Raw genomic sequence first — 115,343 nt, 5'->3', positions numbered from 1 at the left:
GAAGAAACCTGGCAATACAGATCAGCTTTTAATTCCAGTATCGAGATCGTTAAAAAGCCGGTGGGGGAAGATTATGAAATTGTTTCACGCAAAGAGGATATAAATCTGTGCTGGCGAACTTTGAAATCTTCGAATATATTGCTTGGTTCAACTGTCAAGCTTTCCCAGGATGTCATCAAGGATTTACCTCTGACTGCAGTTCCGATTCCTTCAAACAAGTTATATATCAAGTACAGTATTCTGGTCAAACAATATGGGCTGACACAGGATGCTTTTGAATATTGGACCAGTCTGGCTAAAACAACCGAAGGGACCGGCAGCTTATTTGATCCCTTGCCCTCTCAGATTACCGGAAATATTAAAAATACGGCTGACGCTCAGGATTTGGTTTTTGGGTATTTCAGTGCATCTGTAGAACAAAAAAAGAGAATTTTCCTTACACCAAATCTCGGTACTTTTCCGAGATGCGATGCACCCGATACGCTTTTAATTATTGATGCGCTGAAAGTTCCCAGCTCCATACTCACCAACTATTTCGGGCCGAGATCTGAATACGTGCTTACAACCAGCCCGTTTTGTGCAGACTGCAGAGTGCAGGGTGGTACTATTATAAAACCTTCTTTTTGGGAATAATGAAAAATATGAACCCATACTATCAAATCGCAAGATTTAGCCGCAGGATACTATCCCTGGTGATATTTATTTTTGCGGCAATAACAGGACAGGCGCAAAATAATTTTGCTGATGAACTTTCTCGAAAATTCCAGCAGTATAGCCAACGGGCTGTGCAGGAAAAATTATATCTGCATGTAGATCGCAGTTTTTACCTGGTTGGTGAAACGATGTGGTTTAAAGCTTATTCTGTGAATGCAGGCACAAATAAGTATATGGATCTGAGCAAAATTGCCTATCTCGAAGTGATGGATAAGGAGCAAAATGCGCTGGTTCAAACTAAATTTTCGTTGCTGGATGGGAAAGGTAACGGGTCGCTCGTGTTACCGTCGGCATTGATAAGCGGAAACTATAAAGTTCGGTGTTATACCAACTGGATGAAAAATTTCAGCTCAGATTTTTTCTTTGAAACAGAGATTTCTGTGGTTAATCCATTTGTGAAATTTGATCCAAATCCTGACGAAAAAGCTGAATTGACTTACGATGTCCAATTTTTTCCGGAAGGGGGTCATCTGGTTAAAAATATAGAAAGTAAAGTTGGATTCCGTGCCGTTGCCAGTGATGGCAAGGGGGTTAATTTCAAGGGTGCGCTGGTTAATCAGAATAATGATACTTTGGTAAGATTTGAGCCGCGAAAATTTGGCATAGGAAATTTTACTTTTAAACCGCAAACAGGAAATACTTATAAGGCGGTTATCACGGATTTGAAAGGAAAACAAAGCACGCACCAGCTTCCGGAAATAAAGGAAAACGGTTATGTGATGCAGGTAAAAGATCTTTCTCCGAGTGAAATTGAAGTTTCGGTAGCAGGTGCGGGAAATGAAAATGTCAGTATCTTCTCACACACAGGTCAGGAAAACAGATATACCGAAACAAAAACTTTGGTTGACGGAAAAGCTACTTTCAAGATTGATAAAAATAAGTTGGGAGATGGGATCAGCCATATTACCGTTTTCAGTGCTTCCGGAAATCCTGTTTGTGAGCGTTTATATTTCAAACGGCCATTGCAAGATTTGAAGATTGATGGAAAAGTTAGTAAGGACAATTATGCCACGCGCGACCGTGTTTTGATGGATTTAAGCACAAGTTCTGATGCTGGTATTGAAGCACTTTCCGACTTGTCGGTGTCTGTTTTCCTTGCCGATTCTATACAGACGAAGGATCATGAAAGTATCAGCAGTTACTTGTTTTTAAGTTCGGATTTAAAAGGAAATGTTGAGTCGCCGGAATATTATGCGCAGAGAAATAACAAGCAGGTTGATATTGATTTGGACAACCTTATGTTAACCCATGGCTGGCGGAGATTTCAGTGGGACAATGTTTTCAAAGGAAACACTACGTTTCCAAATTTACCAGAATTTGACGGTCATTTTATTTTCGGAAAAATGACCAATACCGTCACCGGAGAACCGGCGAAAAATATCGGTGCCTATCTGGCAGCTCCGGATTCTCCCGCCAGGTTGTATTTTGCAAGAAGTGATGATAAAGGGGAAGTGCGTTTTGAGGTAAAAGAAATTTTCGGCCCGAAAGAGGTGACTGTCCAAACTAACCTTCGCCAGGATAGTACATATCGGTTCGAAATGGCGAATCCATTCTCCAAATCACCTTTAACTTCGGGATTGTCCTCTTTTAAATTTGATAAAAACCTTGAAAATACGCTTTTAACCCGCTCTGTAAACATGCAGACGATCAATGCATTTTTGCCGAAATGGTATAAAGAAACAAAATATGTATTTCCCGACTCTCTGGCTTTTTTCGGAAAGCCAGATGAAAAATATTTTCTGGACGATTTCACCCGTTTCCCAACCATGGAAGAAGTCATGCGGGAATATGTCCGTGGCGTTATGGTAAGGCGTCGCCAAAAGGAATTTCACTTTTTCATGATGGATAAGTTATTTCCGCAAACATTTTTTAACGACGATCCATTGATTTTACTCGACGGTATTCCTATTTTTAATACCGATAAGATTATGGCCTTCGATCCTTTGAAAGTCAAAAAAATCGAATTAATGAGCGCCCGCTATTTCCTCGGATTTGGAGTATTTACGGGAATTGTAAGTTTGTCAACTTATCGGGGCGATCTTGCTGGTTTTGAGCTGGATCCTCGTATCTTAGTGATGCCATATGAAGGACCGCAGATCAAGCGGGAGTTCTATGCACCCAAGTATGATACGCCGGTTAATATGCAAAGCAGGATACCTGATTTCAGGAATCTGTTGCACTGGGCTCCGGACGTAAAAACAGACGCACAGGGTAAGGCACAAATTAGTTTTTATACATCCGATCAGGTAGGACATTACAGGGTTATAGTGCAGGGAATGACTAAAAATGGTTTGGTTGGCAGTAAAACTTTCAGTTTTGAGGTAACACGCAGAAATTTATAAGTATAGATCTTACAGTGTCGTCCACCCAAACATAGTGCAGTGCTATGTCCCAATTTGAAAACCTGGAGATTCTTCTTCGGGTTTTTCTTTTTTTACCTCAAATATAAAACTCAGACGTATGTTTAATTTCTTTCAAAACGAAAGTGCTGTTCAAAACGCCGATGTTATCTATTTTGGATAATTTATATTTTACAAAATCATGATATTCGTCAAGGCTTCTTACGTTGATTTTCAGTAAAAAATCTACCTGTCCGGCCATGTGATAACATTCCTGTACCTCATCCAGGTTCTGGATTTCCTGCTCAAATTTTTCGATGAAAGCTTCGTTGTGATAACGCATGGATACCTGGCATATCGTCGTAATGGGTCTGTTGATCAGTTTTTTATCCAGGATTGCTACATATTGTTTTATAAAACCCAGATTTTCCAGGCGACGGATCCGCTCGTAAATGGGAGAAATGGTCAGATTTAATAATGTGGCAATTTCTTTGGTTGTTTTCTTCGCGTCTTTTTGCAGAATACGCAGAATTTTGGTATCAATTTTATCTATTTCTTCCATGTCAGCATAATATTTCCTGCTATTGTAAAACAGAATGTTGTTGAAAAGTAAATTTTACTTATAATATTGTTTATGGCAATAATATTTATTGATTTTGTCTGTAAATATTTAAATAATTGTCTTAAAATGCAAAATTGCAAGTGATTTATACTTTCTAAATGCCTTGTAAAATGAAAACTGAAAGCATATTGGTTATCGGAGCAAATGGTCAGATCGGGTCTGTTCTTGTAGAATATTTGCGTGGTATTTATGGCGATAACAAAGTGATTGCGTCGGATCTGAGGTTTAATCCGGATTGTCCCGATTATTTTGAACTGCTTGATGCAACAGATGGAAAAGCTTTACAGCAGATTGTGAAGCGTCATAAAATAACTCAGATTTATCATCTGGCTGCAATATTGTCCGCAAAAGGAGAGCAGGATCCTCTGAACACATGGCAGATCAATATGCAGACTTATTTCAACGTACTGGAAACAGCCCGTGAAAATGGAGTGAAAAAAATATTCTATCCGAGTTCTATCGCCGTTTTTGGGGCGCACGTACATGGAGCAGCAGGCCAGTTTTCATATCTGGATCCTTCCACAGTATACGGAATCAGTAAGGCTGCCGGGGAAAACTGGTCCAATTACTATTTTATCAGATATGGAATGGATATCCGCTCTTTGCGATATCCGGGAATCATCAGTTACCAATCATTGCCCGGTGGCGGAACAACGGATTATGCTGTCGACATTTATCACAAAGCCGTTAAAGGAGAACATTTTGATTGCTTTTTGAAAGAAGATGCAACGCTTCCGATGATTTACATGAGTGATGCGCTGGATGCGACGGTTCGTTTGATGGAGGCTCCTTCGGAAAAGATCAGCGTACGAACAGGATACAATCTGGCTGGTATGAGCTTCTCTCCGAAGGAAATTTATGACAGCATCTGCAAAATTATTCCAGCGTTTGAGATCAGTTATAACCCTGATTATCGTCAGGCAATAGCAGATTCCTGGCCGTCAGAAATTGATGACTCCGAAGCCAGAAAAGACTGGGGATGGCGGCCGGCATATTCTCTGGATAAAATGACGGAGGAAATGATTCAGGAATTGAGAAAAAAATATGAAATAGTTAGAAGCTAATCTTCTTCATTAATTCATCCAAATTAAAACGAGATGTACGGAAATATTAAAGAACAACTTCAAGGCGAACTTGACGGAATAAAAGAGGCCGGACTTTACAAGACGGAACGTATCATTGTAACGCCTCAGGCAGCACAGATTGCCACAGCGAATGGTATTGAAGTATTAAATTTTTGCGCGAACAATTATCTTGGTTTATCATCCCATCCGGATGTAATCGAAGCAGGTATTGAAACGATTCGTACGCATGGTTTTGGTATGTCGTCGGTACGCTTTATTTGTGGAACACAGGATATTCATAAAGAACTTGAGCGCAAAACCGCTGAGTTTCTGGGTACCGAAGATTGTATTTTGTACGCGGCAGCCTTTGATGCAAACGGAGGCGTTTTCGAACCGTTACTTGGTGAACAGGACGCTATTATTTCCGATGAATTAAATCATGCTTCATTGATTGATGGTATTCGTTTGTGTAAAGCAAAACGTTTCCGTTATAAGCACAATAACCTGGAAGACCTTGAACAACAATTGAAGGATGCCCAGGGAAGTCGTCGTATTCTGATTGTCACGGACGGAGTTTTTTCAATGGATGGAACGATTGCACAACTGGATAAGATCTGTGATCTGGCGGAACAATACGGTGCAATGGTTATGATCGATGAATGTCATGCTTCCGGATTTATTGGCAAAACAGGCCGCGGAACGCATGAATTCCGAAATGTCATGGGAAGAATTGACATTATTACCGGGACATACGGAAAAGCTTTGGGTGGTGCTTCGGGTGGTTTTACTGCTGCAAAAAAAGAAATTGTTGAAATTCTTCGCCAGCGTTCACGTCCTTATTTATTCTCCAATACGCTTGCGCCATCTATCGTCGGTGCGTCCATAAAAGTGCTTGACTTGCTTACGAGTTCCACAGCGCTTCGTGACAAACTTGAATATAGTACAAAATATTTCCGCGAAGAAATGACCAGAGCCGGGTTTGATATTCTTCCTGGCGAACATCCGATTGTGCCCATCATGCTGTATGATGCAAAATTGGCTCAGGAATTTGCAGCTAAACTTTTGGATGAGGGAATTTATGTGATCGGATTTTTCTATCCGGTTGTCCCGCAAGGAAAAGCGCGTATCCGTGTTCAGATTTCCGCAGGACATGAGCAGCAGCACCTGGAAAAAGCAGTTGCCGCTTTCACAAAAGTGGGTAAGGAATTAGGTGTGATCAAGTAATTTATACAAACAAAAATGAACGAGCCGGATACTTGTTGTGTCCGGCTTGTTCTATGTATAAAGAATTTTCTACTACTGAATATTTTCCTGCGTAGGTTCTGGTTCTAAAAGCTGAACTTCTACGTGAAGAGACTGCAAAGTTGCATTACCGTACTGTGTGATCATAGCAACGTCGGCAGCGTCACGGCCATGCGCGATTTCTATACGATAACCTTCCGTTTTTTCCTGAACTGCATCGAATGTATACCAGTCGCCGCCAATATAAACTTCAAACCAGGCGTGCAGATCCATTTCTTTTAATTTATCCAAATACCCGACGGTCATTCTCGTTGGGATACAAAGATTACGGCAAAGCGCGATCGCTAAATGTGTAAAGTCACGACAAACGCCAATTCTGTTTCTTGCAACATCCAAGGCCGTCGTGCTGGCATCGGTAACGCCATATTGATACTTTATATTTTTGTGAATCCAGCTTCGTATTGCTTCAACCTGCTCGTAACCTGGAACCAGACTTCCCGCAATCTCCATTGCCAGCATATTAATTTCATGCAGATCTGATTCGCAGTAACGACTTGGCAGAATGTAGTGCATGATATCATCAGGCAGATCGCCGACAAGCATAAATTTCGGAGCCGGATTTGGAATTACTTTGGTTGGATTAACCTGAGCTTCTACCTCTGTCGTGATCGTGACCTGGCCTACGGGCAAAATGGTACGTTGGCAAGGATTGCCGTAAATATCTGTGTATTCTGAAAATGACACAGGAGGATTAATATCAAAACCTTCCCTGATAATCGATTGTCCTTCCTGACGCCGCGGACGTAGCATTGTGGTCACAGTTGTGGGCGCATATACGTCATACGTAAATATGCTGCGTCCCTTCATTTTCATGTAATAATCGTTTAAGTAAAGTTTAGTAAATATAGAAAGCTTTCCTGTCGGAAGTCAGCACCAAAAATGATTTTTAAAATTTTCTTAACATGACAACCTAAACAACTGTGCCAGATTATTATACAGTATGAACCATATCGAAGGACCTGTGAAATTCATTTATTAATTTTTATAAGTCATAAATAAATTCATATTCTTCCACCCATTAGTATGACCAACTGGGGCATATTAGATTAATATTAAATTCTTTGAGACGTGATCTAATTTTGCTAGATTTCCGTTTAACAATACAAAATGGCAAGATTTTAGTGCTTTTGTTTAGGGATTAAAATTTAAAGATTATTATTATGGCAGTTACAAAGTGGATAGTAGACCCGGTACATTCTGAGGTACAATTCAAAATCAAGCATTTGGTGATTTCGACGATCACGGGTTCTTTCAACAACTTCGAAGGAGGTGCAACGTCTGATCTGAATAACTTTGAAAATGCTGAAATTCATTTTTCTCTGGATGTGAATAGTATTGATACCAACCAGGATATGCGTGATGCACACCTTAAATCGGCTGATTTCTTCGATGCTGAGCAATTTCCTCATATTACTTTTCAGTCAAATTACTTTCATAAAGTTAAGGGCGACAACTATAAACTTTCAGGCTTATTGACTTTAAAAGGTGTTACAAAACCGATTGAGCTTGATGCGGAATATGGAGGATCTGAACGGGATTCGGATGGAAATATAAGAATCGGGTTTGAAGTAGAAGGAAGAATAAGCCGCCAGGAATTTGGCTTGAATTACATGCAATTGACTGAAACCGGTGGTTTGCTTATCGGAGAGGATGTTAAGCTGTTAGCCAATATCCAACTGGTGAAACAGAGCTGACCCGTAATTTGATATCAAGAAATGCCTGTTCTGCTTTTGCATTGCAGGCATTTTTGTTTATAAATCGCGTATGAAGCGGTATAATGATGTATTTACTAACTTACCATTAATAACATACAACCTTAATCATATGAAATCAAACCTTTACTTTTTTAGTATTTTACTGTTTTCTTTTTACCAGGCAGAAAATGCTTTTTCACAGGAAAAGTCGGCTTCAACCTGGGTTTCGATATTCAATGGGAAAGATTTGAAAGGCTGGGATACTTATATGCGCCAGCCTGAGGGAAGTAATGCAAAACCTTTTGGTTTAAATAATGATCCATTAAAAGTTTTCACAGTTTCCGATAATGCTATCCACGTGTCTGGGCAGGTTTGGGGAGGAGTCAGTACGACGGAAGAATACGAAAATTATCATTTACGATTTAGAGTGAAGTGGGGAAATAGAAAATGGTATCCAGCGCCAAATGAACGTACAAAGCGGGACGCCGGCTTGCTATATCACGCAACGGAGCCTTACAGTTTTGCTTATAACAATTGGCTGCGCAGTAATGAAATGCAAATTCAGGAAGGAGAAATAGGAGATTTTTTTGGCGTTGGTGCGGGTTCAGCAGAGTTTCCTATGAGCAAAATTGAGGTTGAGGGAAAGTTGCTGGATCACTATAATCCGGAGGCGCCGCTGAAAAGAAATGCTGATGCGGTAGGCGGTGGTCGCGTCTATAGATCTGGTAACTTCGAACTTCCGCATGGAGAATGGAATAACTGTGAATTGATTACCCGAGGTGCAGATGCAGTATATATTGTAAACGGTTATGTTGTAAACAGGCTTTTTAATACATACCGCGATTCTATACATCTTCAGACCACCCGTGGGAAAATCCAGTTTCAGTCGGAAGGAGCAGAAGTTTTTTATAAAGATATAGCATTGCGTCAAGTAAATTTCTTGCGTAAAAATGCTCCCAAATTAACTGCTGATCAAAAGATTATAAAAAATATAAATAGTGAAAAGCCGCAGGTTTTGAAAATTACGAACTCTGGTGATGCGGTCGAGCTTATAGCAGTAGAAATAATTGGTAGTTCAAATGATAGATTTAATATAACCTTACCAGCCTTCCCATTGCAACTGGAAAAGGGAAAATCGTTGTCGTTACCAATTTATGTGAAGCCGGGAATATCCTCACAAGTGACAGCTAAATTACACCTGGAAACTGTTTTTGGACCCATTTCAGGCTTTGAGGTTATGTTGGAAAGTAAGTGACCCCTGTTGGTATTTGGTCAATTTCACAAAAGCTTCCATATCTTTACCGCTCAAAATTATCTATTCGGTCTTCATGAAAATCCTGAAATTTTTTCTTTATATCATCGGTTCGATATTTTTTATTTTACTAATAATGGTCGCCACGATGGTTACCACAGTTGACCGTACGCCTTATAAGGAAATGGCTTATTATAAACAATGGAAAGAAAATATTGCTCAGATCAAGAACAAAACTACTGCCGACAGGACTTCAAAAACATTAAGTGCGGGATGGGCAAAAGTAAATATTACCCCTGAAACGCCTGGGCCGATGGCAGGTTACGGAAAAAGGCGCGGAGCTCACTACGAAGCAGTTCATGATTCGATTTATGTCCGGACTGTTGTGGTTGACAATGGGATTTCAAAAGCAGCGATAGTCACAGCGGACATGCTTATCGTACCGCCAAATATTACCGAGCGTGTAAAAGCATTACTTCCAAAAGTAGGTTTCACTTTTGATCAGGTGTATTTTGGAGCCATTCACAGTCATAATAGTTTGGGCGGGTGGTATAACACCATCACCGGAAAGCTTTTTGCCGGACCCTACGACGTAGAAACGGTTGAGAGGATTTCGCAGGCTATTATTAAATCAATAGGAGAGGCTCAGAAAAATATTCAACCTGCCACAATTGGATTTGGAGAAGTAAAAGACACGCTGGATATCAGGAACCGCCTGGTTGGCGCGGAGGGAATTCTTGATCCATGGGTCAGAAATATTGAATTTGTAAAAACAGACGGAAAGAAAGCCTTAATTACTTCTTATGCAGCACATTCAACGGTCCTGAATGCAAAAACCATGGAGTTGTCGCGGGATTATGCCGGTGCATTGGTAGATGATCTGGAAAATGGAGAAGCAAATTTTGCTGTTTATATGGCTGGCGCAGTAGGAAGTATGGGACCGATTGAAAAGGGCCAGGATGATTTTGATGAAGTTAAAAATCAGGCTGGAGGTATCGAAAAAGCGATTCAATCGATCCTTGGATCATTTGAGAAACAGCCTGATATCATTCGTTCCATTACTGTTCCATTACCGCTCAGGGACCCAACGCCGAAACTGACCCCTAAGTTTGCATTAAGAAGCTGGGTATTTCGCTGGGCATTTGGCGATGTTCCTTCTTACGTAAAAGCACTGCGCATCGGCAATGTATTAATGGTTGGCGTTCCCTGCGATTTCTCGGGCGAATTGATGCCTGAGCTGACGGCTTATGCCGCAAAAAAAGGGTTACACTTAATGGTTACGAGTTTCAATGGCGGTTATATTGGGTATATTACCAATGATAAGTTCTTTGATAGAGACCTGTATGAGACAACAACCATGAGCTGGTTCGGGCCTTATAACGGAGCATATTTCCAGGAGGTTATTAAAGATTTGATCGATAAGTTTTAGTGTGAAGTATTGTTTCAGGGAATTACCCAAATCAATTCTTGATATTATAAAGGTTTGTAAAGATAATTTTGATAACCGCTGTTAACTAAAACCTTAACAAAACCGCTAACAAATGAAGTATCTGTTAACCTTATTGTTGTGTGCTTTTTTTGTCAACTCAGCAAGTTCACAAACGCCATTGAAACTGGCCATTGCCGGACTTAGCCATGGACATGTTGGCTGGGCTTTCAGTCGTCAGGATAAAAAGGACACAGAAATTGTCGGTATTTACGAGCCTAATCAGGAACTCGCCGATCGTATTGCGACGCGATACAAATTAGACAAAAAACTGTTTTTTACTGATTTGAATAAAATGCTGGATCAGACCAAACCGGATGCTGTGTCCGCTTTTGGAGCGATAAGTGAGCATATAGCAATTGTCAGAGCATGTGCACCAAGGAAAATTCATGTGATGGTTGAAAAGCCGTTGGCCACCACTTTTGCAGATGCAAAGGAAATTCAAACGCTTGCGACAAAAAACAATATCAAGGTTTTGACCAATTTTGAAACTTCATGGTATGCAAGTAACCAATATGTGAATGATCTGGTGCTGGAAGGAAAGCTTGGTGAAATCAGAAAAGTAATGGTGAATGACGGACATCAGGGGCCGAAAGAAATTGGAGTAGGAAAGGAGTTTTTCGACATTCTTACGGATCCTGTAAAAAACGGAGCGGGTGCTTTGGTTGATTTTGGCTGTTACGGGGCAAACCTGATGACCTGGTTAATGAAAGGAGAAAGACCTGTATCTGTAACTGCTGTAACACACCAGAACAAACCGGACATTTACCAAAAAGTAGATGATGAAGCGTCTATAATTTTGCAATACCCGAAAGCGCAATGTATCATCCAGGGCTCGTGGAACTGGTCTTTTGCGCGGAAGGACATGGAGGTATATGGAACAAAAGGATATGCTATAGCAGTTGATCCAACGACAATACGAGAGCGTCTTCAGGAAAAGACGCCCGAAGAAAGAAAAAAGATAGATCCAAGGCCTGCACCTTTTACAGATCCTTTTTCAGTTTTGTCAGATGTAGTACAGGGTAGGTTGAAATTGGATAAAAATGATTTATATGAATTGCCGGTCAATGTGACGGTGGTGGAAATTCTGGAAGCAGCAAAAGCATCAGCCAAATCCGGAAAGACAGTTATGTTAAAATAATTTTTTAAATATAAATAAGTGCAAAAATATCCCTCTTCGCCCGCGCCAAAACCCGTCAGCTTTTCCCAGACAACGCTCACGGAGCTAATGATTCCATCTTATGCCAATTTTGGCGGTAAAATTCATGGAGGAATTTTACTTTCCCTGATCGACAAGGTCGCATACGCGTGTGCTTCAAGGCATGCAGCCACCTATTGCGTGACAGTTTCAGTAGACGGAGTGGATTTTTTACAGCCCGTGGAAGTGGGAGATCTCGTTTCACTGATGGCCTCGGTCAATTATGTCGGACGCACCTCTCTTGTCATCGGAATAAAAGTGATTGCTGAAAATGTCAGAAACGGCATCCAGCGGCATACCAACACCTCTTATGTTACGATGGTGGCCAAGGGAGATGACGATAAGCCGGCCGTAGTTCCGCCTTTGCTGTTAGAAAGCGAGGCTGACGCCAGACGGTTTTTGGAAGCAATGAAACGCAGAGAACTGAGAGAACAATACAAATACGCGTTCGACAACGAAAAAAATCGTATCGCCCTGGACGAAAATCTGGATAAACTTGCTACCCAAAGATGCGTCATTGGCTGGTAACCAGATTATCATTTACCACCTAAGACATATAAGAAAAGCTAAGTTTTAGTTCATCAAATTTTTAGCCTTTAGATTTAAAAAAAGACAATAATGTCATCGTCTGCATTAAATTCCAAAACTATTCTAATAAAAACTTAGCTGTCCTAATATGTCTTAGATGGTAGAAAACTATATGTTTAAAAACCGAAGAGGCCTCCTTTTTTTGATCTTGAAGTTGATTTACCGAAGAGCATACCGAATACTCCTCGCACTACCTCACGGCCGATCTGTTTTGCCAAGGGAGACGCTAGAGCTTCTTCAAACATCCCTTTTTCCTGCTTTCCACCCGTTTTAGCGACCGTTGTTTGTTCTTTTAGTTCAGCCTCCTGTCTTGTTTGTTCTTCCAGGCGTTTGGTTAAAATTTCGTAGGCACTTTCAGGGTCGATCGGATCTTTATATTTCTGATATAAATCCGACTGGCGCACATGATTTTCATAATCCGACTGCGTCATAGGCCCCATTACCGAAGTTGGAGGAAGTAAGTGCGTTGCGGCCACTTCCGTTGGAATACCCTTTTCATTCAGCACTGTAATCAGAGCCTGACCGATCCCCAACGTTGTCAAAATCTGATCAATTGAATAAAAGTCCGATCTCGGATAAGTCTTCACGGTCTGTTTCAACGCATCAGCATCTTGAGGGGTAAAGGCACGAAGAACGTGCTGAACACGATTTCCTAATTGAGATAGAACAGAAACTGGTATATCCTGGGCCATCTGCGTGCAAAAGAAAATCCCGACACCTTTTGACCTGATCAGACGTACAACCTGTTCAATTTGATCCAAAAATGCCTTCGGCGCATCCTTAAATAATAAATGTGCTTCATCAAGGAAAAATACCAGTTTTGGCTTGTCAAGATCGCCGGCTTCCGGCAAAGTTTGGTATAATTCAGCCAGAAGACTCAGCATGAATGTTGAGAAGAGCGCCGGCTTATCCTGAACATCCGAAATATTCAAAAGACTTATTACACCCTGTCCGTCAACTTTACTGATCAGATCAGAGATATCGAAAGATTTTTCTCCGAAGATAGTTCCAACACCTTGCTGTTCCAAGGCAACGATTTTACGGAGAATTGTCCCGGCAGTTGACGAAGAAATTGAGCCGTAATCAGATTTGATTTCAGCAGCACCAGGCCCTTCTGAAAGATAACTTAGAACTTTCTTCAAGTCATTAAGATCGACCATCGGGAGCTTTTTATCATCGGCATATTTAAAAAGAATTGCCAGGACTCCCGATTGGGTATCGTTCAATTCAAATATTTTTGATAACAAAATAGGGCCAAATTCCAGGATTGTAGCACGCATCTGAGCACCTTTTTCTCCACTCAATGAATAGAGCTCAACCGGAAATCCTTTTGCCTCAAATGGCGTTCCCAAAATTGCTGAGCGCTCTTCAATCGCCGCGTTTGGATTACCTGCTTTCGCAATTCCTGATAAATCTCCTTTAATGTCCGACATGAAAACCGGTACGCCCGCGGCTGAAAGCTGTTCCGCCAAAACCTGGAGTGTGCGTGTTTTTCCAGAGCCCGTTGCACCTGCGACCAATCCATGGCGGTTCATCATGCGTAGCGGCAAATTAACTTTTGCCTCTGTAATTATTTCTCCGTCGAGAATCGCCGAACCCAGATGTATTGCCGGTTTATCCGTTTTATACGATTTCTGGATTGCCGCTATAAATTGTTCTCTTTTTGACACAGGTGTATGTAGTTATTGTTAATTAATGGTCTAATTTACTAAAATTAAATATTTTGCTGTGACAATAAGCCCGGTTGGCAATTTTTATAATAAAATATTACTCTGTCAAGGAATTCTATTATTTTTCGTAGTAGTTTGTTTTTGCGAAATATTATTAGGTATTTTGACTTTAACACTATGCTAATATTCTGAAATAACTAAATTTAAATACAATTATTTGCCGCCTATGCTTAGTCGAGTTGCTAATTCAATCTATTGGATGAATCGTTATATTGAGCGGGTTGAAAATTATGCCCGTTTTGTCGGAGTGAATTTTAACCTGGCACTTGACCTTCCTCCTGACGTGGATGAGCAATGGGAGCCGCTTCTTATTGCCACTGCCGACCACTTTCTTTTTTACAAGCATTACGATAAGCCAACGAAAGAGGATGTGATCCATTTCATGACTTTTGATAAACGTAATCCGAATTCTATTGTAAGTTGTCTTTACGAAGCAAGGGAAAATGCCCGGACGATTCGTGAAACAATTTCAAAAGAAATGTGGGAAAGTATCAATACATTTTATCTGACTATCCGCGGCACTTCTCCTGATGATTTCAGGAATATGGATCACATGCAGTCTTTCTTTACGGATATTCGTAAAAATTGCCAGCTGTTTCACGGTGTCGTGGATTCATCTATCACGCGTAACGAAGCATGGCATTTTGGGCGCTTAGGCCGCCATATTGAACGCGCAGATAAATGCTCGAGATTTCTTGATGTAAAATATTTTACACTTTTACAGGATACCGGTACCAACGGTTCAACATTGGACCTGATGATGTGGACGGCAGTTTTGAAGTCTGTTAGTGCATACAACATGTATCGCCAGACACACCGCGCTTTGACGCCGATGAACATTGTTGCATTTTTAATTCTTGACAAATTATTTCCTCGTTCCATAGCATATTCAGTTCGTCAAGCCGAACTTTCCCTGTATGCAATTGCAGGTTCTATTCCTGAACGAGGACATACAAATGCTGCCGAGCGGGCGTTGAGCAAGATGCGCAGCGAATTGGAATTTACCGAGGTAGAAGATGTATTTAAAATGAGCCTTCATAAATATCTGGATCGTTTTCAGACGAATAATAATGAAGTAGACAAAGCTATTTTTGACATGTATTTTGGCCTGGAAACAGAAAAGTCGCAAAGCCAGTCGATGAGTCAGACTTCCGGGCATTTAAAAAGCCAATGGATGAATTGAACCAATCGCAGTTGGTCAGGGGTTTTATAATTACTTCATAGCACTGTCTTTTTTGCTATAATCCGGAAAACTCCATGAATCTTAAAGTTCGTCATTCGCTTGATTATAGTTACGATTTCCCAGTTGAACTGGATTCTCATACACTTTATCTATATCCCAAGGCATATCCTCACCAGCGCGTATTGAATTACTCGCTGGTGATAAATCCCATTCCGTCCAACGTTATAAAAAATGTTGACGCGGAAGGAAACGTTGAGCAGGTAGTTCACTTCTTCAAAGGTTCGGTCAACAAGTTGACTGTACAGGCTGAAATGACGGTTTGTTCTGATTTCGTTAATGTATTCGACTTTGTACTTTTCCCATTTATCACAAAAAACATTCCGTTTTTATACGATAACCGAATTTACAAATATCTGATTCCTTACTTGAATCGTGACGACGTCACTACTTATGTTGAACAGTTTGCCCGAAAAATCGCAGCCGAGGTGAATTGGGAAACAGTTCCTTTTCTTGTGGAACTCAGTAAATTCATAGCAGAAACTTTTACCTATCAGAATAGAGAATTTGGAGTTGCATATCCGCCTGATGCTACTTTAAAAGATAAAATTGGCTCCTGCCGGGATTATTCCAGGTTGTTTATTGCAGCATGCAGAAGTTTAGGAATCGCAGCGCGTTTTGTGAGCGGTTATCTGTATGGAAATCCAATGCAGGCGCATGAACTGCACGCCTGGGTTGAAGTGTATCTGCCTGGTGCCGGGTGGCGCGGTTTTGACCCGACCGAGGGAAAAGTAATTGCCAATAACCATATCAGTCTGGGTGCTTCGGCAGATTTTAATCAGCTTGCACCGGTTATGGGATTTTTTAGAGGTTCAGCTCAGTCGACGCTTGTAACCCATGTGGACATTGAGTTGGTATAATTTAAATAAACCCGTCGGTCAAATCTTCGATTGTTTTGTCAAATAATCCGCTAGACCGCCGGAAATTTGTTATTTTTGTATCGTAACAAACAGAGGAAAACCAGATCGTGACGTTAATCAAATCTATATCAGGAATCAGAGGGATAATAGGAGGGAAATCCGGAGATGCACTGACTCCAATTGATGTTGTTAAGTTTGCTGCTGCATATGGCACTTGGTTGAGGAGGACAAATCCACAAAATTTAAAAGTAGTTATCGGACGTGATGCCAGGCTTTCGGGCGAAATGGTAAGCCGTTTGGTGGCGGGTACCCTACAAGGTGTAGGTCTTAACGTTATCGATTTAGGGCTTTCCACGACGCCTACAGTCGAAATTGCGGTTACGGCCGAGGAAGCAGCGGGAGGAATTATTCTTACAGCAAGCCATAATCCGATTCAGTGGAATGCTTTAAAGTTGCTTAATCACGACGGAGAATTTATTTCAGAAGAGGAAGGAACTGAGATTCTGAGAATTGCTGATGAAGAAGATTTTCTTTTTCCTGACGTAAAAAAACTCGGAAGTTATCGTGCCGACGACACTTATCTTCAAAAACACATTGATCATATTCTTTCATTATCCCTGGTGGATGTTGAAGCGATCAAAGCTGCCAATTTTAAAATTGTCGTTGACGCTGTGAATTCAACAGGTGGAATTGTGGTTCCGATGTTGCTTGAAGCACTAGGTGTTGAAACGAAAAATATTAAGAAATTACACTGTGAGCCGACAGGTAATTTTGCACACAACCCGGAACCACTCCCTGAACATTTGCGGGATATCAGCAAAGAATTAAAGGATGGTTCGTTTAATCTGGGTATCGTCGTTGATCCTGATGTTGACCGTCTTGCTTTGATTTGTGAGGATGGATCGCCATTTGGTGAAGAATATACCCTGGTTGCAGTTGCTGATTATGTTCTTAAAAATACACCTGGAAATACTGTTTCAAACTTATCTTCTACGGCGGCTTTAAAAGATGTAACCTTAAAAGCGGGCGGCGAATATTTTGCTTCTGCTGTGGGTGAGGTGAATGTAGTAACAACAATGAAGGCAAATAATGCAATCATTGGCGGTGAGGGAAATGGCGGAGTTATATATCCTGAAAGTCACTATGGCCGTGATGCGTTGGTAGGAATTGGTTTATTTTTGACTCATTTGGCTAAATTTGGAAAGACGGCTTCCGTGCTTCGCAAGTCTTATCCAAGTTATTACATTTCAAAAAATAAAATTGAATTAACGCCGGATATTAATGTGGATAATATTCTGAGCCGTATTCAAACAAAATATTCAAAACAGCCATTGAGTACCATTGACGGAGTAAGAATTGAATTTAACCGGGAATGGGTTCATTTGCGTAAATCAAATACGGAACCGATTATTCGTATTTATTCAGAATCTGAAACGTTAACAACGGCTGTAAATCTGGCAAATAAAATCATTTCCGATATCAAGGAAATAATTTCAGAACCGAAAAATAAATAATGAAAGTCTATTTTGATAATGCTGCCACGACCCGTCTGGATCAGGAAGTTTTGGAAACCATGTTACCTCTGATGACAGAGACTTATGGTAATCCTTCTTCAATCCATTCTTACGGACGTGCAGTTCGTTCTGCCGTGGAAAGAGCGCGGAAAAGTGTAGCAGGTATATTAAATGCTGCACCTGCCGAGATCTTTTTTACATCCGGCGGAACGGAAGCAGACAATACAGCCATTCGTTCAAGCATCGAAACTTTTGGCCTGAAACATGCCATTACTTCGAAAATTGAACATCATGCCGTGCTCCACACCTTGGAGCATTTGGCAAAATCCGGCCATATCCAACTAAGTTTTGTCAATCTGAATGAACAAGGCGAAGTGGATCTGGCACATCTGGAAACACTTTTACAAACAAATTCCCGCTCACTTGTTTCCTTGATGCATGGAAATAATGAAATCGGAAATCTATTGGATCTTGATGCCGTTGGTGATTTGTGTAAACATTATGATGCCATTTTTCATAGTGATACGGTTCAGACTATGGGTCATTACAAACATGATTTGCAGCAGTTGAAGACCAATTTCATTGTTGGTTCGGCTCATAAATTTCATGGTCCAAAAGGTATCGGATTTTTATATGTGAAACCGGGAACGAAGATTTTTCCATTCGTACACGGCGGTGCACAAGAGCGTAACATGCGTGGCGGAACTGAAAATGTATACGGAATTGTAGGTTTGGCGAAAGCACTTGAAATAGCATACCGCGATATGGATCAGCATCGTGCGCATATTGAAAACCTTAAAACGAGAATGATTCATAAGCTTCAGGAGAATATCGAAGGCGTTTCATTCAACGGAAAATCGGATTTGCTGAGTGAAAGTTTATATACAGTTTTAAGTGTCAGTTTGCCTCCTTCGGGATTAAGCGATATGCTGCTTTTCAACATGGACATTGCGGGTATAGCAGTTTCGGGAGGAAGTGCCTGTGCAAGCGGAACAGATGTTGGATCCCACGTTTTAACAGAGATTCAAATCAATCCGAACCGGGCAAATGTTCGTTTTTCCTTCGGGAAATATAATACATCGGAGGAAGTTGATTATGCAGTGGAAACACTGGCAGAACTTTATCGGAAAGAATCAGTAATGTTATAAAAAGCTGATAAAATAATTAAGTCTATAAACAAAAAGAAGTCAACCGTAAAGTTGGCTTCTTTTTGTTTATAGAATCTTATTCTTAGTTAATTCACTCAATCCTTGACAACCCCTGACAAAAAATGACAATCTCTTGACTACTAATATCCATTCCCTGACAAGACCTGACCTGAAAAATTACGCCTTCCGAACCATATCCTCCAACGCCTCAATCCAGATATCACTGTCATTCAGACTTTCCACCAATTGCCAGTGTTCACCTCCTTCTTTTTCAAAAATCTCCTTATATTCTTCACCTACTTCAATGGTCGTTTCCAAACAATCGGCAACGAAGGCTGGAGAAAATGCCAGCACACTTTTAACTCCTTTTTTTGCCAGTTCCGGGATGAGCTCATCCGTGTAAGGTTTAATCCACGGCGTTTTTCCAAGTCTTGACTGGAAAGCTACGGTATATTTTCCTTCCGGAATTCCCATTCCTTTTACGAAAAGTCTGGTTGTTTCGTAACATTGAGCACGATAACAATGCTGGTTTTTCTCGTTTAATGTATCACAGCAAGTACCGAACTGGCAATAATTTGCAACATCGCCTTTTGTAATTTGTCTTTCCGGGATTCCGTGATAGCTAAAAACAAAATGGTCATATTCACGTTGAGCCATGTATTTTTTGCCAAGATTTACAAAACCTTCAACAAATTTTGGATGGTCCAGGAAGCGGTTGATAAATTTAATTTCAGGTAAAACTTCCCAGTCTTTCACCACTTCCATTACTTTTTTGTAAACAGAACCCGTGGAGGCCGAAGCATACTGAGGGAAAAAAGGAATAACGATAATTTCAGAAAGACAGAGTTTTCTGAGCTCATTCAGTCCGTTCTCAATACTTGGACTTTGATAACGCATGGCCAGTTTCACCACGAAATCATCACCCAAAACCTTCTGTAATTTTTTTTCAACAGACTCTCCATAAATCTTCAACGGCGATCCTTCCGGTGTCCAAAGTTCCTGGTAAATTTTTGCCGATTTCGGTGCGCGAAAAGGGGCGATGATTAAATTGATCAGCAGCCAGCGATTCAGGTACGGTATGTCTATAACGCGTTCATCCATTAAAAATTCACGCAGATATTTTCTAACGTCAGGAACGGAAGGACTATCCGGAGTGCCCAGGTTTACGATCAAAACGCCTGTTTTTCCCACAGGTTTTTCTTTTGGTAAAGATGGATTTGTCAGCGTTTCGGTATTCATTTTTAGATATTTTACAGCGGGATTTGTTATTAAATAATATAACTATACCGGGCGTCTACAAAGTTCAGGAAATGAAAAGTTTTATGCGTTCAGACCTAACAAAATTTCTTTCAAAACAGCCTGCGCCGACCATTCTCTGTTTGCCGCCTGCTCAATCACCAGTGAACGAGGGCCGTCCAATACTTCATCAGCCACTTTCATGTTCCGTCTGAGTGGAAGGCAATGCATGAATTTCCCATTGTCTGTCAAAGCCATTTTGGCCTCTGTGATCATCCAGGAAGGATCTTGTGTTAATACCTGACCATAATGCTCGTATGACGACCAGTTTTTTCCGTAAACAAAATCGGCTCCTTCCAACGCTTTGTCCTGGTCGTAGATAACCTGTCCTTTACCAACAAATTTTGGATCAAGATCATATCCTTCGGGATGTGTGATCACCAATTCCACATTCATTGGATTCATCCATTCGCAGAAGGAATTGGCAACGGCCTGGGGTAGTGCCTTAAAATGAGGTAGCCAGGTTAAAACTACTTTCGGACGTTCCTTGATTTTAAATTCTTCAATGGTGATGCAGTCTGCCAGTGATTGTAGCGGATGGCGCGTGGCCGATTCCAGATTTACGATCGGAACCTCAGCATATTTTTTGAATTGTTGAAAAACAGTTTCAGCGTAGTCCTTGTCACGATCTTCAAGTTCTGCAAAAGAACGGATTGCGATGATATTGCAGTAACGTCCCATAATTGCCGCTGCTTCTTTTACATGCTCAGCCTTGGTACCATTCATGATGACACCTTCTTCCATTTCGAGTCCCCAGCTGTCCTGCCCAACATTCATCACGATCACATTCAAACCCAAATTAGCAGCTGCCTTTTGAGTACTGATACGGGTGCGTAAGCTTGAATTGAAAAACATCAAACCAATGGTTTTGTGTTTGCCAAGTGTTTCGTCAGCAAAAGGATTACGTTTCGCTTCAATCCCGCTGTTGATAAGGCGATTAAGATCTGATACGTCTGCAAGTGAAAGAAAATGTTTCATTAATATTGTTTTTAACCGCAATGGACGCAATGGTTTTCGCAATGGACGCAATAAAATTATAAGCCGTTTGCCAATCTTTTGACACCGTTTTTTATTAACGCGACATTGAAATTAATCAATAGTCCAAGTTTGCAATTCGTTAGTTTTAGATAAGTTAATAACTGGGCAGTATGCACATCGTTAAGAGCCTCAACAGCTTTAATTTCTACGATAACGCAATTCTCCACCAATAAATCTATTCTATATCCGACTTCAAGCCTGATATCTTTATATTAGGGGGAAGTGCTTTTTGCTTTTCAACCAAAAGACCCTCCTTTTTAATTTCATAGTATAGACATTCCTCATAAGCAGATTCCAGTAAGCCTGGCCCCAACGTCTTATGTACTTTCAAAGCACAAAAATAGATTTGTTTTGCAATTCTATTCTCAAAAATTTCCATTGCATCCATTGCGGTTAGGAAAATGATTATAGAGCGCAAAAAATAGATTTATTTCGTAATTCTATTTTCAAAATATCCATTGCGTCCATTGCGAAAACCTATTGCGCCTATTGCGGTTAAGAAAGGCTAGTTACCTCGGTTCTTAACGCTTCCAAAAACAAATCAGCCTCGACCTTACCAAGCGCAAGCGAAGGCAACAACCGAATCGTATTAGCTCCCGCAACGCCCGTGAACATCTTATGCTCAAATAATAATTGATTCCGAAGATCTTTAACCGGGAAATCGTATTCAATTCCGATCATTAATCCACGGCCCCGGAGCTCCTTGTATCCGCCGATTTCTTTAATGCCTGTCATCAGGTAATCACCGATCTCCGTTGCATTATCCAAAAGATGTTCATTTTTCATGATGTCAAGCACAGCAATACCAGCTGCACACGCCATGTGATTTCCACCAAAAGTGGTACCTAGCAAACCATAACTAGCCTTAAATTTCGGAGAAATCAAAACACCGCCAATTGGAAACCCGTTACCCATGCCTTTCGCCATCGTCATCAGATCAGGATGAATTCCACTAAACTGGTGCGAGAAGAATTTCCCGGTACGGCCATAACCACATTGCACGCTATCCAGAATTAAAACAGCTCCGGTTTCATCACAACGCTTACGTAAAGCTTGAAGAAACGCATCACTGCTCACCTGAATTCCGCCAACACCCTGAATTCCTTCAACGATTACGGCACAGACTTCATCTGTAATACCTTCCTGAAGTGCATCAACGTCATTGAAAGGCAGGAATGTAACGTGTTTATTGTAGTTGACAGGTGCTACAATAGACGGATTATCCGTTGCCGCAACCGCTCCTGCTGTACGTCCGTGAAACGCTTTTGTAAAGGCTACTACCTTTGAACGACCTGTATGAAATGAAGCCAGTTTCAAAGCATTTTCATTTGCCTCAGCACCTGAGTTTACAAGGAAAAGTTTATAATCAGGATAACCTGAAAGATCTCCAAGCTTCTCAGCCAATTCTTCCTGCAAAGATATTTTTACAGAGTTGGAGTAAAAGTTAATCGCATGAAGCTGCTTGCTTAACGTATCGACATAATACGGATGGCAATGTCCAACGGAGATCACAGCGTGACCGCCGTAAAGATCCAGGTATTTTGTACCATTCGTATCCCATAAATAGCTGCCCTCAGCCTTTACAGGTTCTATATCGTAAAGTGGATAAACATCAAATAAATGTGACATAGTAATATTTTTTAAACGCAGAGGAAATGAGTTTTTACGCGGAGTGCCGCAGAGAATAAGTTTCAGCGTCCTCTGCGCTTAACTCCTTAACTCTGCGTTTAAACAAAAATCAGAATGACGGTGCTTTTAATCTTAATCCCGCATCTTCCGGTAATCCAAAAATCAAGTTCAAGTTTTGAACGGCTTGCCCCGAAGCACCTTTTGTTAAATTATCAATGACGCTGCTTATCAACAATTGACCGTCGTGTACTTCCAAATGAATGAAACATTTGTTTGTATTAACCACTTGTTTCACATCAATCGGCGAATCGCTTACATGCGTGAATGGATGTTCAGCGTAATAATTTTTATAAAGCGTCTTCGCTTCTTCAATTGTTCCTGAAAACGGCGTGTAAACATTGGCCATAATACCACGGGTAAAATCACCGCGATAGGGAACAAAATTTACTGCCTTGTCAAAACCAGCCTGCAATTTCTTCAGGCTGGTTTTTATTTCTGTCAAATGTTGGTGACTGAAAGCCTTGTAGATCGACAGGTTATTATTTCTCCAGGAAAAATGTGTTGTCGCACTAAGCGATTGTCCAGCACCAGTACTTCCTGTCACGGCGCTTACATGAATATCGTCTTTCAATAAACCAGCATTCGCCAACGGTAAAATCGCCAGCTCAATACTCGTCGCAAAACAACCTGGATTAGCTATTTTGGTAGAAGTTTTTATTTTTTCCTTTTGAAGCTCAGGTAAACCGTACGTGAAACCATTGGATTCATCACGGAAATCAGTACTCAAATCAATGATTTTTACAGTTTCAGGAACGTTATATTCATCCAGAAACTTCTTCGATTCTCCGTGACCGGAGCACAGGAAAATCGCGTTCAAACTTTCCTGATTTAACAAAGTTTGAATATCCTCTCCTGAAAAAGCCAGTTCTGTATCACCCAGCAAATCTGTATGCGTAGCATTAACCGGTTTTCCGATCTGGCTTTTACTATGTGCAAAGGCAATATTTACGTTCGGATGGTTAATGACAATTCTTAGTAGTTCTCCACCTGTATATCCTGCAGCACCGATGATGCCTATGTTTATTTTATTGTCCATAATTTGTTCATTTCCAGATTGTTTTTACAAATGACGATTTTTCAATTTTAGGATCATTTGTTAACACCAGGCAATTAAATGTATATGCCGTTCCCGCAATCAGCCGATCGTGCAGTTCCGGAATATCTTTTATTTCAAAAGATTTGAGAATAATTTCATTTGTTAGATCAGCTATTTTAAATCTCTTATTAAATGCTATTAGCGCCTGGACATCTGTAAGCGAAGTTTCAATTCTTCCCTTTTCAAACAAATATCCAATTTCTGCCAAGACAATAGCAGGAATCCAAATTGATATTTTACTATCAATATGATTTGACATTTCAAATATTTCGGTAACTGTAAGCGGTAATTTTCTTTGCTCTAACCAAATTACTACCGCCATAGTATCGGCAACATATTCCCGAGGAATGTCAGTCATTTATTTTGGGATAAGCTAATTTATATCCGGTGAATTCTTCTTCTAAGTGAGAGATTTCAGATTGAGACAAGCTGTCTAGTTCCAATCTTATTTGTTCATTAGACAATTTTGCTTGCTTGTTTATCAAGAATTCTGCAAAATCAAGAATTTCCTTTACCAGCGATTCCGGTAATTCTTCAGTTGCTTTTACAATCTCATTTTGAAGTTCGCTCTTGCTCATCTTAAAAGTATTTAGAAAATATTGCTGAAATACGCTTTAATCCATTATGGAAATTACTTTCTAGCAATACTTGATTTTTTCACTTTCCAATCATTGCCACTAACCTCTAACCCTTAATCATTACTCTCGCTTACCTTCTGATAGATCATCACCTGGTTCGAAGCAACTTTTGAGAATCCTCTTACGTCGTCTCCTGTCCAGGCGTTGTTCATTTCACCATAACTCCCAAATTTCGAAGACATCAAATCAAATGGAGATTCAATTCCTTCTACGTAGAAGCGGTATGGAGCAAGATGAACATGTACTTTTCCGGTTACATGAGACTGTGTATCAGATAAGAACGCTTCAATATTACGCATAACCGGCTCAACGAACTGGCCTTTGTGGAGAAGAGTCCCATAGGTATTAGAAAGTTGTTCTTTCCAGTAAAGCTGTTGCTCGCTCAAAACGTGCTTTTCAAGTGTATGATGCGCTTTGATGATGATCAAAGGAGCCGCAGCTTCGAAACCGACGCGACCTTTGATACCAATGATCGTATCACCTACGTGGATATCACGGCCAATTCCGAATGGCTGCGCAATCGCTGCTAGTTTCTGGATTGCCTGAACCGGGTTTTCAAAAGTTTCACCGGCAACACCTTTCAATTCACCTTCAACAAATTCCAGCGTAATAGTTTCAGGTTCAGTTTTAGAAACCTGCGTTGGCCATGCTTCTTCGGGAAGGTATTTTTCAGATGTCAAAGTTTCTTTTCCGCCAACCGAAGTTCCCCAAAGTCCTTTATTGATACTATATGCTGCCTTTGCCCATTCGCGACCAACACCTTTTTTAGTCAGATACTCGATTTCAGCCTCACGTGAAAGTTTCAGATCACGGATCGGTGTAATAATTTCAGCTTCCGGAATGATAATGCGGAACGCCATATCAAAACGAACCTGGTCATTTCCTGCACCTGTACTGCCATGTGCAATGGCAGTCGCACCAATTTCTTTTGCATATTCAGCAACAGCAACGGCCTGAAAAACGCGTTCTGCACTTACGGAAAGTGGGTACGTGTTGTTTTTCAAAACATTACCAAAAATCAGATATTTAATACAATCGTTATAATAATCTGCTGTTTTTGAAATCGTTGCGTGATGTTTCACACCTAATGAATAGGCATTTGCTTCAATTGTTTTAAGCTCTTCTTCTGAAAAACCACCTGTATCTACCAACACAGAATGAACTTCGTAGCCGTTATCTTCGGCTAAATATTTTACACAAAAAGAGGTATCCAATCCTCCACTAAACGCTAATACTACTTTGGGCTGTGACATTCTATTTATTAATATGATTCTTGTTCTATTTAAACTTTCCGAAAAAATTGTTCAGTATTTAGCTGACTGTTAGTAACGTATCGACTGGAATTCCTAAATTTTTATTTAATTCCCTAATCATTTTTATTGTAAGATTCCTTTTTTTGTTCAACACCTCCGATACTCTGTTTTCTCCTCCAAAATAAGGAGCAACATCTTTCCGAGTCAAATGCAGTTGAATCATTCGTTCCTTAATTGCTTCTATTGGATCTGGTTTTGGGATTGGAAAATGTCTCTTTTCATAATCAATAGCCAAAACGGTAACTGCTTCTAAAATATCCAATGCTCTTTTACGAAGCTTTTGATCTTCCAATAAATCAGCATCTACCAAAGCATCAATTATTTGAGATGCTTCTTCAAAATCCACAGAATTTGTAATCGGTTTGATAACGATGTCATCCAAATTAATTGCAAGTGTTTTCATATTGCTTTTGAATGATTATATGTTCTTAATATCTTCAATTTTATCGTATTCATTATGAGTTCCTAAAAACCTGACGAATACAAACTGCTTTTCGTACTCAAATTTTGCGATCAGTCTGTATTTATTATGGGTTATATTAAAGACAACCCTTCCATTTCTTACTATGTCTGCATTTTTAAAGAACTTGATTACTTCATTAGGACTTTTGAAATTTGTTTTTTCGATCGTGTCATACCAAAATTCCAAAGCGGGCCTTGCATCTGGCGATCTATCCCAAAAATCTCTAAGTGTGCTTCTGGTAAAAATTCTCATTTTGTGTGTGTAAAAGTACTTAAGTATTCCCGAATTGGGAAAAGCTTGTTCCCTTATCTCTATTTAATTTAGTATATAACGAAAAATACCTCGCATCGGAGTTTAAAAGCTGCCGGGCGAGGTATTTAGAATGATATAATAATCAATAATATGAGTACCGTACCTAGTGTACGAGCATCGCCTCGGCATTTTTCTTTTTAGCACGTTCTTCCCTTCGCAACAAGATACGTTGTTTAATACGCATCCATCGCTCGTAAAGACTCGATTCTTTCAAGAAATCCCATGAATCTTTTTCATGTTTCGCCTCAACTTCCTTGTGATCTTCAGGATTGTACATCATGCCGGTACACAAGCAGTGTTTTCTGCCCGTACGGCTTAATACATCATAATTCACACAGCTTGCACAGCCTTTCCAGAAAGCGTCATCCGCAGGAAGTTCGCTGAATGTAACAGGCTCATAACCAAGATCAGAGTTGATCTTCATTACAGGCAAGCTGGTTGTGATACCAATAATTTTGGCATCAGGGTATTTTTTACGTGAAAGTTCAAATGCTTTTTGCTTGATTGCTTTTGCCATCCCGCTCTGACGGAAATTCGGATGAACGATCAAACCGGAATTGGCAACAAATTTGCCGTGTTCCCAGGTTTCGATATAACAAAAACCTACCCATTCTCCCGTGTCAGTAGTGGCAATAATCGCTTTTCCTTCTACCATTTTTTCCATGATATAAACAGGAGAGCGTTTTGCTATACCAGTACCACGTTTTTTGGCACTCTCTTCCATTTCTGCACAAATTGTTTCGGCAAAATGGAGATGATTTTCATTGGCAGCTTGTACAATAAACTTACTGCCTACTACTTCGGTATTTTTCATTTATGAATGTACTGACGAAAAATTGTTCGAAACAAAAATTAAATTCCCAGAAAACTACGATGGGACGTTTCAAAAATTTAAAAAAGACGGGGATAGAAGTTTTACCACATAGGTAAACAAGAGTTAGACGGTCCTGGGGGACCTAAACCTGAAAGGTGTAGTATGAAGAACAGTATGTATGCCGTTGCTATTCATTTGACTTGGTTGGTCCGTCTAAGAGGATGCAAATTTTGTAAAAAAAAATGTTACTTGAAAGAAACATGGATTATATTTTTATAGTTCGTCCCATGGAAAAAATATTCGGGCGTAACAACAAATTTTTTAGCTTGCATCGGTCTTATGATTTTGAATGAATTTTTGAAATGACAACCCTGACAGCTGACGATCTTCTTTACGGATACATCAATGGAATTTTCCCAATGGCAGAGCCGGATGGAACAATCTATTGGTATTCCCCCGATCCCAGAGCTGTTATTCCTATAGACTCATACAAACCGCACAAGTCACTCCGCCCGGTCATTAATAAAAGAACTTTTGAAATTCGGGTAGATTTTGACTTTGAAGGTGTTATGCGTGGTTGTGCTGCGCCTCGTTCGCAGGAAGATGGAACCTGGATCTCTGACGATATTATTTTTGCCTATACCAATTTACATAAACTCGGTTATGCGCATAGTGTTGAGGCTTATCGTGAAAATAAACTGGTTGGAGGATTATATGGCGTTTCAATCGGGGGCGTATTTTTTGGAGAATCTATGTTTTATAAAGAGGCAAATTCTTCCAAAGTTGCCTTCCATTATTTAATAGAAATTCTTCGTGTAAATGGATATCAGTTACTGGATACACAGTTTATCAACGATAACGTTTTGCGATACGGAGCGATCGAAATTCCTCGTACTGATTACATGGAAAAGTTGAAAAAAGCGCTTCAATTGAATCGGAAATTCCTTCTAAATCCCACGCAAACTTCTTCTCCCAAACATTCCGCTTTTTAATAACCAGGTAACTAAGTAATTTTAGCCTGAAAAAGTTAGTCTTAGCGTAAGAAGTATTTTAAGTATTTACAAAGTGTCAAAACCAATTCTTGTTATCAAGTTCGGGACGGCGTCCATCACGCTTCCTTCCGGTGAGCCCGATGTTAAGATTATTTCAGAAGTTGCCCGTCAGGTTTCGTTGCTTCATCCCAGCTATCGCATCATCATCGTTTCATCAGGAGCGGTGGGTGCCGGAAAAGGTTATATCAATGATTACAAAGGAACAATGACGCAGCGGAAAGCGGCGGCATCTGTCGGAAATCCTTTATTGGTTGGACTGTATGCCAGTTATTTTGCCCCGAATGGAATTTATATCGCGCAAAGTCTTTGTGAACGTCAGCATTTTGCCAACCGTAACAAGTTTTTGCAGCTGAAAAATACGTTTGAAGAATTGTGGCAAAACAATATTATTCCCATTGTTAATGAGAATGACGTTGTCAGTGATCGTGAGTTGAAATTTTCGGATAATGATGAACTGGCGACTTTACTTGCCGTCGGATTCGGAGCAGAGACATTGATGTTTTGTACTTCTGTGGGCGGATTGCTGGATGAAGACGGCAATATTATCGGGAACGTATCCAATGTTAATGAGGTTTTTAAATTTGTAAGGACAGATAAATCTTTCCTCGGATTAGGCGGAATGGCTTCCAAATTAACATTCGCCAAACTTGCTACCCGTATGGGCATCAAGGTTTTTATTTTTGGAATGAAACAGGAGGACGAATTGCTGAAAGCGTTGGAAGGAAAAGCCGGTACAGAAATGAGTCCGGAGAAAAGTACATTATCCGCAAGAAACCGCTGGTTGGGAAGTGGAGGATTGGTTTCAGGTAGATTGCAGGTAGATGAAGGCGCGACTAAGGCATTATTGAAAAGAAAAAGTTTATTGGCTGTTGGTGTTACAGAAGTAAGCGGAGACTTTGAAGCGGGGGAAATTATCGAAATATATTCTCCCGAGCAGGAAATGATCGCCGTAGCCCGCGCCAGAGAAACTTCGGGTGCTATAAAAGTGAATTTGAAAACATTGAATTTTGAAGTGGCGCATGCCAACGATATCGTTTTATTATAATGGAATTGGAATCTATATTACCTCTTTTAAAAGCAACGAAAGATGCCTCGGTGGCAGTTCGGAAATTATCTGACAAACAGAGAGCAGACTTGCTGAATGCTTTGGCAGAAAAAGTTTTGGCAAATAAGGCCTATATCATTACAGAAAACCAAAAAGATCTGGTGCTGATGGATGATGCCGACCCCAAAAAAGACCGTCTGCTTTTGAATGAAAAAAGGATTATAGATTTAGCACAAAGTCTGCGTGATGTGGCTGCTTTGCCGGATCCAACGGGAGAGGTTTTGTTGGAAAAAACAATAGAGCAGGGGATGTCATTGCAAAAACTGACCGTCCCGCTTGGCGTAGTTGGTGTTATTTATGAATCCAGACCGAATGTTACGCTTGATGTGGCATCACTTTGTCTGCGTTCAGGAAATGCCTGCGTTTTGAAAGGTGGAAAAGAAGCGCATTTTTCAAATACTTATCTGGTTAGACTGATACATGAAAGTCTGGCTGAAATGGGAATTGATGAAGCTGCGGTAATGCTTTTGCCGACTGACAGGAAATTTGTCAACGAACTTTTAACTGCAACGAAATACGTGGATATTATCATTCCACGTGGCTCAGAAGGACTTATTCAATTTGTAAGGAAAAACTCGCTGGTACCAACTATCGAAACCGGAGCAGGTGTTTGTCATACGTATGTGGAGAAAACAGCTGATCTTGAAAAGGCGAAGAATATTGTGGTAAATGCAAAAGTCTCCCGCCCATCGGCTTGTAACGCGCTGGATACAGTTTTAGTAGACAGAGAAGTTGCAGCGGCGTTTTTACCAACGCTAAGAGAGGATTTTATAAATTGGAACATTGAAATTTTTGCGGACGAAACTTCGTTTGAAATTCTCCAAAAAGCAGAATATCCATTTTTGCAAAAAGCGGAACCGGAAGATTTTGGAAGAGAATTTCTTGATTATAAATGCTCTATCAAGATTGTCGACGGATTAGATGCGGCAATTGATCATATCTATAATTTCTCTTCAAGTCATTCGGAGGCGATTATTTCTAAAGATGCTGTCGCGATTGAAAAATTCCTGAATGAAGTTGATGCAGCAGCGGTTTATGCCAATGCCTCAACGCGTTTTACAGATGGTGGTGTATTTGCTTTGGGTGCTGAAATTGGAATTTCTACGCAGAAATTGCACGCCCGCGGACCATTTGCTTTGGAAAAACTGGTTACTGAGAAGTGGGTTGTGAGAGGTGACGGGCAGATTAGGGCATAATAAACTAATATTTGAAATGAGTATGGTGTAAGCCATTTCATTTTTTGCCACGAATGCACGAATTTTCACTAATATTAATCTAATGTATAAGTGAAAATTTGTGCATTCGTGGCATTTTTTCTTTTTATACCTTTGCCCAAAATATTGTTGTACCAGAAAGCCCAACTATGTCCTCCAGAACTGATTCTGAAAATATCCAAAAACTTACGCAGGAAGTAATTGTTTTATTAAAAAAACTGATTGAAACACCATCATTCAGTAGAGAGGAAGAACATACAGCTGCCTTGATCCAGGATTTTTTCAGACAAAAAGAGATTCCTTTCCAGACTAAAAAGAACAATATCTGGGCTTACAATAAATATTATAATGCGACAAAACCAACCGTCCTGTTAAATTCTCACCACGATACAGTTAAACCCAATAAATCCTGGACACTTGATCCGTTTCTGGCTCTGGTAGAGGATGATCAGCTTTTTGGTTTGGGAAGTAATGATGCCGGGGGGTGTCTGGTTTCGCTGATTGCTACTTTTTGTCATTTTTATGATCGCGAAGATTTAACCTATAATATTGTTATTGCTGCCACAGCCGAGGAAGAAATTTCAGGAAAGGAAGGTTTGGAAATTGTTGTTCCCGAGCTTCCTGAAATAGCTTTTGCGATTGTTGGCGAACCAACGGAAATGCATTTGGCAGTAGCGGAAAAAGGTCTGCTGGTACTAGATTGTACTGCCAAAGGAAAGTCAGGGCATGCGGCGAGAGAGGAAGGGGATAATGCGATTTATAAAGCCATTCAGGATATTGAGTGGATACGTAACTACGAATTCCCAAAAGTTTCCCCGACTTTGGGGCCAATCAAAATGTCGGTAACGATCATAAATGCCGGAACACAGCATAACGTAGTTCCGGATACTTGTGTTTTTACGATCGATGTAAGAGCCACGGATCAATATAGCCTGGAAGAAATCATTGAAGTGATTCAGGAAAATATTCAGTCCGAGGTAAGTGCACGTTCTATTCGCTTACGTCCTTCGAGTATACCAATGGAACATCCGATTGTTCAGGCAGGTTTAAAAAGAGGCAGAGATGCTTATGGTTCGCCAACCACTTCAGATCAGGCATTGCTGGATTGTCCGTCATTGAAAATGGGACCGGGACATTCGGAACGTTCGCATACAGCCAATGAATTTATTTATTTGCATGAAATCGAAGCAGGTATTTTGCAATATATTAGTATGCTGGAAGAAGTTGTGACTAAGTAATTTCACATTAATACTTGCCAATTATGCTTTTTTTCAAAGAAGGAGACGTCGCGAAATTTGATGCAGTCCAGTTTCTGTATATCAAAACTTCTTTGAAAGGAAATGTATTTGAGATAATCCTAAGCCGGCCGGAAAAGCGAAATGCTTTCACGCCAACAATGGCCAGTGAAATTGCATTTGCGTTGGCTTATGCAAAAAGTCAGATTGAAATTTGGTGTGTTATCCTAAAAGCAGAAGGCCCGGTCTTTTGTGCCGGGGCTGATTTAAACGCTCTTCACGATTCAACTGCAGATCAAAAAAATCAAACACTTCCTGAACCACTTGGAGAAGTCAGACTTGGCGATGCTTTTGCGAATTTACACAAGCCGAGTATTGCACAAGTAGAAGGATCTGTTTTTGCCGGAGGGTTTTTGGTAATCTGCGGATGCACTTTTGTTGTAAGTATACCAGAAGCAAATTTCAGTTTACCCGAAGTAAAAAGAGGGATTTGGCCGATGCAGGTCATGGCTTCATTATTGGACCTTATCCCAAAAAGAAAAATACTTGAAATGTCGATAACCGGTAAAAGTTATTTGGCAGAAGAAGCGCTTCATTTAGGTTTGGTCACCCAAATTGCAGAAAAGGAAGTTATTGAAAACGAAGTCAATAATCTCGCTGATCTGATTTGCTCAAATGCACCTTATGCCATCAAATCAGGAATGCAAGCACTTCAAAATATATCGGATATAGCGGAAAATGATCGTCACAATTATCTTAAATCCCAATTAGATTTACTCCTAAAATCAGAAGACGCAAAAGAAGGCACAGCCGCTTTCAAAGAAAAACGAACTCCAACCTGGAAAGGAAAGTAACAGAATTACCAAAAACTTATACCGAGCCAACGCCGAAAGCTGATAGCCGACCGCCGAAAGCCAATAAATTAGCTTCCCGGAACAATCTCAATTTCCTCTCCATATTTGTTATGGAATTTGAAATCAATAACCCCTAGAGAGGTATCCTTAATTAGTTTAACCCAGGTTTTGTATTGGAAAAGCCATTTCACCTGTTCAGAAATAATTCCTTTCGTGAAATAGGCATGGATAAACGGGTGAAGCGCGATGGTGATACCGCGTTCATTTTGTTTTGAAAGAATATAATCCAGATTCGACAAGATAATATCCGTTACCAGAATACTTGCCTGAATCGTTCCCGTACCGCCGCAAGTAGGACAGGTTTCGCGGGTAACAATATTCATTTCGGGTCTTACACGCTGACGTGTGATTTGCAGTAACCCGAATTTCGAAAGCGGTAGAACCGTATATTTTGAACGGTCTCCTTTCATTTCGTCGCGCATCATGTCAAAAAGAACGCGTTTGTTTTCCGCTTTCTTCATGTCAATGAAATCGACAACGATAATTCCACCCATATCACGCAAGCGCAACTGGCGGGCAATTTCTTTTGCTGCTTCAATGTTTACACTGAGCGCAGTAGCTTCCTGATCTTCTTCCGAATTTGACTTATTTCCACTGTTCACGTCGATAACGTGTAGCGCTTCCGTATGTTCAATGATCAGATAACCACCGTTTGGCAAACTTACCGAACGGCCAAAAAGTGATTTAATTTGTTTCTCTAAGCCGAATTGTTCAAATATCTTGTTCTTGCCATTATGCAATTTCAGTATACTTTCTTTATCCGGCGCGATGTTGTGGATATAGGCTTTAATGTCCTCATAAACGTCTTTTGAATCCACGGTAATACTGTCAAACGATTCGTTCAACATGTCACGGATAATAGAAGATGCACGGTTCATTTCACCGATCACACGGTCACGGGGCTTGGCATCACGAAGCGTTTTGATGCCATTTTCCCATTTATCCAGACAGTCCTGAAGATCTTTATTCAGTTCGTCAACATCTTTTCCAGTCGCAACAGTACGGATAATTACACCGAAGTTGGCTGGTTTAATGGAAGACATAAGTCGTTGCAGACGCGTTCTTTCCTGCTTGTCAGTAATCTTTTTGGAAAGGTTTACCGAATTTGAGAAAGGAACCAAGACGATGTAACGACCTGCAATGGAAATATCACAAGACAGGCGGGGGCCTTTTGTTGATATAGGTTCTTTAACAATCTGAACCAGAATAGCCTGATTCTTAGAAAGTACTTTATCAATCTTACCAAGTTTTTCAATTTCGGGTTCCATTTTGAAGTTATTCAACTTCCCGGAATTGACGCGCTTGGAGATTACATCTTTGGTTAGTTTATTAAGAGAGTTGATGTTCGGTCCTAAATCCAGATAATGCAAAAAAGCATCCTTCTCAAATCCTACGTCAACGAACGCGGCATTAAGCCCAGGCACAAGTTTCCTTACTGTACCAAGATAAATATCCCCAACAGTAAAGCTCTGATCCGGTGTTTCGACGTGGTATTCTAACAGACGTTTATCCTGCAAAAGGGCTATACGCTCTCCCTTTTGAGTAGAATTTATTAGTAATTCGTTACTCAATGTTCAACCAACCAAATGGCTATATAAAGTTAATACTCAACCTCCTGCTTTACATTTAAAGACAGGCAACATATATCTCGTAAGTGATAATATGACCGGATCCATTTGATTGAGATCCGGTCATATATCAATTATTTCTTCTTATGTCTATTTTTTCTAAGACGTTTCTTTCTCTTGTGAGTGGAAATCTTATGTCTCTTTCTTTTCTTTCCGCAAGGCATAAATTTATGTCGTTTATATAATAAAAAATAATTGTTTTACTTATTTAATTGTCAAGACGCTCCTGAAGTTCCACAATGGCTTGTTGGATCACCGGGTCATTTTCTTCTTTCTTCACTTCCGCCAGTACTTTACGAGCCTCTTCTTTTTTCCCAAGCTCGACGAGCGTAAGTCCTAAATAGAACTTAGCTTTTGTATTTGCCGGGTTATTTGTCAGAATTTGTTTAAACCGATCTGATGCTTTCGAGTACTGATTCGAACGCATTGACAGAATACCCAGATTAAACAAAGCTAACTCATTTGTAGGATCCGTATCCAACACTTCACGTAACATCAAAATTCCCTGCATCGGGTTTTCTGTATTCACATAGGTCATGGCCATATTGGCTTTCGCTGCCAGCAATCCTGGGTTTTTTTCAATTGCTTTTCCGTAGAACTCCCGTGTTTTGTTACCAAGGCTTTTCGCTTTGGCATCATCAACGGCAAATCCGTATGCTTCATAATAACGATCACCTGCTCTTGTGATATTCTCAATAGAAGGCGATAGCTGAGCTACCAGTTCTGCATAATGTGCAGCGCTGTCGAATTTTTGAAGTTTGGAAAACGTGTCGGACAATTTTAATCCGGCAGCTATTTTTTCTTTTCCACTTGCCTGATTGAAGCCACTTCTCTGCTGATCAACATTTTTTTGTTGTTCTGGGGATAAAGTGGCTCCATCATGCATGTTCGAGGGAGTTTGGGAAGCCGGAGTCGTTGGGGCCGAAGCACCAGGTGCCGCCGCTACTTCACTCTTCTCGGTGTCCATTTCTTTTGCTTTTGTATTAACCACCACTTTCGGAAGACTGTAAAGAGTTCCAACCAAGGCTAATGCCAACACACAAGAAAGAATTATAGACTTTTTCATACTGTTTTAATCAAACCTAATTAAGGCAAATTATTTTTCAGCCAGATCTTTCAATTTGTCACTCACTTTAACTTGCTCAACAAAAACTTTTGCCGGCTTGAAGCTTGGTACAAAATGTTCGTCAATGATCATTGAAGTACCTTGTGAGATATTACGAGCTACTTTACGGGCACGCTTTTTATTGATAAAGCTACCGAAACCTCTAACATATAGATTTTCACCCTCTGCAAGCGAGTCTTTTACCACGGTGAAAAACGATTCTAGCGTTTGTTGAACATCGCCCTTGTCTACACCTGTTTTCTCGGAAATTTGTGCGATTACGTCTGCCTTAGTCACTTTGATTATTTACTTTAAGTGGATATTATTTCTTTTCTTTATTTCCTCCTCCAAATTTTGGGAACACAAAGGTAGGGTAATTTTACCATAATTTAAAAGGTTAGCATTTTCATTTTTTTTCTAATTGGTTAAAAAACAGTGTATATAAGTCAAAACGTTATGCTACCCGATCATTTACAACTACTTGAATTTAACGCAAAACTAAAATCCTGGTATCTCGAAAACCATCGTCCGCTATTGTGGCGGCAAACGACCGACCCATATAAAATTTGGCTTTCAGAGATTATTTTACAACAAACCCGTGTCGCACAGGGAACTCCGTATTATGAAAAATTCCTTATTAACTATCCGACAGTATTTGATCTGGCTGCTGCGGATGAGCGGGATGTGTTAAGGCTTTGGCAGGGTTTGGGTTATTATTCGAGAGCCAGAAACATGCATCATACGGCCAGGTACATTGTGGAAGAATGGGAAGGGAAGTTTCCTGAAAGTGCTGTGAAACTTGCTAAACTCAAAGGTTTGGGTGCTTACACCGCCGCAGCCATTGCCTCCTTTGCTTTTAATGAGGCCGTGCCCGCGATTGACGGAAACGTGTATCGCGTAATGTCCCGTCTGTTTGGAATTTTTACGGATATTTTGAGTTCAGGAGCGAAAAATAAATTCACAAATCTTGCAAAACAGATTATTCCTCAGGACGATCCTGCAACCTATAATCAGGCGATGATCGAATTTGGCGCATTGCAGTGTGTGCCCGTTTCTCCAAATTGTTCTGTTTGCCCTTTCACTTATATGTGTTATGCATACGAATTCAATATGCAGAACAAGTTGCCGGTCAAGATGAAAAAGAATGCGGTGAAAAACCGTTATTTTAACTATTTCATTTTACAAAAAGGCGACAGTCTTGCCATGCATGAACGGCTCAAAAAGGATATCTGGAAAGGACTGTATGATTTTTATTTAATTGAATCGTCTTCTGATATCAACACGCCAGATGATTTGCCAAAAGACAATTTTCTTGAAGACTGGAAAAATAAGGGGCAAATTCGCCAGGTTCTGAAAGAGTATACGCATTTATTGACGCATCAAAGATTAACGGTAAGATTCTGGTGGATTATCGTTCAGGAAGATGAAGTTTTAAATCTACCGGAGGATATGGCATTTTATTCAAAAAGTGAAGTGGAAGAATTGCCGAAACCAATTTTAATGGATACAGTTTTAAAAGAAGAGTTATTTTTATAAACTTTCTTTTTTGCCACGAATACAGGAATTTTTCACGAATTTCCAGTTGAACATTCGTCGGGAATTCGTGCATTCGTGGCTAATTTATTTTCAAGACGACATCGTTCCAAGTCATCCGGTTTCTGAAAGGAATATAATAGCTTTTTAAAACGAAGAATAGGAACAAGAACCAACAAGGAATTGAGAAAATAAATAGGTTATTCCGGTGCTCTGCACCTTTGACCCGTAGATATCATTGGTTGCTACAAATATTTAGGTGCTCTGCACCTTCTCCAGATACAGAGTGCTGCAATAATTGTAGTTTTAGAAATTATTGATTGTTGCAGATATTTGGGTGCTCTGCACCCTCACCAGTCACAGATAAGGAGAGCTGCAATAATTGTAGTGGTTTAAATTATTGGATGTTACAAATATTTGGGTACTCTGCACTTAACTTATATCAGGTACAGAGTACTGCAATATTTGTAGGAATAAGCGAAAAGAGAAGGTTTCCCAAGGTGCAGAGCACCGAAATATTATTTAGTTTCGAAGGTTTGATTACCAGATATCAATTCACCTAACCTTGTTGATCTTTATGCAAAAAATTGCCATGCTCGGGTCCGGATTTATCGGACGTTTTTATGCGGAATCTATTCATGGCCAGCGTGGCCGTGACCGGGTTGTTTCGATTTATGCGCGTCGGGAAGAAAGTGCTAAAAAATTCGCGGATGATTATGGTTGTGATTTCTGGTCCACCAATATGGAAGAGATTATTTCCAGCCCGAGTGTTACTATGGTATGTATTGCGCTGCCAAATAATCTTCATGAAGAGGCCGTGATACTATGTGCAAAACATAAAAAGGCCGTAGTTTCCACAAAACCTTTGGGACGAAATGCCGACGAGGCGCTTCGTATGATGCAGGCTGTGGAAGATGCAGGGATTTTTGCCGGTTATCTGGAAGATCTATGTTACAGTCCAAAATTTTTGAAGGCGCTGGAAAGTGTGAAAACCGGAGCACTGGGCAGAATTATCTGGGCAAAATCCAGAGAAGCACATCCTGGTCCGCACAGCGAATGGTTTTGGGATATCGAGCAGGCTGGCGGCGGATGTATTCTGGATCTGGGTTGCCATTGCATCGAAATTTCAAGGAATTTTATTGGTAAAGATATTCGTCCGGTCGAAGTGATGTGCTGGGCAGACACGCAGGTAAAACCGATTGACGCCGAAGATCACGCAATCGCTTTGGTGAAATATGAGAACGGCGCGATCGGACAATTTGAAGTAAGCTGGACTTTTCGCGGAGGTATGGATCTGCGCGATGAGGTGATGGGAACGGAAGGGACGATCTGGATCAACAACTTCCTGCGCACAGGATTTGAAATGTATACTTCTGGGAGTGGCGGTGATTATGTTGCTGAAAAAGCAGAAAGTAAAAGCGGCTGGCTTTTTCCTGTTGGCGATGAAGTAAATGATCTTGGTTATAACCACATGTTCACGGATATGTTTAATGCGGCTGAGGAAGGGCGTGATGCGGCCGAAACTTTTTATGACGGTTATGTTGTGAATGCGGTTATTGACGCAGCCTATCGTTCTTCAAAAACCAAGTTGTGGGAGAAAGTGGAACTTCCGGTTTGGCGTGGAAAGGAAGGGGTGACGAAACCTTCAAATTATGTTGACTATGACGATGAACATTATTTGATCAAACAGGAAGTGACCCACGACGGACGGAACAAATTGATCCTGAAAAATAAAATTACAGGAAAAATCAGTGAGCAGGATGTATGAAAAATGATTCAGAATACTGGAAATGGTCATCAAAATATTTATGCGAAATTTGAATTTGCATATTTGAACTAATATCCGGTATATTGAATTTAATTATCCACAATCATCACAAACGCACAAAATCATGGCAGGAGTTAACAAAGTAATCCTTATTGGAAATTTAGGAAGCGACCCGGAAGTCAGATATCTGGAGAGCGGTTCGGCAGTTGCAAAATTCAGTATTGCTACAACCGATTCTTACACTAATAAGAACGGCGAAAAAGTAGAAAATACCGAATGGCACCGTATTGAATTATGGGAAGGACTTGCAAAAGTTGCAGAGAAATATCTTAAAAAAGGCAATTCTGTATATATAGAAGGAAGAATCCGTACCGACAACTGGACGGACAAAGAAGGTGTTCAGAAATCCGGCGTAACGATCCGCGCAAATAGCATGACTTTATTGGGTGGGCCAAACTCGGGCGGCGGTGAAAATAATCAGGGAAATCAGGGTTACGCCCAGTCTTCTGCTCCCAAACAAAACCAGGCTCCAAGGTCCGCTGATCCGATCCCGCCTTCGATGGCAGCAGGAAATGATGATGACGATCTGCCATTCTGATTTCTGAGAATTCTACCCAAATTTTATGTTTTTTTAGGCGTAATGTCATTTGACGACAGGATTTTTGGGTAGAATTCTTAACTTGGGTTTATTATGAACTTTTCAAAATTTTTGTGAAAGAAACTGCCGATAGTGACGATCCTTTGTCTCGAAAGCGTACGGGGATAATTTATCCCGCTAAAAGTGCGCTTCCATTGATGGCCGGTATGGTCATACCCATTGACAGCTCTGCTTTTTACGAATTAATTCTTGTCTTCATTCTTTTGGCTGTTTCTCTTTTTCTGTCAGGAATCAGAGCTTCTTATGCAACAGCCGGCGCGATGGAAAATCCCTGGGAACGAAAAACTATTCCGGAAAACCAGCTTCCTACGCGGATTCAGCAATTGGCACTCTCAATTATTCAGCGCGGGGTTACATTACTTGGATTATTATTAGCTGCAAGGTTTACCTGGCTCCAGGTTCAAAACAACGACGAAACTATATTTCACTGGATTTCACTGGCAACACTGGCTTTCTGGATATGGCTTGATGTTATGGTCAGGTTTTTTTCTGCACGAAATGCAGCTGAATTAATCCCGAAAATTGCTGGTACAACCCATTTTATTATAAAACTATGTGAGCCACTGACAAAACCAGTTACTCGCCTGGGCTACTTTTTTGGAATTTTAACACCGGAAGGTTCTGAAATTTCTACTGAAAGATTAGAAGCAAAAGCAGAAAGCGAAGAAGAAACAGATCTGCTCCGGGGATTAGCAAACTTTAGGCAGACCAATGCCCGGAAGGCGATGCAGCCGCGTGTTAATATCACGGCTTTTGATATTGAGCTTAATTTCCATGAGCTTATGGATAAAATCAATAAGTCAGGATATTCCCGGGTTCCTGTTTACAGAGATACGCTGGACAGTGTGGAAGGAACCTTAAATGTAAAAGATCTCTTGCCTTATCTGCATCATAATGAGCATTTCAACTGGCAAAAATTGCTTCGCGAACCTTATCTGATTCCTGAAAGTAAGCGCCTGGATGATCTGATGAAGGAATTTCAGAACCGTCGTGTGCACATGGCGATCGTCATTGACGAGTATGGAGGAACGAGCGGGTTGATCACTTTGGAGGATATTATTGAGGAAATTTTCGGCGATATCAATGATGAGTATGACGAGGAAGAGGAGGTTAATTATACAAAAGTAGATGAGAATACGTACGTCTTCGAAGGTAAGGTTTTGATCAACGACCTGTGCCGTATCCTGGACCTTGAATCGGATTATTTTGAAGAAGTGCGTGGAAACAGTGAGTCGTTGGCGGGACTTTTGTTAGAACTTTTTTCAAGGCTACCCCGCACAGGAGAAATTGCCACGCACCGGGAAATTACTTTCAAGGTACAATCGGCTGACAAAAAGCGAATTAAAAAAGTGAGAGTTCTGGTTGGGTAAAATTAATTATCCGGTGAAATTGATCTCCGATTTCCCTTCGAATCGTAGATGTTTATTTTGCTCACGTTGTCTTTTGAAATTGTCAAAACCCGGGACGATTGAGATAAGTAGCCCGACCCATAACTCCATTCATGTATTCTTTTCTTACCATCTTTGAAGATAATTTCTGCCCTGATCTCATCAGCGTGTGGGCGGATTTTGATCAGGTTTTTTTCTTTGTTTTGGAATAAGAAAACTTTAATCTTGTCATTATTTTGGGCTGATATCACTAGTTTGTTTCCATCAACCAAATTTAATTCCGCCAAGCCTTTTCCGTCACCTTCTACAAGAAAACCGCTGGTAGCCGCCGATACCGGACTGAAATTTCCTTTGCCATTTCCCAATAAAAGCAAGCCATGAAAAGCGTCGAGCCTTCCGCTGATCGATTCAGGAGCGTAAGAATTTCCTGTCAATAATAAATCCTGATGTCCATCTGCGTTGTAGTCCCCCGTTAGAATCCCGTAGACTGGTCCGAGTTGTGCCGCAATGGGAAGAGCCTTCATTTTAAATTTTCCATTTCCCTGATTTTCCAGCAAAACACTTTCCATTTCTTCACAGATAAGTTTCCTGGCGTCTTTCAACTCATCTTTTTTGAAAATATCTTTCATTTCCGCCTTGGCATAGTCGCCGTAATAAACAAAGCGCTTTTTAAGAAAATTCATCTGGCTTGTCATTTCGTCACGCGGGTGGATAGGATACAAATTTTCGCCGGTGTACCGGAATATAACCGGATCCATCGTTCCGCTTTTGTCAAAATCTTTGGCAAACATTGTCAGCGGTTTGGTTGATGACGGACGTTCTTCTGAATTCAAACCAACATTTCCAAAGACATAATCCGTATCACCATCTTCATCAAAATCTCCGGAACTGATACTATTCCACCAACCTGTTGTATTGGTCAGACCAACGGAGGCAGTGATATTAGCAAATTTTCCTTTCGTGTTTTTCAGAAATGTAAGCGGCATCCATTCGCCTGCCAAAATCAAATCCATCCATCCATCATGATCGAAATCTGTCCAGACCGAAGACGTAACCATGCCGATTGAATTTAGTTCAGGACAAACCTGAGCAGTAATGTCTGTAAACTTTCCACGATCATTTCTTAGGATGTAGCTTTTAGGTGAAGTTGGATATTGGCCCGGCGTAAGTCTGCCTCCGATGAACAAATCCACATCACCGTCTTTGTCAAAATCCACAGCATTAACCGAAGAACCGCTGGTCGTATTCATTGGTAATGCAGATAAATCCAGTTTAAAATTCCCCTTTCCGTCATTCAAATAAAGGCGATCCTGATAATATTTTGAATCAATCGGAAATTCGCTGCTTCCACTGACGATATACAAATCGAGGTCACCATCACCATCTGCGTCAAAAAATAGCGAACCCATATCTTCTTCAAATTTTTGGTCTTTGGTCAGCGGTTTTTCAATAAACTTTCCCTGCGCATTCTGAACAAAAAAACTTCCGGAATGACGGAAGGCACCCCCGATATAAAAATCTTCAAGTCCATCTCCATTGATATCGCCAACAGTAATACCCGGCCCATTCTGTGATAATAAATGTGGTAAAAGTGGCTGTACTTTAAAGTCAATATATAATTCTTCCTGATGTGTATAATGAATTCCTAACACATGCGAAACTTCCTGGAAAAGGGGTTTTGGTAGTATTGGGTTAATTTTCTGAATAACTGATGCTTTGTCATATTCCAGTTTTAAAACCTGATCAGCAGAAATATTCGTTAACAATTGTGTTTTGTTATCTGGCCAAACCACCCGGATGGAATCTACTTTTTTAGTTTTTCCAAGTCCAAAATGCAGCGTGTTTTCAACAGTTGACTGATATCCGCGGTAAGGTGAATGCTCAATAAATTGTTTTTCAATGTTAGTGTAAACGGTAACTTTTGTTCCAAATCCATAAGGATTCTCTTTTCTGCCACTTAATTTGACCCGTAGATAATGATGATCCGGAAGTTTTTCTGAATTGTTTTTGTATACAAAAGCTTTCTGATCAATGTTGTTGATGATCAGATCCAGATCCCCGTCATTATCCAGATCAGCGTAAGCTGCGCCGTTTGAAAAAGAAGGCTTATCAAAACCCCAGGATTCTGATTGGTTTTTGAAAGTGAGGTCACCGTTGTTTTTAAACAAATAATTAGGGACATGGGCACCTTCAACTTCTTTCAAAGCCTGAACGGTTGGCGCATTATCCAAATTTCCCGACTGGATTTGCTGCTGATATTGCGCCATCCGGTAAACAACAAAATCGCGGTTAGTAATGTCTTTTGGATATCCGTTTGTGATCATCAAATCACGTTTCCCGTCATTATCATAATCGGCAAACAAAGCACTCCAACTCCAATCCGTCGCCTGAATACCTGAAAAACGCCCGATTTCACTAAAAAATGGATGATTTGTTCCGGGACGATTTCCGTTGTTATGCTGTAAAGTATTACGCATAAATTGTGGCTGGTAACCCATTCTTTGCTCTGAAAGAAAACGGTCATAGTTCATCAGTCCGAACATGTTTTTCCGGCGGATATTTCCTTCCGGCAACATGTCGAGCGTTACAAAATCTACCAGTCCGTCGTTGTCAATATCAGCCGCGTCGTTACCCATGGCTGAGTAACTTTGGTGACGGAAATAATCGGTGATCTCGTTTATAAAACTTCCATTTTGCTGATTGATATACAAAAGATCATTGGACAAGTAATCATTGGAAACATACACATCCGGCCAGCCGTCTTCATTCACGTCAACAATAGAAACGCCTAATCCAAAACCTTCCGTAAGAATATTTGCTTCTGTTGAAACATTTGTAAACTTGACCTGGCCGTTTATTTTTCCATCATTTCGATACAGTTTATCAGTACTTAATGCTGAACCATCCGTTCGTTTTGGCCGAATCACATTTGGGCCTTTGCGCTCCATGACATTGATTACCAGAAAAACATCCAGATCCCCATCTTTGTCATAATCAAAAAATGCGGCTTGGGTAGTGTTTCCGGAATAATCCAGACCATACTTTTTCGCTTCTTCAACAAAAGTGTTATTTCCCTGATTGATGTACAGGAGATTGGGGCGGGGTACAATAGAAGAATTTGGTTGTTGAGGCCCTGCTCGACAAACGTAAATATCCAGAAAACCATCTGCATTAATATCAACCATGGATATTCCACGAGACCAACTATCGGCAAGTTTTATTCCTGATTTCTCAGTAATATCCTCAAATTTTAAATTGCCTTTGTTGAGATAAAGCCGACTTTCAGCGATGTTTCCACCCATGAAAACATCCTGTAAACCATCATTGTTGATGTCGCCAATTCCGACACCGCCGCCGTTATAAAAATATTCATAGGTGAGGATGTTAAGTTTTTCATCCTCTTTTAAATTGTTGGAGAATGTAATTCCGGTTTCGCCGGAGGGAAGCAACTCAAATAAGGTCTCCTGATTCTTTTTTTTACAGGTAAACAGCACACTGCTAATTATGAAAAGTAAAATCAGTTTTCGGATCATTTGGATGCGGAACTATCGGAGGTAATTTTGGAGAAAAAGCGGATTTCATATAATTCCTGATTTTTGCCGGGAAGGTATGGCTTTTGAAGCTTTTTCAGCACAAGCTGATCATTGTCCAGTTTCAGAATTTTGTATCCATTCAAAAAAGTACCAGCCGAATCAAGATATACGAGCGAATCAGATTTCAGAATTTTGTAATTATATTTCCTGAATTCGTCCTGTCGGCGTTCAAAAACAACTCCATCTTTGGTATACTCAAAATGCGACCAATGCTCATCCTGAGAGTCATTGGTATGGGAAAAACCATTGACATAGTTCGAGATAGAATCCGTTTTCCAGGCACCCAAAATCTGCTTTTCCTTCGACACACACCGCGTCAAAACAGAAATTAACAGAAAAGCAATTAGTACTTTTTTCACGCAATATAAATTTTAATCGCAGTTCTGAATTAGCGTGTGGATAAGGAAGAAAAGAAGTCAAGTTTTCAAGACTTGACTTCTTTCAAGGTCAATGTGCAAAAATCCTCTTCTCGCCACATTAACAATTAACCCTTAACAATTAACCCTTAATAATTACTATTCTGGATCAAAACCCCATTGCTCAAATCCACTTCACGCTGCGGAAGCGGGAAATAATAATGTTTAGGTTTTACAAAATTACGACTTGGTTTATAAGGTCCTCGTGCAATTTTATAATGTGCTGTAATATCAATCAGGCCTGCTTTGTCCCAGCGCATCAGATCCTGATGACGCTCGTTCTCACCAGCAAGTTCTACACGACGTTCGTGCATTACGTCTTTCATTGTAGCACCGGTGATCTCCTTCACACCCGCCCGTTTTCTGACCGCATTGATTTCTGCATCACCACTTTGTCCGGAACGGATTTTAGCTTCGGCAGCCAATAGGTAAACATCTGCTGAACGCAAAAACGGAGCATTCAGACTTTGATCCATATCACCTGATGAGGTAAACTGGGAGTATTTTCGGAAAGCAAATCCTGTAACACGAGTCATGTCGGCAGTGAATTCTGTTTCGCCAAGGGATCCTCTTTCCACCTTATCGCCCGGACTAAAAATAGAATAAGCCTTACGCGGATCGCCCTCTTCAAATTCATTCACGAGGTCCTGAATCGGCTCATGAAATCCCCAGCCACCGAAAGTTTGCGGTGTGTGATAGTAGGCTGGTGAGTTATCAGTTGTCCATCCAGTTTCGTATTGCAGCGAGAACAATGTTTCTGTATTATTTTCTGTAACCAATTCAAAATTCTGATTGAAGCCTGAGGCGAGTTTATAAGCGGCATTCGAAGTAACCTTTGCGCTCGCTTCGATTGCCTTGGCCCAGTTTTCCTGGTATACATACAATTTCGCAAGAAAACCATAAGCAGCTCCCTGCGTCGCCCGGCCTGCTTCTGTCGCTTCGTAGGCTACCGGCAGCATGGTTGCAGCTTTTTGGAAATCCGCTTCTGCCTGCGCTCTCACTTCCGCCAGCGTAGCTTTCGGTTTGTTGTATGTCAGGTTCAATGCATCCTCCTCCAATAAAATCGGTACTTCGCCATAGATCAGAGATAAGCGCCAGTATACAAAACCACGCAGGAAATAAGCTTCGCCCATACTCCGGTTCCGCAAGGTCTCATCCATAGCTACTTTTGGCGCGTTGATTAGTACAGCATTTGCCCTTGAAATAACTTCATACTTCGTGGACCAGGTGGCAAGAATATGGGAATTGGAGGGGTCAAACGTGAACATCTCCAAAGCCGTTTCATCCGCGTGGTCACCTGCCCGGTTCATATCATCGGAGCAGTTATCGAAAGTATATTCTGTGTGCGCAAATCCATCCTCGTTCAACAGCGGAGCGTAAATGGCATTTGTTGCAGCCACAACGTCGTCACCATTACGCCAGTACTGCTGGGACGTAACCTGGCCATAGGGAGTCGTTTCCAATAAGTTATCCTGGCAACTGATCAAAGTTGCAAGAAAAATATATCCGGCTAGTGTAGTTATCTTTTTCATAATCATATAAAATCTGCTGGTATAGAAATCTGAACGTTTGAACTAGAATGATAGGGAAGCGCCAATGGTCCAGGTTCTAGCCAGCGGGTATTGTGCATAATCAACATTAAGCTGGTTGTATTGCCCTGTTCCTCCGCTCACATATCCCAGTTCTGGATTCAGTCCGGAATATTTCGTAAACGTGATAATGTTCTGACCAGTTACATAAATTCTCGCCTGAGACATTTTTAGAGAGCCAACGACAGACTTTGGCAAAGTGTATCCCAGTGTCATATTTTTCAGACGCAGGAAATCACCTTTCTCAACAAACAGATCCGAAGGGCGGAAGTTGCGGTTTGCGTTATCTATACTAACTCTAGGGACCGAGTTACTTGAACCGTCACCATTCCAGCGATTCATTGCGTCAGCATAAAGATTAAATGAATAACTGGCGTCAAGTCCTTGCATCCTGTCAGCATTGTAAACCGAAACGCCGCCTACACCAACAAAAAACAGGTTGAAATCAAAACCTTTGTAATTGACGCCGGCAGAAAATCCATAATTGAGCTTAGGCTGAGGGCTGCCAATAATTGTTCTGTCCTGATCATCAACTATCCCGTCATTATTCAAATCCACAAATCTTACGTCGCCGGGTTTGATCTGTCCATCAGAACGACGTGAATCGTTAGCAATGTTTACGTCTGAATCAATTTGCCCCTGGTTCTGATAAAGACCGTCCGTTTTATATCCGTAAAAAGTTCCATAAGGCTGGCCTTCGTAGGTGCGGACAATTTCCTGCTGGCCACGTCCGTAAAGTTGTGTTGCCAAAAATCCGCCCGGTGTCGCCAGTTTGGTAATTTTGTTTTTAATAAAGGTCGCGTTACCACTTAAATTGAATGTGAAGTCGCCCAGCGTATGGCGGTAAGATGCTTCCAATTCCAGACCTTGGTTTCTAAGTTCTCCGATATTTTGGTCAGGAATAGTTGACGTACCAATTGTTCCGATGGATGGCGGAGCGAGAAGCATCTTTTTTGTGTCTTTGATAAAATAATTTGCAGACAGATACAAGCTGTTTTTCATTAATCCGGCTTCTAAACCAAAGTTGCTCATTTCTGCAGTTTCCCAACCAATGTTGGTATTGGCCAATCGGCTTTGCGCTGAACCTGCGATCTGATTTTGCACACCACCATTACCGAATGCATAGCGGTAGGAAGAATTAATCAGAGCAAGATATTGAAGTGAGGCAACATTTTGGTTACCTAATTGTCCCCAGCCGCCTGTAACCTTGAAATTGCTGAAAATCGGAAGTGCATTTTTGAAAAATGATTCCTCAGAAATTCTCCATCCCGCTGAAAATGCTGGAAAATAACCCCATTGGTTTCCCGGAGCAAATTTGGAAGAACCATCACTGCGAACCGTTGCGGTAAATAAATATCTGTCTTTAAAGGAATAATTAACACGGCCAAAAACCGAAGCAAGGGCATCGTAACTGCGACCACCGTTTCCGCCATCACTTAAAGGTATTGACACGATCGTTCCTGCATATTGCATGTAACGCAGCGATGCATCCTCGCTTGCAAAATCGCGTCCACGCTGATTGGAATAGATATCATTGAAGGTTTGGGAAGTATATCCACCTACCAGACTTAATGAATGCTGACCAAATTTTTTGTCATAAGACAAGAAATATTCCTGCAAAAACGACCAGTTTTTGTCATGACCTAATCCAAGTTGGTTGTAAGCGTTGGTTCTGAACTGGTCATTAATCTTAACATCAAAAGTATGAGTTTCGCTAAAAGTTGCATCCATGGCAACATTGGCGCGAAGTTTTAAACCTTCGATAATTTCAAGCTCGCCGGTCACGCTACCTAGAAAACGGTTGCGAATATTGTCAGTATCCTGATTGTCGACCGTGAAAACCGGGTTGTTAATATCGCCAAAAGCACCAATTCCCTGCGTAGAACTGTAAGTTCCGTCCGCATTTTTTACAGGCAATCCGGGATGAAAACGGATGGCACTCCAAAGTAAACCTGTTTGTGAATTCCTTGTATCAGGTGAGCTGTTGTGGGTATTGGTAAACTGGAAATTCTGACCAATTTTGATTTTTGAGCCAATTTTATGATCAGAATTAATACGGAAGTTCAACCGTTTGTACTTCGATTTTTCAATAATACCCTTTTCATCGTAGTACCCTCCCGAAATTGAAAAAGACGAATATTTGCCGCCACCACGGATAGAAGCGTCATAGTTTTGAGTAATGCCTTGTTGCAACAGCTCATCCTGCCAGTTGGTAAGTTGTGTCTGATATCTGGTATCCTGCCAGATAGCCGGAACTGGTAAACCATCGTTTGTATAAGCTTCCCTTTTGATCATCGCAAGAGAAGGAGCATCGAGTACGTCCAGCGTTTTGATCCGGTTTGTAACTCCAACGTAAGCATTTACGGAAAGAGCGATCGGATTATCAAATTTCCCACGTTTGGTGGTGATGATTATTACGCCGTTCGCCGCACGGGTTCCATAGATGGCGGATGCAGAGGCATCTTTTAAAATTTCAATTGACTCAATGTCGTTTGGGTTGACATCGTTCATGCTTCCTGACGGCACACCGTCAATTACAACGAGCGGTGAAGCATTATTCACAGTTCCGAAACCACGGATCTGAATGGTACCTGCATCACCAGGAGCACCGCCGTTACGGACAATGTTAACCCCAGCCGCTCTACCCTGTAATGCCTGTTGGGCTCCACCTGATGGAAGGTTCTGAAAATCAGCTCCTTTGACTGACGAGACTGCACCTGTTACATCTTTCTTTTCCTGCGTACCATATCCGACGACAACTACTTCATTCAAAGCGCTTACATCAGGAACAAGCGATATATTGATGATATCGTTTTTGTCAAGAATTACTTCCTGACTAACATATCCGATAAAGGAAAATTTTAAGGCAGTTGCGGCATCGGCTATCGATAACTGGTATTCGCCTTTTTCATTGGTAGAAGTTCCTAGCTGTGTTCCAACGACGAGAATATTAACGCCAGGCAAGCCTTCGCCTTTTTCGTCTGTCACCTTTCCCGAAATTTTGCGCTCAACGGTTTTAAGTGGAAAAAGGAGGCCCTGAGTCTGGATCGAAGTGCCGGCAGGTTTTTTTCGTAGCAAAATACGCGTGTTGCCTACTACCTCATAGGAAACATTCAGGGGAGTTAAAATCTGATCGAGCACTTTGTACAAAGGTCCTTTTAATTCTTTCAAAGATGTACTTTGAGAATTCTGGATACTGCTGGTGCTGTAAACAAATTTGACATCAGCCTGCTTTTCGATCAGGTTCAATACCTTTTTAATCTCCGTAGATTCCACTTTGAGTGAAATCTCTTTACTCAACAATTCCTGCCCACGTAAAGTATGGGCCATGGAAATGCCGCAGCATAAAATCGCAATAATCAGTTGCTTAACACTAGTACGCATGACTTTGTAAACAACCCTTTTGAAGGGTATTTTTTTATTCATAATTTTAAGAGTTTTTGGGGTTAACGAAACGCAAAAACATGAAAACAACCTGCTGATTTTCAGCAGGGACATTTAAGTGCCGGCGATGTTAGCGCATCTTCGGCACTTTTTTATTTAGATGAACTATTTTGTACAGCCTTCTCCTCTGACAAACAGAGTGGTTCCTCGTCGTTCATAACTGGCATTTATGGACCTGCAAATCAGATCAAGCTTTTCAAACAAAGTCAGATCAGTCAGATCACCTGTAAACAGGCAGGTTTCGACCGAATCATTTTCGATAACAATATCAATTCCGTATGCCTTTTCGAGCATCGTGAAAGCGTCTTTTACAGGTGTTTCAATAAAAGAAAATACATAATCAGCTGGCAGGATGTCAGTATTTAGTTTTGGATTTGAAACAATTGCCAACTCCATTTTTTTTGATTTTTTGTCAAAAACCATCTTCTGGTTTCTGGTCAGGATAATGCCATTACTGCTTTTGGATGCCTTCTCCGCCACTTCGTAAACAGAAACGCGCCCGGAGGTTACCTGAACTTCAATGGAACGAGCGTCGTCGTAGGATTTTACCGTAAAACTGGTCCCAAGAACCTGGGTTACTAAGTTTTCTGTCGACACAATAAATGGTTTTGCAGGATTTCTGTTAATTTGAAAAAAAGCTTCACCATGTAAATAGACCAGTCTTTTCGTTTCGCCAAAATGTTCTGGATAACTGATGCTGCTGTTTTTTTTAAGTACTACAATACTCCCATCTTCAAGCGGAATTTTTTGCGAAGTATTGGATGTATTTTTAATTTCAATAACGCCCTCTTTTTCGATGGACTTTATATTGGATGTTTCTTTGTTATTGATCTGCCTGAACGCGAACCAACATCCGACGATAAGTAATACAGATGCTGCGATGCCTTTTATCCAGGGTGAAAAGCGTAAAATAAAACTTTCGTCTGCTGTACTTTTATCTAACTTTTTTTTGATACGCTTGCCTATTTTTTCTTTCTCAGACTCAAAAACCGGGGACTCGTCAATAGAATTATTGTGAAGATAATCCTGAACGAATTTCTCCTCTGCAGGCGAGTGTTCGCCGGCCAGGTATTTTTGCAACAGGATATCGAAGTCGAATTGATTCATTATTTTGCTTTTTCGGGTATCAATTAGGTGTGTGATAGATCCATAGGTGATCCTTTAAAATTTTTAATGATTTGGTTATATGATATTCTACCGCTTTTTCAGAAAGATGCAAATCCCTCGCGATTTCCTTAACGGATTGGTTCTCAAACCGGCTGAGCTGGAAAATTTTACTGGTTTTTTCGGGAAGTTTTTTTAAAGCATTATCCAGCGCTGTGGACAAATCGGTAAACTCCACATCTTGTTCTGTAATGGATGATTCCTGCATTTTTTGAAGAAGAATATATTCCTTGTATTTCCTCCATGTGATCTTCGATTTGATAAAATTTGTGATCAGATGTTTCATAGAAATTACCAGATATGAACTGAGATGCCGGATATTGCTTTCAGCTCTGCGGTTCCACAAGCTTTCAAACAAGTCATGAACCAATTCTTCCGCTTCTTCACGGGTTCCGATCTGGTGGTAGGCAATACAAAATAATTTATACCAGTAACGGTCATAGATTTCCCCGAAAGCAGGTTTGCTGCCTTCAATCAGTTTAATAACCAGCTGTTCATCGGTTAACAACTTGCTCATCCGGGAATTCATTAAGGAATTACAAAGGTATGGTCAAACAAGACACAAAAATCCCTAACGTGTTTTAAGATTATTTTAAATAATTTTTAGTTTACGTCCGGTTATATAAATAATTTTAATAATCCGGTGACAATAATTCACTTTGACAAGTGGTGTTGTTTTGTAAATAGATCTTAAAACGAAGCCCTAAAACCAAAAAAATGCCCTGCTGATAGGCAGAGCATTTATTAAAAATGAAGCTTAGTACTATGCAGCAGCATTTTGCTTTGACATTTTGCTTTTGAAAAACTGGTAGATCATTGGCAAAATCGAGAATCCGATTATTCCGAAAATAACCAGTTCAAAGTTCTTTTTCACGATTTCCATGTTTCCAAAGAAATATCCCAGAAGTGTCAGAGAAGGTACCCAAAGAATTGCCCCAAGTACGCAGTAACCAATGTATTTTGAGTAATTCATACTTCCCGCACCCGCGACAAAAGGAGCGACCGTACGAACAATAGGAATAAAACGAGCCATGATCACAGTGCTACCGCCATGTTTTTCATAAAAAGCTTCCGTTTTTTCAAGATATTCTCTTTTAAGGAAAAGGATTCTTTCACGTTTTTTTATCTCGCCACCGAATTTCTTACCCATAAAATAATTAAGGTTGTCACCCAATAATGCTGCGATGATCAGGATAATGATGATCAGAAAGACGTTCAGGCCTGTTCCTTCATTGGCAGCAATCGCCCCGGCTGCAAAAAGAAGTGAATCACCAGGCAGCAGCGGCATAATAACCAAACCGGTTTCTGTAAAAACAATTAGAAATAAGATCACATAGGTAAGAGTACCGTACTCCTGAACGATATCAAATAAATGCTTATCCAGGTGCAGGAAAAAATCAATAAACTGCGTTAAAAATTCCATTGCTTTTTTGAAGTTTAACCAATTAGTTATAAATATGAAAGGTGAGCTTTTAAACAGTTATTTCGAATCAACTTTCCATTCTTTCTTTGTTTTGGCATTCAGGAAATGCGTGAAAGTATCACCACGTAATCCTAAACGAATCGTTTCTAATGGGATAAGCTCGCTCGGCGCAATATTTCCCAGATTCACGTTAGCGCCCAAAAGTTTGACAAACCAGACCTGCTGAGATTTCTGCGGGGCTTCCCATAACATTTTTTCAAAAGGAATTTGGGTTAAAATCTCTTCGACCAAACCTTGACGAACCTCACCGCTTGCTCTGAAAAGTCCTACATTTCCGGATTCTCTGGCTTCTCCAATCACTTTCCAGGCGCCAGCCTCCAGTTCAGACTTGATAAGCTGGATCCATTTATAAGGAGGGATGATTTTATTTTCGTCCTTTGATCCTACTTCTGACAAGACCGTTACCTGTTGCGCCAGTTTGCGAATATATTCACATTTCACATCCTGAGGCATTTCGATAGAGCCATCAGAAACTTCGGCAAATTTCAGATCATATTTATCCAGTAATTTACGGTAGTCATCAAACTGATTTCTTACCACAAAAGCTTCAAATAATGTACCGCCAAAATAAACCGGAATCCCGGCATTTTTATATACCGCTAATTTTTCGTCAAGGTTGGAGGTTACATAGGAGGTTGCCCATCCAAGCTTTACAATATCTATGAATGTGGAGGCACTGGAAAGCATATCTTCGGTTTCCCTGATACTAAGCCCTTTATCCATAACCATCGTAATTCCCTTTTCACGAGGCTTTTCTGAACGGGAAGGAATTTGTGATAACGTAAAATTCATATTTGGATACTCTTTTAAGTCTTCGAAAAACTCGGGCAAAGGTAGCAATTACCTTTGATACCTAGCAATAAAATCAGTAGTATTGACTTATTGTAATAGTTAAATCTATGATAATTAATATTTCAGGAATATATATCCTTTAATACTTCACTCTTTAAATACTTTTTTAGATGACGGCTTCTGATAATTCATCGCAGAAAAAACACGAATCACGGTTAGCGTATATGCAATCATTCAGAGGGCAATGGATGCAGGAAAGTTTGTCTCCGGTCGGAAGATGGCTTAATGGAAAATTACTCGATATTCAGGACGGGAATATGAGTGTCGAATTTATTGTTCGCGAGGATATGACAAATCCGATGGGCGTGCTGCACGGCGGAATTGCCGCCACTATGCTTGACGATGTAGTCGGAACGATGGTTTATGCTCTTGGCAGTGAGTTTGCCCACACGTCTGTTAATTTGAACTGCGATTTTCTGCATGCAGCAAAGACTGGTGAAACGATTATTGCGGAGGCAAAAGTGGTTCGGGCAGGCAAAAATATTATCCATGTGGAGGGTATGATTAAAAATCCGGCAGGTTTGATTGTCGCGAAATGCAGCAGTAATCTGATTCAAACCGGTTTCAAAATTCCGGCTCATTAAAGATACCCCTGGGCTTGTAACTGAAAAAGTTCTGCGTATTTTCCATCCAGATTTAGCAATTCCTGATGCGAACCATATTCAATTAGTCTTCCTTTTTCCATAAACAGAATTCGGTCCGCCATGCGCACCGTTGAAAATCTGTGTGAAATCAGGACTGCCATTTTCCCATTAATTAATTCGCTGAACCGTTGGAAAACTTTGTGCTCCGCTCTCGCATCAAGCGCTGATGTTGGTTCATCCAGTACAATGAGCTGTGCGTCGCGCATGTAGGCTCTGGCCAAAGCAATTTTCTGCCACTGGCCGCCTGAAAGTTCTGTCCCTTCTTTAAATCTTTTGCCCAAAACCTGTTCAAAACCATTAGGAAGCTGGTCAATAACCTCGTTGGCCATACTCATTCCGGAAGCAATTCGAATAGCTTCCTTGTCATTGATATTGTCGATGTCGCCAACTGCAATATTATCAGAAACAGTCATTTCATAGCGAATATAATCCTGAAAAATGATACCAATATTTACTCTTAAATCAGACAGTTTATAATCCAGAACATCAATTCCGTCTATTAATATTCTGCCTTCCGTGGGTTTATACAAACACGCCAGCAGCTTAACCAGCGTTGTTTTTCCAGCGCCGTTTTCACCAACTAGAGCAAGCTTTTCTCCCGGATTTAGCGTGAATGAAAGATTCCTTATTGCCCAAAAATCACTTTCCGGATATTTGAAACTAACATTCTCAAAAACAATACCTTTTTGGATTGGACGTGGGATATCATGGCCATTTTCATTTGCCAGAATTGTCGGTTGAATTTCAAAAAAATCGAACAGGTCTTTAAGATAAAGCGCATTTTCTGCGATACCGGAAAACCGACTCATAATGCCTTGTAACATACCGTGCATCCGTTGAAAAGAACCGGAAAGAAATGTCATCGTACCGATCGTGATTAATCCGGCAAGCGTTTGTACCAAGACAAAAACATAAGCTGCATAATAGGCAAGGGTGCCAATTGCTGACAAAAAATAGCCCCAGCCAGCCCTGCTGATCGCAATTTTACGGTTTGCCAGATAATATTCCTCGGACAGCTCCTTGAAACGTTTTGCCAGGTAATTTTCCAGGCCGAAAACCTTGACCTCTTTGGCCGTTTCCGCGCTTGATCCAAGATAGCGCAAATAATCCAATTCGCGTCTTTCGGGCGTCCAGCTTCTGGTCAGCGAATAAGTCCGTTCGTTAAAATGTGTTTCCCCTAAAAAAGAAGGAATAACGGCAATGATCAATATTAAAATAAGCCAGGGATTGAAAATGATCAATCCGGCTCCGAGAGAAAGTAGCGTTAAAATATCCTGTATCTGCGCGAGTGTTTGAGATAGCAAAACAGTTCGGCCGGCAGTCTGGCGTCGTGCACGTTCCAGTTTGTCATAAAAAACAGGATTTTCAAACTGATATAAATCCAGCTTTGCAGCATGATGTACCAGATCTACCGACGTTTTATTAGCGACCAGATCACCCAAAAGGCTATCAAAAAGGTTGATACAACGATTTAAAAGGTCGGATATAATCGTCAATCCTAATTCCGCTGCGACCAACATCCACAGATAATCATGCGAATCAGCGCGATGATCAATTAATCGGACGACTTCATCAATAATTTCTTTACCAATGTAAAGCATTATCAGGGGAAGGCCGGATTTTATCAACCGGAAAATAATATTTCCTAAGGTGAGTAATTTATTGGTCTCCCAAACCAGACGGAAGAAACGAGGGAGGTTTTGTAAAGCAGAAAATCGCTTTTTAAATGATTCTGAGGATTCTTTTGGATTTTTAAATGACTTTGATGCCGGAATTTTCTTCAATAGTTAAAATGAGTATGGTGACTTTCTGTTAATCATTTTGTTATGAAAAAAGTTCTCTGTAAATCAATTGCTTTTGCCCCTGAATAAATCAGATCGATTTAATTTGATCACGGGAGTTTACCGGCCTAAATATTACCTTTGTAGAATGGAAAAAAACTTCAATGACTTGTCAGAAAATCGCAAGCAGCAGCTTATGGCGTTTGATCGTTTGCTAACCATTATGGATGAACTTCGTGAACAGTGCCCTTGGGACCGGAAGCAGACGCTGGAAAGTTTACGGCATCTGACAATCGAAGAAACGTATGAATTATCTGACGCAATTCTTGAAAATGACTTGCCGGAAATAAAAAAGGAATTGGGAGATGTGCTTTTGCATATTGTTTTTTATGCCAAAATCGCGTCGGAAAATATTGAGATTGGCAAGAACTTTGATATCGCTGATGTATTGACCGGAATTTGTGAAAAACTGATTTCTCGTCATCCTCATATTTACGGCGATGCAAAGGCGGATACGGAGGAGCAGGTAAAGCAAAACTGGGAAAAACTAAAACTGAAAGAAGGTAATAAGTCAGTTTTGTCTGGCGTGCCTTCATCTTTGCCTGCGCTTGTGAAGGCCATGCGCATTCAGGAAAAGGCCCGCGGAGCTGGCTTTGACTGGGATGAAAAACAGCAGGTTTGGGCGAAGGTTGAAGAGGAATTACAGGAGTTTAAAGAGAACTTCAATATTGAAACGCAGGTTGTAATTGACCATAAGGAAGCGGAAGGTGAGTTTGGAGATCTGCTTTTTTCACTGGTTAATTATTCGAGATTTGTTGATATAAATCCGGAAACTGCGTTAGAAAGAACAAATAAAAAATTCATCCGACGGTTTCAATATATGGAAGAAGCATCAAAGTCAGATGGAAAATCACTAACAGAAATGACGCTTGCAGAGATGGACGAATATTGGAATCAGGCGAAGGCATTGAAGGTTTAAAGGGGTTTTTAGGTATATTTTCTCGGTAGACTCAAATAATTATTCGAAGTTGGAATATGATTTGTGTCAAAAATATTTGTTGCTGATATTGTATAAAGTTTCAGTTCACTGAGAATTGCTTATCAACTAACACACGCTCAAATGTACATTGAAGACAGAATTGCACAATTAGAAATTGTATCCGTGGATCAGGGAAAGCAGATTGAAATGATTGCCGACGGGTTAGGGAAACTGACAATCGAGATGCATAAGGGTTTTGCTGAATCTAAAAAGCAAAATGCTTTACTGCGTCATGATATATCACTTTTGCAAAAGGATATGTCCGGCCAAAAAAAGGAAATTGAATCTTTAAAAATCGACGTTGCTGTTATCCAACAGGATTTAAAAGATATCCGTCATGAAATGGACGAGCGCTTTAATTTGATAGATTTAAGATTTGACAAGATGGAAAGTAACTTTAATGGAAAATTTGACTTACTTGTCGAACTCATTAAAGCGAAATAAGTTTAGTAAATGTCTTCACATCATATTATCAGGGAAAAGCAGGAACCTGCACTTATTATCGCCAATGGTGAAGCATGTAGTGAAGAATTGCTTGGGCAATTATTAGAATGGAGTCCGCTGGTCCTGGTTTTAGATCATGCTATTTACCGGGTTCTGGATTTGGGAATTAAAGTAGATGTTTGGCTGGGTGACTTTGATCATAATCATGACTTCGAAGAGATAAGGTCTCGGCAGGACCCAATAAAAATTGTCCATACGCCTGACCAGGAAAAAACAGACCTTGAAAAAGCGATTGATTATTTGGTTGATGAGGGTTTTCCTGCTGCCAATATTGTTTGGGCAACCGGTCGGCGCGCTGATCATGCGATTACGAACATCACCAATCTGGTTCGCTACAAAGAAATTATCCGTCTTGTTTTATTTGATGACTATTCTAAAATCTTTCCATTATCCGGGATTTTTGAAAAGTGGTATGTCGCCGGTACGCCAATCTCCCTAATTCCGGTAGGAATGGTGGAAGGGATAAAGACAGCAGGTTTAAAATATAATCTGAATGACGAAACACTGACGCTCGGTCACCGAACAGGAAATAGCAATGAGGCGGAAACCGATGGTATGGTTCGAATTTCCGCCCGATATGGTGATTTGTTAATTATGGAATGTTGGGATTAAGCCCCTAAACATTCTTTGATTCAACATAAAAATTACGATCTACGGTCAGCGTTTTTTCTCCTTTTGTTTTTAAAGTTTTCCAATTCGTTGTCGGATAAACGAATTGATCCTTTCCATCCGCTAATTTTATTTTTACAGGCATATCAAAACCAGCAATAACATTTGCCCAGCGATACTGAACACTATTTCCTTTGAAAGAATATTCGAGCACAGGGATCCGGGTATCTCTTAAATACTGATCAAATATCTTGCTGATATCACGGCCGGCATTTTTATTGACGTAATCTTCGATCTGCTTTGTTTCTACTGTTTGGTGGTAAAAGGTCTTATTAAGGCCACGTAAAACCTGACGCCACTTTTCGTCATTATTCACAATCTGGCGAATGGTATGCAGCATATTCCCACCTTTGTAATACATGTCCCGGGATCCTTCCTGATTTACATGGTAGGTTCCAATGATTGGAATGTCATTCGCGATCAAGGCCCTTGTGCCGATTACGTAATCAGCCCCGGCTTCTTTGCCATAATAAAATTCAGTATACAAATTCTCCGAATAGTTTGTGAAACTTTCGTGAATCCACATGTCGGCGACGTCCTTATACGTGATATTGTTGGCAAACCATTCATGACCACTTTCATGAATAATGATGAAATCCCATTTTAAACCCCAACCTGTTTTTGATAGATCCCGGCCCAGATAGCCCATTTTATAGCCGTTGCCATAAGTAACCGAACTTTGGTGTTCCATGCCCAGATAAGGTACCTCGACTAACTTATAGCCATCTTCATAAAACGGATATGGGCCAAACCAATGCTCAAAAGCCTTTAACATTTTATTCGCCTGATCGAACTGAACTTTTGCCTTTTCCAGGTTTTCAGGATAGACATAAAAACTTACTGGTAAATCTCCCTTTTCTCCTTTATATGTTTCGCTCCAACTCACATACGGAGCCACGTTCATGTTTACGCCATAATTATTAATTGGATTGACAACGGCCCAATTAAAAGTATGTGTGCCATCCTTATTTTCAACTACACTTCGCAGTTTTCCGTTGGAAACATCCGTCATCGCTTTTGGAACTGTAATACTCACCATCATACTATCCGGTTCGTCATACATGTGATCCTTGCACGGCCACCAAACGCTGGAACCAAGTCCCTGGCAAGAGGTTGAAATAATCGTATTTCCTTTTCCATCCGGGACCCATTGTACGCCTCCATCCCACGGCGGGCGTTTTGCCAATCTTGGTCGTCCAGAGTAAAAGACTTCAATTGATTCTGATTTTCCTTTTTCCTGTTTTTTCGAAAGGGTAATGAAAAAGGCATTTCCGTCTCTCTTGTATGTAAGAGCTTGGTCATCCTGTATCACTTTTTCAATTTGGAGTGGTTCCTGCAAATCCACCTGGATAACTTGTTTAGACTCTAGAACTTTATAGTTGATAACCGTGCTTCCTGATATAGTGCTATCCTTTGCATTTGGTGTCACACGCAAATGGTAATAAGTAAGATCCCACCAGGCTCGCTCAGGCGTTATAGCCCCACGAAGTGTATCGGCATGGGTAAATGCGGTTTGCTTTTGGGCACTCAATAAAAATGGAGTTAAAATGAGGCACAATGACAAGAATTTTTTCAACATTTAATAGGAGATTATAGTACTGAATTTGTGATACACTAGTCTTCAAGAACTTCCATGGCATTTAATTCAGGGCCGCCTCCGCGGTTAGCAGACCCGGCTGCGATATAGACTTTTTTATTGATGGAAACAGCCTGCGTTCCATGGCGTCCCTGTTGCATCGAAGGAAATTTTTCCCATTTCTTAGTCTGTGTGTTAAATGCTTCAACTTCATTATGAGCTTCCACATGGGCGTCACTTTCTCCACCGAGGATCAGAATTCTTTTGCCAAATGCAACTGTTGTATTTCCCGCGCGTTTAGTGGGAATATTGTTTGAAGGATCAAGAGTAGACCATTTCCCGGTTTTGAAATCATAAACGTCAACTTCCGCAATGGTTGTATTTAAAACCTGATTGATCCTTGCCGTAGATAACCTGCCGCCGGCAACGTAAAGTTTATTGTCCACAACGGCAACTTGTATATGATCACGGGGACGGGGAGCTTCGGCCAACTGCTTCCAGGTATTCGTCGCAGGGGCATATTCGTCAAACCATGTTACCTGTCCGTCCCAATGCCCATCCTGAATCCCGCAAACAAGATAAATCTTATCATTGAGCGTGAATGCTCCGGCGGCTCCGCGTCTTCTGTTTTCCGGAATTTCCGGGCCTTTTCGCCACTCATTTTTTACCGGATCAAATATGTAGATATTAGGAATAGGTACTTCATGCGGGTAACTCCCGGTAAAAGCGCCCAATACGTAGATCTCATTTTTATAGGAAACAGCCTGAAAATGGCTCATTTCCATCGGGGTTTTACTTAGCGTAATCCAGGTATCTTTTTTAGGATCATATTCATCAACCGATTTAATACCCCGGCCGCCAAGCAGATAAAGTTTCCCGTTGGCATGGGACATCGCATTTTCATGTCTTTTGTCAGGGAGATTTTCTGGTTCGATGGCCCGCCAGATCTGACCCTTCGCAGAAAAGGCCATCACGTGGATGACCAATAATAATGCTCCGATTTTGTGGAAAATACTTTTCATAAATAGTCCGGATATAAATATTTCCAGGCGTCAACCGACACCTGGAAAACTATTAACTACCATCAAGGTACAATTTATTTTATTATTTTTAAATATTTGTCCTGGTATCCCACACTTGCTAATTTTGGGAAACTACTGATCAATTTTTGCTGATTGATTTTAATGCCGGGCTTTCAAAATTCAGCTTTTTCAAACCATTCTGAACATCCGGATTACTCATGAATAATTTCCATAACAACCCCGTCCGGTAATTTTCGATCATCACAATAATTGGCCCCTGATCGATCGCCAAATGCGATTTTGCATACCAGTTCTGCGACTCATTAAACGCGTCCGTAAATCCGTATTCACTCCAAATTTCATCTCCCAAATCGTCGTAGAAATGACGCAAAGCCTTCATAGATTGTTCAGGCGTATAAGGGAAAGATGATAATGCTGCGGTAGGCGTAATGGTGCCAAAGTCGTTTGTTGGTGAAAAAGCATTGTAGCCATCAAAGGTATCGCTCGCCGTCAGACCCCAGCTGTTCTCTCCATACCCTTTAAATTTTCCCGGATTGGCCACACAATGTTTATAGTTGATCAGCGTATGGTTTACATTTTGTTCCCAATAATTTGCATACTTATCTTTCAGATTGCGTGGATCAAGTCCCAGAAACGAATAATGGGCGAAAAACATAGGGCCTCCAAAATCGAAACCCAGTGGCAGTTTTACACCATAAAATTCTTTTCCATTTTTGAAATGATCACTTTGTGCCCAGCACTTGTCATAAATTTGAGCATTGATAGGATATCTTGGAGACGAGGCGGCCAGAATATAGGTGATCAATGTTTCGTTATAACCTCGTAACTCAAAATTCATCGCCCAGCCGTGATTCGGGCTCCAATGCCAAAACAGCTGATCAGGATTCCCTCTTGTATACCAATCCCATTCTGCCTCATCCCAAATCCCGGTGATCCGGTTTCTCAAATCACGTTCAATATTATTGTTTCCACTGAAATACTGTTTTGCGCAAAGTAAACCCTGAAACAGAAACGATGACTCAACAAGATCTCCTCCATCGTCTTTACGCCCGAAAGGAATAATTTTTCCTGTCCCTCCATTCAGCCAGTGGGGGAATATTCCATGATAATGATCTGCTTTGGACAAAAATTTAACCATCTTTAATAAACGGTTTGATACGGAATCTCTCGGAACCCAGCCACGTTCAGCGGCGACGATCATTGCCATAATTCCAAATCCGGTCCCTCCGGTTGTGACTACCTCATCGCCATAATCGAACGCAACATTGCTCCGTTCTCTGGCCATACCACTTACCGGATGTCCAAATTCCCAGAAATAACGAAAAGTCTGCTTTTGTACCAATTCAAGCAATGCCGTATCGGATAAATTTTTTGGCCTGTTGGCTGGATTAAAGGCGGCGGGAGAAGCAGTATTTTTTTTCTTTTGTGCATGAATATCTGTTGTTGAAAACAGTATCAACGCCAAAATGCTGAATTGAAAAATTATATATCTCATGATAATATAGATTGATTTTTTGTGTCGGAGTAAAAGTCATTGCTACAAATCCGGGCTTTGAAATCCGAGACTTTTCATGCCTGTTTTTATTTCGGGATTACTCATAAACAGATTCCAAAGTAATTGACTGCGATGGTTTTCAATCATGATAATGATCGGTCCCTGATCAATTGCCAGGTAAGACGTCGCGAACCAGGGTTGTTGTAAAGAAAATGCATCGTAAAATCCGTAGTCTCCCCAAATCTTATCACCCAGTTTATAGTAGAAAAATCTGAGCGCTTTCATGGATTCATCTGGCGTGTAAGGAAAGGAAGATAACGCGGCCGTTGGGGTGATCACGCCCTTGTCGTTTGTTGGCGAGTTTGCGTTGTATCCATCAGGAACATCGCTTGCAGTCAATCCCCAGCAATTCTCGCTGTAGCCGTAATATTTAAGCGGATTTGTCTTGCAGTAATTGAAGTTTATTAATGTATGAGCTCGATTTTGGTCCAGATAATTGGTGTATTTGTCGGTTAGTCCTGTCGGGTTTAGCCCTAAGAAGGAATAATGGGAAAAGAATAACGGACCACCGTAAGGATTACCTAAGGGCAATTTTATTCCCTCGTAACTGTTGCCATTAACAAAAGAACCGTTGCCAGTCCAGCCATTTTCATATACCGTTTTAGAAATAGGATGCGTCGGGGATGAGGCTGCCAAGGCATACGTGATCAGGCATTCGTTCCAGCCTTTAATCGGAAGATTCATATCCCAGCCATATGTCGGGCTCCAGTGCCAATAAAGTAGGTCTTCATTATTCTTTCTAAACCAGTCCCATTCCACGCCGTGCCAGATGGCATTGATATCACTTCTCAATGCAAGTTCTGACGCATCGTCACCATCAAAATATTGGCGTGCTGTTAACAGTCCCTGAATCAAAAAGGAGGTTTCAACCAAATCGGCTCCGTCATCCTTCGTGCTGAATGGCACAACTGCGCCGGTTGAACCATTTATCCAATGCGGAAAGGCACCATGAAATTTCTGGGTATTATTTTTCAAGAAAGTGACCATCTTATGCAATCGCTCCAACCCCTGGGCTCTTGTGATAAATCCCCGTTCAATGGCTACTGGAATCGTCATAATTCCAAATCCGCTTCCGCCTGATGTTACTATTTCGCCGGATGTATTTCTTTCTCTTGCCAGGCCGCTAACCGGATGTCCAAAATCCCAGAAATATCTGAAAGTTTGTTTTTGCACCAGAGTCAAAAGTGCATCATCCGTAATCCTGGGGAATTTATCTGTTGTGTCAATTTCAAAAGTTGAAGGTACGATAACTTCGGGTGCTTCAACTTTGTCATTTTTGCAACCGAACGCTGCGAAAAATAAGCAAATAATAACAAGATAATTTTTCACGGCTTACTCGATTATTGATGAAGATTTCATGGAACAAATAAAGCGCGCCACAAACGGTAGAACATAAATAACCCGCAGAACGATGTTCCTGAATATCAGAAATCTGAATTCTTTCATCACCCTGCGGGCTGGTTTAAATTTTTGCTAGCTTTTAGTAGCCGGTATTTTGGGTCAAGATGCCACCACTGAGATCAATCTCGGTTTGCGGAATCGGCCAAACTTCGTTTTTATTGGCTTGCCAACCTTTTGGTCCGAAAACTTCGGTTCCTCTTCCCTGACGGATCACATCGAAATAACGATCAAATTCCAAAGCCAATTCAGATTGGCGTTCGCGCCAGATAGCTCTTTGTAGCGCAGTTTTTTCCGTAGTCGTAACTTTTGGTAAAACCGTGGTACTTGCGCCTCTAGCTCTTGCACGAACCAATTCAAGCGATGCCAGAGCCTCGGTCGTTTTACCTAACTCATTAGCAGCCTCTGCATTCATTAATAAAACATCAGCATAACGGATCACGCGTACATTTTGCTGAGCACCTTCATTGAATCCTGAAACGAACAGGTTAAAAGGCACATAGGATTTTTGGTTATACATGGTGTTGTCACCCGTTGCCGCTATTACATCACCGGCAGGTGTTGTCTCTCCCCTGAAAATAATCGTTGCATCTCTTCTTGGATCGCCCGTTTCGTAACTTGCGGCCAGTTCTTTTGTTGGCACATTGAAGCCCCATCCGCCCCCAACGACGCCCCTTACACCCTGAACCTGGGAATATTGGGAATTTGAAGCATCTCTATTTTCAAGTACCAATTCGTTTTGAATCTCAAAAATTGACTCAGACGAATTTTCATTTTGGATCCTGAACAATTGCTCGTAATTCGGGAAAAGCGAATATTGTCCGGAAGCCATCACCTGGGAAGTCAAGTCATAAACCTGCTGCCATTTTTGCTGATACATCGAAACCTTTGCATGTAACGAAAGCGCAGCACCTTTGGTAACACGACCCAGATCTGATGCACCATAACTTGCAGGCAAAACCGCCGTGGCTTCTGTCAGATCTTTTTCAATGGCTGCATAAACTTCTGCCTTGGGAGTACGCGGCAGGTTATATTCTTCCGTCCCGGCGGGTACGGTCAGTCTCAACGGAATATCGCCAAAAGCGCGGACTAATCTGAAATAGGAATAGGCCCGGATAAATTTCGCCTCAGCCAGATAACGGTCTTTTAACGCAGCTGTCATTTCTATCGCAGGCACATTATCCAATATCTGGTTGGCATAATTAATATTCTGGTATTGAGCGCTCCAGAATGCTCCTAACTGCCCTTCAGTTGAGCCAACAGAAAAGTTGTCATACGTATTAAAAAAGGTTGCATCAGATGCGCTGCTTCCTTTTTCAGTTTCGTCAGATCCAATACTTTCTACGGCAATCGCACCGAAAGCAGTATTTCCAAAAGATCTCAGGTTTGCGTACATGGCATTCACTGCTTTTGTAGCGTCGTCTCCATTTTGCCAAAAGACATCGCCTGACTGTTTTCCTTGCGGATCAGTATCCAGAAAACTATCCTGGCATGCCGACGGCAACAGCAGCAGCGAAGCCAGGCTAGCATAAAGCCCGAATCTGCCCAACCTGTTTTTAAAATCTATATTTTTCATATTATTAGTTGTCTTAGAAAGTAACATTTATACCAAAGTTGTAGGTTGCTGACAACGGATAAACATTGGCGTCTATACCTGCCTGAGTAGGTTTGTTGTCTGTTGCAGTGATCTCCGGAGAAAGCCCTTTGTATTTGAAAAAATTAAGCGCGTTTTGTGCGTTGGCATAAATTCTAAGCTTTTTCAGTTTCAAACGTTCAGTCACTTTGGCAGGCAGACTGTATCCTAATTGTGCATTTCTAACTCTGAAATAACTTCCGCTTTGAACGAAAAATGAGTTAGGAAGATAATTAGAACCTCCACCGATATTAGCCGAAGGATAAGTATTGGAAGTTCCTTCTCCATGCCAGCGGTTGTCGAAGTAATCTTTCGTGAAATTTTCATTTCCATAACGCCATCCGATATTGGCATTATAAATATCAACTTTGGCAACACCCTGGAAGTCAAGCATCAAATCAAACCATTTGTAGTTCCAGCTTGTATTGATACCATAGGTATATTTTGGATTTGGATTTCCGATAACCTGACGATCAAGGCCAGTGATGTTTCCATCAGGGGTACCTGCTGAACCGCTGATATCGCGGTATCTGAAATCTCCCGGTTTAGCCGTTTTTTGTGCTGATCCGTCTATTTCTGTCTGGTTTTGGAAAATTCCGTCAACGATATATCCATAGAAAGAACCGATAGGATCGCCAACTCTCGTTCTTGTTGCCAGTGCACCTCCGGTTAGGCCAACACCACCGTCATAGATTGGATTGGCACCCGTAGAAACAGCCAGTACTTTATTGTTGTTGATACTTCCATTGACACCGATACTGTAAGACAGGTCGTCTCCGATTTGGTCATTCCAGTTAATAGCGGCTTCAAAACCCTTGTTTTGGAAATCAGCCTGGTTTCCTATGATCTTGCCGCTCGCGGTTCCGATTGATGTTAACACAGGAAGATCAAAAATAGCTCGTTCGGTTTTTTTAGTATAGTAATCCAATTCAAAACTCAAACGGTTCTTCAACAAGGATGCTTCAATACCAATGTCCGTTCCTACACCGCGTTCCCAAACCGTCACTGGTGGAATGATTGAATTGATACTGGCTCCGGTATTTACCGTTCCGCCATAAATTGCAGCCAAATTACCACCTGTTGCTACTGTCAGCGTTGACAAGTTTGAAGGAACTGATGCGTTACCGATTTTACCCCAGCTCGCACGTAATTTCAAGTTATCAAAAATCTTCTGATCACCCATGAAAGCTTCATTGCTGATCACCCAGCCGGCACCTACCGACGGGAAATATCCCCATGCATTGCCGCCCTGATAAAATTTAGAAGAACCATCCGCTCTTAAAGAAGCATTTAAAAGATAACGATCTGAAAAACCGTAATTAACACGTCCGAAATATGAGGAATACGTTGCTAAATCTCCTTCATCAACAACATTTCGGCCATCAACATTACCCAAAGTCAGATATAGATCACCTTCGCTTGCGTAAGGTACATCACGAGCGGAGGCTGTCAATTTGTAGGACTGATCGCGTTGCGCAGATTGACCAAGAAGAGCAGTGATTGAATGGTTACCGATTTCTTTGGTATAAGTCAGCGTGTTTTCAAAAATCCAGTAACGTGCTTGCGGACGCGTAAATGTCAAAAGGCTGTTTGTATTGCGCTGCGCAACTGTTGCTGCATAAACCGGCAAATACGATCTCGTTTCATCCTGTGAGTAACGACCGCCAAGACTTGTTTTAAAAGTAAAGTTTTTCAAAAAGGACAATTCTGCATACGCATTGGCAGTAAGGAGCGTCTTTTTTGTGTTTTGGTTAAAATAATCAATTGTAACCTGTGGATTGAAATTAGCGCCATCACCTAGGTTTAACTTTGAAGGATCACCATAGGTTCCGTCAGCATTATAAACCGACAGAGCCGGAGATGCTGCATACAATTGTCTGAAAATTCCTCCTGCCTCATCTTGCGATTTGCTGAAAGCACCTGTTGCAGTATACCCAACTCTCAGATTTTTAGAAACCTGAAAATCGTTTTGGAAACGTGCCGTATAACGTTTGAAGTTGTTTTTTTCTACAATACCGTCTTGCTTCAAATAACCCAGCGATAAATTGTAGGTAGATTTTTCTCCACCGCCGCTCACTGAAATCTGATGGTTGGTAATGAACGCATCTCGAAGAATTTGTTTATACCAATCCGTACCTTCGCCATAATTCGATGGGTTCAGAATCTGCTGTCCGCCATTAATCGCGCTTAATTCATTGATCACTGTGGCATATTCGTTCGCATTAGCCATTTTAATCTGATTTGTCACTTTCTGCATACCGACAAATCCATTATAATCAACAACGGCCTGTCCCGATTTTCCTTTCTTGGTAGTGATCAAAACGACACCGTTGGCCGCACGGACACCGTAAATAGACTGGCTGGATGCATCTTTCAGGATATTCATGCTTTCAATATCTGCCGAATTAAGGAAACTGATATCATCAAACCAGACACCATCGACAACATAAAGCGGGTTAGGACTACCGTAAGCTGTACCAACACCCCGGATGCGGATTTGGGGTGCAGCACCTGGTTTTCCTGAGTTATTTACCTGAACACCCGCAACTTTTCCCTGAAGACCACTGACCGGGTTGATAGAAGACTGTTTGGCAATTTCAGCTCCCTTGATTGAAACCACTGACCCAGTCACATCCACTTTTCTTTGAGAACCATAACCTACAACAACCACCTCATTTAAGGCACGTGCATCTTCCGCAAGCGCGACGTTGATAACGGAATTTGAGCCGACTGTTATTTCCTGCGATGTCATACCAATCATGGATATTACAAGCACAGATGATGCCGAAGGGACCTTGATATTAAAACTACCATCTACATCAGTAGGAACACCGGTTGTAGTTCCTTTTAGTAATACACTGGCTCCCGGAAGTCCGGAGCCGTCTGCTGCTGAGGTGACCTTACCTGTAATGTTGATTTCCTGCGCGAAGGCCATTGTGCTTACGCATGCAAAAAAAATCAGCAAGTACAGCGATCGTACATTTGCTTTCATTGGTCGTTAGTTAGCTATTGAACTTTATGAAGATTAAATTGTCTTCAAAGCTAGCTACATAAACTAACTATTGTCAAAAATCCGACTACATCACCACTACATCAATGAGAATAATGCAACAAAATATATCATTTAATTGCAAAAATATTAGTTTTGTCTCAGCATTTCATACATCCATCATGTACGCAGTCAGGTTAAGATCGCTGCCTAAATCCAGCTTTTTACGAAGCCTGTAACGTTTGATTTCAATTCCTCTTACAGAAATTCCCAGGACAGGGGCCATTTCCTTGCTCGATAAATTCATTCTGAGACATGCTGCAAGACGAAGTTCTGAGGGTGAGATGGCCGGACAAATATTTTTCAATCGCTTGAAAAATTCGTCGTGCACTTCGTTAAAATTTTCTTCAAATAACACCCAATCGTCTTTACCAGCTACATTTCTTTCAATGCTGTGCAGTAATTTTTGATAGTGAATATTGGGTAACTGCTGCCCGAGTTCCTGCTTCACTTGTTGCAGTTCGTCACGGATTTCCTGGAGAATTTCGTTTTTCTTTACAACGTTGATTGCAACATTGCTCAACTGCTGACTTTTGTTTTTTATTTCGCTCTGAAGATTTTCATTACGAATCTCAATGATTCTACGTTCATTTATTAATTTCTGTTGCCTTAACTTTTCTTCCTGCTCTTCAAGTAACTTTTGTTGATGCCTGGCAAGTCTCTTCTCTTGAAAAATGATGATTCCGGTCAATATTGCAGCAGCTAATAGAACAAAAAACAGTCGGGCCCAAACGGTTTCATACCAGTAGGGAGTTACAACAAAATGGTAAGCCGTAATTTCATCATTCAAACTCGTCTTTATTTCAAACGTATATGTATCAGACTCGAGATTTGTATATTCAACATAACTTTTATCTGTCCATTCCGACCATTGTTCTGAAAGTCCTATTAGCCTGTATTTATATTGCACATCCTGACCAAAAACAGGCAAGGTGTACATAATTCTTACAGACCTCACATCGATTGGTAGGGTAGCTCTGTCCGTTACTTCAAATACTTCGTCAAGATTTCGAAGGTTGAGAACCTTTCTGATCAACGGCCTGAAAGGTACTGAAGCCGGATGTTCTTTCTTTCTGCGATCGTATAACGCATATCCATTGTCAAGGCAAAAGAAATAGTGCTGGTTTGAAAGTGGAATGATGGTTTCACTGTTTCGCACAAGGGATAATTGCAGGGTGTGTGGTTCATTATGGCTGTAAAAAATAACCCTGTTTGGATAGATCTTAAACCAGTTGTCATCTACACCAGACCGGATTTTAAATTCCTCATCCCCGTTACCCAGATTTTTATAGGGTATAAGAACATTTTTGCTGTCAGGCTGGAAAAAAGTATTTCCTGATCTGACGAGTACTGTTCCGCGCCATGGGATAATCTCAGTGGCAAACTCACTGGGAATATCAAGTGGTGCCTTATATTCTTTCCAGGATATAGCTGAATCAAGTGTTGGGTTTAAAATGACATGGTACAATCCACGATAGGCATGAGCGATCCAGAATGATCCGTCTTTGGTGCGGACGATTTGTTTGGCAGGGATTGGCGGAATTCCTTTGATGGAGTATTGATAAGTCCATTGCCCCCTCTTGTTTTTTTTATAACTGTGCAAACCGGTATAAGAACCTTGTAATAATATTGTGTCCTTTTTTGTAACTACCGGAAGAAATTGCCATCCGCCATTAACAGCAGATATTTTAGTGATACCATTTTCCTCAATTCTGAAAGTTGCGTCATTGTGGCCGCATAACAATTGCCCATTTACAACTTTCAAAGTCCAGGTTTGTCCTTCCAAGCCACGAATGGCGCGGAATGGCTCAGAAGACATCCATTTTTTTACAAAAACCCCATTATTAGATCCGACGTATAATTTCCCCTTCCAAACAGCGGCAGCGTACGTTGATCCAAGCGGATTGTCGTTCGTTTGATATGAAATAAACGGAGATGCAAGTTTGATAAGATCAATTCCCTGGTCGAGACCGAGCCACAAGTGCTGGCCGCGATCTTCAAAAAGTGAAAGAATGGTATTGTTTTGCAGTCCGTTTTCTTTCCGGAAATGAAATTTTAAATTTCCGTCCTTATCTATAACATAGAGACCTTTTGATATGGACCCAAATGCATAACTGCTGTCGATGCTCAACGAAACGGCTTTATTGATGATATTTTGTTTGAGTTCACCAGCCAGGGGTATTTTCCATTCTGTAAAATTTTTGCCATTCCAAATGAATAACCCATGTTTTGTGGTGGTGATTAAAACGCTGTTTCCTGAAAAAGGCAGAATACTTGAAACGACCGTCGATGCGAAAAACTCCGATCCTTTCAACATCACAAAGTTATTTCCAATTAATTCATAGATCCCTTTGTTCAGAAAATGTACATACAATCTGCCTCTAACATTTCGCATGAACATAAAATTGTCTTTTGTTTTCAGCTCTGTTATTCTCTTTCCGTCATAACGATAGATGCGGGCGAAGGATTGGAAATAAATATTTTCCCCATCTTTCAGTATATGCCAAATTTCTTCAGTTTGTAAACTTTTAAAATTGGCTGCCTTACTCAAAGAATGGTATATCAGCTGACCCTTAATTGTTTTCTTCCAGTACCCAAATTCAGAATAACCTCCGACATAAATTCTCGATTCACCGTTGGGCGTCGTATCACACAATACCGCCCTGACAATCTGGCGATTTGGGAAGGGATATAATTTCCAGGCAGCACCGTCATATTCTAGTAAACCATCTGAATTTGCCGTATAAATGATTTGATCTTTACTTTGATCAATCGCCCAGTTTTGGTTGTGGGCCTTATAAATCGTGTTGGGGAAATTCACAAGCGGAGGTGTCTCTTGTGCAAATGCACCAGAAAGTAACACAAATAAAAGGAGTAAAACCCCGTTTAACCTATGCTTATGTTTTGTAATATGATAGTAAAAAGGAGTGAAATATCCTTCTCCTTTCTCCACGGGGAAAATCATTTTAACTGGTTTTTTTATAATTTTTAATTAATTATTCAGGGTAAGATACGCTATTCGTATCTGAAAAAAATAACGCATGGGAATGAAAAAAGTACTTTGTTTGGTTTTATTGGCTTCATCCGTCGCAATCGCACAGATTAAAACTGTTGATGAAAATAACAAGCCTGATATCCGATATAACCTTAATCCGTCCGGATCACATTACGTGAAATTTACCTTTACCAATCAGGTCTGGCTTCGCCTTAATGATAACAATCCCGGAACAACTGTTCTCAGTGATCCAGCTGCTCAAACATTTGATATTGGGTTGAGGCGGACACGAATGCAATTATTCGGACAAATTACTGACAGAGTATTTTTTTATACACAGTTTGGTCTTAACAACTTTAATAAAACAAATGGTTTCCCGGGGTACAATACTTCCGGTACGCCAAGTAACCGAAAAGTTGCTGCATTTTTTCACGATGCAGTTGGGGAATATGAAGTGCAAAGAAAAGGAAATAGTTTTATTCGTTTTGGTGGAGGTCTGACCATCGTTAACGGCCTGTCCCGGTTTTCGCAGCCTAGCATAGGGACGATCATGACAATGGATGTACCAATTTTTGCACAGGCCACTGTGGATCAGACAGATCAGTTTTCAAGAAAACTTGCTGTTTACAGCCGTGGGCAAATTGGTAAGATCAATTATCGTGTCAGTATTGCAGACCCTTTTCCAGTTGAGACAAGCGGTGGAGTTCCTGCTTTGTTGGGTACTAATGCTGTGTTTGCACAAAAGAAACATAAGATGCAATTGGATGGATTATTGATCTACAACATTTTTGATACTGAAGACAACACCACCCCGGGATATATGACAGGGACGTATCTCGGAAAGCGGAAAGTTTGGAATATAGAAGCGGGATTTATCGGGCAGAAAAATGCGACTTGGAGAAAAGAAGGGGGTGACACTTTATATAACAGCATGAATTTATGGTCAGTTGCTTCATATCTGGATATGCCGATCAGCAAAGACAAAGGAACAGCCGTGTCTGCTTATCTGGGTTATTTTTATACTGATTATGGTAAAGGATACCTTCGCTACAATGGCAGCATGAATCCTGCAACCGGTACCAGTTTACCAATTACAGGCGTCAGCGGAACACATGGAAATGCTTATCCGATGTTTGGAACGGGCAATGTGGTTTATGCTCAGGCTGGATATAAATTTAAGGATGGATTACTTGGAAGTCAGGGAACCCTTATGCCGTTTGCTTCTGTGCAGCATTCAGATTACGAACGTTTAAAAGATCCAATCAATCTTTATAATGTTGGTCTTAACTGGATTATTAAGGGGAGTAACGCAAAGTTGACTTTAAACTACGAAAACCGCCCGGTTTATAAAAACGGGCCGGAAGTCAATGAGTTAGTGAAAGACGGAAGAAAAGGTTCGTGGATTTTGCAGTATCAGATTTCTATATAATCCTTTGAGAAAAAAATATTTAAAGAAAAAATAGAGAAGTCAACTAAGAAAAAGGTTGACTTCTCTATTTTGTTTAATTAGAAAGTAAGAGCGCCGTTCATCGCACGAACTGCTTCCGCTGATTTTTCATAAGCGGCTTTTTCCGCGTCGCTCAGGCGGAGATTGATGATTTTCTCCCAGCCATTACGGCCCAGAACAACAGGAACACCCATACAAATATCTTTCTGCCCGTATTCACCGTTCAAATAAACTCCGCAGGGAACGATACGTTTTTGGTTGCGTACAATGCTTTCAACCATCATAGCAGCCGCTGCGCCCGGTGCATACCAGGCTGACGTGCCGATTAACTTTGTCAATGTTGCTCCGCCAATCATCGTATCTGCTGCGATTTGTTCCAATTTCTCAGCAGACAGAAAACGGCTTACGGGTATACCGTTATAAGTTGCCAGACGTGTCAAAGGAATCATGGTTGTGTCGCCATGCCCGCCGATCACCATTCCATGAATATCACTTGGAGAAACATCCATCGCAAGCGCCAGGTACGTTTTGAAACGGGCGCTGTCCAAAGCACCCCCCATACCGATGATGCGTTTTTTGGGAATATCAGCTTCTTTGAAAGCAAGATAAGTCATTGTATCCATAGGATTGGAAACAACGATGATGATGGCCTTTGGTGAATATTTTAAAACATTTTCAGTTACGGATTTTACTATGCCGGCATTGATTCCTATCAATTCTTCGCGTGTCATGCCAGGTTTGCGAGGGATACCCGATGTGATTACCACCACGTCAGAACCTTTTGTTTTTTCGTAGTCATTGGTTGAGCCAACCGGCTTGGTATTAAAACCAAGCAATGCAGCTGTCTGATACATATCCAATGACTTTCCTTCACTCACACCTTCTTTGATATCCAGCAACACTAATTCTTCCGCCAATTCGCGACGAATGATATTGTCGGCTGTGGTTGCACCCACGGCGCCAGCGCCTACGACAGTAATCTTCATAAAAAAATGTATTTAATTGTGTAAAAATTAATGTTTTGAAATATACCCTAAAAATAGGTTACATAATTTGTTAAAACCACTCACGGATTTAAATTTTGTTTAAAAACTGTTATGCTTTGATCCATAATGCAATTTTTTACGTAATTAGATAGTTATATTGGCATTTCAAACCACTTTTTCTTTACTTAGGGAAATGAACAATGAATCATTGATAGCAAAAATTTTAAAGTCTGTTTTTTTTAAAAAGGCAACAGGTAAAGCAGGTAGGTATGCGAGTAACACAAGTCGTCTCGTTGAGCTGGTCGGTCAGGTAGTAAGTAAATTAAAGCATGTTGGATTTAAAGGAAATCTGGCGGAGTTTCAGGGTAGTGTTGGAATACTGGTTCGTATGGTTAAGGCATATTCTTCCGGGGCATACAGAACACTTCCGTGGAAAAGCCTTGTTTCGATCGTTGCAGTCCTAATCTATTTCGTTTCTCCAATTGACCTTATTCCTGATTTTCTGCCAGTTATAGGAATCGCAGATGATTTCGCCCTGGTTTTGTGGCTAATTAAGACTTTGGGCAATGATATTGCTAAATTTAGTGAATGGGAAAAGAACGAAAAAACAATTAATATCGGATAAAGTGTCTGATTATTTTAGTTCTTTTCGAAATAATAAGTATTTTTGTAAACATATAATCAAAGAATAGATATGGAATCAGTAACTGTTTTAGGTGGAATTATGGGGTTAGGTGGACAAGAGATTTTTCTGGTAGCCTTGTTTGTTTTGCTATTCTTCGGTGCGAAGAAAATTCCTGAGTTGATGCGTGGTTTAGGTCAGGGTATCAACGAATTTAAGAATGCTACGAAAGACGTAAAAGAGAATATTGAGAAAAGCATGGAAGATACTACCACAAAGTAGTCTTTCCATTGTATTGAGTATATAACAGAGCCGTTTAGTAAATACTTAATGGCTCTGATTCTTTATTTATTACCCGCCAAAAATAATAACGTTGAAAGAGTACCCGACGCTAACCGATATACAAAATGATTTGCGTGGAGGAGGTTTAACCTGCGTGCAGTTGGTGAGTCATTACTTGGAAAGGATTGAGTCCAATACCCATTTAAATGCTTTCGTTGATGTCTATTCAGAAGAAGCACTTCGCTTTGCAGCTGAAATTGACATAAAAATTCAGAATGGAAATGCTGGTCGGCTTGCCGGACTGGTCATTGGCTTGAAAGATGTGCTCGCTCACAAAGGACACGCGGTTCAGGCCGGAAGTCAGATTCTGAATACCTACCATTCCCCTTACACCGCGACCGCAGTTCAGCGTCTTTTAGACGAAGATGCCATTGTAATCGGTCGTCAGAATTGTGACGAGTTTGCCATGGGTTCTTCAAACGAAAACTCATCGTTTGGTCCAGTTCTTAACGCGGCTGATAATTCTAAAGTCCCTGGTGGTTCTTCCGGCGGATCGGCGGTTGCTGTTCAGGCAGGGTTGTGTCACGCCTCATTGGGAAGTGATACGGGTGGTTCTGTTCGTCAGCCGGCTGCTTTTTGTGGAGTTGTTGGCGTTAAGCCTTCGTATGGCCGTGTCTCACGCTGGGGACTTCTTGCTTACGCTTCCTCATTCGATTGCATTGGGCCAATCACTAAAAGCGTTGAAGATGCTGCCCTGATCCTGGAAATCATGGCGGGTGCTGACGCATTTGATAGTACTGTGTCCGCAAAAGGCGTTCCCGCTTACACCAAAAACCTTGATTGGGATGGGAAAGCCAGAATTGGATATATTCGTGATACGATTGAAAATGAGGCGATAGCTCCTGAAATCAGGGAACATACGCTGGATCTTTTAAACCGGCTTCGCGCCCAAGGTCATGAGGTTACACCAGTCGAAATGCCGCTTCTGGATTATTTATTACCGACTTATTATATTCTGACAACCGCCGAAGCCAGCTCCAACCTATCGCGATTTGATGGCGTAAGATATGGCAGCAGATCTGCCGAAACAGGCGACTTAGAAGCTCTTTATAAAAATACGCGTACTGAAGGTTTTGGAGAAGAAGTAAGGAGAAGGATATTATTAGGTACTTTTGTTTTAAGTGCCAATTATTACGACGCATACTATACCAAGGCGCAACGCGTTAGAAGGTTAGTGCGGGAAGAAACTGAAAGATTTTTTGAAAAATTTGATTTTCTTATTTCACCTGTTACACCAACCACAGCATTTACGATAGGAGAGAAGACAGATGATCCTCTACAGATGTATTTAGCCGATATTTTCACAGTACAGGCCAATGTCGTAGGTAATCCTGCCATCTCCATACCTAATGGTTTTGACAAAAATGGTATGCCAATTGGGATACAGATCATGGCTCCTTTCTTCAAAGAAGAGAAGATGCTTTCTTTTGCTAATCATCTTTCTTTAACTTTGAAAGAAAATATTGAGGCATAAAAGATCATCAGGTAAATAATTTTTTAGCTGATTTTTCGTAAGTATTTAAATGACGGCAGTTTCATTTTTACATTATTACCAATAATCAGAATAAAAGAACTGTGCCTGAGACCCTGATTTCTGAAATAATTTCGGAAATCGCTAAAAATTAAGATAGTTATTTTCATAAGGTATTCATCATCAGACGTTGACTATTTGATAACAGGAATCGCTAACCCATCAAAAAGCTTTAATTAATGAGGATTTCAAAAAGAGTATTGTGGCTTGGAGCCGTGTGTTTAGGGATGTGGGATTCGCCGGTGATGGCGACAATACAAAGAGAGAAATTAGAAGTTATTGAACCGGACACCCTTGGGATCGCTGCTGAGGCAGACGAAAACATAGAAGTTCCTGCGCTTCCGACAGTTGAAGAAATAGGTTTAACGCCTGCGATCCCTGAAGAACTACTCCGTGAGCGGTTCGCAAAATTGGAAAAGTCGATTCCGCTGACGTATCACAAGTCGTCGCATGAATTTGTCGAGTATTTTATATATAAAAAGACAAATTTTACCATCACCATGATGGAAAAAATGCCGTTATACTTTCCCTTATTTGAAAGAACACTTCAAAAGTACGGCTTGCCTACAGAGCTAAAATATCTGTCCATGATTGAGTCAGGTTTGAATCCAACGGCACTTTCACGGGTAAGAGCTGGTGGACTTTGGCAGTTTATGCCTGCAACAGGCCGCGAGTTTGGGTTATATCAGGATAGTTATGTTGATGAGCGTTTTGAACCTGCTAAGGCAACGGATGCAGCGTGTAGATATCTAAAACAACTTTACAGGATATTTGGAGACTGGGAGCTGGCTTTGGCTTCATATAACACAGGCCCTGGAAATGTGAAACGAGCGATGCGCCGTTCTCATGGAACTACTTTTTGGGGAATTTATAATGCCCTTCCAAAAGAAACGAGATCTTATGTTCCGCAGTATGTAGCGATGAACTACATGATGAATTATGGTAATGACCATGGCGTGTACGCTCAAAATCCGGAATATCAGATACCGAACGATACAATCCATATCAATGGTTATATCAACCTTGCAACTTTTTGTCAACAAAGCGGAATTGATTTTGCGGAGCTTAACAAACTGAATCCACAGTTGACAAAGACCATGCTTCCTGAGCAGACGCGAGATTTTGTTCTAAAAATACCAAGCGTTAAATATACTTATCTGGTTAGTAACAGAAGTGTAATTATGGATTCCTGCACACGCAGATATATCCCGGCCGGAGCAGTATTAGCCAGTCTTGATAATTCAAAAGGAGCTTTTCCTTATGCTTATGTAAACGGAGACGAAGAAGGCCAAGAATTTGAAGGCAACACGAAAGTGGTTTCTAAAAAATCTTCTCACACGGTTAAAAGAGGAGAAACGCTTCAATCTATTTCAAGAAAATACCGTGTTCAGGTTGCCGAGCTGAAAAGGTGGAACCGCCTTCGCAGAAGTTCATTACAGAGAGGACAGCGTTTGGTAGTTTACAAAGATGTAAAAGTTACAATACGGCCGACCCTTATCGCTTCAAAAAATGTAGAAAAGGAAGTGGTTAAACCAGATACGACTGTTGAAACAACTTTGGCATCGAACGAAGAGTCGGAGGATACAAATGAGAATGATCAGGAAGAGCCTGTTGTTGTTTCAAAAATTAAACAAAAGAAATCTTCACATACGGTAAGACGCGGAGAAACGCTTGAATCTATTTCAAAAAAATATCATGTCGAAATTGCTGAATTAAGAAAATGGAATGGCATACGCAGAAGCGCGATACAGAGCGGTCAAAAACTAGTTGTTTACAAAGACATTAAGGAAGTATCTCCTGCTATGTTGGCTTCCTCTGCAAAAACGCAACAGGCACAAAAGGAAGAGTCAAGAAGATCAAGAAATATCAAAATGCGTTACCATACTGTTCAGCAGGGTGACACGCTTTGGAACATTTCCCTGCGTTATGGATTACCGATTGATTATTTGAAAAAGGCAAATAAGATCAGAGGAAATGAAATAAAACCTGGTATGAAACTCATCGTTTCAAGCTAGAACAGCTATTTTAACACATACTATACATATATGATTGCCTACGTTGACGGAACAGTAACTTACAAAGATCCTGCATTTGCCGTTATTGATGTCCAGGGTCTGGGTTACGAAGTTCGTATTTCATTGCAGACATACACTGCTATGCCGGATGTTGGCAAGCGGTGCAAACTGGTAACCTATCTAAATATACGGGAGGATGCTCATGTACTTTTCGGTTTCCTTGAAAGTGATGAGAAAAGCCTCTTTTTGGATTTGATCAGTATTTCGGGCGTAGGGCCATCGACTGCTTTAGTCATGCTTTCCTCCCTCTCGTCGCCTGAAATCCGCCAGGGTATCATCGACGAAGATTTACGTCTGATCCAGTCTATTAAAGGAATTGGATTAAAAACAGCCCAGCGGGTAATTCTTGAATTAAGTGATAAAATGCGCAAGGATGCAATGCTTACTACGGGTGTAAAAACGCCTGCTAGTACGAATAATGCATTGAAAAGCGAAGCTCTGGCTGCCCTGGTGACACTGGGTATCCCGAAGGCGACTGCGGAGAAAAGTTTGGATGTTATTATCAAACGCGAGGGGTATGAAATTACGGTGGAGCAGTTGATTAAACTTGCACTTCGCTAGTGAGGATTTTAAAAAGGTCACGCAGGAATATGGAAAAGATTTTTACCGTTGCGTTGGATATGTTGACATTGATTATCGAAGAAAACCCTCAAAAAATAAAGTATTAAGCTTTGTCATCAACGGTTTACTCATCCCTCTTTAAGGCCATTACGATCTCATCCGGAGCTTTGCTGCTGGCAACGGCTTCTTTTGATAAAACTGAATCTAATTCCGAAGCTCTGGCCGACTGGGCTATACTTATGGACACGATTCCGGATACGACCCGCAAAAATGTTGATCGCTCCGGCAATCAGCTGATCATGCGTTGGAAAGATTTTTATTCCAACAAATTTGCCCAGCCAAGGCCACGTTCACCTTTCTATCTGAAAGATCCGGCAAATATTTCCACCAATATTTTACTGGACAGTTCCGGCAAAATTGCTGTTACTGAAAATATTCAAACGCCATCAGGAAACCTTGATTATCGGGCTCCGGAGAGTATGGATATGGAAACGTATGATAAAGCATTGGAAGATCGCGCCTTCAAAAGTTTGTTGCGCGAATATTCATCGAGGCAAGATGGGAAAAGTGCCATGGGTGCAAGAGGCCTTTTGCCTAAACTTGACGTGCCACCCGCTTTGTCAAAAATTCTTGGAGACAATTTCCTTGACTTTAAACCAACTGGTTTCGTGGCACTGGACATTGGTGTGATGAATCAGTTTATTGATAATCCTGCTCTTCCTATTCGTCAAAGACGTAATACCAATTTTATTTTCAACGAACAGATTGCAATTAATTTCAATGCCAATCTGGGAGACAGGCTGGGTTTTCTTACCAATTTTGATACCAAGGCAAGTTTCAATTTTGAAAATGCTTTAAAACTGAATTATAAAAACCCGGAAGAAAGTTTTCTCCGGAAGATTGAGGCTGGAAATATTAACTGGGCCATTAACAGCCAGCTCATACCGGGTGTTCAAAATTTATTCGGTTTAAAAACCGAATTTCAGTTTGGACGTTTAAGTGCAACGTTTGTGGCGTCTCAGCAGCGTTCGAGTAAGGAAAGAATTGTTTTGCGGGGAGGTGCACAAAGCCGTGATTTTGAAATACGGGTAGATAATTACGACGAAAACAGAAACTTTTTCCTGTCTCAATATTTCAGGAATAAATATGAAAGCGCTTTAAGGAACACACCTCAAAATACATCCGGAGTTACCGTTACCCGAATGGAAGTTTATGTTACAAACAGGACGACAACTACAGAATCACTAAGAAATATTGTCGGTTTCACCGATCTCGGCGAACCAGCACCATATAAAACAGGAAATCCAAATATTCAGCCGATTCGTGCAAATCAGCCTGCTGACAATGCCACAAACGGTTTATACAAAACACTAGCCGACAACCCCGGGTTCAGGCAGGTAGATAATGCCAATTCTGCAATCACCAATTTAGGGCTTGAAAAGACAGTAGATTATGAATTGTTGAGAGGAGCAAAAAGGCTCGTGGCAGAACGTGAATATACGTTCAGTCCACAATTAGGCTTTATTTCCCTAACGACTCCTCTAAGAAATGATGAGGTTCTTGCTGTTGCTTATGAGTACACTTTCAATGGAAGGTCATATAAAGTAGGGGAACTGACCGAAGATTACCAGAATCGCCAGGATGACGAAGTTATCGCGTTGAAATTGATTAAATCTTCCACAATTCGTAACAATACAACGTTGCCGATGTGGGATTTGATGATGAAAAACGTTTATACCCTTGGGACAAGCTCAATTGATAAAACCGGTTTCCAGTTACGCATTATTTACAAAGACGATTTAACCGGTATCGATAACCCAAACTTACAGGAAAGTAATCTTGCCAATATTCCTTTGATCCGTGTGATGGGACTTGACAGGTTAAATCCTGTGAACGATTTGCAGCCAGACGGCAATTTTGACTTTGTCGACGGCGTGACCATTGATACAAAGACAGGTCGGGTGTTTTTCCCGGTATTGGAACCGTTTGGTTCTAATCTTAACGCAAGGTTGAGCGAGGATGCGTTTCGTAAAAAATATGTTTTCAACGAGCTCTATCGCACGACGATGATCGATGCGCAGCAGGTGACAGAACGCAATAAATTTTATATTAAAGGTTCATACCAATCCAGCGGCGGCGCTGAGGTTTCATTGCCCTACGGCGTTTTGGAAACTTCGGTAACCGTAACTTCAGGTGGCGTTCCATTATCTGCCGGGTCGGATTATATCGTTGAAGCGCAGATCGGCAGAGTTCGTATTTTGAACGGAAGCGTTATGAATTCAGGACGGGAAATTGTCATTGAATATGAACGTCCGGATATGTTCCAGAATCAGATACGGACGCTGCTTGGTACGCACCTTGACTATGTCGTAAACCGTGATATCAGTTTGGGCTTAACAGCAATCCGGTATAAGGAAAAACCTGCCGGATTTCTAACCCGTGTTGCTATTGGTAATGAACCGGTTAACAATACTATGCTTGGTTTTAATGTGAACATCCGTAAAAATGTTCCATTCCTGACGCGCTGGCTGGACGCACTTCCTTTATTGCAAACCAAAGAAATGTCGAGCATTCAGTTCAAAGCTGAATTTGCACAATTGTTGCCAGGCGTTTCCAAGGAAGTCAATAACCGCTCTCTCATCGATGATTTTGAATCGACCCGGACCGTTTATGATTTGGCAAGACAACCACAAAAATGGCGTTTATCTGCCGTGCCGCCTCAGTATCGTCAGGGATTTGACGGTAAAACGCTGGATTACGGATACAAACGCGCGAAAATTTCGGCGTATGTTATTGATAATCTTTTCGGAGGTGCAGCCGGTTTGGGCGGTGCAGCCCAATCGCCCACGAATATTACGGATGACGATCGGAAAAACGTTTATGAAAAATTATATCTTCCAAAAGATATCTTTCCGAACCGTTCTGTCGCAGGTTTGATCAATTATCCTCAAAACGTATTGGACATTGCATACTATCCGACTGAACGTGGTATGTATAACTTTAATACTGACCTGGATGCGAATGGACGTTTGAAAAATCCAAGACAGAATTTTGGTGGATTAAGCCGGGCCATTACTTCGGATAATGACTTTGATAATGCCAATATTGAAAGTATTGAATTCTGGATGCTGGACCCTTTTGTAACGGGACCAAATGGCGTTGTCCGCGACGGATCAGCAAATCCTCAGAATAACACAACGGGCGGTAAGCTTGTTTTCAATTTGGGCGACATTTCAGAGGATGTGATACCTGATGAACGTTATAATTTTGAAAATGGCCTTCCGCTTACCGAGAAAATAGTTGGTGAAAATGTTGAGCAGACGGTTTGGGGACAAGTGACAAAATCTCAATATCTGATCAATGCTTTCAGTAACGAAGCTGGTGCGCGCCAAAAGCAGGATGTTGGTTTGGATGGTCTGAGCAGTGAAGAGGAAAGAACATTTTTCAAGGAATATCTGGATCGATTGCCAGCGAATCTTACTGCCGAAGCAAGAGCAAGAATACTTGCTGACCCCTCGGGAGATGACTTTAAATATTTCTTAGGCGAAGAGCAGGATGCAGAAGATTTAAAAATTCTCGAACGGTATAAAGAATATATCGGTATGGAAAATAACTCTCCTGAAAGTCTTGGAAACTCTTCGCAGGTAACGCCGGCGTCGGGAAGTATTCCGGATGGAGAGGATATGAACGTTGATAATACGATCAATGACAACGAAGCCTATTACGAATATTCAATTGACCTGAAACCAAATCAACTGAGTGTTGGTAGCGGTTTTATTGTTGATAAAACCACCACAACCAGTGATGGCGGCACGCAAAACTGGTATTTATTCCGTGTGCCGATTAAAGAATTTACCAATCAGGTTGGATCAATTAACGGTTTCAAATCCATCCGCTTCATGCGTATGTACCTGGCTGATTTCCAGCAGCCGGTTGTGCTTCGTTTTGCGCAGTTGCAAATGATCGGGCAGCAATACCGGAAGTATACCTACAATCTGGATGCAGCGGGTTTACAGGAAGTTCCTGAACCTTATGATGCGAAATTTACGGTTGGAACTGTGAGTATTGAGGAAAATGGCGTGGCGGTAAATCCGGCAAACAGTACAGACAAAAAATACATTTATCAGTTACCACCAGGTTGGGAGCGGGATCAGGATTTTACCCAGAGACCCAGTTTGCAATTGAATGAGCAATCAATGAGTCTTTGTGTAACGAATCTTCGTGACGGTGATTCGAGAGCAGTTTTTAAAAATGTAAATCTGGACCTTTTATTCCGTAAGCGTCTGCGTATGTATATCCACATGCAGAATGACGATAACGAAAACGGAATGGTTGGTGCTTTCATGAGAATTGGGACTGACCTTACTCAGAATTATTACGAAATCGATATCTCAGGCTTGCAGTCGACGCGTGAAAATACCGCAGTACGTGAAGAAATCTGGCCGGAAAATAATGAACTAAATATTGCTCTGGACGATTTGATCCGTGCCAAAGCGGAGCGTAACCGCAGTATTGACAAAAATCAAAGTATTCCCTACACGATCACCACAAGCGACGGAAGATATAAAATTACAGTGGTTGGTAATCCGGATTTAAGTGCCGTACGTGTGATGATGATCGGTATGCGAAATCCAAAATCAGCAGACGAACGTGCGAAAAGTTTCTGTATATGGACGGATGAAATGCATGCGGAGGGTTTTGATGATAAGGGCGGCTGGGCTGCAATTGCTCAACTGAACGCCAAACTTGCAGATTTTGCAACGGTTACAGCTTCTGGCCGTGTGGAAACTTTTGGATTTGGAAGTGTTCAGCAACGCATTGGGGAGCGCTCCCGTAACCTGACTACTGAATATGGTTTTTCTTCTAATATCGCAGTCGATAAATTGTTGCCGCAGCAGTGGGGATTCAGTATTCCATTGTTTGTAAGTTATGACAGAAGAAATGTAAAACCACATTTTGATCCGCTCGATCCTGACACACCCTTATCGACTTCCCTGGGCAATTTACAGTCTGATGAAGAACGGGACGGTTACCGGCGTTTGGTGGAGGAGAATGCGGTAAGGCGAGGGATCAATTTTTCAAATGTCCGGAAAATTAAGATGAAGCCAGGAGCGAAAAATCATTTTTATGATTTTGAAAACTTTGCCTTTACCTATGCTTTCAGTGACGATACGAGAAGAAATATCCTGACACAGGAATATTCGCAGCGGATGTATAAAGGTGGAATTGCCTATATATACAGCAGCCAGCCGAAGCCTTTTGAGCCTTTCAAAAACATGAAGGCAACAAACCGTTATGCGGAATTTGTCAGGGATTTTAACCTGACACTACTTCCGAATATGGTTTCAATCCGGACTGACGTGGACCGCCGTTTTGCCAGAACGCAGCTTCGGAATTCTGATCTGACAACAGAAGGTATGACGCCGATGTTCGAAAAATATTTCTGGTTTAACCGTTATTACGATTTCGGATGGAACCTGACGAAGAACATGACGCTGATGTACAATGCATCTGCAAACGCGATCATCGACGAGCCCCAGGGCGACCTGAATACGTCACAAAAAAGAGATTCGCTTTGGAGTAATTTTAAAAATCTGGGTCGGATCAAGAATTTCGATCAGAAAATCAAGCTTACTTATCGCTTGCCGCTGGATAAAATTCCACTGTTTGACTGGATGACTGCGGATTATTCACATTCAGTTGGTTACAATTATCAGGCAAATGCATTTGGTCTTATGGATGCCGATAGCCTTCCTTTTGGAGATATTATCAGGAATAGTCGCGAAAGAGGTATTACGGGAAAAGTAGATTTTGTGATGCTTTATAATAAATTGCGTTATCTGAAATTTGCCAATACGCCGTCTGCGCAGCGCAAGAATTTTGCCAGAAGTCCTGGTGATATTGAAGACATCGATTTGCGTACAACGGATCTTTTGAAAAACATCACCCGTGTTTTGATGACGGTTCGTGGTATCAATGTCAGTTATTCCGTGCAGGAAACAACGGCACTTCCAGGTTATTTACGTGCACCGAAGTATTTTGGTCTGGATAATGCAAACGCACCGGGACTAGGTTTTGTACTGGGAGAACAGGATCGGAACTTCCAGACGAAAGCGGCTGCCAATGGATGGATTACGAAAAGTAAAGAACAGAACCAGCCATTCCAGCAAACCATTGCCAAGAACTTTGCGGCCAATACTTCACTGGAACCTTTCAAAGATTTCCGGATGCAGATTGAAGTAAGGCTGACGCGGCAGGATGCTTATCAGGAGTTTTACAGACCGGATTCGACAGGCGATTTTACCCATCAGAATCCACTACGGAATGGTCAGTTCAGTATGTCATTTATGTCATTCAGAACTGCATTTGCTAAAATCAGAAAGGATAATTCTTCTCCCGTATTTGATAAATTTATATCATACCGGGCAATTTTGAGAGACCGCCTTAATACTGAAAATACGAGTGGAAGTGGGGAATACAATGAAAATTCTCAGGATGTACTTATTTCGTCTTTCTTCGCTGCATACACCGGGAAGGATCCAGAAACTGTTCGTACGAATCCATTCCTGAAATTCCCGATGCCAAACTGGGATATCAATTATGATGGTCTGGCAAGGCTTCCGGCATTTAAGAGATTGTTCAGCAGCTTTACGATGAAGCACAGATATTCTTCGACTTATAGTGTTGGTAACTTTACTTCAAATCTTGATTACGAAGCGCTGTACGTTAACCTGGCAGTAACGGGTTATCCGCTATCTTCCAAAACAAATTATCTGGGACAGTATGTGCCGGTTTTCTCAATGAGCACCATTACGCTTTCTGAGAAATTTGCTCCGCTGGTCGGGGTGACATTCCGTACGCAGAGCAGGATTACGGGAAGTGTGGATTATAACCGGGACAGGACGGTAGCACTTAATCTTTCCAATTCCCAGGTAGCCGAACTATTCAATCAGGATGTGACGGTTAATATTGGTTTTACGAAAAATAATGTTCCGCTTCCATTCAAGATCAATGGTGTGAAGAAAAAATTGAAAAACGATATGACCATGCAGCTTGGTTTAACTTTCCGTGATACGCGCCATATTCAGCGCAAGTTCGACGGAGAAAATATACCGATCGCCGGTAATATCAATTTCCAGCTTCACCCTACAATCAATTATGTTGTGAACAACAGATTGAGTTGCCAATTCTATTTTGACAGGACATTTAATGATCCGTTGGTATCCAACTCGTTTTATCGTTCCAGTACTTCGGGTGGTGTCCAGTTGAAGTTCAATCTGGCTGAATAAAATTCGATTTGGAAAATACAAACTACATCGTGTAATTTGCGTCTGAAATACGTTTCAAAACTTACTCTAATTATATCATGAATTTCCCTTCAGAACTAAAGTACACAGAAGATCACGAATGGATCCGTATTGAAGGAGATACGGCATTTATCGGAATTACAGATCACGCTCAGAAAGAATTGGGTGATATCGTGTATGTAGACATTAATACAGTTGGGGATTCGCTCGGGAAGGGAGAAGTCTTTGGCTCTGTTGAGGCTGTTAAGACGGTTTCGGACTTGTTTATTCCGGTTGCCGGAACAGTGACAGAAGTTAACGATGAATTGGACAGTGAACCTGAACTGGTAAACTCTGATCCTTACGGACGCGGCTGGATGGTTAAAATAACTTTGGCAAATCCTGAGGACACCGAAGGATTACTTTCTGTTGAAGATTACAAACAATTCATTGGTGCCTGATGAAAGATTGAAAGCTCCGAAGGGAGCTTTTTTTTTGCCTGTTAAAATAGAAGATATCAAATAAAGAATTTTTCAGACTAAACGGACGGATTTCCTTCGTTTATTTTTTGGAGTAAATTCATGTATTGCGGTCACAATAATTTATGAAAGTATTAATTCGATCGGTTCGAATCATTGATAAAAAATCTCCTTTTCACGGGCAGGTTAAAGATATACTGATCCGGGATGGGAAAATAGCTCAGATTGGTGATGCGTTGTCGGAAGAGGGGGCGGAAGAAAAACAAGGAAATGGTTTATGCGTTTCGGCTGGTTGGGTTGATATGCGGGTCGCCTCCCGTGACCCGGGTTTCGAACAAAAGGAAGATATTGATTCAGTTCGTGAAGCAGCAGCTCATGGTGGTTTTACAGAAATCGTTTTGCTGCCAAATTCCGAGCCTGTTGTTCATAGCAAAGACACTTTAAACTACATCAAAAATTCCGGTCGTGGCGGATTGGTTAAACTCCACGTCGCAGCTGCTGTGACGCGTAAAGCGGAGGGTGTAGATTTCACAGAAATGATCGACCTGCATACGGCTGGCGCAATCGCCTTCACAGATGGGGAACATCCGGTTCAGAACGCTGATCTTTTTTTGAAGACAATTTTGTATCTGCAGCCTTTGAATGCGCTGTTGATGAACCGTCCGGAGGATCGTCAGCTGACCGTGTTCGGGCAGATGCATGAAGGAATAACCAGTACGCTGATCGGGATGAAAGGTATGCCGTCCCTGGCGGAGGAAATGATGCTGAACCGTGATTTGAAATTGCTGGAATATGCGTTGGAAAAATCTTCTATTGAACTGACAGGTCAGCCCATACTTCACATTTCTCTTGTTTCTACAAAAGAAGCTGTTGCGTTGATCAGGGAAGCCAAGAAAAACGGGTTGCCTGTAAGCTGTGACGTCGCTGCGCATCAGCTTGCTTATGAAGATAAGGATCTCATTGATTTTGATACCAATTTAAAAGTTAATCCGCCATTCCGTTCCACACCGGATCATGACGCGATTCGTCAGGGCTTATCAGACGGAACGATCGATGCAATTGTTTCAGATCATACCCCGCATGATGAGGAAAGTAAAAATCTGGAATTTGATCATGCCGATTTTGGAATAACAGGACTTGAAACGGCATATTCCCTTGCAGTAATGTTTAGCGGACTGGATACGGAAGATATAGTTGAGAAATTTACCTCTCAGCCAAGGTTTATATTAAGACAGGAAGAAATTGCCGTCTCCGAAGGCTCGGAGGCTAATCTTACCTTTTTTGAGCCAGAAACAGAATGGGTTTTTGAGAAGACTTATTCGAAATCAAAAAATACACCATTTTTAGGTAAAACGTTAAAAGGTTCCGTTCGCGGCGTTTTTAACAACGGCAGCCTGAACTGGTTTTAAATTCATTTCTGAATGACAGATTAACAAACGGGACTTCCTGTTTGTTAATCTGTCATTCTACTATAATTCATTATGAAATCAATATTAAGTTATTTTGACAAACCGCTTTTAAAAGTATCGCTGGTTTTTGGTGGGATTACAGGAATACTGGCATTCGCTTTTTTTCTTGGACTGTATGCCTTACAGATTATGCCACTGGGCAACATCAGAGCGTTTGATATGGGGATTTTTGCTATCCTGATTTCAGGAGCATGCTGGTATTACAGAAAAACCTACGGAGGCGGATTTCTGCACCTTTGGGAAGCTTTGAGTATGGGTTATGTGATTACCTGTGTAGCTGCGATCCTGAATGGCTGGCTGATTTATTTGTTCATTACACAAATAGATCCAAGTGTTTTTACCGATTACATCACAGCGGGTCTGGAATTGTTAACCACAAACCGGAAGGATCAGCTGAGTTATTTGAGTGAAGTGGAGTTTATGAAACTTTATAACGAGATTCGGGACAACGATCCGTCAATTGTTATAAAAAATGAAATAAGCCAGAAGTTATTATTATCAATTATTCCAATCCTGATTATCACGTTGATTTTCAGAAAACAGGATTATGGTGTATTTCACAATAAATCATAAATTTACTGACAGTCATTTTTCAAATCCTCTTCATGCTTTAAATTTACACACGGATCATTATGGAAGAACAAGCATCCACTGCTCGTACAGCGCTTAAATATGGAATTTTAACATCGGTTGCCATCATCATTTTTACGACGATCACCTTCGTATCTGGACAGTCACAAAATAAGTGGCTGGCAATGGTTTCCTACCTCATCATGATTATTGGAATCTACCTGGCTATGAAAGAATACCGGGAGACAAATAAGGGATTCATGAGTTATGGTGAAGGTTTAGGTTTGGGAAGTCTTGTTTCTGCTATTTTAGGTTTTTTTTCATCAATGTTTTCAATGTTTTACGTTCGTTTCATTGATCCGACGATCCGGACTCAGATATTGGACAAAGCGAGAGCAGATATGGAAGCGCAGGGCCTGGACGACTCGCAAATTGATCACTATATGGAGCTTTCTGAAAAATTCAGTTCTCCGGGGATAATGTTTGCTGCGGGTGTTTTCGGATTCTTGTTACTCGGATTTATTTTTTCATTGATCATCGCTGCGATTCTTCGCCGCGATAAGCCCGTTTTTGAATAATATTTTTCTTGTTTGCTCCGATGATAGGGGATCTGTTTTGAAATATAAATAGAGTTCAGACCGTTGACAATCAAACGAATTTTTTATTTTTTTCTTAATTTTTCTATCAAAAGGTGTTTGCAATTTTTCAAAAAGAGATAGGTAGTTTTTTTAATTCGCTCGTTGCCTATATGGTGATGGCGGTCTTTTTGATTGCTGTCGGACTTATCGTCTGGGTTTTTCCTGACTCCAACGTTCTGGATTATGGATATGCCGACCTAAATGCTTTTTTTAGTCTTGCGCCGTATGTTCTTTTGTTTTTGATTCCTGCCATTACGATGCGCTCGCTGGCAGAGGAAAGCCGGACAGGGACGCTTGAATTATTACTAACCAAACCGATCAGGAATTGGGAGCTGATCCTGGGTAAATTTTTTGCAAACTGGATTTTAGTATTACTCACCATTTTACCAACGATACTTTATTATATCAGCATTTATAAATTGGGAAATCCGGTCGGGAATATTGATTCAGCGGCAGTTTTTGGTTCTTATATCGGGCTTTCGCTTTTTAGTGGGGTTCTCGTTTCAATGGGAATATGGTCCTCATCGCTGAATGAAAATCAGGTTATAGCGTTTATACTTGGTGTGTTTCTGGCATTTATCTGGTATGTTGGTTTTGGCTCAATATCAGCATTATTAGGAAGTGGGTTTGCCGCCGATATTTTTTCCTGGACCGCGCTGGATGAACAATATCGTTCCTTAGGGAAAGGTTTAGTTGACTCCCGCAATGTGGTCTATCTTTTAAGTCTTATGGTATTCTTTCTTTTCCTGACTTACTGGCGTGTGGAACTGCTCCGTAAATGAAACCTTGAATTCAAAACTTAGATTAGAATAGTTCGTAAATGGAAGTTAAAGTTTTAACTGAAACCGGTTTTAGTTACAGAAATGACTTTTTTTGCAAAATTTAATACGATCACGCTGCACTTATCAAATTTTTTTATAATCTCTTTGAACTGGAACATTTGAATTGATCTAATAATCTGCTTTTCACGTATATGATAAAAAGCACACTAAAATGATCAAAGTACCAAGCTTGCTAATTGGGGCGCCTCCGTCCGGATTACAAACGATTTCGGATTATAGTCAAAGGCTGGTAATTATATACTTACCAGTTGAACAGATCTTGGGAAATTTTATTAGCTTGCCAATAAGAAATGTAAAATTTAATGTTAAGCGACTCTTGGCGACTAGCAAAGTAAAATATTCGGAAGAAGAACTTGTAGTGGCTCTCAAAAGAAATGAGAGGACTGCATTTGAATTCCTCTACGATCACTACTCTGGGGCATTATTTAATATAATATGCAAAACATTGCGTGATGAGGAACGGGCTGCTGATGTGTTACAGGAATCATTTTTGAAAATCTGGAAAAACATTGCCTCGTACAATCCGGAAAAGGGAAGACTTTTTACCTGGATTTTAAATATTGCCCGAAATGGTGCCATCGATGCCGCACGCGTTGAGGGTAGAAAACCGATCATGGATGATATCAATGATCGGGTTGCACTGAATGAGCGCGACACCAGTGAGGAGTTAAATACCGTTAGTTCGGACATGAAATCAATCGTTAATATGCTTCGGCCGGAGCGGAAAATTTTAATTGATATGGCCTATTTTCAAGGTTATACACATGAAGAAATTTCCGAAGAATTGAAGATACCGCTGGGTACAGTGAAATCAAGAATCCGAACAGCATTACAAGAGTTAAAACAATACTTTGCAGTATGAATATCCAAGCCTACATAGAGTCCGGTATATTAGAGGAATATGTATTGGGCACCGTTTCTTCTCAGGAGAAGCAGGAAGTGGAGTGTATGTCTCATATTTATCCAGAGATAAAAGAGGAGTTGATGCGCACGGAGAGCGCTTTGGAGCAATATGCACTGAAACATCAGACACCACCACCGGCTTTTTTGAAAGAGACGCTTTTCGCTCAGATGAATTTCGATGAGGTTACAGGAGAACCTGAATCTGCTGAACTGATCGGTACTGAACCTACATTGGTTCATGCTGACGATAATATAAAAAAACTGCCTGTTGATAGCGATTTTAGAGCGGAAGCGCAACCAGTACCGGCACGTGAAGTTTATACAGATACGTCCCTATCTGATGCAGGCGCAACCATCATTTATCCTGCCTGGGCGAAATTTGCTGTGGCTGCATCAATCTTGTTCGCGGCATTGTTTGGGTGGTCTGCCCTTCAAATGTCAGGTGTTAAGGAACAAAATGAGCAGTATGCCGCAGAAATGGAGGTGTTGAAATCCGATATGGATGTTGTTAAAAGGGATGCGGAATACAAGGATGCGTTAGCGAGTCTTTACAGAAATCCACACCATAAAGTAGTGCGTATGGCGGGGCTCGAAAAATCTCCTCAAAGTATAGTAGCCGCGATCTGGGATACAAAAACAAATGACGTTTTACTTGACGTTCAGAACTTACCGGCAACTCCTGCGGGTAAACAATATCAGCTTTGGACGATCGTAGATGGTAAGCCGGTTGATATGGGTGTTCTGGATCAGGAATTTTCCCATAAAGTCTTGAAAATGAAACAAGCGAACCCTGGTGCTGTGGCGTTTGCTATCACGCTGGAAAAGACCGGAGGGAGCCCAAATCCAACCATGGAAGATATGTTCGTGATGGGTAAAGTTTAAACCTCGTCAATTGGAGATAATGACAAAAATGCAAAACACCCGTATCAGAAATTCTGGTGCGGGTGTTTTGCATTTTTCGTTTATTAATTCAGACGTCAAAAATATCTTTTACCAATACTTCAAAACCTTCAATAACATCTGACCGCAATGTTTCCGATTCAATAAATGGTTTTAATCCGATAAACTTGCCCTCGTCGTTTAACTTGTATACCAGAACTACGTGATGATCCGGCTCAACAAGCCAGTACGCTTTCACGCCGTTTTCCTCATAGATCTCAAATTTCTCTTTCATTTCTTTGTCTGTATTGCCAGGAGAGAGCACTTCGACGATAAGATCCGGAGCTCCGATACAGCCTTTTGAATCGATTTTCGAAGAATCGCAGACTACACATATGTCGGGTTGTACAACAGTGTAAATTTTATTAGATTCTTGTTTTTTTAGAGGTGTCAGACGAACATCAAACGGAGCGAAAAAAACTTTGCAAGGCTTTCTTTTCAAGTGGGCTTTGAAAAGAAAATAGATTTGCCCGGCAATTAACTGATGCCGTGTCGCCGGTGCCGGCGACATCTTGAAAATTTTTCCTTTTATGAGCTCTATCCTTTCATCAAAATGCCATTTTAGATAATCGGCGTAGCTGTAAGTTCCATTAAGATCTAACTGATCGATACTGGTAATTTCCATAGATGAATTGATTTTGAACTAAAACAAATATAGGTAAATAAAGCTGAACCTCTGAAATTTAGGTTTTTTACATATTGCCAAAACAAAAAAGGCGGTGCAGATTTTACACCGCACCGCCTTTTCTAAAATTATTTCGTTTTACTTTCCGCCTTTTGCTTGTTTTAGCGCCTGGGTAGTCGTGTAATATTTGGCAATCATATTTGGAACTTCCCATTCCGGCAACTTTCCAGCTTTCAGGTATTCCATATACTTATTTGCAACCTGGGCAAAATGGGATTCATGCCCGGTATCATATTTTGCTGGAATCGTGATTTCCCAGCCCTTCGCATTTTTCTTCAATTCGATGCCGGGAAACTTATCCTGTACAGTTTTGAAACTTTTCGTTAATGCTTCTTCGTATCCTTTATCTTTCGAAACCTGTTCTATATAAAGCACTGGCTTATATTTTTGATCTTTTCCCTGACGAACAATCAGGTTTGCCTTAGAGCCTTTCATGATCGAATAATGCGTATCACCTGTTCCTTCAGGTGCCTGAAAATTCCATATAACCGAAACTTTGGCATGAACTCCTTTCAGCGAGTAATTAATTTCACCATTTGAATACACGTTCAAACTGCTGTCTTTTACATCTTTTTTCAGGAAATCTGGATACGTGTCACTTTTAGTAACAAGCTTGAACTGAGACGGTGTGAGCTGGGTTGCCGAACGTTTCGTAGAAAGCAATTGAATATCTTTCTGATAATCCAGCGTTACGTTCGGGAAGCAGCTCCATTGTACCAGATCCACCAAATGTGTGGTCACGTCAACCATTCCTTCACCTTGCTGATTTACGTCAAAAAACCAGGTAGGACGAACGAGAGCCTCGCCGGAAATATATTTGAAAAAGTGGTGTACACTTTCTTTTACTACTGCCGGGTCCGACGACGTTCCTTTTTGCAGGTCGCCAAAAATTTCAGGAAGTTCCGCCAGTTCCCGCTGTAATGTATTAGTGATTTCATAACGCTCGGTCATGATATCGTAAAGCAAAACCTTGTTTTTCTCAGCGCTTGTGAACGCTTCTTTTAACAAGTCAAAACCCGCAGCGTCAATAGCCATCGGTTTGTCTGCTAAAACATTTAAACTTGCATCAACTGATTTTTTTATAAAATCAGTTTTTTTCTGATTATTTCCAGCCAGAACGACAACATTACCTTTCTTTTCAGACAACATTTTTTCTAAAAAGTCCAGACCGGTATATACTTTTTCTTCCCACTTGGTCGGGTCTTCCGAACGGGTATTGTATTTTTCAACCTTATCAAGATATGCTTTGACATCCGGGCCATCGGATGCATACACATGAACCAGCGGATTAACATCTGCGTACATGGATTTCTGAACCAAAGCGGCATGGAAATGACCTGGTTCAACAACAATCAGACTTAATGATTTTTCCTCTTTTTGCTCTGATTTTTCTTCCTTTTTGGTAGTACATCCCTGATTCAATGCGATAATACCTGTTAAAGCGATTGTCAAAAGTTTTCCCTTCATGTAATCCTGATTGACAGTGGAAAGTTGAAAATAAATAATCTTATTGGTCTGGGTTCACAAAACGATACCCGGCTTTTACTTATAAGACGAAATTTCCGTCAATCTCCCCGCACTGTCCTGATCAATATATAAAATAGCATCAGGATGATTTCGAAGAATGGTAGATGGATATTTCTCACTGATCTCGTCTTCAAGGGTATGCTGAACCGCTTCGGCTTTTTTGAGACCAGGTACAATCGCATAAGCATATTTCGCTTTCAGCAGTGCCGGAATGGTGACGGTCAACGCATGGGTAGGAACTTCATCAAATGATTCAAAGCAGGCATCGTTAACCTGTTGCTGCCGGCATGCATCGTCCAGGCTCACTTGTTTGACAATCAGCTCGTCGTCAAAAAATGCAACATGTGGATCATTAAAAGCCAGGTGGCAATTTTCACCGATACCCAGACACACAATATCCGTCGGGAAATCCGTCAATAATTTTGCATAACGGTCACACTCTTCGGAGATATCCGTCGCGTTTCCGTTCAGATAATGGACAGCGTGTAATGGAATCTTTTCAAAAAGTCTTGTTTTTAGGAAATAGCCGAAATTTTGTGGAGCATCGTTTGGTAGTCCTACATATTCATCCATGTGAAAAGCATTGACCCGTTCCCATGTAATATTTTTTTCTTCGGCTAAAACAGAGAGAAACTCGTCCTGTGAGGGTGCGGCTGCAAATATGATGTTAACAAATTCTTTTGTTTTTAATAGCTCCTGGATCTTTGCAGCGACGGTTTTAGCAGCGGTTGCGCCCATTTCCTGTCTCGTATCAAATATTTGTATCTCTAAATTTCCGGCTTTCATTTCGTATTTTTTTTAATTTTTCTTTCACGCAAAGCAAAAAAGTTGGAACGCAAAGTTCGCAAAGGCGTCGCGTGCGTTTTAACTTACCTTCTTTGCGTGAACAGCGTCATATATTATTTGACCGCCAACGATGGTTTTTTCAATGTTTATATTCTGATCAAAAATCACAAGATCTGCGTCTTTTCCAGCGGCCAATGAACCCTTTTGCCCATGAACATTCATAATTCTGGCTGGCGTCAGTGTTATCATTTTTACAGCGTCGATTAACGAAACATCAGCCAACTGGACCATATTCCGGACCAGCCGATCGGCTGTTGCGACACTTCCTGCGAAAGAAGAACGGTCGGGCAGTTTGGCAACTCCATCTTCGACAATAACTTTTAAACCTGTTTTTAAAGGTCCGAGCACACTGTCGCCTTCGGGCATACCGGCTGCGCGCATGGCATCGGTAATTAAAGCAATACGGTCCGGCCCTTTTATTTTCATGATCAATTTCAACAAAGGCGCCGGTAAGTGAATACCGTCAGCAATGATTTCTACATCCATGGCGTCGATTATGAACGCACTCTCGATCACTCCTGCATATCGGAAAGCATTCCTGCGTGTAACACCTGACATGCCCGAATACAGGTGTGTCGCCAGCGTATATCCGTTTTCAAAACCTTCCAAAACTTCTTCGTAGATGGCATCCGTATGCGCCAGCGCTGCTAATATTCCTTTTGACTTTAAATATTTTGCAAAATCGATGGCACCTTTCAGTTCTGGAGCAGCACTCCATCGTGTGATAGAAGATGAATGGGCGATAACTTCTTTATATTCAGCAGGATCCGGATCACGAATATAACGAGGATCCTGAGCACCCCGCTGGCTCATGGCGAAGTAGGGCCCTTCCAAGTGCATCCCTAAAAACTGGGCGCCCTTTTTGTTGTTTTTATTCGCAATTTCGTACAGATCGAGCGTTTTTAACAAGTCTTCTTTTTCACTCGTTAAGGTGGTCGGCACCATGGCCGTTGTCCCGTATCTGGCGTGGGTTTCTGCAATTGTAAGAAACGCTTCCTCCGTGCCATCCATAAAATCAGCGCCGCCGCCACCATGAATATGCAGGTCTATGAAACCAGGTGTTATATATTTTCCATCCGCATCAATTTCGAAAGCATCGGAAATCTCAATATTTTTTTCACTTACTTCCAGAATTTTACCCTTTTCTATAATTACGCAGCCGCCATTAATCACACGGTGTGGCGTGAGTATTTTTCCGTTGAATATTTTGGTTAAAGTCATTGGGTTTTATTTTGTCAGACATTGTGGAGTTGGTCATTGAATCACCCACCTTCGGATTTTATGACCTTTTACAGCATAAAAAACCAGATATAAATAACATGGAAAGAGCACCCAGTAAGCGGTTCTGACATCATATAAATCAGCGATATAGCCATAACATAATGGCATAATTGCGTTTCCACACAATCCCATAATCATTATGGACGCTCCCAGTTTTGTAAATCGCCCAAGATCATCGAGTGCCAGCGGCCATATCCCTGCCCAAACAAGAGAATTCGCCAGACCCAGTAACACCACAAACCAGATAGAAATGTCTGTGGAGTGACCCAGAAAACTTACCTGTCCCTGAGTGAAAATGATCAGCAGCGTAAAACAAGTACCTAAAAGTGTACAAATTCTCAGTGCATTCACCTGGCTTATCACCTTTGGAATCAGTGATATTCCGATTAAGTATCCACAAATGGTACAAAACAGGGTGTAGGACGGAAATACCTTTGCTTCCAATAAATTAATTCCCATGGAGTTGGCGTAACTAATAATCGTGTCTATGGCAATGACCTGCGTCCCGACATGAAGAAAGATAGCCAGAGCTCCTAAAATCAAGTGAGGGAACTGGAAAATACTGTTTTTGCCAGCATTCGCCTGCGCAACTTCTTCGCTTTCATGTTCCGTATCGATTTCTGGTAAAGGAGATTTGTAAACCAAAAATCCCAGAACAAAAAGAAAACTTCCTAAACCGATATAAGGGTTGATGACACGGCGAATCAATTCATCTAATGCGGCACTTCTTTCTATATCCGTCATTGAACTTAATTGCGCAAATAAATCGGTATCGGTAGGTCGCAGGATTACCGCTGCAAAAACAATCGGAGATAAGATTCCGGCAGCTTTATTGCAAATACCCATCATACTTATGCGCTGTGCAGCTCTGTCTTTCGCCCCAAGAATGGTAATGTATGGATTTGCGGCAGTTTGTAAAATGGCCAGCCCTATCCCAATTGTGAATAATCCGAGCAGGAAAATTTCGTAGGTACGGGACATCGCCGCAGGAACAAAAATGAATGCACCTGCCGCCATAAACCAGAAACCGATCATCATGCCTTTTTTGAAACCAACCGCTTTAAGTAAAAAAGACGACGGGACGGACATCACGAAATACGCAATATAAAATGCAAAGGCAACCAGATATGCCTGGAAACTGGTCAGCTCGCAGGCTATTTTGAAATAGGGGATAAGTATAGAGTTCACCCAGGAAACGAATCCGAAAATAAAAAACATCAGACCAATGATCAGAATTGAGATCATCGTGTCACTTTTATTTAACTGATTTACCTGAATTGCGGTGGATTGAGCACTCATTTTTTGAGTTTTATTTTAAAGTAATTTCCGACAAATAGGAATCGGAGAAAGCTTTTATTTAGTTCTTAAACTAGATTGTCGGTTCCCAGCCTTTTGCATACTCGCGTTTCCACAATTTCTCTGCTTCCCTATTATTTTTGATATGGCCGTTTTTAGGATCAATTTCAAGAGAGCCGCCTGAACGTACTGCAATGTTGCCTAGCTGGCACAGCAAAGTGCTTTGGTGTCCGCCGACAATTTCAGCATTGACCGTTACACCGTTTTTTATTCCGTCGAAAAAATTCTGGATGTGGATGGCATCGAGCGCCTGCGACGGATCCATTTTATTCCTTGGATCTATTTTATAATCGTTCTTCACATCCTTCACCAGTTTATTTTCCAGGTCATAAACTTTGTAGGAATTTCCTGGTTCGATTTGGATGGATCCTGTTTCACCATAAAAAACAACACCGACGCTTGCCCCTTCGATTGTTCTTCCATTGCAACTTCTGCCCTCCCAGGTCATGCCTTTATCGTTGCCAAAATCCCAGCTGATCACTTGCGTATCGGGTGTTTGCCAATCATCTTTGTAACGGTATCTTCCACCAGAAGATGTAACATGTGTCGGATACTCAACTCCTAAGCCCCAGCGCATTAGATCGACCATGTGTGTTCCATTGTTCAAAGCTTCGCCTGTTCCCCAGTTCCAAAGCCAGTGCCAGTTATAATGAATCAGGTTGTCTTTATAAGGAGTTCTTGGCGCAGGCCCCTGCCATAATTCATAGTCCAGCCAGGTTGGGACTGCTACTTCTTTGCCGATTCCTATCGACGCACGGTTGTTGGTATACCAGCCTTTTGCGAAGTAAGGGCGTCCGATTGAGCCATTTATCACTTCCTTTACACCGGCAGCCACGTTCGGCCAGGAACGGCGTTGATTGCCCATTTGAATGACATTTTTATATTTTTTCGCGGCAGCAACTAAAAGCTCTCCCTCATTTGGATTGTGGCTGCATGGTTTTTCCAGATATACATGTTTTCCCGCTTTCGACGCCAGAATCGCAGCAGGTGCATGCCAGTGATCTGGTGCTGCTATAACGATTGCGTCCATCTCTTTGTCCTCCAGCGTCTTTCTGAAATCAGGCTGGTTTTTTGGTTTCGAAGCAGAGATTTCCCCAACTTTTGCGATGCATTTTGCCGCAGCCCTTGAATCCACATCTGAGATATATACAACTTCACAATTTGGTTGTAAAGCATAATTACTGGCCAGAGCGAACCCACGGCTGTTTACGCCCATCACGCCAACGCGCACTTTCTCATTAGCACCAATGATGTTGGCGTAACTTTTCGCACTAAAACCGGGTAAAATTCCACCAAAAGAAAGCAGGGCAGTTCCCGCTAACGTTTTTTTCAAAAAGTCCCGCCTCGTATCATCCGTTTTTACTTGCACCGATGTTGGGAGATTATTTTCGTTCGTGTTGTTTGTATCTTGCATCTGGTCAGATATTTAGGTTCAATATAAAATTTTCAATGTTCCGGGAGTTTGCGCTAAAAGAACATTATTTAAAGTGATGAGCAATAGATAATTACTTACGCCGGAACAGTTTCTCATCCATGCTAAACAGGCAATTGCGGTATCCCAAATGTATTTCGTCAATAATGCATTGCACTCAAAAATTCCCGTTGATTGCAGAACTGACTTCTCTATACGTCTGGATTTTTTTTCTCAGTCAAACGGAATATAACTATTCCAGGTTTGCTTACGGCTGACCTGGGAAAATAAGATCTATTTTTTTTTCGCTTTGGCCAATATACTTTCCAGCATAACGCTTTTTCCTCCCTGACGTTTACTTTCGTCAGCTGCTTCCATAAATGTGAATATTTCAATGGTTTCTTCTGGTGTCACCGGAACTTCCCCTGTTTTGAAATATTTGATGATATCAACTAATAATGGCTCATACCCTGCGTAAGGCCCTAAAATTTTATTTCCGTCCTGTGTAAAAACGGTTCCGCCGTAATCATGTTTTCCGGTTCTGGTTCCGCGGAAAGTGCCGGTTCTGCCGTCAGCCCATATACCGACAACAATGTCAGTATCAGGCGTGCTTACCCGGCTGACACTTTTACAACCCGTTCCCATAACGGTATAAAGAGTTTCCACACCATGTATTCCATACCAGAAAAAATCAGGATGTGTTTTTTCCAAAGTCGCCGGGCTGAAAGTGTCGGCACCCAAAACTTTGGATTTGTCAATAGCTTCAATACCTTTTATATACCGAAGCGAAGACGCTGAGAAAACCGGGATCTTGTATTTTTTGGAAGCCTCATAAATCGCTAGGGTGTCCGACAATGTTCCCGCAACGGGTTTGTCGATAAACATTCTCTTCCCTGCTTTCAAAACTTCCAGTGCCTGTTCAAGATGGAGCCGTCCGTCATTCGTTTCCAGCAGAATTACATCAACTTTTGACAACAGGTCTTTGATCGACGAGGTAATTTCAACACCCAGTTTTTTTACTTCTTCAATGTAGCCCGGGATTCTTTTAATGCTCGATTCGATGTCTTTACTTCCCTGTGGATAGGCTGCCACGACCTTGTATCCATCATAAACGGGATCTGGCGAGGCGGCATTCAGTGCCTTTGTAAATGCGACACTGTGTGAAGTATCCAACCCGATGATCCCCACTCTTTTTCCCTCAGCGGGAGTTGCAAGAGTAGTTGTGCCATCCAGGAATTGCAGTGCCACGCTGGTAGCAATCGTGGTTTTAATGAATGATCTTCGGTTATAAGAAATCATTAAGAAAAAGATATAGGTTTAGGAATAGCTCCGAAATATGATGGTTTCGGGTACGTACCCGTAAATATACGAACAAATTTTAAATACCAGTCTTTTTTGAAAAATATATGATAAAATTCTGTTTAGGTCTGTTAAACGGAATTAGTATGATTGGAAAAGCAGGAATTGGATTAGTTTGTTCTTATTCAGTTTTGATAGAATTCGTGGTTTTCTTTCGTAATAATATCGATAGGCATATATTGAATTTTCTCCACTGAACTACCGATGACCAGCTTTTGATATAATGCCATCACCGCCCGGTATGCTTGTTCTTCCGGTTTGTGACAAATCAGAAAATCAATCACATTATTGTTCAAATGCTGCAAGTTTTCTTTTAAGAAATCATAACCGATCAGAGATATATCTTTCTTTTTGCTATTTTGAAGGAATGATGCAACCGTGAAAACCCTGGAATTTGTCACAAAAATCGCTTCGATATCCTGATGGTCATGAAAAACGGAAGTCAAATGGCGGGCTACGGACAAATAATCTGTTTCTTTGATATCAATTCTAACAATGGTGTTACCCATTTCGTTATCTCTAAAATAGGATCTGAATCCTTCTTCGATCTGAAGATAATTGTAGTTTTCAATTTCCTTTGAAATATTGACGACCAGAATCTTATTCCTGCTTTTCAGGCGATAGGTGAGTAATTTTGCACCGACATATCCGCTTTTAAATAAATGAGGGCCAATATACGATAGGCTGCGCTGTTCCGGAATGTTAGAATCGATAAAAACGTACGGTAATTTCAGCTTCTGGCATTCTTCTGTAAAATGCCTGGATTCTTCTATAAATGATGGTGAGAGCATAACCCCATGCACACCCTTATCCAGGATCAAATTTGCCTGTTGAACAAAGGTTTCTTTATCGCTTAGGTCAAAGAAAAAGGGAATTGTCTGAATTCCATACTGTTTTATTTCAAGATCTGCTCGCTGAATTCCTCGTAAAGGTGCTTCCCAAAAGTCAGTTTCTTCGGAAACACGCGGGATCAATACCGCCAGTATAATAATATTTTTTGAAGCCAGGCGACTCGCCAGAATATTGGGCTGATAATCCAATTCCTTTATAATCTCATTGATTTTCTTTTTCGTTTTTTCCGAAACACCAGTGCGGTTGTGAATTACCCTGTCGACCGTCGCAATTGACACATTGGCTCTGCGTGCAATTTCCTTCACGCCAAAATATACAGAATCTTTTTCCATTCAGATTAAAATTAACTGTTGATCTGAAATTTTGGAAGTGCAGATTCAACAAAAGCAATGTATTGAAATAGTAGATAGGATCGAATGTAACAAGCCTTTTTTTAATAACAAAAAAGATATTGTCTGTTGCAAACACCGATTGATGACAAAAAACTGCGTTAAATTGCCGCTGTTTCTGAGTTTTGGGTGGATAAAAATAGTTTTTTTACCATAAATTTAATTTAGTAGAGATTATTTTGAATTGAGTTTTACAAAGTCCATTCTTTTTTATTGATTGGTCCATGCTGTGCACAAGGATTTTGACGCGGCGGACCACTGGTGTTTAGGCGATCCTTCAAAATATAGTGATTTAAATTCGTTAACATAAAAATTCAGGCTGGTAATATGCAGAGTATTAAAAAAATCAGATTCGTTCTTTTGGTGTGTTTTGTTTTTGGAACAGCATTATTTATGGCAGCGACATCTCCCCAAAAGGCTTCCAAAACACCCAATGTCATTTTGTTTTTCATTGACGATATGGGCTATGGAGATCTGACTGTTACAGGAGCTTTGGGTTACAAAACGCCTAATATTGATAAACTAGCGTCTGAAGGGACGCGTTTTACCAATTTCCTGGCAGCACAGGCTGTATGCAGTGCTTCCCGTGCGGCTTTACTAACTGGTTGTTATCCAAACCGGATTGGCGTTGCAGGAGCTTTTGGGCCGAAGGAAAAACTCGGGCTTAACCCGAAAGAAGAAACGATTGCCGAGCTTTTGAAAGCCAATGGCTATGCTACCGGAATTTTTGGTAAATGGCATTTGGGAAGTGATTCGATATTTCTGCCTTTACAACAAGGTTTCGATGAGTACTTTGGTGTTCCTTATTCTCATGATATGTGGCCGCTACATCCGTGGCAGGATAAAGCGCAATATCCGCCGCTTTTCTGGATTGAGGGAAATAAGCAGGTTAAGGAAATCAAAAATCTGGATGATGCGGGTTTCATTACGCCTAATATTACGGAGCGGGCAGTTTCATTCATCAGGAAAAATAAGGCAAATCCCTTTTTTCTGTATGTTCCGCATCCGATGCCGCACGTACCTTTGGCTGTTTCCGCTAATTTTAAGGGGAAAAGTGACAGGGGGATTTTCGGTGATGTCATTTCAGAGCTGGATTGGTCTGTGGGGCAGATCATGACAGAATTGAAGACACAGGGACTTGATGATAACACGATCGTTATTTTCACAAGTGATAATGGTCCCTGGCTGAATTATGGAGATCACGCCGGATCGGCAGGTGGTTTCAGGGAAGGTAAAGGAACTTCTTATGAAGGCGGACAACGTGTTCCGGCAATTATCCGCTGGCCGGGTGTTGTACCTGCGGGCAGAGTTTCAAACAAATTGTTATCTAATATGGATATCCTGCCGACAATAACCAAACTAACCGGATCAAAATTGCCAAAAGAGAAAATCGATGGAATTGAATTTGTCGATTTGCTCAAAGGTGATGATACAAAAACGCCCCGCGAAAATCTCCTTTATTATTACCGGAAAAATAGCCTGGAAGCGGTGCGTAAGCATGATTGGAAGCTTGTATTTGCACATCCGGGACGTACTTATGAAGGGTCCCTGCCTGGCAAAAACGGTCAGCCCGGGCCTGCTCCGGAAAATCATGACATTCCCCTTGCGCTATATAACCTTGCGCGTGACCCGGGTGAGCGCTATAATGTATATGAACAAAATCCAAAAATCGTAGCTGAGTTGGAAAAAATTGCTGAGGCAGCAAGGGAGGACATGGGGGACGAGATTCAAAAACGTATTGGAAAAAACGTTAGGCCGTTGGGTTCGGTGGTAGAAAATTAAAAAATGGCTTGATGGGTATTGATAGCATGCCTCATTGGAGCTTTTTTCTAACCGCAATAGACGCAATAGGATACGCAATGTTCTCATTATTAATTTATTGCGAAATTCCTATTCTCCCTTGTGATCAATTTACACCAAAATAATTTCCTGAAAGTGTTTGTTAATTCCGAAACAAACACTTTATTTTGTCTATCAAATAAGTAGAGTAATTGATCTGTTGTTTTTAGGTTGAATAAAAGGTTTTATTTGTTGAAAATATATATCCAATCCTGATACCCGGGAGACAGTTCAAGCCGGACATGCCGGATTTTCGGTGGTTGTCAATTCAAGCTTGCCCGGCCGGGCTGTCGCAGGGTATCGAGATTGGATATTTTTTGTAGAATATCCGGTAGACCTCGGAAAATTTTTTCTTTACAGATTATATTAAATTCCAAATTAAGACAAGACAAAATATAAAATGTCCGGGATATTCTTTGCTGATCTTTAAGTGAAGTAAAGTGTCAGGTTTATTTTCATTAAATAAAAATGAAGAAACTTATATTTCTTATTTCCCTACTGACTTTCCTTTCGCCAGAAAATATTTACGCACAGAAGACCAGTCAAAGACGTCCGAATATCATTTTTATTTTGGCTGATGATTTGGGTTTTGGTGATGTAGGTTTTAATGGGCAGAAATTAATCAGGACCCCGAATATTGACAGGCTGGCTGCTGAGGGCGTTAAATTTCCTCAATTCTACGCTGGAACGTCTGTTTGTGCTCCCTCCCGTTCTTCTTTACTGAGCGGAAAACACACGGGACATACCTACATCAGAGGAAATAAGGGCGTTGATCCGGAAGGGCAGGAGCCAATTGCGGATTCGGTGGTAACCATTGCTGAGGTTTTGAAAAAGGCTGGATATACGACTGCTGCTTTTGGGAAATGGGGATTGGGTCCGGTTGGTTCTTATGGCGATCCTAACAAGCAGGGGTTTGACCAATTTTATGGTTACAATTGCCAAAGTCTGGCGCACCGCTATTATCCTGATCATTTGTGGGACAATCAGAAAAAGGTGGTTTTGGCGGAAAACCAGAATCTGATTTATAACGAACAATACGCTCCTGACCTGATTCAAAAACAGGCATTGGATTTCGTTGATACCAGAAATGCCAATCAGCCATTCTTTTTGTTCCTTCCCTACATCTTGCCTCACGCAGAATTGATTGTGCCGGCGGATAGTATTTTTCAATTCTACAAAGGAAAATTTGCCGAAGTACCTTACAAAGGGGCAGATTATGGAGCTGATGCAAAGGACGGAGGTTATGCGTCACAGCAATATCCGCGTGCTGCGTTCGCTGCAATGGTTTCGAGACTGGATTTATATGTCGGGCAAATTTTAGACAAACTCAAAGAAAAAGGTCTTGACGAAAATACGCTGGTTATTTTCACAAGTGACAACGGCCCGCATGTCGAAGGTGGAGCCGATCCGACATTTTTTCATAGCGGAGGAGATTTTAAAGGAGTAAAAAGGGATTTGTATGAAGGTGGAATCCGTGAGCCATTTGCTGCCCGCTGGCCGGGCATAATCAAACCGGGCACGACTAATAACTTTGTAGGTGCTTTCTGGGATATACTTCCAACGTTCGCAGAGCTGGCAGGAGCGAAAGTCCCGGCAAATATTGACGGGATTTCTTTTGTGCCATCCATTACTGGAAAAGGTATACAGCAAAAACATGAATACTTATATTGGGAATTTCATGAACAGGGAGGCCGTCAGGCGGTTCGACAGGGAAATTGGAAAGCGGTAAGACTGAAAGCGGCTGAAAAACCGAATACTCCGGTTGAACTTTATGATCTGTCAAAAGATTCAGGGGAACGTGTAAATGTAGCCTCCAAATTTCCGCATAAAGCAAAAGAACTAAGTGACATTATGAAGCGTTCGCATATTCCTTCGGTTTTATTTCCTTTTGGACAAGAAGGTATGTAAGTTTTGTTATTATAATCTTCTACATTCATCTTCCAGAATACCAGAGATAAGTACAGGTGGATTTCCCCATTTATGGATTTTAGTATCCAAAAGTAACGCATACTGCGAACTAAAACCGCCATATTTATCGACTGACAACGCGAAAACAATCGTATTAATTTTTGTATGCCGGATCATATAGGAGCACATGATACAGGGTTCGTGGGTTGTATATAAGATGCAATCCGACAAATTCTGGCTTTTCAAATATTGGGATGCCCTTCTGATCGCTTCGATTTCTGCATGAAAAGTAATGTCCAGATTTGCTTTGCCAGCTTCTATGCCTTCTCCGATAATTTCGCCATTTTGGACAATTACCGAACCAACCGGACTTTCGCCGTTACCTTTTGCAATGTTTGCAAGGTCAATACAGCGGCGCATAAAATGTTCATGTTTAGACAAGTCACCAGGCTGGTCCATAATCCTATTTTTTCGAAAGCTTTTTATCCGTTTCAAAACTAACGGTCGGGATATATCCTTTCGTTCCGTCGGTTAATTCTACGCGATATCCTTTTGACAATTCTCCCAAAATCCGAATTGTTTCGTTTTTAGAAAGAACACGTATTTTTTCGGCATTAGAAAATGTCGGTGAAACATAAAGGTTCGCTTTTGATTTGATCTTTACGGTATCGCCGAGCCATCTCGAAGTTACGGGCAAACCAGGTAGTTTTTCTTTCTTATCATTTATAAAAGGAAATGGATCCACAGCACCAGAGCCACGGGCGTATATTCCAAAGTGTAAATGCGGTGTGGTGGTAATTGCATTTCCAGTGTTTCCTACCAAACCCAATGTGTCACCACGAACAACGCGTTGTCCGACAGATACCATTTGGCTATCCAGATGTGCGTAGTATAAAGAATATGGACTTCCATTTGCTGAGAGAAATACTATTTTTCCGCCCAGGTTATTTGTGCCCGTCTGCGTAATAAAGCCATTTTCAGATGCAACAACCGGCGTACCCCGCGGCGCTTTGATATCAACACCTTCATGAGAACGAACTCCGCCATCCCGTTGAGCTCCCCAAAAACTGATCAGATTTTGCATACCATAACTGGCAATTGGAAAAGTCAGCGTAGGTAATGTAGTTAGAGCCAGCGAAATTTTTAGTGTTTCATTCAGACCGGTTTGTAATCGCAATAATAACGTGTCGCCCTCATGATCAGAGATTGTGATTGCATTTTCATTCGATTTTAAATATCCGATACGCTGCGGTTTTCCATTGGCTTTAATACGATATAGTTCCAAAAACAAACGTGACGAGGAATCTTCATCATTTTTGGAAGGTGTTATAACCAGTTTCCTCCCTTCCGGAATTTTCAACCGTATCGATTGGGCCGGTGTTGAATCGCCCAGAAAAAATCTTTCCTGGTGAGGCGCGAAGGAGAAAAGTGTATCACTTAAAACCTGATTACTGACCCGGAACCAGGTTTGTCCAGCCACCGTTTTTTCCTGTTTTGATTTATATAATTCTTGCTCATAATGTTCCTGAGGCGTTACGGGGAACCAGTGAGAAACAGGCACAGGCTTGCAGGAAGAAATATAAAGAACAACCAAAATGATCGCCAAGCACCTGAATAATAGTTTCATAACCTGATTTGTTGTTATCATAATCAGGTAACTTAACAAATTCATGCCATGGCTGACATTTGGAAAAGAAACACTCGCGCGAAATCGACTACGCAATCTCAGTCAATTCGGGAATAAACAGTTTCCGTGGCTTTGTCTTCTTCTCCGGCAGGAGAAATATTGTAAGCTGTAATAATCAGCGTCTCCTTATCAATCAATTCAACCACAGTTCGCCAGCCCCAGGGTTCGGGGATGTCTGTTCCGCCATAACTTCCCAGAACTGAAAGACCATTTTCTGTCATGCTTCCATGTGACAACATAATGCCGGTTCCCATGTGGAAGCTGTCGATCCATGAGCACTGAACTTGATTATTTGCAATATCAAAACCAAATGTTGCGATGCCTTCAAAAGGTTTGTTGTCCAGACTTCCCTGATATTCATGCACAATAAACCGTCCGTCTAATATTGTCCGGATGCTGCCTTTCATAGGAGATTCGTCTGCTACAATACCCGGCTCGAACCAGGTTTTGGTAATTCCTTCCCAGTTGCCGATCAATGGCTGAAGTTGTTGGTGAACACCAGATTCCAGCGAAATTTCAAATTTACTTTTGCTCATATTATTTAGTTTTTAACATTGCCTATTTTACCTGCTTTAATTCTGCCTTTTTCTGAAAGTGCATGAAGCGAAGACCTTGTCATCGCTTTAATAAATTCAACTTTTTTGAACCGTAACGCGCTCCAATCTTCATCAATCGCAACCATTCTGACTGGTTCCAGGTCATAGACTCCCATAATCGTCCAGCCGGTATCACGATTAAAATCACATTTATATTTTTTTGAAGTACCTTTTGGATAACACATCCATAACAAAGCGTCTCCCTTCAAAAGTGGGGCTATCCAGGGAATTACTGCATCAATCTCACTTTGTTTTGTGACAAAAACGAGGATGAATTCAATAACGCTTAAATCTTCCAGAGAAGTTATCACCGCAGCTTCATCTTTGATGCTTTCGAGATTGGCATTAAAAGACTCCGGCGCGTTTAACACAACCACGGTTTTTTGATCTTTCAGATTCATTTTTTTTAAAACTGCATCCATATATAGTTGTTGGTTAGCTGATGTTCTTCATACGATCATCTTTTTTTTAATGATCACTACACGACAGGATCGGATATCCATTTTAAGTTCATGGTATTAAGTTATTCTGTTACAGGACAAATTTAAGTAACTTGGGAAGTTTTAATACTGGCATAAAAAGTAAAGCTTACGGGGTATTTGAGACAAAAATTTATAAATTAGTCATGACTTTTAACACAACAATATGGTACAACTAGCTCTTTTGATCACGAACCGGCATCGCTTATTGAGTGTAGCCGCCATTTTAGATGTTTTTGAATCGGTAAATAGTTTTTATACATCACACAGCGAAGTTCCGTTTTTTGACATTAAGTTATTTGGACTCGTACCAGAATCACCGGACACGTTAACCTTTGGAAAATATAAACTTAATCCCATAACAACCGCGGAAAAACAGGATCTGATCTTAATTCCTGCCTTCGCTTCTGAGGTAACAAAGGAAGCCGTGGGCGAAAATATTGAATTGATTCCCTGGCTGAAATGGCAATATCAGGAAGGAGCAGAGATCGCCAGTTTTTGTACAGGAGCTTTTTTACTGGCTGCGACCGGTCTTTTGGATGGAAAAAGCGCAACAACGCACGTGAACGCTACGGCTAATTTTGCAGCAAGTTTTCCAGCAGTCCGGTTATACGGAGACGCGATTGTGACGGCTGAGCAGGGGATTTATACCAGCGGCGGAGCCACCAGCAGTTTTCATCTGATGCTTCATCTGATTAAATTATATTGTGGAAGGGAAGTTACCATCCACATTGCCAAGCTTTTTGCGATTGATATGGATCGGGAACAGCAGGCTTATTTTGGAACATTTCAACCTCCTCAAAATCATGGAGATCTGATCGTGACTATGGCGCAAAAGAGAATTGAAAATGCCTATCAGGATGTTAGTACGATCGAAGAAATGATCCAGGATATTCCGGCCAGTCGCAGAAATGTCGTTCGCAGATTCAAACTGGCAACAGGTGTCACCCCCATTGAATATCTTCAAAAAACAAGAATTGAGGCTGCAAAAAAGTTATTGGAACAAACCGATCAGAGTGTTTTGGAAGTAATGTTAAATTCCGGGTATAATGATTTGAAGGCCTTCCGGCAGTTATTCAAAAAAAGTGCTGGTATGACCCCAAAATCGTATCGCGAAAAGTTTAACGTGGGCAGAATGGAAAGTATTGGTTATGCCGGAAAGTAGAGGGAGCTGAGTTTTTTTTAACGTATAAAATCCTCAGCCCGAACGGCTTTCCGGCAAAAATCTTGCTCTTCGGGCAGCTGTTACGATAAGGAAAAAAAGCAGTGACGAACCGGTTGCTGAGGCGATGTCGATGCAGTCAAGATCAGATTCTTCCTATCCGGAATTTTCCACTTTAAACTTTACTCATTTATTCCAACCATACAAACTACCTCATCATCGCTTTTATACCATTCAAGACAATACCCTTCTTTATCGATTCTTGGGTCTTCTAAAAGTTTCATGAAGGTTTCACTTATGACATGCGTTTGTTTCATCCAGTCCATTATGGTTTCAGCTATATAAGTGCCTTTTTTGATTGTGAAATTTTCATAGCCAAATCGTACTGCTTCACCGGCTTCCAGTTCGGTTGCCGCGGCTTTGTAAATAATCTCGCCTTTTTCGTTCTGCCAGGATATACCATACCAATTCCTGTTTTCAAAGTTTGGCAGAGACTCTTGTAATGCATCAAACGCCTCTTTGATGTAATTAGGGAAAGTGGTGACGGTATTGCAAATAATCTCAATATCTTCCTCGAATTCGAACTTTTTCATAAATTTTAGTTTAAGTTTTGGATAATATTTGCTTGAACGATTTCCATTCCTGTACCCCCTTTTTCCTTTAAATGAATTGGGTAGTCAATATCCTGCCGCCTGGTTTATCAAGTTCTTGTTATTACTGTGTTTCACGATGTCTTTTCTGTTGATAGCACTTATAGCTAAAAGAGCGTGTGTCTAAGATGTTAAGACAAATAACTCAAAATCAATAGAATTTCGAAGACCGTATTCAGGACAACCAAAGGGGGAGACTGAGACAATTGATAAAATTCACACTTTCTATAGCAAGTACTACCATTACTTTCTTTCATGTTACAATAATTATAGAAATGACTATGACATGCAGGTTGGAAAATAATGAGACAAACAGATATTGTTCTTTTTGAGATTGAATTGAATATTAGCGTCAAGGCTTTTTTTGTCAAACGACAAACTGGGATTTAAATCTGAATTTTCAATATAAAATTTTGCTAATATCTTTATTTGTAAAATATTAATTGTATATATTTACCTAATTAGTTTATTTTAATACATAAAATACTGAAAGTATTAAAGTTTGTTCGATATCATTTATAGAGAAAATTTCGGTATTGCTTGAATTTGATTTAGTAATAATTAACACAAACACACGCTTGACGATATGATGAAATCTCATAACTCCTCGTGATGCGACCGCATCATTTTGTTAATGTCATTATCTGCATTTTGAATCTGTATATCGCTTAATCAGGTGCTGATTTAGCCTCACAAGTAGATATTGGAAAACCAATTGGATACTTATCCAGGTTTTTCCTCCCCAAAATCGCAAGATGCCGGGAGATGGAATAACTATGTCCAGGCTACAAGAAACCAGCGCTACGAAATAGTGCATCGTATCAATACTCAGTAAACCGTAAAATTTCTATACATACGAGGATTTCGAAAATCTCAAACCTTATTCTCCAAAATTAAATTCAGAGTTATGAAATCAAAATTTACCTTACTTCTGTTTTCTTTTATTCTTTGTTCAATATTAAAAATGTATGGACAAGCTGACCCTGGTTCTGCCGGGATGACGTTCAGTAAATCCATTGTCCAGGTTGGCGAAGCGGTGACACTCCAGGTTCAGATCGGCAATTATTCTGGTGGGCTTTCTGCGGGAAAAGCACTATCTCCGTATGACGCAACTTTCACGGTGACGATCCCTTCCATTTTAAAAGTAAATGGACCACTTAACTTTTCAAATCTTCCTTTCCCTGCGAGTGTAGCAAGTCAGCTACCGAACGCGGTGGGAGCTACGGTGATTCTTCTGATCGTCCCGAATGGAATTCCCAAGGGTGCAAATGGTTATGTTTCTATTCCCTTAATTGGGTTAAAAGATGACGTAAACATCGTATATTCAACAGTTAAGACAGATGCTAATCTCGGGAATCCCTCTTCAGGGAACGTAACCCCATCTAACGATCTTCAATCAGCACCTGTCACAATCTGTATGCCCCTTCCGGTAAGGCTAATTTCTTTTGAAATACAGAAAGAGAGCGAGCTGGCAAATCTAAACTGGGCAACTTCCGAAGAGACAAACAGCGAACGCTTTGAAATTGAACATAGTTTAAATGGAAAAGAGTGGGAGGCGATTGGCTCGGTTGCTTCCAGTGGAGACAGTAAGAATAAAAAGGTGTATAACTTCAATCACAATAATCCCTCCGGAGGGGAGAATTACTATCGTTTAAAAATGATAGACAGAGATCTTACCTTTGCCTACGGACCTATCCGAAGTGTTCGATTTGATAATATAAAACTGGAAATATATCCGAATCCGGCTGCCGAAGTGCTGAGTATCAAGTCAGGTGATTGGGATAAGATCAGTAATATACAATTGATTGGTACCAGCGGAGTTTCTGTTTACAATTCGGGAAATAGACCTTTGGATAAAGTTGATGTAAAAGATCTTAGGGCAGGTATTTACCTGGTTAAGATTACGACAACTGACGGCGTAACCTCTGTAAAGAAGATTTTGGTTTCGAGGTAATAAAAATACAAATTGAGGTGAAAAACTGAACCACTGGAGAGCGGTTCAGTTTTTTTGAATTATGCTTGTTTTGCAAGCTGGATATTTGCTACGAGTTTAATTTTTTCGCCCAAAGCAAGTCCGCCAGTTTCCGTTAAAGAATTGAAAGAAACGCCAAATTCCTTTCTGTCGATGGTACCGGTTACTTCGAATCCAACTTTGATGTTTCCATAATTGTCTTTTTCTGTTCCGCCATATTCCGCTTCAAGCTCAACTTCTTTGGTTATCCCTTTGATCGTCAGATTTCCAAGCAGATTATATACATCTCCCTTGGCTTTCTTAAATGATGTTGAAACAAACTTGAATTGTGGATGTTCGTCCGTTTCAAAAAAGTCTGCCGCTCTTAAATGTTCATCACGTCCAGGCTGACCTGTGTCTACACTATTTGCATCAACTGAAAATTCAATTTTCGCGTTTTCAAATTGATCACTTTCTGTTGTTGCCTGACCACTAAAAGATTTGAAAGAACCCGTAACTGTTGAGATAACAAGATGTTTTACCTTGAAAAGTACTTCTGAATGTAGGTTGTCTACATTCCACGTTGTTTGAGACATACTTGTGAGTTATAATATTGGAATTTTGTATCAAGCCCAAAGTTATGGGTATAAGACATCGAATCTCCCGCACTATCCAAAAGCATAGTGATAAATATTATATCAGTTACAAATAATCTTTGGATCGTTCAGATTTCGATCCTGATTCATCGTGAGAAAAGAATTTGAGGCGCTAAATATTCCCCTTTTTCATTTCGCTAATAGCATAATCCACTGCTCTGGCCGTCAAAGCCATATAAGTTAATGATGGATTTTGGGTTGCGCTTGAAGTCATTGATGCGCCATCGGTTACAAAAACATTTGAACAATGATGCATCTGGTTCCACTTATTTAAAATAGATGTTTTCGGATCTTTTCCCATTCTTGCACCGCCCATTTCATGATTTTCACTTCCTGGGTTACGTTTGGTATCGGCTGTTTTGATATTTTTAAAACCAGCTTTATCAAACATTTCGGACAGCTCAACGTAAAAATCCTTTACCATTTTCATATCATTATCATCAAATTCGACATGCATGCGTAAAAGTGGAATACCCCATTTGTCTTTTTGCGTTTTATCCAGAGATATAAAATTGGTTTCCTTCATTAAAGTTTCACCCATCATTTGAGCTCCGGCGCTCCATCCACCTGATTCTGGTTTCAATAAATTTGTCTTCAGCGATTCGCCAATCAAACCCTCAGTAGGATTCCCCATTTTACTCGAAGAAAACGAAGCGGCATAGCCTCGAAGAAAGTCGGTTTCCTGTTTGAATACATTGCGGAAACGAGGAATGTAAGCAGCATTAGGGCGTTTTCCATCTGTCGTAGAATCCAAAAATCCATCATACTCGGCTGTTACCCGGCCACGGTAATTATGGAAACCAATAAATTTCCCCAAAACACCGCTATCATTTCCTAAACCGTTTGGAAAACGGTTTGAGGTTGAATTCAGTAAAATCAAGTTTGAATTAATAGCCGAAGCATTGAGGAAAATGATTTTAGCATAATATTCGGTCATTTCCTTTGTATTCGTGTCTACAACACGCACGCCGGTTGCCTGTTTCTTCTTTTCATCATATATAATGGAATGCACAACAGAATATGGCTGTAAAGTCAGATTTCCTGTTCGTTGTGCCCACGGAATTGTGGAAGAATTGCTGCTAAAATAGCCACCAAACGGACATCCGCGCTGGCAAATATTACGATGCTGACATTTTGCCCGGCCCTGTTCTGTATGAATCGGCTGTGGATCGGTGATGTGTGCGGCCCTTCCAATAATAATTGGGCGGGTGTTTTTGTAATTTTTGGCCGTTTGTTCGCTGAAATGTTTTTCAACACAGGTTAAATCATGAGGAGGGAGAAATTCTCCGTCCGGCAATTGCGGCAGGCCATCTTTATTCCCTGAGATACCTGCAAACTTTTCAACGTAACTATACCAGGGAGCGATATCTGCATAACGAATTGGCCAATCCACGGCAAAACCGTCTCGTGCCGGACCTTCAAAATCATAGTCAGACCAACGCTGCGTTTGCCTCGCCCATAATAATGAACGCCCGCCAACCTGATATCCGCGCATCCAGTCGAATGGTTTGTCCTGTATATAGGGATGCTCTGCGTCTTTCATTACAAAATGCACAGAATCTTCCCTGAAAATGTAATGCTTGCTGGCTATGGGGTTTTGTTCACGAAGTGCCAGAGTTGGCTGTCCTAAATGAGGAAATTCCCAAGGCTGCATGTTGGTAGTTGGATAATCTACTATATGTTTTACATCTTTTCCTCGATCAAGAATAAGTGTTTTCAAACCTTTTTCGGTAAGTTCTTTTGCCGCCCATCCGCCGCTTATTCCTGTTCCTATCACGATAGCGTCAAAAGTACGGGCCTTTACTGAATCTATATTTAGATTTGACATTTTAGAAATTGTTCATGGTGATAAAAACCCGAAATGTTACGATCAGGTTATTTGTATTAAAAAGAAATATAATTGTGGAATTACTCTAAGAATAATAAAAGTGTTTGAACCGTATTAGTCTACGAATGCGCTGAATTTTCTATGTATGTACTCAAATGCCATATTATCTTACTTCTGCGTTATTAATTCCTCATGGGAGTTTTAATTCTCTTCTGGTAGGCATTTAATTGTTTATATATCTTTCCTGACTAGTCAGACCGCTCAGCTCCATCCAGAAGTGATCTCCGGAATTCCCCAGTTCTCTCAGTGCTCCCTTTTCCTAATCAGAAGTAAATTCCGAAATTTTCCGGCACCTGGGAGCCACCTGTAAACAATCCGCAAACCATTGAAACAACACTTTCCCCTTCCTTATATATAGGAACAAAAAACACCATTAAATCTGCCCAGATCATCTGATCTTCCAAACGCACCATCAAACCCAGCTTCCCCACAGCTATAAAAGAACCCACAACCGCATTCTTATCCAATCCAGCCCCATTTGCTAACCCGAACCTAACCTCTGTAAAAAAACTTCAAAATATTTTCGGGGTACATTTTCCTCATTTTGAGCTTTTTACAAATTATTTCAAAAAAACTTTGCAAATACTTTTGCCTTGTACTTGCGTAAGAAAAAAAAGAGGTGCACCTTTGCACTCCCAATCGGGTAGTACGGCGCTGAAAACGATCATCGCCACGAGTTTCGGAAGATACGAAG

The 115,343-nt window shown here is 40.9% G+C and carries 93 protein-coding genes and 1 pseudogene (1 of these 94 running past the window's edge); 44 read left to right on the top strand and 50 right to left on the bottom strand.

Going from position 1 to position 115,343, the window contains the following annotated elements:
- Together AC1XUO_RS14250 and AC1XUO_RS14245 are read left to right on the top strand one after the other, a co-directional pair.
- Positions 1-633, top strand: the 3' portion of a protein-coding gene (locus tag AC1XUO_RS14250; protein WP_483330494.1) for a DUF4249 domain-containing protein. It extends 498 nt beyond the left edge of the window; 633 of the gene's 1,131 nt are visible here — the last part of the coding sequence; its start codon lies off the left edge, out of view; its stop codon occupies positions 631-633.
- An 8-nt stretch (positions 634-641) separates the two neighbouring features.
- A complete protein-coding gene (locus AC1XUO_RS14245; protein ID WP_483330493.1) occupies positions 642-3,056 on the top strand; it encodes a hypothetical protein in 2,415 nt (804 codons plus the stop codon).
- A gap of 97 nt (positions 3,057-3,153) precedes the next feature.
- On the opposite strand, the gene AC1XUO_RS14240 is transcribed toward AC1XUO_RS14245, so the two are convergent.
- Positions 3,154-3,615: an Lrp/AsnC family transcriptional regulator gene (locus AC1XUO_RS14240; RefSeq protein ID WP_090341271.1), complete on the bottom strand. Its 462-nt coding sequence runs from the start codon at positions 3,613-3,615 to the stop codon at positions 3,154-3,156.
- 170 nt (positions 3,616-3,785) lie between these two features.
- On the opposite strand from AC1XUO_RS14240, the gene AC1XUO_RS14235 reads away from it, so the two are divergent.
- Positions 3,786-4,739: an NAD-dependent epimerase/dehydratase family protein gene (locus AC1XUO_RS14235; protein ID WP_483330492.1), complete on the top strand. Its 954-nt coding sequence runs from the start codon at positions 3,786-3,788 to the stop codon at positions 4,737-4,739.
- A gap of 33 nt (positions 4,740-4,772) precedes the next feature.
- Positions 4,773-5,963, top strand: a complete 1,191-nt coding sequence (gene kbl / locus AC1XUO_RS14230; protein ID WP_483330491.1) for a glycine C-acetyltransferase — start codon at positions 4,773-4,775, stop codon at positions 5,961-5,963.
- A 72-nt stretch (positions 5,964-6,035) separates the two neighbouring features.
- On the opposite strand, the gene AC1XUO_RS14225 is transcribed toward kbl, so the two are convergent.
- Complete coding sequence (locus AC1XUO_RS14225; RefSeq protein ID WP_483330490.1) at positions 6,036-6,854, bottom strand: transglutaminase domain-containing protein; 819 nt, start codon at positions 6,852-6,854, stop codon at positions 6,036-6,038.
- Positions 6,855-7,201: 347 nt separating this feature from the next.
- Here AC1XUO_RS14225 and AC1XUO_RS14220 point away from each other — a divergent pair, with 347 nt between their 5' ends.
- The 5 genes from AC1XUO_RS14220 (at position 7,202) to AC1XUO_RS14200 (ending at position 12,199) form a co-directional block, all read left to right on the top strand.
- Positions 7,202-7,735, top strand: coding sequence for a YceI family protein (locus tag AC1XUO_RS14220; RefSeq protein ID WP_483330489.1), 534 nt, complete (start codon positions 7,202-7,204; stop codon positions 7,733-7,735).
- Positions 7,736-7,865: 130 nt separating this feature from the next.
- Positions 7,866-8,990 carry a 3-keto-disaccharide hydrolase gene (locus AC1XUO_RS14215; protein ID WP_483330488.1) on the top strand — a complete coding sequence of 375 codons (1,125 nt, stop codon included), beginning with the start codon at positions 7,866-7,868 and terminating at the stop codon, positions 8,988-8,990.
- Positions 8,991-9,063: 73 nt separating this feature from the next.
- Positions 9,064-10,416: a neutral/alkaline non-lysosomal ceramidase N-terminal domain-containing protein gene (locus AC1XUO_RS14210; protein ID WP_483330487.1), complete on the top strand. Its 1,353-nt coding sequence runs from the start codon at positions 9,064-9,066 to the stop codon at positions 10,414-10,416.
- 112 nt (positions 10,417-10,528) lie between these two features.
- On the top strand, positions 10,529-11,614 hold the full coding sequence (locus tag AC1XUO_RS14205; RefSeq protein WP_483330486.1) for a Gfo/Idh/MocA family protein: 1,086 nt from the start codon (positions 10,529-10,531) through the stop codon (positions 11,612-11,614).
- An 87-nt stretch (positions 11,615-11,701) separates the two neighbouring features.
- The gene (locus tag AC1XUO_RS14200) at positions 11,702-12,199 is read left to right on the top strand and encodes an acyl-CoA thioesterase (RefSeq protein ID WP_483330771.1); all 498 of its coding nucleotides are present in this window, start codon (positions 11,702-11,704) and stop codon (positions 12,197-12,199) included.
- 176 nt (positions 12,200-12,375) lie between these two features.
- On the opposite strand, the gene AC1XUO_RS14195 is transcribed toward AC1XUO_RS14200, so the two are convergent.
- Positions 12,376-13,929, bottom strand: a complete 1,554-nt coding sequence (locus AC1XUO_RS14195; protein WP_483330485.1) for a helicase HerA-like domain-containing protein — start codon at positions 13,927-13,929, stop codon at positions 12,376-12,378.
- A 226-nt stretch (positions 13,930-14,155) separates the two neighbouring features.
- Here AC1XUO_RS14195 and AC1XUO_RS14190 point away from each other — a divergent pair, with 226 nt between their 5' ends.
- The 4 genes from AC1XUO_RS14190 (at position 14,156) to AC1XUO_RS14175 (ending at position 18,751) form a co-directional block, all read left to right on the top strand.
- The gene (locus tag AC1XUO_RS14190) at positions 14,156-15,172 is read left to right on the top strand and encodes an alpha-E domain-containing protein (protein WP_483330484.1); all 1,017 of its coding nucleotides are present in this window, start codon (positions 14,156-14,158) and stop codon (positions 15,170-15,172) included.
- Between the two features lie 74 nt (positions 15,173-15,246).
- Positions 15,247-16,089, top strand: coding sequence for a transglutaminase family protein (locus AC1XUO_RS14185; protein WP_483330483.1), 843 nt, complete (start codon positions 15,247-15,249; stop codon positions 16,087-16,089).
- 107 nt (positions 16,090-16,196) lie between these two features.
- Positions 16,197-17,603, top strand: a complete 1,407-nt coding sequence (gene glmM / locus AC1XUO_RS14180) for a phosphoglucosamine mutase (protein ID WP_483330482.1) — start codon at positions 16,197-16,199, stop codon at positions 17,601-17,603.
- The gene (locus AC1XUO_RS14175) at positions 17,603-18,751 is read left to right on the top strand and encodes a cysteine desulfurase family protein (protein WP_483330481.1); all 1,149 of its coding nucleotides are present in this window, start codon (positions 17,603-17,605) and stop codon (positions 18,749-18,751) included. Before glmM ends, AC1XUO_RS14175 begins: the two co-directional genes overlap by 1 nt.
- Before the next feature lie 177 nt (positions 18,752-18,928).
- Here AC1XUO_RS14175 and hemH read toward each other — a convergent pair whose 3' ends face one another.
- The 11 genes and pseudogenes from hemH to AC1XUO_RS14120 form a co-directional block, all read right to left on the bottom strand.
- Complete coding sequence (gene hemH / locus AC1XUO_RS14170) at positions 18,929-19,990, bottom strand: ferrochelatase (RefSeq protein ID WP_483330480.1); 1,062 nt, start codon at positions 19,988-19,990, stop codon at positions 18,929-18,931.
- An 81-nt stretch (positions 19,991-20,071) separates the two neighbouring features.
- Positions 20,072-21,025 carry an N-acetylornithine carbamoyltransferase gene (locus AC1XUO_RS14165; RefSeq protein ID WP_483330479.1) on the bottom strand — a complete coding sequence of 318 codons (954 nt, stop codon included), beginning with the start codon at positions 21,023-21,025 and terminating at the stop codon, positions 20,072-20,074.
- Between the two features lie 131 nt (positions 21,026-21,156).
- Positions 21,157-21,464 (bottom strand): annotated as a pseudogene (locus AC1XUO_RS14160) (GxxExxY protein); the annotation flags it as partial.
- 116 nt (positions 21,465-21,580) lie between these two features.
- Positions 21,581-22,714, bottom strand: coding sequence for an aspartate aminotransferase family protein (locus AC1XUO_RS14155; RefSeq protein ID WP_483330478.1), 1,134 nt, complete (start codon positions 22,712-22,714; stop codon positions 21,581-21,583).
- 109 nt (positions 22,715-22,823) lie between these two features.
- A complete protein-coding gene (argC, locus tag AC1XUO_RS14150; RefSeq protein ID WP_483330477.1) occupies positions 22,824-23,810 on the bottom strand; it encodes an N-acetyl-gamma-glutamyl-phosphate reductase in 987 nt (328 codons plus the stop codon).
- A 7-nt stretch (positions 23,811-23,817) separates the two neighbouring features.
- The gene (locus AC1XUO_RS14145; RefSeq protein ID WP_483330476.1) at positions 23,818-24,228 is read right to left on the bottom strand and encodes a type II toxin-antitoxin system VapC family toxin; all 411 of its coding nucleotides are present in this window, start codon (positions 24,226-24,228) and stop codon (positions 23,818-23,820) included.
- Entirely contained in the window at positions 24,221-24,448 is a 228-nt protein-coding gene (locus AC1XUO_RS14140) for a DUF2281 domain-containing protein (protein ID WP_483330475.1), read from the bottom strand. Before AC1XUO_RS14140 ends, AC1XUO_RS14145 begins: the two co-directional genes overlap by 8 nt.
- 113 nt (positions 24,449-24,561) lie before the next feature.
- On the bottom strand, positions 24,562-25,761 hold the full coding sequence (argG, locus tag AC1XUO_RS14135) for an argininosuccinate synthase (protein WP_483330474.1): 1,200 nt from the start codon (positions 25,759-25,761) through the stop codon (positions 24,562-24,564).
- 58 nt (positions 25,762-25,819) lie between these two features.
- Positions 25,820-26,224, bottom strand: a complete 405-nt coding sequence (locus AC1XUO_RS14130) for a helix-turn-helix domain-containing protein (RefSeq protein WP_483330473.1) — start codon at positions 26,222-26,224, stop codon at positions 25,820-25,822.
- 15 nt (positions 26,225-26,239) lie between these two features.
- Positions 26,240-26,536: a type II toxin-antitoxin system HigB family toxin gene (locus AC1XUO_RS14125; protein WP_483330472.1), complete on the bottom strand. Its 297-nt coding sequence runs from the start codon at positions 26,534-26,536 to the stop codon at positions 26,240-26,242.
- Positions 26,537-26,699: 163 nt separating this feature from the next.
- Positions 26,700-27,410, bottom strand: coding sequence for a GNAT family N-acetyltransferase (locus AC1XUO_RS14120; protein WP_234647974.1), 711 nt, complete (start codon positions 27,408-27,410; stop codon positions 26,700-26,702).
- 362 nt (positions 27,411-27,772) lie between these two features.
- Here AC1XUO_RS14120 and aat point away from each other — a divergent pair, with 362 nt between their 5' ends.
- The 5 genes from aat (at position 27,773) to AC1XUO_RS14095 (ending at position 32,870) form a co-directional block, all read left to right on the top strand.
- Positions 27,773-28,402, top strand: a complete 630-nt coding sequence (gene aat, locus AC1XUO_RS14115; protein WP_483330471.1) for a leucyl/phenylalanyl-tRNA--protein transferase — start codon at positions 27,773-27,775, stop codon at positions 28,400-28,402.
- Positions 28,403-28,475: 73 nt separating this feature from the next.
- Positions 28,476-29,507, top strand: a complete 1,032-nt coding sequence (proB, locus tag AC1XUO_RS14110; RefSeq protein ID WP_483330470.1) for a glutamate 5-kinase — start codon at positions 28,476-28,478, stop codon at positions 29,505-29,507.
- A gap of 5 nt (positions 29,508-29,512) precedes the next feature.
- Entirely contained in the window at positions 29,513-30,763 is a 1,251-nt protein-coding gene (locus AC1XUO_RS14105; protein WP_483330770.1) for a glutamate-5-semialdehyde dehydrogenase, read from the top strand.
- Positions 30,764-30,930: 167 nt separating this feature from the next.
- Positions 30,931-32,019: a M20 family metallo-hydrolase gene (locus AC1XUO_RS14100; protein WP_483330469.1), complete on the top strand. Its 1,089-nt coding sequence runs from the start codon at positions 30,931-30,933 to the stop codon at positions 32,017-32,019.
- A 23-nt stretch (positions 32,020-32,042) separates the two neighbouring features.
- On the top strand, positions 32,043-32,870 hold the full coding sequence (locus tag AC1XUO_RS14095) for an enoyl-CoA hydratase/isomerase family protein (protein WP_483330468.1): 828 nt from the start codon (positions 32,043-32,045) through the stop codon (positions 32,868-32,870).
- 68 nt (positions 32,871-32,938) lie between these two features.
- On the opposite strand, the gene AC1XUO_RS14090 is transcribed toward AC1XUO_RS14095, so the two are convergent.
- From AC1XUO_RS14090 to AC1XUO_RS14080, 3 genes are all read right to left on the bottom strand, one after another.
- Positions 32,939-34,501 (bottom strand): Rne/Rng family ribonuclease, encoded by a 1,563-nt coding sequence (locus AC1XUO_RS14090; RefSeq protein WP_483330467.1) that lies wholly within the window; start codon positions 34,499-34,501, stop codon positions 32,939-32,941.
- A 265-nt stretch (positions 34,502-34,766) separates the two neighbouring features.
- Positions 34,767-35,624: a tetratricopeptide repeat protein gene (locus tag AC1XUO_RS14085; protein WP_483330466.1), complete on the bottom strand. Its 858-nt coding sequence runs from the start codon at positions 35,622-35,624 to the stop codon at positions 34,767-34,769.
- Between the two features lie 30 nt (positions 35,625-35,654).
- The gene (locus AC1XUO_RS14080; RefSeq protein WP_090341329.1) at positions 35,655-35,960 is read right to left on the bottom strand and encodes an HU family DNA-binding protein; all 306 of its coding nucleotides are present in this window, start codon (positions 35,958-35,960) and stop codon (positions 35,655-35,657) included.
- Positions 35,961-36,119: 159 nt separating this feature from the next.
- Here AC1XUO_RS14080 and mutY point away from each other — a divergent pair, with 159 nt between their 5' ends.
- From mutY to AC1XUO_RS14060, 4 genes are all read left to right on the top strand, one after another.
- A complete protein-coding gene (gene mutY, locus AC1XUO_RS14075; protein ID WP_483330465.1) occupies positions 36,120-37,199 on the top strand; it encodes an A/G-specific adenine glycosylase in 1,080 nt (359 codons plus the stop codon).
- 574 nt (positions 37,200-37,773) lie between these two features.
- The gene (locus tag AC1XUO_RS14070) at positions 37,774-38,964 is read left to right on the top strand and encodes a Gfo/Idh/MocA family protein (protein ID WP_483330464.1); all 1,191 of its coding nucleotides are present in this window, start codon (positions 37,774-37,776) and stop codon (positions 38,962-38,964) included.
- Positions 38,965-39,088: 124 nt separating this feature from the next.
- Positions 39,089-39,562, top strand: a complete 474-nt coding sequence (locus AC1XUO_RS14065; RefSeq protein WP_483330463.1) for a single-stranded DNA-binding protein — start codon at positions 39,089-39,091, stop codon at positions 39,560-39,562.
- A gap of 113 nt (positions 39,563-39,675) precedes the next feature.
- Positions 39,676-40,992, top strand: a complete 1,317-nt coding sequence (locus AC1XUO_RS14060) for a transporter associated domain-containing protein (protein ID WP_483330462.1) — start codon at positions 39,676-39,678, stop codon at positions 40,990-40,992.
- Positions 40,993-40,994: 2 nt separating this feature from the next.
- Here AC1XUO_RS14060 and AC1XUO_RS14055 read toward each other — a convergent pair whose 3' ends face one another.
- From AC1XUO_RS14055 to AC1XUO_RS14020, 8 genes are all read right to left on the bottom strand, one after another.
- The gene (locus tag AC1XUO_RS14055) at positions 40,995-44,543 is read right to left on the bottom strand and encodes a VCBS repeat-containing protein (RefSeq protein ID WP_483330461.1); all 3,549 of its coding nucleotides are present in this window, start codon (positions 44,541-44,543) and stop codon (positions 40,995-40,997) included.
- Positions 44,540-44,962 carry a hypothetical protein gene (locus AC1XUO_RS14050; RefSeq protein ID WP_483330460.1) on the bottom strand — a complete coding sequence of 141 codons (423 nt, stop codon included), beginning with the start codon at positions 44,960-44,962 and terminating at the stop codon, positions 44,540-44,542. The genes AC1XUO_RS14055 and AC1XUO_RS14050 overlap by 4 nt, the downstream gene beginning before the upstream one ends.
- A 146-nt stretch (positions 44,963-45,108) precedes the next feature.
- On the bottom strand, positions 45,109-46,551 hold the full coding sequence (locus tag AC1XUO_RS14045; RefSeq protein ID WP_483330459.1) for a RagB/SusD family nutrient uptake outer membrane protein: 1,443 nt from the start codon (positions 46,549-46,551) through the stop codon (positions 45,109-45,111).
- A 42-nt stretch (positions 46,552-46,593) separates the two neighbouring features.
- Positions 46,594-50,034 (bottom strand): TonB-dependent receptor, encoded by a 3,441-nt coding sequence (locus tag AC1XUO_RS14040; RefSeq protein ID WP_483330458.1) that lies wholly within the window; start codon positions 50,032-50,034, stop codon positions 46,594-46,596.
- A 123-nt stretch (positions 50,035-50,157) separates the two neighbouring features.
- Positions 50,158-51,159, bottom strand: a complete 1,002-nt coding sequence (locus AC1XUO_RS14035; protein WP_483330457.1) for a FecR family protein — start codon at positions 51,157-51,159, stop codon at positions 50,158-50,160.
- A gap of 19 nt (positions 51,160-51,178) precedes the next feature.
- The gene (locus tag AC1XUO_RS14030) at positions 51,179-51,733 is read right to left on the bottom strand and encodes an RNA polymerase sigma factor (protein ID WP_483330456.1); all 555 of its coding nucleotides are present in this window, start codon (positions 51,731-51,733) and stop codon (positions 51,179-51,181) included.
- Positions 51,734-51,979: 246 nt separating this feature from the next.
- Complete coding sequence (locus AC1XUO_RS14025) at positions 51,980-52,639, bottom strand: DedA family protein (protein ID WP_483330455.1); 660 nt, start codon at positions 52,637-52,639, stop codon at positions 51,980-51,982.
- 57 nt (positions 52,640-52,696) lie between these two features.
- Positions 52,697-53,491, bottom strand: a complete 795-nt coding sequence (locus AC1XUO_RS14020) for a phosphosulfolactate synthase (RefSeq protein ID WP_483330454.1) — start codon at positions 53,489-53,491, stop codon at positions 52,697-52,699.
- Positions 53,492-53,715: 224 nt separating this feature from the next.
- Between AC1XUO_RS14020 and AC1XUO_RS14015 the strand changes: the two genes are divergently transcribed.
- Positions 53,716-54,135, top strand: coding sequence for a PaaI family thioesterase (locus AC1XUO_RS14015; protein ID WP_483330453.1), 420 nt, complete (start codon positions 53,716-53,718; stop codon positions 54,133-54,135).
- Here the strand turns inward: AC1XUO_RS14015 and AC1XUO_RS14010 are convergent.
- Positions 54,132-55,979, bottom strand: a complete 1,848-nt coding sequence (locus tag AC1XUO_RS14010; protein WP_483330452.1) for an ABC transporter ATP-binding protein — start codon at positions 55,977-55,979, stop codon at positions 54,132-54,134. The two genes, AC1XUO_RS14015 and AC1XUO_RS14010, sit on opposite strands and share 4 nt — an antisense overlap.
- A 145-nt stretch (positions 55,980-56,124) precedes the next feature.
- On the opposite strand from AC1XUO_RS14010, the gene mazG reads away from it, so the two are divergent.
- From mazG to AC1XUO_RS13995, 3 genes are all read left to right on the top strand, one after another.
- Positions 56,125-56,955 carry a nucleoside triphosphate pyrophosphohydrolase gene (gene mazG / locus AC1XUO_RS14005; RefSeq protein ID WP_483330451.1) on the top strand — a complete coding sequence of 277 codons (831 nt, stop codon included), beginning with the start codon at positions 56,125-56,127 and terminating at the stop codon, positions 56,953-56,955.
- 141 nt (positions 56,956-57,096) lie between these two features.
- Positions 57,097-57,459, top strand: a complete 363-nt coding sequence (locus AC1XUO_RS14000; RefSeq protein WP_483330450.1) for a hypothetical protein — start codon at positions 57,097-57,099, stop codon at positions 57,457-57,459.
- A 9-nt stretch (positions 57,460-57,468) separates the two neighbouring features.
- Entirely contained in the window at positions 57,469-58,131 is a 663-nt protein-coding gene (locus tag AC1XUO_RS13995; protein ID WP_483330449.1) for a thiamine diphosphokinase, read from the top strand.
- A gap of 4 nt (positions 58,132-58,135) precedes the next feature.
- Here AC1XUO_RS13995 and AC1XUO_RS13990 read toward each other — a convergent pair whose 3' ends face one another.
- From AC1XUO_RS13990 to AC1XUO_RS13960, 7 genes are all read right to left on the bottom strand, one after another.
- Positions 58,136-59,767, bottom strand: a complete 1,632-nt coding sequence (locus tag AC1XUO_RS13990; protein ID WP_483330448.1) for a M1 family metallopeptidase — start codon at positions 59,765-59,767, stop codon at positions 58,136-58,138.
- Positions 59,768-59,802: 35 nt separating this feature from the next.
- On the bottom strand, positions 59,803-60,786 hold the full coding sequence (locus AC1XUO_RS13985; protein WP_483330447.1) for a Kelch repeat-containing protein: 984 nt from the start codon (positions 60,784-60,786) through the stop codon (positions 59,803-59,805).
- A gap of 139 nt (positions 60,787-60,925) precedes the next feature.
- Entirely contained in the window at positions 60,926-62,302 is a 1,377-nt protein-coding gene (locus AC1XUO_RS13980) for a glucoamylase family protein (protein ID WP_483330446.1), read from the bottom strand.
- 42 nt (positions 62,303-62,344) lie between these two features.
- Positions 62,345-63,691, bottom strand: coding sequence for a glucoamylase family protein (locus AC1XUO_RS13975; RefSeq protein WP_483330445.1), 1,347 nt, complete (start codon positions 63,689-63,691; stop codon positions 62,345-62,347).
- Between the two features lie 151 nt (positions 63,692-63,842).
- The gene (locus tag AC1XUO_RS13970; protein ID WP_483330444.1) at positions 63,843-65,336 is read right to left on the bottom strand and encodes a RagB/SusD family nutrient uptake outer membrane protein; all 1,494 of its coding nucleotides are present in this window, start codon (positions 65,334-65,336) and stop codon (positions 63,843-63,845) included.
- A 13-nt stretch (positions 65,337-65,349) separates the two neighbouring features.
- Positions 65,350-68,385 (bottom strand): SusC/RagA family TonB-linked outer membrane protein, encoded by a 3,036-nt coding sequence (locus AC1XUO_RS13965; RefSeq protein ID WP_483330443.1) that lies wholly within the window; start codon positions 68,383-68,385, stop codon positions 65,350-65,352.
- 166 nt (positions 68,386-68,551) lie between these two features.
- Positions 68,552-71,407, bottom strand: coding sequence for a triple tyrosine motif-containing protein (locus AC1XUO_RS13960; RefSeq protein ID WP_483330442.1), 2,856 nt, complete (start codon positions 71,405-71,407; stop codon positions 68,552-68,554).
- Between the two features lie 82 nt (positions 71,408-71,489).
- On the opposite strand from AC1XUO_RS13960, the gene AC1XUO_RS13955 reads away from it, so the two are divergent.
- Positions 71,490-72,866 carry a hypothetical protein gene (locus AC1XUO_RS13955; RefSeq protein ID WP_483330441.1) on the top strand — a complete coding sequence of 459 codons (1,377 nt, stop codon included), beginning with the start codon at positions 71,490-71,492 and terminating at the stop codon, positions 72,864-72,866.
- A 77-nt stretch (positions 72,867-72,943) separates the two neighbouring features.
- Here the strand turns inward: AC1XUO_RS13955 and mdh are convergent, their stop codons facing one another.
- Positions 72,944-73,870, bottom strand: coding sequence for a malate dehydrogenase (gene mdh, locus AC1XUO_RS13950; RefSeq protein ID WP_483330440.1), 927 nt, complete (start codon positions 73,868-73,870; stop codon positions 72,944-72,946).
- Between the two features lie 193 nt (positions 73,871-74,063).
- Here mdh and AC1XUO_RS13945 point away from each other — a divergent pair, with 193 nt between their 5' ends.
- The 13 genes from AC1XUO_RS13945 (at position 74,064) to AC1XUO_RS13885 (ending at position 92,070) form a co-directional block, all read left to right on the top strand.
- Positions 74,064-74,495: a YkvA family protein gene (locus AC1XUO_RS13945; protein WP_483330439.1), complete on the top strand. Its 432-nt coding sequence runs from the start codon at positions 74,064-74,066 to the stop codon at positions 74,493-74,495.
- Positions 74,496-74,564: 69 nt separating this feature from the next.
- The gene (locus AC1XUO_RS13940; protein ID WP_137338602.1) at positions 74,565-74,774 is read left to right on the top strand and encodes a Sec-independent protein translocase subunit TatA/TatB; all 210 of its coding nucleotides are present in this window, start codon (positions 74,565-74,567) and stop codon (positions 74,772-74,774) included.
- A 91-nt stretch (positions 74,775-74,865) separates the two neighbouring features.
- Entirely contained in the window at positions 74,866-76,308 is a 1,443-nt protein-coding gene (gene gatA, locus AC1XUO_RS13935; RefSeq protein WP_483330438.1) for an Asp-tRNA(Asn)/Glu-tRNA(Gln) amidotransferase subunit GatA, read from the top strand.
- 236 nt (positions 76,309-76,544) lie between these two features.
- On the top strand, positions 76,545-78,380 hold the full coding sequence (locus AC1XUO_RS13930) for a LysM peptidoglycan-binding domain-containing protein (protein WP_483330437.1): 1,836 nt from the start codon (positions 76,545-76,547) through the stop codon (positions 78,378-78,380).
- Between the two features lie 30 nt (positions 78,381-78,410).
- Entirely contained in the window at positions 78,411-79,001 is a 591-nt protein-coding gene (gene ruvA, locus AC1XUO_RS13925; RefSeq protein WP_483330436.1) for a Holliday junction branch migration protein RuvA, read from the top strand.
- Positions 79,002-79,111: 110 nt separating this feature from the next.
- On the top strand, positions 79,112-86,290 hold the full coding sequence (gene sov, locus AC1XUO_RS13920) for a T9SS outer membrane translocon Sov/SprA (RefSeq protein ID WP_483330435.1): 7,179 nt from the start codon (positions 79,112-79,114) through the stop codon (positions 86,288-86,290).
- Between the two features lie 77 nt (positions 86,291-86,367).
- Complete coding sequence (gene gcvH, locus AC1XUO_RS13915) at positions 86,368-86,748, top strand: glycine cleavage system protein GcvH (RefSeq protein ID WP_235151954.1); 381 nt, start codon at positions 86,368-86,370, stop codon at positions 86,746-86,748.
- A 143-nt stretch (positions 86,749-86,891) separates the two neighbouring features.
- A complete protein-coding gene (locus AC1XUO_RS13910; protein ID WP_483330434.1) occupies positions 86,892-88,175 on the top strand; it encodes a dihydroorotase in 1,284 nt (427 codons plus the stop codon).
- 72 nt (positions 88,176-88,247) lie between these two features.
- Positions 88,248-88,808, top strand: coding sequence for a DUF4199 domain-containing protein (locus tag AC1XUO_RS13905; RefSeq protein ID WP_483330433.1), 561 nt, complete (start codon positions 88,248-88,250; stop codon positions 88,806-88,808).
- A gap of 59 nt (positions 88,809-88,867) precedes the next feature.
- Complete coding sequence (locus tag AC1XUO_RS13900; protein ID WP_483330432.1) at positions 88,868-89,383, top strand: DUF4199 domain-containing protein; 516 nt, start codon at positions 88,868-88,870, stop codon at positions 89,381-89,383.
- Positions 89,384-89,496: 113 nt separating this feature from the next.
- Positions 89,497-90,225, top strand: a complete 729-nt coding sequence (gene gldF / locus AC1XUO_RS13895; RefSeq protein ID WP_483330431.1) for a gliding motility-associated ABC transporter permease subunit GldF — start codon at positions 89,497-89,499, stop codon at positions 90,223-90,225.
- Positions 90,226-90,601: 376 nt separating this feature from the next.
- Entirely contained in the window at positions 90,602-91,147 is a 546-nt protein-coding gene (locus AC1XUO_RS13890; protein ID WP_483330430.1) for an RNA polymerase sigma factor, read from the top strand.
- Positions 91,144-92,070: an anti-sigma factor gene (locus AC1XUO_RS13885; protein WP_483330429.1), complete on the top strand. Its 927-nt coding sequence runs from the start codon at positions 91,144-91,146 to the stop codon at positions 92,068-92,070. Before AC1XUO_RS13890 ends, AC1XUO_RS13885 begins: the two co-directional genes overlap by 4 nt.
- Positions 92,071-92,158: 88 nt before the next feature.
- On the opposite strand, the gene AC1XUO_RS13880 is transcribed toward AC1XUO_RS13885, so the two are convergent.
- The 8 genes from AC1XUO_RS13880 to AC1XUO_RS13845 all read right to left on the bottom strand — a co-directional run bounded on the left by AC1XUO_RS13880 (position 92,159) and on the right by AC1XUO_RS13845 (position 101,776).
- Entirely contained in the window at positions 92,159-92,752 is a 594-nt protein-coding gene (locus tag AC1XUO_RS13880; RefSeq protein WP_483330428.1) for a Uma2 family endonuclease, read from the bottom strand.
- A gap of 138 nt (positions 92,753-92,890) precedes the next feature.
- Positions 92,891-94,279, bottom strand: coding sequence for a putative oxidoreductase C-terminal domain-containing protein (locus tag AC1XUO_RS13875; RefSeq protein ID WP_483330427.1), 1,389 nt, complete (start codon positions 94,277-94,279; stop codon positions 92,891-92,893).
- A 75-nt stretch (positions 94,280-94,354) separates the two neighbouring features.
- Entirely contained in the window at positions 94,355-95,125 is a 771-nt protein-coding gene (locus AC1XUO_RS13870; RefSeq protein ID WP_483330426.1) for a glucosamine-6-phosphate deaminase, read from the bottom strand.
- Positions 95,126-95,203: 78 nt separating this feature from the next.
- Positions 95,204-96,406, bottom strand: a complete 1,203-nt coding sequence (nagA, locus tag AC1XUO_RS13865) for an N-acetylglucosamine-6-phosphate deacetylase (protein ID WP_483330425.1) — start codon at positions 96,404-96,406, stop codon at positions 95,204-95,206.
- A 33-nt stretch (positions 96,407-96,439) separates the two neighbouring features.
- Positions 96,440-97,765: a sugar MFS transporter gene (locus AC1XUO_RS13860; protein WP_483330424.1), complete on the bottom strand. Its 1,326-nt coding sequence runs from the start codon at positions 97,763-97,765 to the stop codon at positions 96,440-96,442.
- Positions 97,766-97,835: 70 nt separating this feature from the next.
- On the bottom strand, positions 97,836-99,236 hold the full coding sequence (locus AC1XUO_RS13855; protein WP_483330423.1) for a Gfo/Idh/MocA family oxidoreductase: 1,401 nt from the start codon (positions 99,234-99,236) through the stop codon (positions 97,836-97,838).
- Positions 99,237-99,527: 291 nt separating this feature from the next.
- A complete protein-coding gene (locus AC1XUO_RS13850; protein ID WP_483330422.1) occupies positions 99,528-100,532 on the bottom strand; it encodes a Gfo/Idh/MocA family protein in 1,005 nt (334 codons plus the stop codon).
- Positions 100,533-100,717: 185 nt separating this feature from the next.
- The gene (locus tag AC1XUO_RS13845; protein WP_483330421.1) at positions 100,718-101,776 is read right to left on the bottom strand and encodes a LacI family DNA-binding transcriptional regulator; all 1,059 of its coding nucleotides are present in this window, start codon (positions 101,774-101,776) and stop codon (positions 100,718-100,720) included.
- Between the two features lie 450 nt (positions 101,777-102,226).
- Between AC1XUO_RS13845 and AC1XUO_RS13840 the strand changes: the two genes are divergently transcribed.
- Together AC1XUO_RS13840 and AC1XUO_RS13835 are read left to right on the top strand one after the other, a co-directional pair.
- Positions 102,227-103,615 (top strand): sulfatase family protein, encoded by a 1,389-nt coding sequence (locus AC1XUO_RS13840; RefSeq protein WP_483330420.1) that lies wholly within the window; start codon positions 102,227-102,229, stop codon positions 103,613-103,615.
- 525 nt (positions 103,616-104,140) lie between these two features.
- Positions 104,141-105,580, top strand: a complete 1,440-nt coding sequence (locus AC1XUO_RS13835; protein WP_483330419.1) for an arylsulfatase — start codon at positions 104,141-104,143, stop codon at positions 105,578-105,580.
- Positions 105,581-105,589: 9 nt separating this feature from the next.
- Here the strand turns inward: AC1XUO_RS13835 and AC1XUO_RS13830 are convergent, their stop codons facing one another.
- The 4 genes from AC1XUO_RS13830 to AC1XUO_RS13815 all read right to left on the bottom strand — a co-directional run bounded on the left by AC1XUO_RS13830 (position 105,590) and on the right by AC1XUO_RS13815 (position 108,285).
- Positions 105,590-106,039: a nucleoside deaminase gene (locus tag AC1XUO_RS13830; protein ID WP_483330418.1), complete on the bottom strand. Its 450-nt coding sequence runs from the start codon at positions 106,037-106,039 to the stop codon at positions 105,590-105,592.
- A 4-nt stretch (positions 106,040-106,043) separates the two neighbouring features.
- Positions 106,044-107,207: a peptidoglycan DD-metalloendopeptidase family protein gene (locus tag AC1XUO_RS13825; protein WP_483330417.1), complete on the bottom strand. Its 1,164-nt coding sequence runs from the start codon at positions 107,205-107,207 to the stop codon at positions 106,044-106,046.
- 98 nt (positions 107,208-107,305) lie between these two features.
- The gene (locus AC1XUO_RS13820; protein ID WP_483330416.1) at positions 107,306-107,803 is read right to left on the bottom strand and encodes a DUF1579 domain-containing protein; all 498 of its coding nucleotides are present in this window, start codon (positions 107,801-107,803) and stop codon (positions 107,306-107,308) included.
- A gap of 5 nt (positions 107,804-107,808) precedes the next feature.
- The gene (locus tag AC1XUO_RS13815; protein ID WP_483330415.1) at positions 107,809-108,285 is read right to left on the bottom strand and encodes a hypothetical protein; all 477 of its coding nucleotides are present in this window, start codon (positions 108,283-108,285) and stop codon (positions 107,809-107,811) included.
- 223 nt (positions 108,286-108,508) lie between these two features.
- Between AC1XUO_RS13815 and AC1XUO_RS13810 the strand changes: the two genes are divergently transcribed.
- Positions 108,509-109,507, top strand: coding sequence for a GlxA family transcriptional regulator (locus tag AC1XUO_RS13810; protein WP_483330414.1), 999 nt, complete (start codon positions 108,509-108,511; stop codon positions 109,505-109,507).
- A gap of 179 nt (positions 109,508-109,686) precedes the next feature.
- On the opposite strand, the gene AC1XUO_RS13805 is transcribed toward AC1XUO_RS13810, so the two are convergent.
- Positions 109,687-110,097 carry a hypothetical protein gene (locus AC1XUO_RS13805; RefSeq protein WP_483330413.1) on the bottom strand — a complete coding sequence of 137 codons (411 nt, stop codon included), beginning with the start codon at positions 110,095-110,097 and terminating at the stop codon, positions 109,687-109,689.
- A 964-nt stretch (positions 110,098-111,061) separates the two neighbouring features.
- On the opposite strand from AC1XUO_RS13805, the gene AC1XUO_RS13800 reads away from it, so the two are divergent.
- Positions 111,062-112,108: a T9SS type A sorting domain-containing protein gene (locus AC1XUO_RS13800; protein ID WP_483330412.1), complete on the top strand. Its 1,047-nt coding sequence runs from the start codon at positions 111,062-111,064 to the stop codon at positions 112,106-112,108.
- Between the two features lie 59 nt (positions 112,109-112,167).
- Here the strand turns inward: AC1XUO_RS13800 and AC1XUO_RS13795 are convergent, their stop codons facing one another.
- The 3 genes from AC1XUO_RS13795 to AC1XUO_RS13785 all read right to left on the bottom strand — a co-directional run bounded on the left by AC1XUO_RS13795 (position 112,168) and on the right by AC1XUO_RS13785 (position 115,116).
- The gene (locus AC1XUO_RS13795) at positions 112,168-112,701 is read right to left on the bottom strand and encodes a YceI family protein (RefSeq protein WP_483330411.1); all 534 of its coding nucleotides are present in this window, start codon (positions 112,699-112,701) and stop codon (positions 112,168-112,170) included.
- A 172-nt stretch (positions 112,702-112,873) separates the two neighbouring features.
- Positions 112,874-114,589 carry a GMC oxidoreductase gene (locus AC1XUO_RS13790; protein ID WP_483330410.1) on the bottom strand — a complete coding sequence of 572 codons (1,716 nt, stop codon included), beginning with the start codon at positions 114,587-114,589 and terminating at the stop codon, positions 112,874-112,876.
- Between the two features lie 323 nt (positions 114,590-114,912).
- Positions 114,913-115,116 carry a hypothetical protein gene (locus tag AC1XUO_RS13785; protein ID WP_483330409.1) on the bottom strand — a complete coding sequence of 68 codons (204 nt, stop codon included), beginning with the start codon at positions 115,114-115,116 and terminating at the stop codon, positions 114,913-114,915.
- Positions 115,117-115,343 lie beyond the last annotated feature (227 nt).

It is taken from the genome of Dyadobacter sp. HNCC25DJ186, from assembly GCF_056895235.1.
This window is presented reverse-complemented; position numbering and strand designations above follow the sequence as displayed.

Bases quoted from the DNA above. Each gene is read 5' to 3' on its own strand.
- AC1XUO_RS14120 (WP_234647974.1), bottom strand. From the start codon at position 27,410: ATGAAAAATACCGAAGTAGTAGGCAGTAAGTTTATTGTACAAGCTGCC.
- AC1XUO_RS13960 (WP_483330442.1), bottom strand. From the start codon at position 71,407: ATGATTTTCCCCGTGGAGAAAGGAGAAGGATATTTCACTCCTTTTTAC.
- AC1XUO_RS14125 (WP_483330472.1), bottom strand. From the start codon at position 26,536: ATGAGAATTTTTACCAGAAGCACACTTAGAGATTTTTGGGATAGATCG.
- AC1XUO_RS13840 (WP_483330420.1), top strand. From the start codon at position 102,227: ATGGCAGCGACATCTCCCCAAAAGGCTTCCAAAACACCCAATGTCATT.
- AC1XUO_RS13805 (WP_483330413.1), bottom strand. From the start codon at position 110,097: ATGAAAAAGTTCGAATTCGAGGAAGATATTGAGATTATTTGCAATACC.
- AC1XUO_RS14245 (WP_483330493.1), top strand. From the start codon at position 642: ATGAACCCATACTATCAAATCGCAAGATTTAGCCGCAGGATACTATCC.
- AC1XUO_RS13835 (WP_483330419.1), top strand. From the start codon at position 104,141: ATGAAGAAACTTATATTTCTTATTTCCCTACTGACTTTCCTTTCGCCA.
- gcvH (WP_235151954.1), top strand. From the start codon at position 86,368: ATGAATTTCCCTTCAGAACTAAAGTACACAGAAGATCACGAATGGATC.
- AC1XUO_RS13910 (WP_483330434.1), top strand. From the start codon at position 86,892: ATGAAAGTATTAATTCGATCGGTTCGAATCATTGATAAAAAATCTCCT.
- AC1XUO_RS14190 (WP_483330484.1), top strand. From the start codon at position 14,156: ATGCTTAGTCGAGTTGCTAATTCAATCTATTGGATGAATCGTTATATT.
- ruvA (WP_483330436.1), top strand. From the start codon at position 78,411: ATGATTGCCTACGTTGACGGAACAGTAACTTACAAAGATCCTGCATTT.
- AC1XUO_RS14185 (WP_483330483.1), top strand. From the start codon at position 15,247: ATGAATCTTAAAGTTCGTCATTCGCTTGATTATAGTTACGATTTCCCA.
- nagA (WP_483330425.1), bottom strand. From the start codon at position 96,406: ATGACTTTAACCAAAATATTCAACGGAAAAATACTCACGCCACACCGT.
- AC1XUO_RS13880 (WP_483330428.1), bottom strand. From the start codon at position 92,752: ATGGAAATTACCAGTATCGATCAGTTAGATCTTAATGGAACTTACAGC.
- AC1XUO_RS13795 (WP_483330411.1), bottom strand. From the start codon at position 112,701: ATGTCTCAAACAACGTGGAATGTAGACAACCTACATTCAGAAGTACTT.
- AC1XUO_RS14030 (WP_483330456.1), bottom strand. From the start codon at position 51,733: ATGAGCAAGTTGTTAACCGATGAACAGCTGGTTATTAAACTGATTGAA.
- aat (WP_483330471.1), top strand. From the start codon at position 27,773: ATGACAACCCTGACAGCTGACGATCTTCTTTACGGATACATCAATGGA.
- mazG (WP_483330451.1), top strand. From the start codon at position 56,125: ATGGAAAAAAACTTCAATGACTTGTCAGAAAATCGCAAGCAGCAGCTT.
- mdh (WP_483330440.1), bottom strand. From the start codon at position 73,870: ATGAAGATTACTGTCGTAGGCGCTGGCGCCGTGGGTGCAACCACAGCC.
- AC1XUO_RS14130 (WP_483330473.1), bottom strand. From the start codon at position 26,224: ATGAAAACACTTGCAATTAATTTGGATGACATCGTTATCAAACCGATT.
- AC1XUO_RS14240 (WP_090341271.1), bottom strand. From the start codon at position 3,615: ATGGAAGAAATAGATAAAATTGATACCAAAATTCTGCGTATTCTGCAA.
- AC1XUO_RS14200 (WP_483330771.1), top strand. From the start codon at position 11,702: ATGATTCCATCTTATGCCAATTTTGGCGGTAAAATTCATGGAGGAATT.
- AC1XUO_RS13990 (WP_483330448.1), bottom strand. From the start codon at position 59,767: ATGTTGAAAAAATTCTTGTCATTGTGCCTCATTTTAACTCCATTTTTA.
- AC1XUO_RS14020 (WP_483330454.1), bottom strand. From the start codon at position 53,491: ATGAATTTTACGTTATCACAAATTCCTTCCCGTTCAGAAAAGCCTCGT.
- AC1XUO_RS14095 (WP_483330468.1), top strand. From the start codon at position 32,043: ATGCTTTTTTTCAAAGAAGGAGACGTCGCGAAATTTGATGCAGTCCAG.
- AC1XUO_RS14140 (WP_483330475.1), bottom strand. From the start codon at position 24,448: ATGAGCAAGAGCGAACTTCAAAATGAGATTGTAAAAGCAACTGAAGAA.
- AC1XUO_RS14055 (WP_483330461.1), bottom strand. From the start codon at position 44,543: ATGATCCGAAAACTGATTTTACTTTTCATAATTAGCAGTGTGCTGTTT.
- AC1XUO_RS13830 (WP_483330418.1), bottom strand. From the start codon at position 106,039: ATGGACCAGCCTGGTGACTTGTCTAAACATGAACATTTTATGCGCCGC.
- AC1XUO_RS14175 (WP_483330481.1), top strand. From the start codon at position 17,603: ATGAAAGTCTATTTTGATAATGCTGCCACGACCCGTCTGGATCAGGAA.
- AC1XUO_RS13810 (WP_483330414.1), top strand. From the start codon at position 108,509: ATGGTACAACTAGCTCTTTTGATCACGAACCGGCATCGCTTATTGAGT.
- AC1XUO_RS13875 (WP_483330427.1), bottom strand. From the start codon at position 94,279: ATGAAGGGAAAACTTTTGACAATCGCTTTAACAGGTATTATCGCATTG.
- AC1XUO_RS13885 (WP_483330429.1), top strand. From the start codon at position 91,144: ATGAATATCCAAGCCTACATAGAGTCCGGTATATTAGAGGAATATGTA.
- AC1XUO_RS14015 (WP_483330453.1), top strand. From the start codon at position 53,716: ATGCAATCATTCAGAGGGCAATGGATGCAGGAAAGTTTGTCTCCGGTC.
- AC1XUO_RS13940 (WP_137338602.1), top strand. From the start codon at position 74,565: ATGGAATCAGTAACTGTTTTAGGTGGAATTATGGGGTTAGGTGGACAA.
- AC1XUO_RS14000 (WP_483330450.1), top strand. From the start codon at position 57,097: ATGTACATTGAAGACAGAATTGCACAATTAGAAATTGTATCCGTGGAT.
- mutY (WP_483330465.1), top strand. From the start codon at position 36,120: ATGCTACCCGATCATTTACAACTACTTGAATTTAACGCAAAACTAAAA.
- AC1XUO_RS13905 (WP_483330433.1), top strand. From the start codon at position 88,248: ATGAAATCAATATTAAGTTATTTTGACAAACCGCTTTTAAAAGTATCG.
- AC1XUO_RS13860 (WP_483330424.1), bottom strand. From the start codon at position 97,765: ATGAGTGCTCAATCCACCGCAATTCAGGTAAATCAGTTAAATAAAAGT.
- AC1XUO_RS13955 (WP_483330441.1), top strand. From the start codon at position 71,490: ATGAAAAAAGTACTTTGTTTGGTTTTATTGGCTTCATCCGTCGCAATC.
- AC1XUO_RS14085 (WP_483330466.1), bottom strand. From the start codon at position 35,624: ATGAAAAAGTCTATAATTCTTTCTTGTGTGTTGGCATTAGCCTTGGTT.
- AC1XUO_RS14210 (WP_483330487.1), top strand. From the start codon at position 9,064: ATGAAAATCCTGAAATTTTTTCTTTATATCATCGGTTCGATATTTTTT.
- AC1XUO_RS13985 (WP_483330447.1), bottom strand. From the start codon at position 60,786: ATGAAAAGTATTTTCCACAAAATCGGAGCATTATTATTGGTCATCCAC.
- AC1XUO_RS13970 (WP_483330444.1), bottom strand. From the start codon at position 65,336: ATGAAAAATATAGATTTTAAAAACAGGTTGGGCAGATTCGGGCTTTAT.
- AC1XUO_RS13945 (WP_483330439.1), top strand. From the start codon at position 74,064: ATGAACAATGAATCATTGATAGCAAAAATTTTAAAGTCTGTTTTTTTT.
- AC1XUO_RS14155 (WP_483330478.1), bottom strand. From the start codon at position 22,714: ATGTCACATTTATTTGATGTTTATCCACTTTACGATATAGAACCTGTA.
- AC1XUO_RS14065 (WP_483330463.1), top strand. From the start codon at position 39,089: ATGGCAGGAGTTAACAAAGTAATCCTTATTGGAAATTTAGGAAGCGAC.
- AC1XUO_RS13825 (WP_483330417.1), bottom strand. From the start codon at position 107,207: ATGAAACTATTATTCAGGTGCTTGGCGATCATTTTGGTTGTTCTTTAT.
- kbl (WP_483330491.1), top strand. From the start codon at position 4,773: ATGTACGGAAATATTAAAGAACAACTTCAAGGCGAACTTGACGGAATA.
- AC1XUO_RS14045 (WP_483330459.1), bottom strand. From the start codon at position 46,551: ATGAAAAAGATAACTACACTAGCCGGATATATTTTTCTTGCAACTTTG.
- AC1XUO_RS14035 (WP_483330457.1), bottom strand. From the start codon at position 51,159: ATGAATCAATTCGACTTCGATATCCTGTTGCAAAAATACCTGGCCGGC.
- AC1XUO_RS14205 (WP_483330486.1), top strand. From the start codon at position 10,529: ATGAAGTATCTGTTAACCTTATTGTTGTGTGCTTTTTTTGTCAACTCA.
- AC1XUO_RS14225 (WP_483330490.1), bottom strand. From the start codon at position 6,854: ATGAAAATGAAGGGACGCAGCATATTTACGTATGACGTATATGCGCCC.
- AC1XUO_RS14235 (WP_483330492.1), top strand. From the start codon at position 3,786: ATGAAAACTGAAAGCATATTGGTTATCGGAGCAAATGGTCAGATCGGG.
- AC1XUO_RS13900 (WP_483330432.1), top strand. From the start codon at position 88,868: ATGGAAGAACAAGCATCCACTGCTCGTACAGCGCTTAAATATGGAATT.
- AC1XUO_RS13995 (WP_483330449.1), top strand. From the start codon at position 57,469: ATGTCTTCACATCATATTATCAGGGAAAAGCAGGAACCTGCACTTATT.
- AC1XUO_RS13980 (WP_483330446.1), bottom strand. From the start codon at position 62,302: ATGAGATATATAATTTTTCAATTCAGCATTTTGGCGTTGATACTGTTT.
- AC1XUO_RS13870 (WP_483330426.1), bottom strand. From the start codon at position 95,125: ATGAAAGCCGGAAATTTAGAGATACAAATATTTGATACGAGACAGGAA.
- AC1XUO_RS14100 (WP_483330469.1), top strand. From the start codon at position 30,931: ATGTCCTCCAGAACTGATTCTGAAAATATCCAAAAACTTACGCAGGAA.
- AC1XUO_RS14025 (WP_483330455.1), bottom strand. From the start codon at position 52,639: ATGGAATTTTTAACGCAGTTTATTGATTTTTTCCTGCACCTGGATAAG.
- AC1XUO_RS13930 (WP_483330437.1), top strand. From the start codon at position 76,545: ATGAGGATTTCAAAAAGAGTATTGTGGCTTGGAGCCGTGTGTTTAGGG.
- AC1XUO_RS14220 (WP_483330489.1), top strand. From the start codon at position 7,202: ATGGCAGTTACAAAGTGGATAGTAGACCCGGTACATTCTGAGGTACAA.
- AC1XUO_RS13815 (WP_483330415.1), bottom strand. From the start codon at position 108,285: ATGGATGCAGTTTTAAAAAAAATGAATCTGAAAGATCAAAAAACCGTG.
- AC1XUO_RS13790 (WP_483330410.1), bottom strand. From the start codon at position 114,589: ATGTCAAATCTAAATATAGATTCAGTAAAGGCCCGTACTTTTGACGCT.
- AC1XUO_RS13820 (WP_483330416.1), bottom strand. From the start codon at position 107,803: ATGAGCAAAAGTAAATTTGAAATTTCGCTGGAATCTGGTGTTCACCAA.
- AC1XUO_RS14165 (WP_483330479.1), bottom strand. From the start codon at position 21,025: ATGAAACATTTTCTTTCACTTGCAGACGTATCAGATCTTAATCGCCTT.
- AC1XUO_RS13855 (WP_483330423.1), bottom strand. From the start codon at position 99,236: ATGCAAGATACAAACAACACGAACGAAAATAATCTCCCAACATCGGTG.
- argG (WP_483330474.1), bottom strand. From the start codon at position 25,761: ATGTCACAGCCCAAAGTAGTATTAGCGTTTAGTGGAGGATTGGATACC.
- AC1XUO_RS14040 (WP_483330458.1), bottom strand. From the start codon at position 50,034: ATGAATAAAAAAATACCCTTCAAAAGGGTTGTTTACAAAGTCATGCGT.
- AC1XUO_RS13845 (WP_483330421.1), bottom strand. From the start codon at position 101,776: ATGGAAAAAGATTCTGTATATTTTGGCGTGAAGGAAATTGCACGCAGA.
- AC1XUO_RS13800 (WP_483330412.1), top strand. From the start codon at position 111,062: ATGAAATCAAAATTTACCTTACTTCTGTTTTCTTTTATTCTTTGTTCA.
- argC (WP_483330477.1), bottom strand. From the start codon at position 23,810: ATGGACAATAAAATAAACATAGGCATCATCGGTGCTGCAGGATATACA.
- AC1XUO_RS13850 (WP_483330422.1), bottom strand. From the start codon at position 100,532: ATGATTTCTTATAACCGAAGATCATTCATTAAAACCACGATTGCTACC.
- AC1XUO_RS14145 (WP_483330476.1), bottom strand. From the start codon at position 24,228: ATGACTGACATTCCTCGGGAATATGTTGCCGATACTATGGCGGTAGTA.
- hemH (WP_483330480.1), bottom strand. From the start codon at position 19,990: ATGAATACCGAAACGCTGACAAATCCATCTTTACCAAAAGAAAAACCT.
- AC1XUO_RS14215 (WP_483330488.1), top strand. From the start codon at position 7,866: ATGAAATCAAACCTTTACTTTTTTAGTATTTTACTGTTTTCTTTTTAC.
- AC1XUO_RS14070 (WP_483330464.1), top strand. From the start codon at position 37,774: ATGCAAAAAATTGCCATGCTCGGGTCCGGATTTATCGGACGTTTTTAT.
- AC1XUO_RS13965 (WP_483330443.1), bottom strand. From the start codon at position 68,385: ATGAAAGCAAATGTACGATCGCTGTACTTGCTGATTTTTTTTGCATGC.